111 protein-coding genes, 1 tRNA gene and 1 pseudogene (2 of these 113 cut by a window edge) are annotated in these 112,449 nt (G+C 64.6%); 66 read left to right on the top strand and 47 right to left on the bottom strand.

The features are described 5' to 3' along the window. On the top strand, window positions 1-1,870 hold the 3' portion of the coding sequence (locus ACZZZM_RS10760; RefSeq protein ID WP_463595095.1) for a GDSL-type esterase/lipase family protein. Its footprint begins 230 nt before the window's first position; 1,870 of the gene's 2,100 nt are visible here — the last part of the coding sequence; the start codon falls outside the window, past its left edge; the stop codon is at window positions 1,868-1,870. Window positions 1,871-1,951: 81 nt separating this feature from the next. Continuing rightward, a complete protein-coding gene (locus tag ACZZZM_RS10765) occupies window positions 1,952-2,620 on the top strand; it encodes a hypothetical protein (protein WP_463595096.1) in 669 nt (222 codons plus the stop codon). Between the two features lie 7 nt (window positions 2,621-2,627). On the opposite strand, the gene ACZZZM_RS10770 is transcribed toward ACZZZM_RS10765, so the two are convergent. Further along, complete coding sequence (locus tag ACZZZM_RS10770) at window positions 2,628-3,698, bottom strand: PA0069 family radical SAM protein (RefSeq protein WP_463595097.1); 1,071 nt, start codon at window positions 3,696-3,698, stop codon at window positions 2,628-2,630. A 102-nt stretch (window positions 3,699-3,800) separates the two neighbouring features. Between ACZZZM_RS10770 and ACZZZM_RS10775 the strand changes: the two genes are divergently transcribed. Next, window positions 3,801-4,304, top strand: coding sequence for a YbjN domain-containing protein (locus ACZZZM_RS10775; protein ID WP_463595098.1), 504 nt, complete (start codon window positions 3,801-3,803; stop codon window positions 4,302-4,304). Window positions 4,305-4,452: 148 nt separating this feature from the next. Here ACZZZM_RS10775 and moaB read toward each other — a convergent pair whose 3' ends face one another. The 3 genes from moaB to ACZZZM_RS10790 are packed head-to-tail and all read right to left on the bottom strand — an operon-like array spanning window position 4,453 to window position 7,449. After that, window positions 4,453-4,977 carry a molybdenum cofactor biosynthesis protein B gene (gene moaB, locus ACZZZM_RS10780; RefSeq protein WP_463595099.1) on the bottom strand — a complete coding sequence of 175 codons (525 nt, stop codon included), beginning with the start codon at window positions 4,975-4,977 and terminating at the stop codon, window positions 4,453-4,455. Further along, window positions 4,964-6,748: a lytic transglycosylase domain-containing protein gene (locus tag ACZZZM_RS10785; protein ID WP_463595100.1), complete on the bottom strand. Its 1,785-nt coding sequence runs from the start codon at window positions 6,746-6,748 to the stop codon at window positions 4,964-4,966. Before ACZZZM_RS10785 ends, moaB begins: the two co-directional genes overlap by 14 nt. A gap of 2 nt (window positions 6,749-6,750) precedes the next feature. Next, window positions 6,751-7,449 carry a uracil-DNA glycosylase family protein gene (locus ACZZZM_RS10790; protein WP_463595101.1) on the bottom strand — a complete coding sequence of 233 codons (699 nt, stop codon included), beginning with the start codon at window positions 7,447-7,449 and terminating at the stop codon, window positions 6,751-6,753. A gap of 127 nt (window positions 7,450-7,576) precedes the next feature. Between ACZZZM_RS10790 and ACZZZM_RS10795 the strand changes: the two genes are divergently transcribed. The 9 genes from ACZZZM_RS10795 (at window position 7,577) to ACZZZM_RS10835 (ending at window position 17,954) form a co-directional block, all read left to right on the top strand. Next, window positions 7,577-9,232 carry an electron transfer flavoprotein-ubiquinone oxidoreductase gene (locus ACZZZM_RS10795; RefSeq protein WP_463595102.1) on the top strand — a complete coding sequence of 552 codons (1,656 nt, stop codon included), beginning with the start codon at window positions 7,577-7,579 and terminating at the stop codon, window positions 9,230-9,232. Further along, window positions 9,201-10,814: a tetratricopeptide repeat protein gene (locus tag ACZZZM_RS10800; RefSeq protein WP_463595103.1), complete on the top strand. Its 1,614-nt coding sequence runs from the start codon at window positions 9,201-9,203 to the stop codon at window positions 10,812-10,814. Before ACZZZM_RS10795 ends, ACZZZM_RS10800 begins: the two co-directional genes overlap by 32 nt. Window positions 10,815-10,825: 11 nt before the next feature. Continuing rightward, window positions 10,826-11,629 (top strand): 4-(cytidine 5'-diphospho)-2-C-methyl-D-erythritol kinase, encoded by an 804-nt coding sequence (locus ACZZZM_RS10805; RefSeq protein WP_463596427.1) that lies wholly within the window; start codon window positions 10,826-10,828, stop codon window positions 11,627-11,629. A 175-nt stretch (window positions 11,630-11,804) separates the two neighbouring features. Beyond that, on the top strand, window positions 11,805-12,542 hold the full coding sequence (locus tag ACZZZM_RS10810; protein WP_463595104.1) for an enoyl-CoA hydratase/isomerase family protein: 738 nt from the start codon (window positions 11,805-11,807) through the stop codon (window positions 12,540-12,542). Continuing rightward, a complete protein-coding gene (locus ACZZZM_RS10815; RefSeq protein ID WP_463596428.1) occupies window positions 12,533-13,264 on the top strand; it encodes an N-formylglutamate amidohydrolase in 732 nt (243 codons plus the stop codon). Before ACZZZM_RS10810 ends, ACZZZM_RS10815 begins: the two co-directional genes overlap by 10 nt. 11 nt (window positions 13,265-13,275) lie before the next feature. Next, window positions 13,276-14,997, top strand: a complete 1,722-nt coding sequence (gene ilvD, locus ACZZZM_RS10820) for a dihydroxy-acid dehydratase (RefSeq protein WP_463595105.1) — start codon at window positions 13,276-13,278, stop codon at window positions 14,995-14,997. 7 nt (window positions 14,998-15,004) lie between these two features. Beyond that, entirely contained in the window at window positions 15,005-15,382 is a 378-nt protein-coding gene (locus tag ACZZZM_RS10825) for a hypothetical protein (RefSeq protein WP_463595106.1), read from the top strand. Then, window positions 15,379-16,767 (top strand): NAD(P)H-hydrate dehydratase, encoded by a 1,389-nt coding sequence (locus ACZZZM_RS10830; RefSeq protein WP_463595107.1) that lies wholly within the window; start codon window positions 15,379-15,381, stop codon window positions 16,765-16,767. Before ACZZZM_RS10825 ends, ACZZZM_RS10830 begins: the two co-directional genes overlap by 4 nt. Then, window positions 16,758-17,954, top strand: coding sequence for a class I SAM-dependent RNA methyltransferase (locus tag ACZZZM_RS10835; RefSeq protein WP_463595108.1), 1,197 nt, complete (start codon window positions 16,758-16,760; stop codon window positions 17,952-17,954). Before ACZZZM_RS10830 ends, ACZZZM_RS10835 begins: the two co-directional genes overlap by 10 nt. On the opposite strand, the gene truA is transcribed toward ACZZZM_RS10835, so the two are convergent. Then, window positions 17,944-18,690 (bottom strand): tRNA pseudouridine(38-40) synthase TruA, encoded by a 747-nt coding sequence (gene truA / locus ACZZZM_RS10840; protein ID WP_463595109.1) that lies wholly within the window; start codon window positions 18,688-18,690, stop codon window positions 17,944-17,946. The two genes, ACZZZM_RS10835 and truA, sit on opposite strands and share 11 nt — an antisense overlap. Further along, window positions 18,687-19,580 (bottom strand): methionyl-tRNA formyltransferase, encoded by an 894-nt coding sequence (fmt, locus tag ACZZZM_RS10845; RefSeq protein WP_463595110.1) that lies wholly within the window; start codon window positions 19,578-19,580, stop codon window positions 18,687-18,689. Before fmt ends, truA begins: the two co-directional genes overlap by 4 nt. A 52-nt stretch (window positions 19,581-19,632) precedes the next feature. Between fmt and recR the strand changes: the two genes are divergently transcribed. The 4 genes from recR to ACZZZM_RS10865 all read left to right on the top strand — a co-directional run bounded on the left by recR (window position 19,633) and on the right by ACZZZM_RS10865 (window position 22,962). Next, window positions 19,633-20,229, top strand: coding sequence for a recombination mediator RecR (gene recR, locus ACZZZM_RS10850; RefSeq protein ID WP_463596429.1), 597 nt, complete (start codon window positions 19,633-19,635; stop codon window positions 20,227-20,229). Window positions 20,230-20,272: 43 nt separating this feature from the next. Beyond that, window positions 20,273-20,800 carry a peptide deformylase gene (gene def / locus ACZZZM_RS10855; protein WP_463595111.1) on the top strand — a complete coding sequence of 176 codons (528 nt, stop codon included), beginning with the start codon at window positions 20,273-20,275 and terminating at the stop codon, window positions 20,798-20,800. A gap of 129 nt (window positions 20,801-20,929) precedes the next feature. Further along, complete coding sequence (locus ACZZZM_RS10860) at window positions 20,930-22,216, top strand: DNA recombination protein RmuC (protein ID WP_463595112.1); 1,287 nt, start codon at window positions 20,930-20,932, stop codon at window positions 22,214-22,216. 35 nt (window positions 22,217-22,251) lie between these two features. Further along, the gene (locus ACZZZM_RS10865; RefSeq protein ID WP_463595113.1) at window positions 22,252-22,962 is read left to right on the top strand and encodes a tetratricopeptide repeat protein; all 711 of its coding nucleotides are present in this window, start codon (window positions 22,252-22,254) and stop codon (window positions 22,960-22,962) included. A gap of 18 nt (window positions 22,963-22,980) precedes the next feature. Here the strand turns inward: ACZZZM_RS10865 and ACZZZM_RS10870 are convergent, their stop codons facing one another. The 9 genes and pseudogenes from ACZZZM_RS10870 to ACZZZM_RS10910 all read right to left on the bottom strand — a co-directional run bounded on the left by ACZZZM_RS10870 (window position 22,981) and on the right by ACZZZM_RS10910 (window position 29,622). After that, window positions 22,981-23,679: an META domain-containing protein gene (locus ACZZZM_RS10870; RefSeq protein ID WP_463595114.1), complete on the bottom strand. Its 699-nt coding sequence runs from the start codon at window positions 23,677-23,679 to the stop codon at window positions 22,981-22,983. Window positions 23,680-23,804: 125 nt separating this feature from the next. Then, the gene (locus ACZZZM_RS10875; RefSeq protein WP_463595115.1) at window positions 23,805-24,605 is read right to left on the bottom strand and encodes a TrmH family RNA methyltransferase; all 801 of its coding nucleotides are present in this window, start codon (window positions 24,603-24,605) and stop codon (window positions 23,805-23,807) included. A gap of 105 nt (window positions 24,606-24,710) precedes the next feature. Further along, window positions 24,711-25,334 (bottom strand): class I SAM-dependent methyltransferase, encoded by a 624-nt coding sequence (locus ACZZZM_RS10880; RefSeq protein ID WP_463596431.1) that lies wholly within the window; start codon window positions 25,332-25,334, stop codon window positions 24,711-24,713. Between the two features lies 1 nt (window position 25,335). After that, window positions 25,336-25,608: an HPr family phosphocarrier protein gene (locus ACZZZM_RS10885; protein WP_463595116.1), complete on the bottom strand. Its 273-nt coding sequence runs from the start codon at window positions 25,606-25,608 to the stop codon at window positions 25,336-25,338. Beyond that, window positions 25,605-26,012 (bottom strand): PTS sugar transporter subunit IIA, encoded by a 408-nt coding sequence (locus ACZZZM_RS10890; protein ID WP_463595117.1) that lies wholly within the window; start codon window positions 26,010-26,012, stop codon window positions 25,605-25,607. The genes ACZZZM_RS10885 and ACZZZM_RS10890 overlap by 4 nt, the downstream gene beginning before the upstream one ends. Window positions 26,013-26,028: 16 nt before the next feature. Next, complete coding sequence (gene rapZ / locus ACZZZM_RS10895; RefSeq protein WP_463595118.1) at window positions 26,029-26,946, bottom strand: RNase adapter RapZ; 918 nt, start codon at window positions 26,944-26,946, stop codon at window positions 26,029-26,031. Continuing rightward, window positions 26,943-27,368, bottom strand: coding sequence for an HPr kinase/phosphorylase (locus ACZZZM_RS10900; RefSeq protein WP_463595119.1), 426 nt, complete (start codon window positions 27,366-27,368; stop codon window positions 26,943-26,945). The genes rapZ and ACZZZM_RS10900 overlap by 4 nt, the downstream gene beginning before the upstream one ends. Beyond that, window positions 27,368-28,946, bottom strand: a pseudogene (locus tag ACZZZM_RS10905) (sensor histidine kinase). Before ACZZZM_RS10905 ends, ACZZZM_RS10900 begins: the two are co-directional and overlap by 1 nt. Next, window positions 28,915-29,622, bottom strand: coding sequence for a response regulator (locus ACZZZM_RS10910; RefSeq protein WP_463595120.1), 708 nt, complete (start codon window positions 29,620-29,622; stop codon window positions 28,915-28,917). Before ACZZZM_RS10910 ends, ACZZZM_RS10905 begins: the two are co-directional and overlap by 32 nt. A 190-nt stretch (window positions 29,623-29,812) precedes the next feature. Here ACZZZM_RS10910 and ACZZZM_RS10915 point away from each other — a divergent pair, with 190 nt between their 5' ends. The 3 genes from ACZZZM_RS10915 (at window position 29,813) to ACZZZM_RS10925 (ending at window position 32,312) form a co-directional block, all read left to right on the top strand. After that, window positions 29,813-31,426, top strand: coding sequence for a phosphoenolpyruvate carboxykinase (locus tag ACZZZM_RS10915; protein WP_463595121.1), 1,614 nt, complete (start codon window positions 29,813-29,815; stop codon window positions 31,424-31,426). A 39-nt stretch (window positions 31,427-31,465) separates the two neighbouring features. Then, window positions 31,466-31,927, top strand: a complete 462-nt coding sequence (locus ACZZZM_RS10920; protein ID WP_463595122.1) for a hypothetical protein — start codon at window positions 31,466-31,468, stop codon at window positions 31,925-31,927. Window positions 31,928-32,009: 82 nt separating this feature from the next. Then, entirely contained in the window at window positions 32,010-32,312 is a 303-nt protein-coding gene (locus ACZZZM_RS10925; RefSeq protein ID WP_463595123.1) for a hypothetical protein, read from the top strand. Window positions 32,313-32,400: 88 nt separating this feature from the next. Here the strand turns inward: ACZZZM_RS10925 and ACZZZM_RS10930 are convergent, their stop codons facing one another. The 3 genes from ACZZZM_RS10930 to ACZZZM_RS10940 are packed head-to-tail and all read right to left on the bottom strand — an operon-like array spanning window position 32,401 to window position 35,701. Then, the gene (locus tag ACZZZM_RS10930) at window positions 32,401-34,218 is read right to left on the bottom strand and encodes a DUF885 domain-containing protein (protein ID WP_463595124.1); all 1,818 of its coding nucleotides are present in this window, start codon (window positions 34,216-34,218) and stop codon (window positions 32,401-32,403) included. A 22-nt stretch (window positions 34,219-34,240) separates the two neighbouring features. Then, a complete protein-coding gene (locus ACZZZM_RS10935) occupies window positions 34,241-34,702 on the bottom strand; it encodes an NfeD family protein (RefSeq protein WP_463595125.1) in 462 nt (153 codons plus the stop codon). Window positions 34,703-34,705: 3 nt separating this feature from the next. Continuing rightward, the gene (locus ACZZZM_RS10940; RefSeq protein WP_463595126.1) at window positions 34,706-35,701 is read right to left on the bottom strand and encodes an SPFH domain-containing protein; all 996 of its coding nucleotides are present in this window, start codon (window positions 35,699-35,701) and stop codon (window positions 34,706-34,708) included. 49 nt (window positions 35,702-35,750) lie between these two features. On the opposite strand from ACZZZM_RS10940, the gene ACZZZM_RS10945 reads away from it, so the two are divergent. From ACZZZM_RS10945 to guaB, 3 genes are all read left to right on the top strand, one after another. Next, entirely contained in the window at window positions 35,751-36,569 is an 819-nt protein-coding gene (locus ACZZZM_RS10945) for an HpcH/HpaI aldolase/citrate lyase family protein (RefSeq protein ID WP_463595127.1), read from the top strand. Between the two features lies 1 nt (window position 36,570). After that, entirely contained in the window at window positions 36,571-36,918 is a 348-nt protein-coding gene (locus ACZZZM_RS10950) for a hypothetical protein (protein WP_463595128.1), read from the top strand. Window positions 36,919-36,981: 63 nt separating this feature from the next. After that, complete coding sequence (guaB, locus tag ACZZZM_RS10955) at window positions 36,982-38,439, top strand: IMP dehydrogenase (protein WP_463595129.1); 1,458 nt, start codon at window positions 36,982-36,984, stop codon at window positions 38,437-38,439. Between the two features lie 22 nt (window positions 38,440-38,461). Here guaB and ACZZZM_RS10960 read toward each other — a convergent pair whose 3' ends face one another. Then, complete coding sequence (locus ACZZZM_RS10960; protein WP_463595130.1) at window positions 38,462-39,484, bottom strand: hypothetical protein; 1,023 nt, start codon at window positions 39,482-39,484, stop codon at window positions 38,462-38,464. A gap of 153 nt (window positions 39,485-39,637) precedes the next feature. Here ACZZZM_RS10960 and ACZZZM_RS10965 point away from each other — a divergent pair, with 153 nt between their 5' ends. Continuing rightward, complete coding sequence (locus ACZZZM_RS10965; protein ID WP_463595131.1) at window positions 39,638-40,822, top strand: RsmB/NOP family class I SAM-dependent RNA methyltransferase; 1,185 nt, start codon at window positions 39,638-39,640, stop codon at window positions 40,820-40,822. 32 nt (window positions 40,823-40,854) lie between these two features. Then, window positions 40,855-41,358: a tetratricopeptide repeat protein gene (locus ACZZZM_RS10970; protein WP_463595132.1), complete on the top strand. Its 504-nt coding sequence runs from the start codon at window positions 40,855-40,857 to the stop codon at window positions 41,356-41,358. Window positions 41,359-41,954: 596 nt separating this feature from the next. Here the strand turns inward: ACZZZM_RS10970 and rsmA are convergent. The 4 genes from rsmA to ACZZZM_RS10990 all read right to left on the bottom strand — a co-directional run bounded on the left by rsmA (window position 41,955) and on the right by ACZZZM_RS10990 (window position 47,559). Further along, on the bottom strand, window positions 41,955-42,794 hold the full coding sequence (gene rsmA, locus ACZZZM_RS10975) for a 16S rRNA (adenine(1518)-N(6)/adenine(1519)-N(6))-dimethyltransferase RsmA (RefSeq protein WP_463595133.1): 840 nt from the start codon (window positions 42,792-42,794) through the stop codon (window positions 41,955-41,957). Between the two features lie 4 nt (window positions 42,795-42,798). Continuing rightward, window positions 42,799-43,797, bottom strand: a complete 999-nt coding sequence (pdxA, locus tag ACZZZM_RS10980) for a 4-hydroxythreonine-4-phosphate dehydrogenase PdxA (RefSeq protein WP_463595134.1) — start codon at window positions 43,795-43,797, stop codon at window positions 42,799-42,801. Window positions 43,798-43,816: 19 nt separating this feature from the next. After that, a complete protein-coding gene (locus ACZZZM_RS10985) occupies window positions 43,817-45,187 on the bottom strand; it encodes a peptidylprolyl isomerase (RefSeq protein ID WP_463595135.1) in 1,371 nt (456 codons plus the stop codon). Between the two features lie 80 nt (window positions 45,188-45,267). After that, window positions 45,268-47,559, bottom strand: coding sequence for an LPS-assembly protein LptD (locus tag ACZZZM_RS10990; RefSeq protein WP_463595136.1), 2,292 nt, complete (start codon window positions 47,557-47,559; stop codon window positions 45,268-45,270). Between the two features lie 120 nt (window positions 47,560-47,679). On the opposite strand from ACZZZM_RS10990, the gene ACZZZM_RS10995 reads away from it, so the two are divergent. From ACZZZM_RS10995 to ACZZZM_RS11005, 3 genes are all read left to right on the top strand, one after another. Then, window positions 47,680-48,120: a DNA polymerase III subunit chi gene (locus ACZZZM_RS10995; RefSeq protein WP_463595137.1), complete on the top strand. Its 441-nt coding sequence runs from the start codon at window positions 47,680-47,682 to the stop codon at window positions 48,118-48,120. A gap of 76 nt (window positions 48,121-48,196) precedes the next feature. Further along, window positions 48,197-48,619, top strand: coding sequence for a nucleoside-diphosphate kinase (gene ndk, locus ACZZZM_RS11000; protein WP_463595138.1), 423 nt, complete (start codon window positions 48,197-48,199; stop codon window positions 48,617-48,619). Between the two features lie 123 nt (window positions 48,620-48,742). Continuing rightward, on the top strand, window positions 48,743-49,477 hold the full coding sequence (locus ACZZZM_RS11005) for a hypothetical protein (RefSeq protein ID WP_463595139.1): 735 nt from the start codon (window positions 48,743-48,745) through the stop codon (window positions 49,475-49,477). Here the strand turns inward: ACZZZM_RS11005 and ACZZZM_RS11010 are convergent. The 7 genes from ACZZZM_RS11010 to ACZZZM_RS11040 form a co-directional block, all read right to left on the bottom strand. Next, on the bottom strand, window positions 49,474-50,844 hold the full coding sequence (locus tag ACZZZM_RS11010) for a sensor histidine kinase (protein ID WP_463595140.1): 1,371 nt from the start codon (window positions 50,842-50,844) through the stop codon (window positions 49,474-49,476). The two genes, ACZZZM_RS11005 and ACZZZM_RS11010, sit on opposite strands and share 4 nt — an antisense overlap. Before the next feature lie 44 nt (window positions 50,845-50,888). Further along, on the bottom strand, window positions 50,889-51,608 hold the full coding sequence (locus tag ACZZZM_RS11015) for a response regulator (protein ID WP_463595141.1): 720 nt from the start codon (window positions 51,606-51,608) through the stop codon (window positions 50,889-50,891). Between the two features lie 83 nt (window positions 51,609-51,691). Then, window positions 51,692-52,273, bottom strand: coding sequence for an EF-hand domain-containing protein (locus tag ACZZZM_RS11020; protein WP_463595142.1), 582 nt, complete (start codon window positions 52,271-52,273; stop codon window positions 51,692-51,694). A gap of 112 nt (window positions 52,274-52,385) precedes the next feature. Then, the gene (locus ACZZZM_RS11025) at window positions 52,386-53,159 is read right to left on the bottom strand and encodes a thioesterase family protein (protein WP_463595143.1); all 774 of its coding nucleotides are present in this window, start codon (window positions 53,157-53,159) and stop codon (window positions 52,386-52,388) included. Beyond that, entirely contained in the window at window positions 53,156-54,646 is a 1,491-nt protein-coding gene (locus ACZZZM_RS11030; protein ID WP_463595144.1) for a class I adenylate-forming enzyme family protein, read from the bottom strand. Before ACZZZM_RS11030 ends, ACZZZM_RS11025 begins: the two co-directional genes overlap by 4 nt. 65 nt (window positions 54,647-54,711) lie before the next feature. After that, a complete protein-coding gene (locus ACZZZM_RS11035) occupies window positions 54,712-55,416 on the bottom strand; it encodes a glutathione S-transferase N-terminal domain-containing protein (RefSeq protein WP_463595145.1) in 705 nt (234 codons plus the stop codon). 39 nt (window positions 55,417-55,455) lie between these two features. After that, the gene (locus tag ACZZZM_RS11040) at window positions 55,456-56,670 is read right to left on the bottom strand and encodes an MFS transporter (protein ID WP_463595146.1); all 1,215 of its coding nucleotides are present in this window, start codon (window positions 56,668-56,670) and stop codon (window positions 55,456-55,458) included. A gap of 86 nt (window positions 56,671-56,756) precedes the next feature. Here ACZZZM_RS11040 and ACZZZM_RS11045 point away from each other — a divergent pair, with 86 nt between their 5' ends. The 4 genes from ACZZZM_RS11045 to ACZZZM_RS11060 all read left to right on the top strand — a co-directional run bounded on the left by ACZZZM_RS11045 (window position 56,757) and on the right by ACZZZM_RS11060 (window position 63,382). Then, window positions 56,757-57,977 (top strand): acyl-CoA dehydrogenase family protein, encoded by a 1,221-nt coding sequence (locus tag ACZZZM_RS11045; protein WP_463595147.1) that lies wholly within the window; start codon window positions 56,757-56,759, stop codon window positions 57,975-57,977. Between the two features lie 25 nt (window positions 57,978-58,002). After that, window positions 58,003-59,073: an acyl-CoA dehydrogenase family protein gene (locus ACZZZM_RS11050; protein WP_463595148.1), complete on the top strand. Its 1,071-nt coding sequence runs from the start codon at window positions 58,003-58,005 to the stop codon at window positions 59,071-59,073. Between the two features lie 171 nt (window positions 59,074-59,244). Further along, the gene (locus ACZZZM_RS11055) at window positions 59,245-62,046 is read left to right on the top strand and encodes a TonB-dependent receptor (protein ID WP_463595149.1); all 2,802 of its coding nucleotides are present in this window, start codon (window positions 59,245-59,247) and stop codon (window positions 62,044-62,046) included. A gap of 46 nt (window positions 62,047-62,092) precedes the next feature. Then, window positions 62,093-63,382, top strand: a complete 1,290-nt coding sequence (locus ACZZZM_RS11060; RefSeq protein WP_463595150.1) for a spinster family MFS transporter — start codon at window positions 62,093-62,095, stop codon at window positions 63,380-63,382. A 190-nt stretch (window positions 63,383-63,572) separates the two neighbouring features. On the opposite strand, the gene ACZZZM_RS11065 is transcribed toward ACZZZM_RS11060, so the two are convergent. After that, a complete protein-coding gene (locus ACZZZM_RS11065; RefSeq protein WP_463595151.1) occupies window positions 63,573-64,820 on the bottom strand; it encodes a TetR/AcrR family transcriptional regulator in 1,248 nt (415 codons plus the stop codon). Window positions 64,821-64,960: 140 nt separating this feature from the next. On the opposite strand from ACZZZM_RS11065, the gene ACZZZM_RS11070 reads away from it, so the two are divergent. From ACZZZM_RS11070 to ACZZZM_RS11095, 6 genes are all read left to right on the top strand, one after another. After that, window positions 64,961-66,220, top strand: a complete 1,260-nt coding sequence (locus ACZZZM_RS11070) for an acyl-CoA dehydrogenase family protein (protein WP_463595152.1) — start codon at window positions 64,961-64,963, stop codon at window positions 66,218-66,220. 103 nt (window positions 66,221-66,323) lie between these two features. Continuing rightward, window positions 66,324-67,409, top strand: a complete 1,086-nt coding sequence (locus ACZZZM_RS11075) for a Zn-dependent alcohol dehydrogenase (protein ID WP_463595153.1) — start codon at window positions 66,324-66,326, stop codon at window positions 67,407-67,409. Next, entirely contained in the window at window positions 67,406-68,419 is a 1,014-nt protein-coding gene (locus ACZZZM_RS11080) for a phosphotransferase family protein (protein WP_463595154.1), read from the top strand. Before ACZZZM_RS11075 ends, ACZZZM_RS11080 begins: the two co-directional genes overlap by 4 nt. Continuing rightward, a complete protein-coding gene (locus ACZZZM_RS11085) occupies window positions 68,416-69,204 on the top strand; it encodes an SDR family NAD(P)-dependent oxidoreductase (RefSeq protein WP_463595155.1) in 789 nt (262 codons plus the stop codon). The genes ACZZZM_RS11080 and ACZZZM_RS11085 overlap by 4 nt, the downstream gene beginning before the upstream one ends. A 54-nt stretch (window positions 69,205-69,258) precedes the next feature. After that, on the top strand, window positions 69,259-69,972 hold the full coding sequence (locus tag ACZZZM_RS11090) for a TonB-dependent receptor (RefSeq protein ID WP_463595156.1): 714 nt from the start codon (window positions 69,259-69,261) through the stop codon (window positions 69,970-69,972). A 139-nt stretch (window positions 69,973-70,111) separates the two neighbouring features. Continuing rightward, complete coding sequence (locus tag ACZZZM_RS11095; protein ID WP_463595157.1) at window positions 70,112-70,741, top strand: hypothetical protein; 630 nt, start codon at window positions 70,112-70,114, stop codon at window positions 70,739-70,741. Window positions 70,742-70,747: 6 nt separating this feature from the next. On the opposite strand, the gene ACZZZM_RS11100 is transcribed toward ACZZZM_RS11095, so the two are convergent. The 5 genes from ACZZZM_RS11100 to ACZZZM_RS11120 form a co-directional block, all read right to left on the bottom strand. After that, a complete protein-coding gene (locus tag ACZZZM_RS11100; protein ID WP_463595158.1) occupies window positions 70,748-71,626 on the bottom strand; it encodes an acyl-CoA thioesterase in 879 nt (292 codons plus the stop codon). A 127-nt stretch (window positions 71,627-71,753) separates the two neighbouring features. Then, on the bottom strand, window positions 71,754-72,860 hold the full coding sequence (locus tag ACZZZM_RS11105; protein ID WP_463595159.1) for an acyl-CoA dehydrogenase family protein: 1,107 nt from the start codon (window positions 72,858-72,860) through the stop codon (window positions 71,754-71,756). Window positions 72,861-72,962: 102 nt separating this feature from the next. Next, on the bottom strand, window positions 72,963-74,120 hold the full coding sequence (locus ACZZZM_RS11110) for an acyl-CoA dehydrogenase family protein (RefSeq protein ID WP_463595160.1): 1,158 nt from the start codon (window positions 74,118-74,120) through the stop codon (window positions 72,963-72,965). Window positions 74,121-74,231: 111 nt separating this feature from the next. Beyond that, window positions 74,232-76,256 carry a 3-hydroxyacyl-CoA dehydrogenase NAD-binding domain-containing protein gene (locus ACZZZM_RS11115; RefSeq protein WP_463595161.1) on the bottom strand — a complete coding sequence of 675 codons (2,025 nt, stop codon included), beginning with the start codon at window positions 76,254-76,256 and terminating at the stop codon, window positions 74,232-74,234. A 14-nt stretch (window positions 76,257-76,270) separates the two neighbouring features. Continuing rightward, window positions 76,271-77,488: a serine hydrolase domain-containing protein gene (locus ACZZZM_RS11120; protein WP_463595162.1), complete on the bottom strand. Its 1,218-nt coding sequence runs from the start codon at window positions 77,486-77,488 to the stop codon at window positions 76,271-76,273. A gap of 144 nt (window positions 77,489-77,632) precedes the next feature. On the opposite strand from ACZZZM_RS11120, the gene ACZZZM_RS11125 reads away from it, so the two are divergent. Continuing rightward, complete coding sequence (locus ACZZZM_RS11125) at window positions 77,633-79,396, top strand: class I adenylate-forming enzyme family protein (protein WP_463595163.1); 1,764 nt, start codon at window positions 77,633-77,635, stop codon at window positions 79,394-79,396. A 123-nt stretch (window positions 79,397-79,519) separates the two neighbouring features. Here ACZZZM_RS11125 and ACZZZM_RS11130 read toward each other — a convergent pair whose 3' ends face one another. Together ACZZZM_RS11130 and ACZZZM_RS11135 are read right to left on the bottom strand one after the other, a co-directional pair. Then, window positions 79,520-79,807 (bottom strand): GIY-YIG nuclease family protein, encoded by a 288-nt coding sequence (locus ACZZZM_RS11130; protein ID WP_463595164.1) that lies wholly within the window; start codon window positions 79,805-79,807, stop codon window positions 79,520-79,522. A gap of 7 nt (window positions 79,808-79,814) precedes the next feature. Next, on the bottom strand, window positions 79,815-81,317 hold the full coding sequence (locus tag ACZZZM_RS11135) for a glycerol kinase (protein WP_463595165.1): 1,503 nt from the start codon (window positions 81,315-81,317) through the stop codon (window positions 79,815-79,817). A 128-nt stretch (window positions 81,318-81,445) separates the two neighbouring features. On the opposite strand from ACZZZM_RS11135, the gene ACZZZM_RS11140 reads away from it, so the two are divergent. After that, the gene (locus ACZZZM_RS11140) at window positions 81,446-82,627 is read left to right on the top strand and encodes an AI-2E family transporter (RefSeq protein ID WP_463596432.1); all 1,182 of its coding nucleotides are present in this window, start codon (window positions 81,446-81,448) and stop codon (window positions 82,625-82,627) included. A 46-nt stretch (window positions 82,628-82,673) separates the two neighbouring features. Next, window positions 82,674-82,750: transfer RNA gene (locus ACZZZM_RS11145), tRNA-Asp, on the top strand. 40 nt (window positions 82,751-82,790) lie between these two features. On the opposite strand, the gene ACZZZM_RS11150 is transcribed toward ACZZZM_RS11145, so the two are convergent. From ACZZZM_RS11150 to ACZZZM_RS11170, 5 genes are all read right to left on the bottom strand, one after another. After that, window positions 82,791-83,216 carry a DoxX family protein gene (locus ACZZZM_RS11150; protein WP_463595166.1) on the bottom strand — a complete coding sequence of 142 codons (426 nt, stop codon included), beginning with the start codon at window positions 83,214-83,216 and terminating at the stop codon, window positions 82,791-82,793. Window positions 83,217-83,264: 48 nt separating this feature from the next. After that, window positions 83,265-83,486: a DUF2842 domain-containing protein gene (locus tag ACZZZM_RS11155; protein ID WP_463595167.1), complete on the bottom strand. Its 222-nt coding sequence runs from the start codon at window positions 83,484-83,486 to the stop codon at window positions 83,265-83,267. Further along, on the bottom strand, window positions 83,471-84,037 hold the full coding sequence (locus tag ACZZZM_RS11160; RefSeq protein WP_463595168.1) for a 5-formyltetrahydrofolate cyclo-ligase: 567 nt from the start codon (window positions 84,035-84,037) through the stop codon (window positions 83,471-83,473). Before ACZZZM_RS11160 ends, ACZZZM_RS11155 begins: the two co-directional genes overlap by 16 nt. A 241-nt stretch (window positions 84,038-84,278) precedes the next feature. Continuing rightward, on the bottom strand, window positions 84,279-84,581 hold the full coding sequence (locus ACZZZM_RS11165; protein WP_463595169.1) for a cell division protein ZapA: 303 nt from the start codon (window positions 84,579-84,581) through the stop codon (window positions 84,279-84,281). Beyond that, complete coding sequence (locus ACZZZM_RS11170) at window positions 84,581-84,763, bottom strand: hypothetical protein (RefSeq protein ID WP_463595170.1); 183 nt, start codon at window positions 84,761-84,763, stop codon at window positions 84,581-84,583. The genes ACZZZM_RS11165 and ACZZZM_RS11170 overlap by 1 nt, the downstream gene beginning before the upstream one ends. Window positions 84,764-84,887: 124 nt before the next feature. Between ACZZZM_RS11170 and tkt the strand changes: the two genes are divergently transcribed. The 5 genes from tkt to ACZZZM_RS11195 all read left to right on the top strand — a co-directional run bounded on the left by tkt (window position 84,888) and on the right by ACZZZM_RS11195 (window position 90,603). Next, window positions 84,888-86,849, top strand: coding sequence for a transketolase (gene tkt, locus ACZZZM_RS11175; protein WP_463595171.1), 1,962 nt, complete (start codon window positions 84,888-84,890; stop codon window positions 86,847-86,849). Beyond that, window positions 86,846-87,853 carry a type I glyceraldehyde-3-phosphate dehydrogenase gene (gap, locus tag ACZZZM_RS11180; protein ID WP_463595172.1) on the top strand — a complete coding sequence of 336 codons (1,008 nt, stop codon included), beginning with the start codon at window positions 86,846-86,848 and terminating at the stop codon, window positions 87,851-87,853. Before tkt ends, gap begins: the two co-directional genes overlap by 4 nt. Before the next feature lie 157 nt (window positions 87,854-88,010). Beyond that, entirely contained in the window at window positions 88,011-89,204 is a 1,194-nt protein-coding gene (locus tag ACZZZM_RS11185) for a phosphoglycerate kinase (protein WP_463595173.1), read from the top strand. Between the two features lie 104 nt (window positions 89,205-89,308). Then, complete coding sequence (locus tag ACZZZM_RS11190) at window positions 89,309-90,208, top strand: fructose bisphosphate aldolase (protein ID WP_463595174.1); 900 nt, start codon at window positions 89,309-89,311, stop codon at window positions 90,206-90,208. Continuing rightward, a complete protein-coding gene (locus ACZZZM_RS11195; protein ID WP_463595175.1) occupies window positions 90,205-90,603 on the top strand; it encodes a putative quinol monooxygenase in 399 nt (132 codons plus the stop codon). Before ACZZZM_RS11190 ends, ACZZZM_RS11195 begins: the two co-directional genes overlap by 4 nt. Before the next feature lie 9 nt (window positions 90,604-90,612). Here the strand turns inward: ACZZZM_RS11195 and ACZZZM_RS11200 are convergent, their stop codons facing one another. From ACZZZM_RS11200 to ACZZZM_RS11210, 3 genes are all read right to left on the bottom strand, one after another. Then, a complete protein-coding gene (locus tag ACZZZM_RS11200) occupies window positions 90,613-90,945 on the bottom strand; it encodes an ArsR/SmtB family transcription factor (RefSeq protein WP_463595176.1) in 333 nt (110 codons plus the stop codon). Continuing rightward, a complete protein-coding gene (locus ACZZZM_RS11205) occupies window positions 90,942-91,409 on the bottom strand; it encodes an SRPBCC family protein (protein ID WP_463595177.1) in 468 nt (155 codons plus the stop codon). The genes ACZZZM_RS11200 and ACZZZM_RS11205 overlap by 4 nt, the downstream gene beginning before the upstream one ends. A gap of 77 nt (window positions 91,410-91,486) precedes the next feature. Beyond that, window positions 91,487-92,227 carry a DUF72 domain-containing protein gene (locus tag ACZZZM_RS11210; RefSeq protein WP_463595178.1) on the bottom strand — a complete coding sequence of 247 codons (741 nt, stop codon included), beginning with the start codon at window positions 92,225-92,227 and terminating at the stop codon, window positions 91,487-91,489. Between ACZZZM_RS11210 and thiE the strand changes: the two genes are divergently transcribed. The 5 genes from thiE to ACZZZM_RS11235 all read left to right on the top strand — a co-directional run bounded on the left by thiE (window position 92,226) and on the right by ACZZZM_RS11235 (window position 96,176). Further along, complete coding sequence (gene thiE / locus ACZZZM_RS11215) at window positions 92,226-92,933, top strand: thiamine phosphate synthase (protein ID WP_463595179.1); 708 nt, start codon at window positions 92,226-92,228, stop codon at window positions 92,931-92,933. The two genes, ACZZZM_RS11210 and thiE, sit on opposite strands and share 2 nt — an antisense overlap. 43 nt (window positions 92,934-92,976) lie before the next feature. Beyond that, window positions 92,977-93,981, top strand: a complete 1,005-nt coding sequence (locus ACZZZM_RS11220) for a L,D-transpeptidase family protein (RefSeq protein WP_463595180.1) — start codon at window positions 92,977-92,979, stop codon at window positions 93,979-93,981. Between the two features lie 4 nt (window positions 93,982-93,985). Next, window positions 93,986-94,585, top strand: coding sequence for a M23 family metallopeptidase (locus ACZZZM_RS11225; protein ID WP_463595181.1), 600 nt, complete (start codon window positions 93,986-93,988; stop codon window positions 94,583-94,585). Between the two features lie 82 nt (window positions 94,586-94,667). Beyond that, the gene (efp, locus tag ACZZZM_RS11230) at window positions 94,668-95,231 is read left to right on the top strand and encodes an elongation factor P (RefSeq protein ID WP_463595182.1); all 564 of its coding nucleotides are present in this window, start codon (window positions 94,668-94,670) and stop codon (window positions 95,229-95,231) included. Window positions 95,232-95,360: 129 nt separating this feature from the next. Next, window positions 95,361-96,176, top strand: coding sequence for an inositol monophosphatase family protein (locus ACZZZM_RS11235; protein ID WP_463595183.1), 816 nt, complete (start codon window positions 95,361-95,363; stop codon window positions 96,174-96,176). Between the two features lie 18 nt (window positions 96,177-96,194). On the opposite strand, the gene ACZZZM_RS11240 is transcribed toward ACZZZM_RS11235, so the two are convergent. Then, window positions 96,195-96,668 carry a YbjN domain-containing protein gene (locus ACZZZM_RS11240; protein WP_463595184.1) on the bottom strand — a complete coding sequence of 158 codons (474 nt, stop codon included), beginning with the start codon at window positions 96,666-96,668 and terminating at the stop codon, window positions 96,195-96,197. 189 nt (window positions 96,669-96,857) lie between these two features. On the opposite strand from ACZZZM_RS11240, the gene ndhC reads away from it, so the two are divergent. The 16 genes from ndhC to ACZZZM_RS11320 all read left to right on the top strand — a co-directional run. Next, on the top strand, window positions 96,858-97,232 hold the full coding sequence (ndhC, locus tag ACZZZM_RS11245) for an NADH-quinone oxidoreductase subunit A (RefSeq protein WP_463595185.1): 375 nt from the start codon (window positions 96,858-96,860) through the stop codon (window positions 97,230-97,232). Further along, window positions 97,223-97,801 carry a NuoB/complex I 20 kDa subunit family protein gene (locus tag ACZZZM_RS11250; protein ID WP_463595186.1) on the top strand — a complete coding sequence of 193 codons (579 nt, stop codon included), beginning with the start codon at window positions 97,223-97,225 and terminating at the stop codon, window positions 97,799-97,801. Before ndhC ends, ACZZZM_RS11250 begins: the two co-directional genes overlap by 10 nt. Window positions 97,802-97,818: 17 nt before the next feature. Next, window positions 97,819-98,688 (top strand): NADH-quinone oxidoreductase subunit C, encoded by an 870-nt coding sequence (locus tag ACZZZM_RS11255; protein ID WP_463595187.1) that lies wholly within the window; start codon window positions 97,819-97,821, stop codon window positions 98,686-98,688. Further along, window positions 98,685-99,914 carry an NADH-quinone oxidoreductase subunit D gene (locus ACZZZM_RS11260; RefSeq protein ID WP_463595188.1) on the top strand — a complete coding sequence of 410 codons (1,230 nt, stop codon included), beginning with the start codon at window positions 98,685-98,687 and terminating at the stop codon, window positions 99,912-99,914. Before ACZZZM_RS11255 ends, ACZZZM_RS11260 begins: the two co-directional genes overlap by 4 nt. A gap of 269 nt (window positions 99,915-100,183) precedes the next feature. After that, on the top strand, window positions 100,184-100,855 hold the full coding sequence (locus tag ACZZZM_RS11265; protein WP_463595189.1) for a complex I 24 kDa subunit family protein: 672 nt from the start codon (window positions 100,184-100,186) through the stop codon (window positions 100,853-100,855). Then, window positions 100,852-101,022, top strand: coding sequence for a hypothetical protein (locus ACZZZM_RS11270; RefSeq protein ID WP_463595190.1), 171 nt, complete (start codon window positions 100,852-100,854; stop codon window positions 101,020-101,022). Before ACZZZM_RS11265 ends, ACZZZM_RS11270 begins: the two co-directional genes overlap by 4 nt. Beyond that, on the top strand, window positions 101,022-102,326 hold the full coding sequence (gene nuoF / locus ACZZZM_RS11275; RefSeq protein WP_463595191.1) for an NADH-quinone oxidoreductase subunit NuoF: 1,305 nt from the start codon (window positions 101,022-101,024) through the stop codon (window positions 102,324-102,326). Before ACZZZM_RS11270 ends, nuoF begins: the two co-directional genes overlap by 1 nt. Then, on the top strand, window positions 102,326-104,320 hold the full coding sequence (nuoG, locus tag ACZZZM_RS11280) for an NADH-quinone oxidoreductase subunit NuoG (RefSeq protein WP_463595192.1): 1,995 nt from the start codon (window positions 102,326-102,328) through the stop codon (window positions 104,318-104,320). The genes nuoF and nuoG overlap by 1 nt, the downstream gene beginning before the upstream one ends. After that, window positions 104,317-105,369 (top strand): NADH-quinone oxidoreductase subunit NuoH, encoded by a 1,053-nt coding sequence (gene nuoH, locus ACZZZM_RS11285; RefSeq protein ID WP_463595193.1) that lies wholly within the window; start codon window positions 104,317-104,319, stop codon window positions 105,367-105,369. The genes nuoG and nuoH overlap by 4 nt, the downstream gene beginning before the upstream one ends. Beyond that, window positions 105,366-105,851 carry an NADH-quinone oxidoreductase subunit NuoI gene (gene nuoI / locus ACZZZM_RS11290; RefSeq protein ID WP_463595194.1) on the top strand — a complete coding sequence of 162 codons (486 nt, stop codon included), beginning with the start codon at window positions 105,366-105,368 and terminating at the stop codon, window positions 105,849-105,851. Before nuoH ends, nuoI begins: the two co-directional genes overlap by 4 nt. 33 nt (window positions 105,852-105,884) lie before the next feature. Then, on the top strand, window positions 105,885-106,496 hold the full coding sequence (locus ACZZZM_RS11295) for an NADH-quinone oxidoreductase subunit J (protein WP_463595195.1): 612 nt from the start codon (window positions 105,885-105,887) through the stop codon (window positions 106,494-106,496). After that, on the top strand, window positions 106,493-106,798 hold the full coding sequence (gene nuoK, locus ACZZZM_RS11300) for an NADH-quinone oxidoreductase subunit NuoK (protein WP_066794813.1): 306 nt from the start codon (window positions 106,493-106,495) through the stop codon (window positions 106,796-106,798). Before ACZZZM_RS11295 ends, nuoK begins: the two co-directional genes overlap by 4 nt. Continuing rightward, window positions 106,798-108,900: an NADH-quinone oxidoreductase subunit L gene (nuoL, locus tag ACZZZM_RS11305; RefSeq protein ID WP_463595196.1), complete on the top strand. Its 2,103-nt coding sequence runs from the start codon at window positions 106,798-106,800 to the stop codon at window positions 108,898-108,900. Before nuoK ends, nuoL begins: the two co-directional genes overlap by 1 nt. Then, entirely contained in the window at window positions 108,897-110,492 is a 1,596-nt protein-coding gene (locus ACZZZM_RS11310; RefSeq protein WP_463595197.1) for an NADH-quinone oxidoreductase subunit M, read from the top strand. The genes nuoL and ACZZZM_RS11310 overlap by 4 nt, the downstream gene beginning before the upstream one ends. Beyond that, window positions 110,492-111,949, top strand: coding sequence for an NADH-quinone oxidoreductase subunit NuoN (gene nuoN / locus ACZZZM_RS11315; RefSeq protein WP_463595198.1), 1,458 nt, complete (start codon window positions 110,492-110,494; stop codon window positions 111,947-111,949). Before ACZZZM_RS11310 ends, nuoN begins: the two co-directional genes overlap by 1 nt. A gap of 8 nt (window positions 111,950-111,957) precedes the next feature. Next, window positions 111,958-112,449, top strand: the 5' portion of a protein-coding gene (locus tag ACZZZM_RS11320) for a biotin--[acetyl-CoA-carboxylase] ligase (protein ID WP_463596433.1). 276 nt of this gene lie beyond the right edge of the window; 492 of the gene's 768 nt are visible here — the first part of the coding sequence; the start codon lies at window positions 111,958-111,960; its stop codon lies off the right edge, out of view.

Genomic DNA, 112,449 nt, shown 5'->3' on the forward strand with positions numbered 1-112,449 from the left:
GCTGGCGATCGGCGCGGTAACCATCGCGCGTTCGGCGGGCAATGCCAGCGCGAAGATCGATACCGCCAGTCTCAAGCGGGTGACCTTCAATGGCGAGGCAGGTGCGGTCATTCCTGCAGGCGCCGAATATTGGTCCGATCCGGTTGCGCTGCCGGTCGAAGCGGGAGCGGACCTGACGATCAGCTTGTATCTGCCACGGGCACCCGACCGGCAGACGAGCCATCCCGGCGCGCGTGCGACCAGCTATTTCGCGCGGGGCGATCAGGTCGCGGCGGCGGATCTGCCGGGCGCCAAGACCGCCACGCGCTGGTATCTGATCGGCGGCGTCGAAGTGGATGCATCGGGCGGCTCGGCGGTGGTGTTGCTCGGGGATTCGATCACCGATGGCTATGGCGTTCAGCCCAATACCAATCTGCGCTGGGGCGATGCGCTGATGCGCCGCATGCAGGCCGATCCCGCGACGCGGAACATGGCCGTGCTCAACGCCGGCATTGGCGGCAACCGGCTGCGGCTCGACGGGCTCGGGCCGAACGCACTAGCGCGGTTCGAGCGCGAAGTGCTGTCGCCGCCGGGGGTTACGCATCTGATCGTGGTCGAGGGGATCAACGATCTCGGCACGCTGACCCGCGATGCGCCGGCCACGCCCGAGCAACATGCCGCGCTCGTCCGCGAGATGATCGCCACCCTTCAGCAGATCGTCAGCCGCGCCCAGGCGCGGGGCATCAAGGTGATTGGCGGCACGATCATGCCCGACGGTGCCTCGGCTTATTACCACCCGGACGCTGCCAATGAGGCCGATCGCGCCGCAGTCAACGCCTGGATCCGCGCGCCGGGCAATTTCGATGGGGTGGTCGATTTCGACGCCGTGCTTCGCAACTCCGCCAACCCCCTGGTGCTGCGCGCCGATCTCGATTCGGGCGACGGGCTGCATCCCTCGATGATGGGCTATCAGGTGATGGCCGATGCAGTTCCGCTCTCGCTGCTTTCGCCCAAATCGAAGGACAAGGGGCAGGGGACGCCGGCGGCGGCGCCGATGATCGCGCTCACCTTCGACGACATGCCGGCCCATGGCGCATTGCCGGAGGGCACGAAATGGCCCGAGGTGGGCGACAGGATCATTGCCGCGCTGAAGGCGGCGGACGCGCCTGCGACCGGCTTCGTCAACGGCGTGCTGCTGGAGCATGCGGTGGGAAGCGGGACGGTGCTCGACGCGTGGCGCGCGGCGGGGCTGACGCTCGGCAATCATGGCTGGAGCCACGCCAATCTCGATCAGATGACCGACGCCCAATTCGCCGAGGAACTGACGAAGAACGAAGCGTTGCTGGCGGCCAAGATGGGCGCGGCGGACTGGCACTGGTTCCGCTATCCCTTCCTGGCCGAAGCCGCAGCCGATCCGGGGAAGCGCGCGCGGATCCGCAAGCTGCTTGCCGCCAAGGGCTACAAGGTCGCCACCGTCACAATGGATTTCAGCGACTGGGCCTATACCGGGCCCTATGCGCGCTGTGTGGCGAAGCAGGATTATGCGGCGCTTGCCGAATTGGAGAAAGCGTGGCTCGCGGGCGCGGCCGCCAATGCCGATCGCTACCGGGCAATGTCGCGGATGCTCTATGGTCGTGACATCCCCTATGTCCTGCTGATGCACCTCGGCGCGCTGGACGCGAAGCTGATGCCGCAATTGCTGGAGATGTACCGCAAGAAGGGCTTCCGTTTCGTCAGTCTCGAAGAGGCTTCGCGCGACTCCTATTATCGCGCCGAAGTGAATCCCGCGCTGCCGCCCTCGCCGCAGGGGCTGGAGGGCGCGATGGCCGCGCGCGGAATGGCGCCGCCACCGGCCCCGCCGCTCCCCGATTTCGCGAAGATGTGCCAATGAAGAGGCAGGCTTACTATCCCGCGGCATTGCTGTGCCTCGTGCTCGCCGTGCCCGCTGCGGCGCAGGAGGGAGGCCGAAGAAGTGATCATCACCGGCATGCTGGCCGACAAGGAAGTCGTGATCCAGGCGCCGCCGCAATGCTCCGAGCGCGAAGGCGATCCCCTTGATACGGTCCCGGTCGAGCGCGGGGTGGGCGAGCAGCGCGTGATCGGACCCGACGCGAAGGGCGTGGTCCGCTGGCACGAGGACGACCAGCCGATTTTGGGGCCGGCGATCTGGCAGCGGACGGGCAATGCGATCGGCGACTTTCGCTTTCGGGTGACGGTGGAGGCGGACAAGCCGATGTGCATCGGGGCGCGATCGTCCGCCACACTGGGGTATGGCGGGCTGCGCCTGATCGTCTCCGCAGCCGGGATGCACGGGAGCTATCTTCATTTCTCCGCACGGGTCTCGACGCGCAACGCGGGGCGGGTGCGCTTCTATTTGGTCGCAGGCGAGGAGCACCACCGCCGGGGGCGGGGCGGCGATACCCGCGCCGAGCCGCTGCGTGGAACGCATGGCTGGCGGCGGGTCCATCTGGTCGTCGGTCCGGTGCCGGCCTATGCCAATCATGTCAGCTACGGCTTCCTGCTCATCGGGCGTGGCGACGCCTGGTTCGCCGATCCGAAGCTCGAAGTCCTGACGCGTGAGCAGGCGCTTGCGGTCGGCTCGCTGACTCTCTCGCAAGTGGGAAATGCCAACCCGCGTTAATCGGGGCTCAGAATAACTCGCCCTGCGGCCCCGCGGGCCGACGGAACAAGTCGGTCCGCACATTGAAGCGCTCGGCATCGAGGCCGTAGCGCCGTGTCGCGATCAGGAAGCGGGTACGGAGCAATTCGGACCAGGGGCCTTGTCCGCGAAACCGCGTGAAGAAATTGGGGTCGTTATCCTTGCCGCCGCGGATCGACTGGATGGTTGCCATCACCTTGGCCGCGCGATCGGGGAAATGCGCATCGAGCCAGGCGCGGAACAGCGGGGCGACTTCGTGCGGCAGGCGCACTGGCAGAAAGAATGCGGCTCGGGCGCCGGCCTCGGCTGCGCGCTCAAGGATGTGCTCCATCTCGTGATCGGTGATCTGGGGAACCACCGGCGACATCGACACGAAGACGGGAATGCCAGCATCGCTCAGCTTGCGGATCGCGGCAAGGCGCTTCTCGGGATGGGGCGCGCGGGGCTCGAGCGTCATGGCGATCTTCGGGTCGAGCGATGTCACGGAGATCATCACCGCCGCCAGCCCCTTGGCCGCCATGGGGGCGAGCAAGTCGATATCGCGGGTCACGCGGTCGGACTTGGTGGTGATCGTAATCGGGTGATCGCATTCGGACAGCACCTCGATGCATCCGCGGGTGATCCGCCAATCGCTTTCGATCGGCTGATAGGGATCGGTGTTGGTGCCGAACGCGATTGGTTTGCAGACATAGTTGCGCTTCGAAAGCTCGGCGCGCAGCAGGGCAGGGGCGTCGGGCTTGGCGAACAGCTTGGTTTCGAAATCCAGCCCCGGTGACAAATCGTGATAGGCATGGCTCGGCCGCGCAAAGCAATAGATGCAGCCATGTTCGCATCCGCGATAGGGGTTGATCGAGCGATCGAAGGCGATATCGGGCGACTGGTTGTGCGTGATGATTGTGCGCGGCTTCTCGACCGTCACCGTAGTGCGAAGTGGCGGTAATTCGCCGTCGATCAGCACGCGATCGTCGAGCCAGTCGCCATCGGCTTCGGTGGAAGGCAGGTTGAAGCGCGTGCTTTCCCGGTTGAGCGTTGCCCCGCGAATGGCCCGATTCTTCGCCATGCAGCGAGCCTAGGCGGAGGCATGGAACATAGCAAGAACAAGGAGCGCCGATTGTCTCACTCGCTGCGCATGATAAGGCTGAAGAAAACCGGGGGGATCCTAATGCGCCTGACCTGCCTTGCTATTGTCGCCGCGCTGTTCGCCGCGCCCGCCTTTGCGCAGGATCGCGAAGGGTGCGGGGCCGGGCTGGTGTGCGCGAGCAATCCCGACAGTGTGTTGGCGGCGATGACCAAGGCTAATCTCAAGCCCAAGCTGAGCAAGGATGCCAATGGCGATCCGCTGATCGAAAGCGAGGGCGCCGCGGCTTATCATTTCGACGTCTATTTCTATGGCTGCGAGAAAGCGAAGAACTGCGATTCGCTGCGCCTGGAAGTGATCTTCGAAAAGGATGTGGCGAGCACGCCGGCGCTGGCAAACAAGTGGAACGCGGCGCACCGTTTCGTCCAGGCTGCGGTCAAGGACGATGGCCGCTTCGTGCTCGCTTATGACGTGCCGACGATCGGCGGCATGAACGCGCGCCACTTCACCGATGTGCTCGATTGGTGGACTTCGATGCTGGGCGAGGCAGGGGATTTCTTTACGAAGGAATTGGGCGAGAAGAAGTAGAAGTTGGGGACGCAAATCCCCGTCCCTGCAAGGGAGGGGTCAGGGGTGGGTGGAGTGCTCGCGATACTGCGCAGCTATGCCGAAATCGGCCGTATTACCTGGACGCGACCCACCCCCAGCCCCTCCCTTGCAGGAGGGGCAAGTGCGGCTACTCCATCAGCCGCGACATCAGTTCCACGAAGTTGCAGGGCTTGTGGCGGATGTCGAGCTGGGTGGCGAGAATGCCGTCCCAAGCGTCGGTGACCGCCCCGGTCGAGCCCGGCAGCGCAAAGATATAGGTGCCGCGGGCGACCCCCGCGGTAGCCCGCGACTGGATCGTCGAAGTGCCGATGGTTTGATAGCTCAACCAGCGGAACAGCTCGCCAAAGCCCGGGATTTCCTTGTCCCAGACACGCGCCAGCGCTTCGGGGGTGATGTCGCGGCCGGTGACGCCGGTGCCGCCAGTGGTGAGGATCACGTCGACGCCGGTATCGTCGATCCAGGCATGGAGCTTGCTGACGATCGCCTCGGGATCGTCGCGGACGATGGCGCGGTCGGCCAGTTCGTGGCCCGCGGAGGTCAGTCGCTCGATCAGCCGGTCGCCCGAACGATCATCGGCCAAGGTCCGCGTGTCGGAAACGGTGAGCACTGCGATCCGCACCGGGCGGAACGCCACGCTTTCATCGATTGCCAAGGTCGCCCCGCGACGAAAGCGTGCGGCCACTGAGCTTCACCGAAGTCGCGCCCGGCATGCCGGGGAACTTAGGCCACAGCCCCTGAGTCAGCGCCTCGCGGCTGGCCGACTTCCGGCCCTCCTGATTCTCGTACATCCAATAATTGCGCAGCACGGTCATCACGTAACCGCGCGTCTCCCAATAGGGGATGCTCTCGATATAGAGCAGCGGGTCGCCGCCATCCTTGCTCATCGAGTTCCACAGGGTCACCGGCGTGGGCCCGGCATTATATGCCGCGATGACCTTGGGCAGCAGCCCGCCGGTAAAGGGCGTGTCGCGCAACTGCTCGAGATAGGACTGGCCGATCTCCATGTTGACCGAAGGCTTGGTCAGGTCGGAAGCGGCATAGGTCACGCCCTTGCGCCGGCCGACATCGGTGGCGGCGCCGGTCTTGACCTGCATGAGGCCCATCGCGCCTGCGGCGCTGCGAATTTCAGAATTGAAGCGCGATTCCTGCAGCGTGTGGGCAAAGACCAATGCCTTGTCGACGCGCCAGCCGCCATCGGGCGACCAGTTCGGCGCGGGATAGCGCGCGGCGACCTGGACGGTAGCGCCCGAGGGGCCGTTGTGCGAAAGCCAGAGCTGGGTGGCGGGGAGGCTTAGGCGCCCGGCAAGGCGGGTAAGTGCGGCATGTTCGGGCGCGTTGGCGCTCAGTTTCGCCTGATAGCGGATCACTTCGTCGGCCAGCCGGTTCTCGCCGATCTCGGTCAGCGCCGCGGCAACGCGGACATTGGGCCGGCGCTCGAGCATCTTCCAATCGTCCGCGACGAACTTCTCGCCGCGCACCGGCTTGTCCTCGATCGCAAGCGCCTGCCTGGCGAGCAGCCCGTAAAAGGTCTCGCCATATTGCGAAGCGGCCTTGAGCTTGGGCGAGACGCGATCAGGACGGCCGCAGGCCATCTCCGCCCGCGATCCCCAATAGAGCCCGGCCGAGCGCAATTCGGTGTCGTTGGCGCGAGTCGAAACGCGGTCGAATGCCTGTGTCGCGCTCTCGCAATCCTGCTGGCGCCAGGCGCTGAGCCCGGCGACCCAATCGGCCTGCGCGGCCCAATCGCCCGATCCCTGCTGCGCGCGCGCGGCGACGCGGCGCGCATTGTTGTCGTCGCCCGAAACATAATAGATCCACGCGACCTTCTGCTGCCATTCGGTCGCCGAATCCGGGGTCAGATTCATCCCCAGCCGATCGACGAGCGCCTCCGCATTCGGGCCGTCATCGGCCTTCACATAAGGCTGGATCGCCAGTGCGATCTCGGTCGCGGCATTGTCGCTGCTCACGGTTCGTGCGCGCTGGCGAACGGGCGCGCCGTCATACCAGACGAGGCGTTGCGCCTGCGGGAGCGAAGGTGTGTCGATTGCGCCGCGTGTCTTCGCCATTCGCGAAAGCTGCTCGGCGTGCGGAAGCTCGGGGGCCTCGGCAAGCAACGTCATCAGCGGCGGCAGTTCGACCTTGGGCGAGTTCTTGGCGGTATAGAGCTCAGCGCGCGCAATCGCGTGCAAGGGGCCCGGCTTCATCGAATCGAGCTGGAGCTGCGCGTCCTGCCACTTCTCCTGGCGGATCGAGGCGAAGACGGTGCGATAGCCGGCGCGCTGCGAGGCATCGAGCTGATCGGGAATGCCATCGCCATCGCGGGCAGCGGCGGGCTTCTTGTCGCTCGTGAGTGGGCGATCGTCGGCATGGGCGAGCATCGGCGTCGCGATCAGCGCGGTGGCGGCTAGGAGGAGGTTACGCATGGTCACTGGCCTCGGGTCAACAGCAGTAAATGCTTCCAGGCTTCGCTTTTGGCGGCGGGCCGCTCCAGCAGGAAGCGGGGGTGGTACGTCGTCGCCACCCGCGTAGTGCATCCGAAAAGGTTAACATCGCCCGAACCATCCGCTCGGTCGATCAACTGCTCGGCGGCCTTGCCGAACAGCAGCAGTCGCTCGGGGCGCAGTAGCGTCAAATGATGCCGCGCCAGCTGGACGATCCGCGCCTGCTGCTCGGGGGGCACGCGCCCGGTGAGTGGCCGCGCCATGGCCAGCGACGCGAGATAGACCGACTCGCGATCCAGCCCGATCGCCGCCAGCATCCGATCGAACAATCGCCCGGTTGCGCCGCTCATCAGCGACTCGGTATCGTCCGAGCACGGCATGTCGCTGAAAATCACCAGTTTCGCATTCGCCGGGCCGCTTGGGGCAATCAACGGCGTATGCCACCCGGCCTCGGGCGCCGCCGGCCCGAGCCGCCACTCGACGAAATCGGCGAGCGTGGTCGGCAATATCTCGACAGCCGCCGCTACGGCAGCCTCTTGTGCCTTGGCCTCGGCGGCAGGAACGACGCGCGCCAGCCAGTCGCGCGGCTCGTCGTCGACAAGCGTCTCTATGCCGGCGTCGCGCCACCATTCGAGTGCGCTCGCAAGCCCCTGCTGCCAATCGTGCGCGTGTTCAGCCCCCATATTCACCTTTCAAACCCTGTTGACGCCGCGGTCAATCTGCCTTCATCGACGGGGGGACAGGACGTTGCCACCGCGCGACGACAAGCGCGAGCGGCGTCCCGAAACCGGATTGCATGAGGATTGGGTGATGAGCGAGCGCGAGTCGATGCCTTACGACGTGGTGATCGTCGGCGCGGGGCCTGCGGGGCTTTCGGCCGCGATCCGCCTCAAGCAACTCGCTGCCGAGGCGGGTTCCGAACTCTCGGTCTGCATCCTGGAGAAGGGCTCGGAGGTCGGCGCGCACATCCTTTCGGGCGCAGTGATCGATCCTAAAGGACTCGACGAATTGCTGCCCAACTGGCGCGACGACGGCTGCCCGCTGGCGCAGACCCCGGTGACCGAGAACCACCACTGGATCCTCAGCGAGAAGGGCAAATCGAGCTTCCCCGAGATCATGACGCCGCCCTTCCTTCACAATAAGGGCACGTACACCGGCTCGCTTGGCAATCTCTGCCGCTGGCTGGCGGGGAAGGCCGAGGAACTGGGCGTCGAGATTTTCCCCGGCTTCGCCGCGGCCGAAATCCTCTACAATGAAGACGGCAGCGTGAAGGGCGTCGCGACCGGCGACATGGGCGTCGCGCGCGACGGGACGCACAAGCCGGACTACGCCCCGGGGCTGGAGCTCCACGCCAAGTACACGCTGTTCGGCGAGGGCGTGCGCGGGCATTTGTCCAAGCAGCTCCAGCGACAGTTCGAGCTCTGCACCGACGCCGACCCGCAGGTTTACGGCATCGGCATCAAGGAGCTCTGGGATGTGGATCCCAAGAAGCATGTTCCCGGCAAGGTGATCCACACCCAGGGATGGCCGCTCAAGGAAGGCGAGGCCAATGGCGGCGGCTTCCTTTATCACCAAGCGGATGGGCAGGTCGCCTTGGGCTTCGTGGTCTGGCTCAATTATACCAACCCCTATCTCTCGCCCTTCCACGAAATGCAGCGTTGGAAGACCCATCCCGCCATCGCCGAGATCTTGGAGGGCGCCAAGCGCGTCAGCTATGGCGCCCGCGCGATCAGCGACGGCGGCTGGCAGTCGGTGCCTAAGCTGGTGATGCCCGGCGCGGCGCTGATCGGCGACAGCGCCGGTTTCCTCAACGTGCCGCGGATCAAGGGCACGCATACGTCGATGAAGAGCGGCATGATGGCGGCCGAGGCTGCCTTCGCGGCCGTGCAGGCAGGACGTAGTTCGGACGAGCTTGCCGCCTATCCCCAGGCCTACAAGACCAGTTGGGTCGAAAAGGAGCTTCGCGGCGTCCGCAACGTCGTTCCGCTGGTCAAGAAGTTCGGCGACACCTGGGGCACGGTGCTCTCAGGCGTGGCGATGTGGATGGAGTTGGCAGGGCTGCGCTGGCCCTTCACGATGAAGCATCATCCGGACCATGAGAGCCTGGTCCATGCCAGCGAGGCGCGGGTGATCGAATATCCCAAGCCCGATGGCGTGCTGACCTTCGATCGCCTTTCCTCGGTGTTCATCTCGAACACCAATCACGAGGAGGACCAGCCGGTCCATCTCACGCTGAAAGATCCCGATATTCCCATCGGTTACAATCTTCCGGTGTACGCCGAGCCGGCGCAGCGTTACTGTCCGGCAGGCGTGTATGAAGTGGTGGGGGAAGGCGATGATCTGCGGTTCCAGATCAACGCGCAGAATTGCGTGCACTGCAAGACCTGCGACATCAAAGACCCGACCCAGAACATCAACTGGGTGGTTCCCGAAGGTGGCGGCGGGCCCAATTACCCGAACATGTAGCGTCCTGCTGACGCTGCTGCTCGCGGCGCCGGCCTCCGCACAGGCAGTATCTTCCGCGACGGGTTCGTCAGCCTATGTCCAGGCTCGCGCGGCCGACGCGGCGGGACTCGCGCGCCTTGCGGCAGCTGGCTATGCGACGGCGCTCAAGGCCGAGCCCGAGGATCAGGTGCTGGCGATGCGCGCCTATCGCCAGGCGCTGTCTGCAGGGGATTACAACCTCGCTAGTCGCGCCGCGGCGGTGATGGTGCGCGCGGGCAGCGCACCGCCCGACACCGATTTGCTTGCTTTTGCCATGGCGCTCCAGGCCAGTGACCGTACCGGCAGCGACGCAGCACTTGCCCGCATCGACAAAGGGCCGCTCAACTTCCTCGCCCCTGTGCTTCGCGCCTGGCTTGCCGCCGATCGCGGCGAAAACCCGATCGCCATGCTCGAAAAGGCACGCGGCGATGCGCTGGCCGGGCGCTACGCAATGCATCACCGCCCGCTGCTGATGATCGCGGCGGGGCGTGGTGGCGACGCCGTTGTCTCGCTGTCCGCGCTGCTCACCGAGGGCGGCGAGGAATTTGACGATCTCCGCATCGATGCCGCCAGCCTTTTGGCCGGCTTGGGCCAGCGCAAGCTTGCGCTCAACCTGATCGGCGACGATCGCCCAGATTATGCGCTGTTGCGCAAGCGGCTGGACAAGGGAGGCAGGCCCAGCGCTGCCTTCGGCGCGTCGCGGCTGTTCCTCGAAGTGGCGCAGGACATCGCCGCGCAGGAAATCCATCCGCTTTCGATCGCTCTGACCCGAGCGGCGCTGCTTCTCGATCCCGCCGACGATCGCGCGCGGCTATATCTGGCCGAGGCATTGTCCGGCAGTGGCTCGCATGCGCTGGCGCTGGACGAACTCGCCAGGATCGCGCCCGACAGCCCCTATCGCCGCGGCGCGCAAGCGGGGCGGATCGCGGCGCTACAACGTGCCGGGCGGACCCAGGAGGCGATCCCGCTCGCCCGCGCGCTCGCCGAGGATCGCGACGCGACGGTGGCCGATGCGCGCACCTATGGCGATGTCCTTGCCGCCACAACGCAATATGCCGCGGCCGCCAATGCCTATGGCACCGCGCTCGATCGCGCGGGTAGCGATGCGGGCTGGGAGCTGCATTTCCTGCAGGGCTCGGCGCTCGATCAGGCGGGGCGATGGGGCGAAGCACTGCCTGCGCTCGAGCGCGCCGTGGCGCTGGGGCCGAACCAGGCCTCGGCACTCGAATATCTCGGCTATGCGCAAGTCGTGCGCGGCGAGAAGCTGCCCGAGGCGCAGGCACTGCTGGAGCGCGCCAGCAAGCTCGATCCCGATGATCCCGGTGTGTCCGCATCGCTGGCCTGGGCATATTTTACGCGCGGCGACGTCATGCGCGCGCTGCCGCTGCTCGAAAAGGCGGCGCAGGGGGATCCGGGCGGCGCAGTCACCAACGAACATCTCGGCGATGCCTTTTGGAAGGTCGGGCGGCGTTACGAAGCGCGTTATGCCTGGAGTGCGGCGGCAATCTATGCCGATAGCGACGCCGTGCTCCGTATCCAGGGCAAGATCGCTAACGGCCTGTGAGCATCGAACGAATGATCGTTGAGCCCGCACCCGCCAAGCTCAACCTGGCCCTGCACGTCCGCGCACGGCGGAAGGACGGGTATCACGAACTCGAAACGCTGTTCGCGTTCGTCGAGTTCGGCGACGAAATTCGCCTCGAACGTGCCGAGACCACCAGTCTTATCAGCACCGGTCCGTTTGCGGTCGCTCTCGAAGGGCATGCCAACCTTGTGACAAGCGCCGTGAGGGCGTTTCAGGCCTCGTTCCAAACCCACAAAGGCTATGCAATCACGCTAGACAAGCGCCTGCCGATCGCATCTGGCATCGGAGGTGGCTCTGCCGATGCCGCGGCGACCTTGCGCGCGCTGGCCCGCTTCCACAACATTCCGTTCGATAACGATGTGCTTCAGCACTGCGCTGCTTCGCTCGGGTCAGACGTCCCCGCTTGCCTGCTCGGCCGGACTGCGATCGGGCGGGGCAGGGGCGAGCAACTCGAACCGGTGCCCGGTCTGCCCGGCACGCCGGTGTTGCTGGTAAACCCCAGGGTTGCGGTCTCCACCGCCGACGTGTTTCGCCGCTGGGACGGCGTCGATCGCGGGCCGCTCGGCTCTGATCCGTTGGCTGGGCGCAACGATCTGCAACCTCCGGCGACGGAGATCGCCCCCGTGATCCGCGACGTGTTGACGCAGCTGGAGAGCCAGCCCGGCGTCCGGCTTGCCCGCATGTCGGGTTCGGGCGCCACATGCTTTGCGTTGTTCGATAGCGAAGAAGCCTGCCAGGCCGCAGCTGTGGCGATGCGTGCGGATTGGTGGGTGCAGCCGACCCGCCTTACCTGACAGCACGAACCCAATCGCATTAACCAGTCTCGCATACGCGATCTTGTAACCTGCGCATGCAAGCAGTCGGCAGCGGATCAGACGCCAAGCGGGACGTCCGCCGGTGGCCCTTGCTTCGGCAGGCGCCATCCCCGCCCGCTTGGCGTGCTTGCTCCAAGCCTCTACTGACCTGGCCATGATCCAGGTCGATCGCGACGGCTTCATCGCCACCATCACGCTTTCCCGCCCCGAGGCGCGCAACGCGCTGCCAACCTCCGGGTGGCACGCACTCGCCGGTGCGGCACGCGAGATCGCTGCCAGTGATGCCCGCTGCGTGCTGCTCAAATCCGATGTGCCGGTGGTCTTTTCCGCAGGCGCCGATATCGGTGAGTTCGCCACCTTCGCCACTACCGAGGACGCGACGCGCTTCCGTGAAGCGATGCGCGCCGGGATCGAGGCCATCGCCGCGCTCCCGATGCCGGTGATCGCAGTGATCGACGGCGGCTGCTTCGGCGCCGCCATCGCGCTGGCGCTCGCGTGCGACCTGCGCGTGGCGGGGGACGGGGCCCAGTTTGCCTCGACGCCCGCCAAGCTCGGCATCGGCTATCCGCGTGAGGATGTCGCTCGCCTGATCGCACAGGTCGGTAAGGGCAATGCCGCGCGGATGCTGTTCACCGGCGAGATCGTCGACGCGGCAGACGCGCTGGCGATGGGGCTGGTGGAGCTACGCTGGGAAAATCCTGCGCCACTCGCCCGTGCTTTCGCCGATCGCATCGCCGCCAACGCTCCGCAAGCGATGCAGTTGCTCAAGCGGACGGTGGGAGATCCCGCCGATCCAGCGCTGGACGCGGCCTTCGACGCCGCATTCGGTGGGCCCGAATTCGCCGAGGGCTATCGGGCGTTTCGCGAGCGCCGCAGGCCGGAATACAAATGACGGAGATCATCCATGGCGAAGCTCGCGACGTCTTCCTCCTGTGCGACCATGCGTCCAACGCTGTTCCCGAAGACATAGATCTCAGCATCGCGCCCGAGCTGCTCGACCTGCACATCGCAGTCGATATCGGCGCCGGCGATCTCACGCGCAGCCTTGCCGCCGCACTCGACGCCCCCGCGATCCTCGCAACCGTCTCGCGTCTTGTGATCGATTTGCACCGCGAGCCCGATCATGTCGGGCTGATCCCGCATCGCAGCGATGGCCACCTGATCCCTGGCAACGAGACGGTGGATCGCGCCGCGCGCATCGCCCGCTTCCACGCGCCCTACCATCGCATCCTCCGCGAGCAGATCCGTGCCCAGCGCCCCCGGCTGATCCTCTCGATCCACAGCTTCACGCCCCGGCTGGAGCATGGCGGCAGCGATCGCCCTTGGGAGGTCGGCGTGCTCTATAATCGCGATGCCCGCGCGGCGCATCCTGCGGTCGAGTTTCTCCGATCGTGCGGGTTTGTGACGGGCGACAACGAGCCCTATTCGGGGCGCCTGCTCAATGCGACACTCAACCGCCATGCCGAAGCGCAGGGGATCCCTTCGCTGGCAATCGAAGTGCGCAATGATCTGATCCGGGATGCGGATGGCGTCGAGCGATGGACGCGACCTTTGGCCGACCTGACAAATTCTTTGCGCAATAGTCTTGCGCGAAATGAGCCTCCCGCGACATAGCCTTGCGCGCCATGACCAATCGATTCGAAAAATCCAGGCTCCCCAGCCGCCACGTCTCCGTCGGCCCCGAGCGCGCGCCGCACCGCAGCTATTATTACGCAATGGGGCTGTCCGAAGAGGAGATCGCGCGCCCATTCGTCGCGCTCGCCTCGGCGGGGAATGACAGTGCCCCGTGCAATACCACGCTCGATTTCCAGGCCGACGCGGCGCGCAAGGGAGTAGAGCAAGGCGGGGGCATGCCGCGCCGCTTCAACACCATTACGGTGACCGATGGCATCGCGATGGGCCATCAGGGGATGAAATCTTCGCTGGTCAGCCGCGAAGTCATCGCCAATTCGGTCGAGCTCAGCGTCCGCGGCCATTGCTACGATGCGCTGGTCGGCTTTGCCGGCTGCGACAAGTCACTCCCCGGCATGATGATGGCGATGCTCCGCCTCAACGTGCCGAGCATCTTCGTCTATGGCGGCTCGATCCTTCCCGGCCGCTACGAAAATCGCGACGTCACCGTAGTCGATGTGTTCGAAGCGGTGGGCCGCTATGCAGCCGGAACCTGCCCGGTCGCGGACCTCACTGCGCTCGAAAAGGTCGCCTGTCCCGGCCACGGTGCCTGCGGGGGGCAGTTCACGGCCAACACCATGGCTTGTGTCGGTGAGGCGATCGGGTTGTCGCTGCCCAACAGCAACATGGTGCCCGCCCCCTATCATTCGCGCGAGCAAATCGCGATCGCAGCCGGCGCGCAGGTGATGGAGCTGATCGCGCTCAACCTGCGCCCGCGCGACATTTGCACGCGCGAAGCCTTTATCAACGCGGCGCGCGTCGTCGCGGCGACCGGGGGCTCGACCAACGCCGCGCTTCATCTGCCTGCAATGGCGAGCGAGGCCGGAATCGAATTCGATCTCCACGACGTAGCAGAGGCTTTCAAATCAACACCTTACATCGCCGACCTCAAGCCTGGCGGGAAGTATGTTGCCAAGGACATGCATGAGGCCGGCGGGGTCTATATGCTGATGAAGACCATGCTCGCCGGGGGCTTTCTAGACGGCAATTGCATGACTGTTACCAGCAAGACGCTGGGCGAGAATATCGACCAAGTCACCTGGAACCCCGACCAGAAGGTCATTTACGACGTCAAGACGCCGATTACGCCCACCGGCGGCGTCGTCGGCCTGCGTGGCAGCCTCGCTCCTGAGGGTGCGATCGTGAAAGTCGCGGGCATGCACCGGCTTCAATTCACCGGTCCCGCCCGCGTCTTCGATTGCGAGGAGGACTGCTTCCAGGCAGTCGAGAAGCGCGAGATCCTCGAGGGTGAAGTCGTGGTCATCCGTTACGAAGGCCCCAGGGGCGGCCCCGGCATGCGGGAAATGCTTTCGACCACTGCCGCGCTATACGGGCTTGGCATGGGCGAAAAGGTCGCATTGATCACCGACGGCCGCTTTTCGGGCGCCACCCGCGGCTTCTGCATCGGGCATGTCGGTCCCGAAGCCGCCGAGGGCGGGCCGATTGCCCTGATCGAAGATGGCGACACGATCCGCATCGATGCCGAGGGCGGCACGATCGATCTGGACGTGTCAGAGGAAGTGCTCGCCGCGCGCCGCGCCGCCTGGCAGCCGCGGATCAACGATTATCAGTCGGGCGCGCTCTGGCGCTATTCCCGTACGGTGGGGCCCGCCTATAAGGGCGCCGTCACACACCCGGGAGCCAGTGCCGAACGTCATGTATACGCGGATATCTAGCAGTATCTTGACGCTGATTCTTCTCACGGGATGTGAAGTAAAGGTCCGGGACAAGATCGCCGAGGCCAAGCAAGAATCGCATAAGGAGGCGGTCAAAAAGGCCGACGGCATGATCGAATGCGCCCCGCCGGGCCAAGAGCGTTTCGCCTTTTCGTGTGCGATCGACATGATCCAGTCGCAGGACGGGCTGTTTCTCACGCTGCGCCATCCCGACGGTGGCTTTCGGCGCTTGCTGGTCACGCGCGACGGGCGCGGCGTGGTCGCGGCCGACGGAGCGGAGCAGACCCAGGTCACAACCCTCGCGCCCAATCTGATCGAAGTCGCCATTGGCGGCGCACGCTATCGCTTGCCCGCGACGGTGCGTCAGCCCAAGCCGGCGGAGTGATTCCCGCCAACGCCCCGGTCGTGAATGCAGCGCAGATGCGCGCCGCCGAGGAAGAGGCGTTCCGTTTCGCTCCTCAGCTTGAGGTCATGGAGCGGGCTGGGGCAGCAGTCGCTCGCGAAGCCGCGCGGTTTGCGCTTGGCCGGCCGATCCTCGTCCTTGCTGGCCCGGGCAACAATGGCGGCGACGCTTATGCCGCGGCGCGCCTCCTGAAAGCGCGGGGCCATGACGTCACGATTGCCGCCTGCGGCCAGCCTCAGACCGGCGCGGCCAAGGCTATGCTCGATGCCTGGGACGGGCCGGTTTCCTCGCTCTACGAAGCGCGGCCTCGCCCGATGCTGGTCGATGGCTTGTTCGGCATTGGCCTCACGCGCCCGCTCGAGCGCGGCGTGGCAGCAGTATTCGCCGAGCTCGTCACAGCCGCCGAATTCAGCCTGGCGATCGATTTGCCCTCGGGCATCGAGACCGACACTGGCGAAGACCTTGGCGCGCGCCCGATGAGCGCCACCGTCGCGCTCGGGGCGCTCAAGCCGGGCCACGTGCTTGGCCGCGGGCGGGAGTGCAGCGGGCACATTCTCCTCGCCGACATTGGCGTGCCCGTCACGACGCAATGGCGCACCGTTTCGCGTCCCGCCCTCAAGGCGCCCGGCGCTCAGGACCATAAATATAGCCGCGGGATGATCGTCGTGGTCGAAGGCGCGATGCCCGGCGCTGCCCGGCTCGCGGCGCGTGCAGCCATGGCGGGCGGGGCGGGTTATGTCGTGCTCGCAGCACCCGAGGCAGGCACGGATCCCGACGCGCTGGTCCACCGCACCATCAACAGCGGCGACGATCTTGCCGATCTGCTCCGCGATGAGCGCATCGGCGCAGTCGTGATCGGGCCCGGTCTGGGCCGCGATCGCCGCGCCGAGGCGATGCTCAAGGCTGCGCTCGGCTCGCAGCGCCCGCTGGTGCTCGACGGCGACGCGCTCAGCCTGCTCGGCAAGTCCGCCGCCGCCTGGCTTCAGCGCCGAACCGCTCCTGCCTGGCTGACACCGCACAACGCCGAGTTCGAGCGCATGTTCGAAGGCGAGGGGAGCAAGATCGACCGCACCCTCGCCGCTGCCGCCGAAGCGCGCGCCACCGTCATCCACAAGGGCGCCGATACGGTCATTGCCTCGCCCCGCGGCGATCTACGGCTGTTGGCCGGAAGCTCGCCCTGGCTTTCGACCGCGGGCACGGGCGACGTTTTGGCAGGACTGTTAGGCGCTCAGGTGGCCGGGGGTAACAAGGATGCTGGCCAAGCGGCGGCGTGGCTCCACGCGCGGGCGGCGCAACTTGCCGGTCCGGCCTTCATCGCCGATACGCTGATAGAGTATGTTGCAGGGGCTATTTCAGAATGTCTGTGAATGACGATACCATCGTCCGCGTTGCAGCGCGCGGTGACGGTGTCACCGCAGATGGCCGCCATTTCGCGCTTGCCGCGCCCGGCGATACCGTAGGCGCAGATGGCGTCATCATGCCGGGCCCGCATCATCAAGTCCCGCCCTGCAAGCACTTTCCCGAATGCGGCGGCTGCCAGCTCCAGCACCTCGATGAGGCCGCTTGGAGCGCCTTCATCGTCGAGCGCGTGGCTGGTGGGCTGGCCGCGCACGGCCTCGAAACCGAGATCCGCGCGCCCCTGCTCTCGCCGCCGCGCACCCGACGCCGGGCGACGCTTCACGCCGAGCGCCGGGGCCGCCAGGTCCGCCTGGGCTTCACGCAGGAGAAGAGCCACCACCTCATCGATTTGGACGAATGCCACATTCTCGCGCCCGAACTGTTCGCGCTAGTCCCACCGCTGCGTGGATTGCTCGCGGCGCTGATGCCGGGCTCGCGGAGGATCAACGTCCACCTCGTCCAGACCGATCAAGGCCGCGACGTGCTGATCGACGGGCTCGAAGCCGAGGGGCTGGCAGCCGCCGAAGCGCTGACGGCTTTTTCCGGCCGTCACAAGCTCGCGCGCCTCTCGATCGATGAGGGCTTTGGGGCGACCGCGCGCTGGGAGCCCGAGCCCGTCACGATCACGCTTGCCGGCGTTCCCGTGCCGTTTCCGGCCGGCAATTTCCTTCAGGCGACTGCCGAGGGCGAGGCGGCGCTGATAGCCTCGGTCCAGGAGGCCGTGGCGGGCGCGACGACGATCGCCGATCTGTTCGCCGGGCTGGGTACTTTCACCTTCGCGTTCCCCAAGGCCAAGGTCTATGCCGCGGAGGCGGCGCGCGATCCGATCATGGCGCTCAAGGCCGCGGCGGGGCAGGCGGGGAGGGCGGTGTTCGCCGATCACCGCGACTTGTTCCGCCGCCCCGTCTCCAGCGCCGATCTCAACAATTTCAGTGCAATAGTGCTGGATCCGCCTCGCGCGGGCGCCAAGGAGCAAATCGCCGAACTGGCTGCCTCGCGCGTGCCGCTGATCGCGTATGTTTCCTGCAATCCCAGCACCTTCGCGCGCGATGCCGAGATCCTATCGCAGGCGGGATACAGCCTCGACTGGATCCAACCCGTCGGCCAGTTCCGCTGGTCGACCCATGTCGAGCTGGCCGCGAAGTTCAGACGCTAGGGTAATCCGCCCGCAGGAAAAACAGCCCATCAGAAGGTGCATTGAGCCCCAGCGCGGTCCGGTCACGCGCCTCCAGCGCTGCGGTCATGTCCTCGGGCGTCCATTTTCCCTGACCGACCAGTGCCAGGCATCCGACCATCGAGCGGACCTGATGATGCAGGAACGACCGCGCAGAGGCGAATACACAGATCCGGTCTCCCTCGCGCACCACATCGAGGCGGTCGAGCGTCCGCAAAGGGCTATCGGCCTGGCAATGTGCCGAGCGGAAGGTCGTGAAATCATGCCGCCCGACCAACCGCGCCGCACCTTCGGCCATCGCATGCGCATCGAGCGGGTTGGCGATCCGCCACGCCAGTCCCTTCTCCCAGGTCAGCGGCGCGCGGCGCTGGACGATGCGATATTCGTAATGGCGCGCCAGGCAGGAAAAGCGCGCATGCCAATCCTGGGTCACCTCGACGCAATCGAGAATCGCCACAGGATGCGGCCTCAGCCGCGCATTTAGCGCCTCCATCAGCCGAAACGGCTCAATCGCCCGCGCCACATCGAGATGCGCGCGCATTCCTTGGGCGTGCACCCCTGCATCGGTGCGCCCCGCGGCATGCACTGCCACCCGCTCGCCAGTGATGGTGAACGCGGCTTCCTCGATTGCTTGCTGGACGCTCGGCCCATGATCCTGCCGCTGCCAGCCCATGAAGGGCCGCCCGTCATATTCCACCGTCAGCGCGAAGCGCGTCAAAGCTGGGTTCCTGCAGGGATCGCGAAGCCACGCAGCAGCTCTTCCGCCGTCATGACGCCACGTCCCGCGCGCTGGACGAGAGTGGGGCGGATTGCCCCTTCCATGCAGGCGATGGTCAGGCGCTCGTCCAATACTATCCCCGGCGCACCTGTTCCCGCCTCTATCTCCACTTCCAAAACGCGGACCCGCTCGCCGGCAGATTCGAAATAGGCAGCGGGGTGAAACGCGCGCACTTGCCGATCGACATCCGCCGCAGCGAGCCGGAAGCGCAGCCGCGTTTCTTCCTTTGCGATCTTGGACGCGTAGGTAACGCCCTCCTCAGGCTGCGGTACCGGCCAATAGGAATCGGGATCGGCCAGCACCTGGACCATCAGCCTGGCGCCCATGCGGCTCAATTCGGTGGTAAGCTGGCCCATCGTCTTGCGATCGATCGGCGTGCGCCCTTCGAGCAGCACCGGCCCGGTATCGAGCCCAGCCTCCATCTGCATGATGCCGACCCCGGTCTCGGCGTCCCCGGCGAGGATCGCACGCTGGATCGGCGCCGCGCCCCGCCAGCGCGGCAGCAGCGAGCCATGCACATTGAGGCAGCCCAGCCTTGGCGCTTCCAGCACCGGCCTTGGCAGGATCAGGCCGTAAGCGGCGACCACCGCCACATCCGCCTCCAGCGCCGCGAATTCGGCCTGTGCCTCGGCGTCGCGCAGAGTCACCGGCGTGCGGACCGCAATCCCCAGCGCCTCGGCCCGGGCCTGCACCGGCGACGGCTCGGTCTTGCCGCGATTCCCGCGCCGCGGCGGCTGGCTATATGCCGCCACCACATCATGCCCGGCCTCGACCAGCGCATCGAGCACCGGCACGGCAAATTCGGGCGTTCCCATGAAGACTATCCGCATGGGCTTCTCCAAGCGCTTGGCAGAGGCGTGCGCAAGCCCCTATGTCGTGCGAATGGCCTCCCACGAGATCGAAGCATTGACCCAGGCCTTGTCGCGGCTGCCCGGCCTGGGGCCGCGCTCGGCGCGCCGGGCGGTGTTGCATCTGCTCAAGAAGCGCGAAACCGCACTCGATCCGCTGCTCGCCGCGCTGGGCGCGGTCAGCCAGAAGCTCAGCACCTGCGCGATCTGCGGCAATGTCGACACGGCCAGCCCCTGCTCGATCTGCGCGGACCCCCGACGCGAGGCGCGCTCGCTCTGCGTCGTCGAGGAAGTCGCCGACCTTTGGGCGCTCGATCGCTCGCGGCTATTTCCGGGCAAGTTCCACGTCCTCGGCGGGCGGCTATCGGCGCTCGAAGGCATCCGTCCCGAGGATCTTCGCATAGACAGCCTGGTGCGGCGCGTCTCCGAAGGCGGCATCGACGAAGTCGTCCTCGCGATGAACGCGACCCTGGAGGGCCAGACCACCGCTCACTACGTCGCCGAACGCCTCGAATCCTATCCCGTCCGCATCACCCAACTCGCCCACGGGCTCCCTGTGGGCGGTGAGCTCGATTATCTTGACGAAGGCACGCTGGCCCAAGCGCTGCGGGCCCGGCGGCCGGTTGCCTAGAACCAATCTTGCGAGCAGCGCGCCCACGCACTAAATCCCCCTCATGGCCGTCCTACCTATCCTTGAAGTCCCCGATCCGCGTCTGCGTCTGATCTCCACGCCCGTGGAGACCGTCACCGACGAGACTCGCGCGCTGATCGACGACATGTTCGATACAATGTACGACGCGCCCGGCATCGGCCTCGCCGCAATTCAGGTTGGCGTGCCCAAGCGCATCGTTGTGATGGACCTGCAGGAGCAGGAGGACGAGGAAGGCAAGCCGATCCGCGAGCCGCGGGTCTTCATCAATCCCGAAATCCTCGATCCTGCCGACGAACAGTCGATCTATACCGAGGGCTGCTTGTCGGTCCCCGAGCAGTTCGCCGATGTCGAGCGCCCGGCGCGCTGCCGCGTGAAGTGGCTCGACGAGAAGGGCGCGGCGCATGATGAGATCTTCGAAGGCCTGCTCGCTACCTGCATCCAGCACGAAATGGACCATCTCCAGGGCGTGGTCTTCATCGATCACCTCTCGCGCCTCAAGCGTGACATGATCCTCAAGAAGCTCGCCAAGGCTCGCAAGACCGCGGCCTAATCGTCAAATTCCGCTGTCCTACAGGCTTCGTTCGGTATATGTTCCGGATGATCGCGCCTTCGCGCGTGTGCGCTCCCCGTGAGCATGCGCGCGAGTCACTGCGAACATTGAGAACATTGGAGGCTGATTTTGGATTTGCTCGTGCTCGCAATGATCGCCGCGGCGGTCGTCACTGCCTTCACGATCGGGCTGTTCTTCGGCGGCCGCCCCGCGGCGCAGATGCGTACCGAGCGAGATGCCCGTGAAGCCGAGTACAAGACTGCGGTCGCCGAGCTTGGCCGCGCGCAAATCGAACTCGCCACCCTCAAGGCCGAGACGACGGGCCTTGAATCGCGCTTTGCCGAACTGGCCGGGCGTATCCTGGGCGAAACCCAGAAGAATTTCCTCGAACGTGCCGACCAGCGTTTCGCGCAGGCGGGTGAGAGCAACGAAGCCAAATTGAAGGCGCTGCTCACGCCTGTCCAGGAGACGCTCAAGCGCTACGAGGAGGGGCTTACCAATGTCGAGAAGGAGCGGGTGGGCAGTTATCAGGCGCTGCGTGAGGCGGTGCAATTGCTTCATGCCGGCCACACCCAAGTCCGTGACGAGACCGCCAAGCTCGTCAATGCCCTGCGCGCCAGCCCCAAGGCGCGCGGCCGCTGGGGCGAGCAGAGCCTGAAGAACGTTCTCGAACAGGCCGGGCTTTCGCAGCATGCCGATTTCGCTACCGAAGTTTCAGTCACCACCGAGGATGGGCGGCTTCGGCCAGATGTGATCGTGCGCCTGCCGGGCGGGCGCAAGCTCATCGTGGACGCGAAATGCTCGCTCAACGCCTTTCTCGATGCCAGCGAAGCGCATGACGATACCACACGCTCGGCCCATCTTCAGGCGCACGCCGCTGCGATCCGCCGCCATGCCGAGCAGCTTGGCTCCAAAAGCTATTGGGCGCAGTTCGGCGATGCGGCGGACTATGTGATCCTTTACATCCCCGGCGAGCATTTCCTCACCGCTGCGCTCGAGCAGGACGATCGCCTGTGGGAATGGGCGTTCGAGCGGCGCGTACTCCTCGCGACGCCGACCAACCTCGTCGCGATCGCCCGCACCGTCGCCAGCGTATGGCGCCAGGAAAAGCTGGCGGTCGAGGCCGCCGAAATCGCTCGCCTCGGCAAGGATCTGCACGCGCGCCTCGCCACCATGGGCAGCCATATCGCTCGGATGGGCCGCAATTTGGAAGGCGCGAGCAGCGCGTACAATGCCATGGTCGGCAGCCTGGAAAGCCAGGTCATGACCCAAGCCAAGCGCTTCGAAGCGCTCGAAGTGTCAAGCGGGACCAAGGAAATCGAGCCGCTTCCGATGGTCGAGACTGCAATTCGCCCGCTCACCAAGATCATGGCAGTCGCGGCGCCAGTGGAGGCGATTGAAAAGGCAGCGGAATAGCTGATACGCTTGTCGCTTGAGTCGGGGGGATGCGAATGCGGTATGCGATTGCTTTGATGTTCGGCATGGCGCTCGCGCTTCCGGCGCAGGCGCAGAATAAGCCCGCGGCCGAAGCCGCAAAGCCCGATCCGCGCGACGCCAAGGTCTCCGAGGCGATCCAGATCATGAAAGGCGGCAATCCGGCCGGCGCGATCGCCATGCTGGATCCAATTCTCGCCGAATTCGACAAGGCCTATCCCTCCACCGGCCCGCGCGTTTTCTGCGCATCGGACATGACCAATGTCCTGACCGGCCTACTGGGCAGCGCCGTGGACAAAAGGGACGCTGTCGCGCTCAATGATACTTGGTGCTACGGGTTGTGGGCCAAGGGCTATGCCTTGGTCGAGCTCGGACGCCTCGACGAAGCGCTCGTTCCGCTGACGCGCGCGACGCGGCTGATGCCGAATAATTCCCAGTTCCATACCGAGCTCGGCTATGTCCACCAGACCCTCAAGCACTGGAACGAGTCCAACGCCTCTTATACCGCTGCTGCCGAAGCGGCGCAGAGGATTACGGACCAGGAAACGCGCAATCTGGCGCTTCGCCGTGCGTGGTTCGGCCTCGGCTATAATGAGATCGAGCTCGGTCGAATGGATTCCGCCGAGAAGTACATGAAACAGGCGCTGACCGTCGCGCCCGGCGACGCGAAAATCCTCAACGAACTGCAATACATTCGCGAGCAGAAGGCGAAGAGCAAGCCCAGTTGAGCTTGCTCTTCTCCTGGCTCACCGCCGTCCGCTGCGTGTTAGGACGAGGGCCGGGCCGCGGCGATCGGTCAGCACCAGCTTGCCGCCCCGATTGCTCGACACGGTCAGCCGCTCGGACAGCGCGCGCAGGATTTGCGTCTCCTGCTGATTCGCCACCGGGTTGCCGCAAGCCATCTTGGTGCTGGCGAGCGGACCCGCGTTCAGCCGCCCGCGGGCGAAGACATAGCCGCCGCTGAAGCGATTGCAGCCGGCATTGCCGCTCACGCGATTGCCGCGGAAGCTGATCGTCGGAGAGGTGCCGGGGAATATGCGGCGCCCGCCGACTGTCTCGATCCGCCAATTGCCTTCGAGCAGCGAAGCGGCGGGGGCGGGGTTCGTAGCGTCGCCGCCGCATCCCTCAAAGCGGCGGCCATCGACGGTGACGGTCACCGTATCCGGATAGCTTCGGTCGCTCATCCCATCGCTGCACTGCTTGTGCACGGTGTTCACGTTGATGCGGCGGCTCTGCCAGATCTCGCCGGCAAAGCCATGGATCGGCCTCGGCGCGGCAACCGATACCGGTGCGCGGCCCGGCGCCTCGAAGCGCATCGTCCGCCCATCGATGGTCAGCGACCAAAACGGTTCGGTGCCGCGCGCGACATAGGGATCGCCAACAGTCTGCGCCGCGGCGGGCAGGGCAGGCAATGCGACCAGGGCGGCGGCAATCAGCGTCTTCATTTCGTGTCTCCTCACGGCTTGACTGGGCCATGCGCGCTGAACGCATTCTGGCCGCTTCGTTTCGCTGCCGTTCAGAGAATCCGACCTTCAGGAAACGGAGCCGCGACGAGAAAGCGGCAGCCTGCTCAGCGCCGCCGCTGGTTCAGCACTTCATATGCCATCACCGCGGTCGCGACCGCAGCGTTGAGCGAATCGGCTTTGCCTAGCATGGGGATCTTGACCGTAATGTCGCATGCCGCGGCCATGAAAACGGGCATGCCCTGCGCCTCGTTGCCCGTCAGTAGGAAGGTCGGGGCCTCATAGCGCGCGGCTTGGTAATCGAGATCGGTATCGAGGCTCAGCCCGATCAACTGCCCCGGGCCCTTGCGCAGCCAGGTCGCGAACTCCGCCCAAGGCGCGCGCGCCACCGGCACCGTAAACAACGCACCCATGCTAGCGCGCACTGCCTCGACCGAGAAGGGATCGACGCACTCGTCGACCAGGATCAGCCCACCCGCGCCAATGGCATCCGCAGTGCGCAGGATCGTCCCGAGATTGCCCGGATCGCGCAGCCGCTCGGCGACCAGCCAGATCGGCGCGGCATTACGGTCGAGATCTTCGAGCTTCGCTTCGAATTCGGCATAGACGCCGACTACCGCTCCCGGATTGTCCTTGCCCGAAAGCTTGGAGAGGATGTCGGCATTGGTTTCAATCGCCCAGCCGGTCGTGTTCTCCACCGCCTCCACCAATGCGAGGACCAGCGGATGGTCTGCGCTTTCCTTGGTGTAGAAAAGATATTGCGGCAGCCGCCCGGCTTCGCGCGCCTCGGTCAGGATGCGCAGCCCTTCGGCAAGGAACAGCCCTTCCTCGCGGCGATGCTTCTTGTCGCGGAGATTGCGCACGCGCTTGATGAGCGGATTGGAAAAGGCAGTTATTTCGCGGGGCATGCGGGGTCTCTAGCCCATATCGGGCGAGGCGCAAAAGGCTGGCAGGGCGTGTGGTTGGCTTGGCGGCCCGGAGGGCTGCAGCGGCGGACAGCAAGACAGACACGCCTAGGTCTTTTCGAACGCCAGCCAAGTCCAGCGCACGCCCAATGCGCGGCTTTCCTCGGAGACTGCGTCGGCTTCGCACTGGCGGATCAGGCGGAAGCCGCACGCGCCTGCTAACTCGATCGTCGCCTCCGGAGGCGCAGGAAACGACTGCTGGTCCGGCGGTCCGGGGTGATGCCGCAGCGACAGGATCAGCGATCCGCCCGCTGCCGTCGCCGCCGCGAGAGCAGGCATGGCCCGCGCCCTGTCCGCATCGTCGAGATGGTGCCAGACCGCGCACAGCATCACCAGATCGAACGGCATGCGTGCTTGCATCGTAGCTAGATTGGGCAGGCGATCGTCGAGCCACTCGATGGCGTCGGAAAAGTGCAGCTTTTGCCCGGCTTCACGGAACTCGCGGACCGGCTCGACGGCCAGCACCTGGTATCCCTTGTCGGCGAACCATGCCGCATCGCGGCCCGTGCCGGCGCCGATATCGGCTACGCGGCCGCCGGGTGGCGGGAAGAGATCGATGACACGCGCGTATATCTGCTCGGGTGAAAGCGAATCGTATCTGGCGATGAGATCCGCATCGGCAGAGGCGGCGTATCCGTGCAGGACGTCCTCTATCGAGCCCTTCGTCAGCAGCTCACTCCTCTCCGAACCGCGCCTCGACCAGTTCGACCAGCGCCTGAACGGCCGTTTCGGCGCCTTCGCCCTCCGCGCTGATCGTGATCGTGTCGCCGCGGGCGGCCCCCAGCATCATTAGATCGAGGATCGAGGTACCTGATGCGCTCGAACCGTCCTTTTCGACCGTCAGCTCCACCGGATGGCTGGTCGCCAGGGTAACAAAGGCCATGCTCGCCCGGGCATGCAGCCCGCGCTTGTTCTCGATCGTGACCGACCGCGCGCAGCGGCTCACGCAGCGGCCTCGCCGAGCACTTCGGAGGCGACCGTGATATATTTGCGGCCGGCATCGCGCGCCGCGGCGACCGCTTCGGTGACTTTCATCGCTTTGCGCGCGCTTGCGAGCCGGATCAGCATCGGCAGGTTGATGCCTGCGATCACTTCGATCTTGCCCGTATCCATCAGCGAAATGGCGAGATTCGAGGGCGTGCCGCCAAACAGGTCGCTCAGGACGATGACGCCCTGGCCCTCATCGACCTTGGCGATCGCGGCGGCGATATCGGCGCGACGGCTCTCCATATCGTCTTCGGGCCCGATGCAGATCGGTTCGATCCGCTCCTGCTTGCCCACGACATGCTCCATCGCGACGACGAACTCTTCCGCGAGTTGCCCGTGCGTCACGAGTACCAGACCAATCATTGCGTACTCCGCCCCTTCATACCACCAGCGGCGCCCCCTCCAGCGAGTCCTGCGGTGCGGTTTGCAGGTCGCGGTGAGTCACCGTGGGCGAAAATCCCTCCGCGTGCAACCGGGCGGCGATCCGCTCTGCGACATGCACCGAGCGGTGCCGTCCTCCGGTGCAGCCGATTGCGATGGTGACATAAGCCTTTCCCTCGGCCTGATAGCGGGGAACGAGGAAGAGCAGCAGCGATTCGATCCGCTCCATCGCTTCGGCATAGGCGGGATCGGCGACGATATATTTGGAGACGTCCGCGTCCTTGCCGGTTCCGGGCCTGAGCTTGTCGTCCCAATGCGGATTGCGCAGAAAACGCATGTCGAAGACCAGATCGGCGTTGCGCGGCAGGCCCCGGGCGAAGCCGAAGGAGAGGAGGGACACGGTTGTCTGGCCCAGGCCCTCGCCCGAAAATGTCGAGCGGATCTGCTGCGCCAGTTCGTTAGTGGTCAGATTGGTCGTGTCGATCAGCCGGTTCGACCATTCGCGAAGCGGCGCGAGCAATTCGCGTTCGCGTGCAATGCCGTCGCTCGCGGGCCGGTCCTGCGCAGTCGGGTGGCGCCGCCGCGTCTCCGAATAGCGCCGCTCGAGCTCGGAGCCCGAGCATTCGAGGAACAGCGTGCCGACGTCATGGCCATGTTCCTCGCGCAGTCGCTTGATCCTGGCGACGATGCTGTCCGCATCGAACCCGCGCGTCTGGCTACCGATGCCTAGCGCGATCGGTCGATCGTCTCCGTCGGTACCCTCGGCTGGCGCCGTGTCGAGCAGCCGATTGAGGAGCAGGAGCGGAAGGTTGTCGACAGTCTCCCAGCCGAGATCCTCGAGCGTACGGAGTACCGTCGACTTGCCCGCGCCGGACATGCCGGTGACCAGCAGGATATGTTTTGGCCGGCGGCTCATCGCCTTTGCTCTAGCCACAGCTCGGCCTTGATCGGCGCCGCCGCATCCAGCGCCGCGAGCGCAAGCACCGGCACTTCCACCCCGGCGACGCTGCGCGTCCGCCTGTCCTCCGGAAAGCGCGGAGCGGCATCGAGCAGGACGATCAGCAGATCCACGGGCACACGCTCCGCATGAGGCAATGCGACAATGCCCAGCCCGCGCACTTCGATCCTTCCACCACTGCCGGCCGGCGCGCTAGCCAGCAAGTCACTACCCTGGCGCAGGCACACGGTTTGCGCGTCGGCTACCAATACGGCGCCGCGATCGATCATACGGAGCGCAAGGCCGATACGGTCTTCGCCGCCGCGGCATTCGATCAGCACGCCGCGGGCCTTCACGGCTACGCACGCGGCCTGGATCGTCTCGGACGATACTGCCGCCATTACGCGCGCTCCGCCTTGGGCAACCGCACCACAAAACGTGCTCCGCTCAACCGATCCTCCCGGGCTTCCACTGCAATGCTACCCTGATGCGCCTCGACGATCGTGCGCGCGATGGCAAGGCCCAGCCCCGAATGCTGGCCGAAGGCCTCGCTCTCCGGGCGGACGGAGTGGAAACGCCGGAAGATGTTCTCGCGCGAATTTTCGGGGACTCCGGGGCCTTCGTCCTCGACGCGGACCGTGAGCATTTTGCCTTCGCTGCGCGCCGAGATTGCGATCAATCCGCCTTCGGGGGAGAAGGAGATCGCATTCTCGATAAGGTTTTCGAAGACGCGCTCGAGCCGCCCGCCTTCGCCGAGCACGACGAGGGGCGTCTGCGGCACCCGGTCGAAGGCAATGCGGATGCCTGCGGGCAGCCCGCGTGCTTCTCGGCTATCGAGCAGTGCCTGGATCATCGCGCCGATATCGACGGGCTCGAAGGTTGCGCGGCTGAGTTGCGCATCGAGCCGCGACGCTTCGGAAATATCAGTGATAAGCCGGTCGAGCCGGTGCACGTCGTCGCGGACGATTTCCAGCAGTTGGTCGCGATGCTCCTGCTTCTTGACAGTCGTCAGGCTCTCCACTGCCGAGCGTAGCGAGGCGAGGGGGTTCTTCATTTCGTGAGTTCACATCGGCGGCGAAGCTTTCGGTCGCATCGATTCGTGCGCGCAATGCCTGGCTCATGTCGGAGAGAGCGCGGGCGAGCAGCCCGATCTCGTCGCTGCGATCGGGTAGGCGAGGGACCACCACTTCGCGAGCACGCCCTAGCCGCACACGGATGGCGGCGCGGGCAAGAAGCCGAAGTGGCCGCACGATCGTCCGCGCCAGGAATAGTGAGAGCAGGATCGAAGCCATCGACACGATAAGCAGCACGATCCCCAGCCGATAGCGCTCGGAGCGCACTGTCTGCGTGATGTCGCGCGCATTGGCCGTCGTCATTACCACGCCCAGTTCGGTGATCGGCGCGGCGGCGGTGATCACCGGTGTGCGATCGGGCGCACGCCACACCGTTGCGGCCGACCCGTGAGTCGCTTCGGCGGTGCGCACGTCGGGCCATTCGAATCCCTCGTCGCGCGGACGTTCGCGATACGCCGGAGCACGCTTGGCGCCCGCCACGGTGTCGATCACCGCATCGAGCCAGCGCGCGGCTTCCATCCCCCAGCCATCCTTGTCCGGATCGCGCAGCACGACATTGCGCACTCCCAGTTCGCGACTGTCCACGAGCAGCTTGCCCTTGCCGTCATAGAGCCGGATCCGCGTGCCGGTGTCCCGCGCGAGGCTGATGACCAGCAGGTCGCGGCGCTTTGGGTCTCGTGCAGACGCCAGTGCCTGTGCTACCAACCGCGCCTCGCGCGCCGCCTGCTCGACGCGATTATCGACGATCCGGCTGCGGTAGGAGTCGAGATAGGAGAAGCCCCCGCCAAGCAGAGCGAGCGCGAAGATATTCACCGCAAGGATGCGCGGCGTCAGGCTGACGCGGTTCGACCATTTCAGCCCGAGGGCATGATCGTCACTCGTCTGAGAAGCGGTATCCGGCGCCATATAGCGTCTCGATAGCATCGAATTCCGGATCGACCTGACGGAATTTGCGGCGGACACGCTTGATGTGGCTGTCGATGGTGCGGTCGTCGACGTAGATGTCGTCCTGATAGGCGGCATCCATGAGCTGGTTACGGGTCTTCACAATGCCCGGCCGCTGCGCCAGCGTTTCCAGGATCAGGAATTCGGTGACGGTTAGCGTCACATTATTGCCTGCCCAGTTCACACGGTGGCGCGCGGGGTCCATGGTCAGCCGGCCGCGCTCAAGCACTTCCTGCGGCGTTTCCTCGACACCTTCTGCGCTGGGCAGCGAAACCTCGGTGCGGCGCAGGATCGCGCGGATGCGGGCAATCAACAGACGCTGGCTGAAGGGCTTGGCGATATAATCGTCCGCACCCATCGCCAGGCCAAGCGCTTCGTCGAGCTCGTCATCTTTGCTGGTGAGGAAGATCACGGGGATCGCGCTCTTCTCGCGTAGCCGGCGGAGAAGCTCGAGCCCGTCCATCTTCGGCATCTTGATATCGAGCACGGCCAGGTCTGGCGGGTTTTCGATCAGCGCCTTCAATGCGCTCTCGCCATCGGAATAGACGCGGGTGAGAAAGCCTTCGGTCTGAAGCGCAATGGAGACCGAAGTAAGGATATTGCGGTCGTCGTCGACCAGCGCGATCGTCGCTGTCATGCAACGGTCATAGCGTTGCATCGGCGCATCACCAATGGCGTAAACCATAGTTTCGCAGCCGTCGCGCAAATGACACCGATTACCATCAAATCTGACAACGTTTACCCGCATTGACCGGGCTTCTCGGCCCCGCTTATGCGCGAATGCATAATTATATTGCGCACGATAGAGGCGCATGAGGAGGCATGACTTGAACGAGCGTAGGCCACGCCACGGCCTCGATGCCCAGGGCATCGGGACGGGCGCCGAACTTCATTGGAACCTGCAGACTGCGCCCCTGGTGGAGCACGCCGTGCGCCGCAGCGAGGGCAAGCTGGCAAAGGACGGCCCGCTGGTCGTCACCACCGGCAAGCATACGGGGCGCAGCGCCAAGGACAAATATATCGTCCGCGACGCGACTACTGAAGAGAATATCTGGTGGGGCAACGTCAATCGCAGCATGACACCCGAGCACTTCGCCGCGCTCAAGAGCGATTTCATGACTGAGGTCAGCCAGCGCGACACACTGTTCGTGCAGGATCTCTATGGCGGTTCGCAGCCCGAGCATCGCGTGCGAGTGCGTGTGATCAACGAACTGGCTTGGCATAACCTTTTCATTCGGACGCTGCTTGTCCGCCCCGAGGCGAGCGAACTGGCGGGTTTCGTTCCCGAATATACGATCATCGACTTGCCGAGCTTCCGCGCCGATCCCGAGCGCCATGGTTGCCGGAGCGAGACTGTTATTGCCGTTAATTTCACCGATAAGCTGATTTTGATCGGCGGGACGGCATATGCCGGCGAGATGAAGAAGAGCGTGTTCGGGCTGCTCAACTATCTGTTGCCCGCTGACGGCATCATGCCGATGCACTGCTCGGCGAACATGGGGGCCGACGGCGATACTGCGGTGTTCTTCGGCCTCTCGGGCACCGGCAAGACGACGCTTTCCGCCGATGCCAGCCGCACGCTGATCGGCGATGACGAGCATGGCTGGTCCGACACTGCGGTCTTCAATTTCGAAGGCGGCTGCTACGCCAAGATGATCAACCTCTCAGCCGAAGCCGAGCCCGAGATCTTCGCGACCAGCAAGCGCTTCGGGACCGTGCTCGAAAACGTGGTCATGGACCCAGAGACCCGCGAGCTCGACTTTAACGACAACAGCCTCGCGGAAAACAGCCGCGGTGCGTATCCGATCGAGTTCATTCCGAACACGAGCGAGAAGAATCTCGGGCCGGTCCCGAAGAACATCATCTTCCTCACCGCGGACGCATTCGGCGTGATGCCGCCGATCGCCAAGCTCACGCCCGAACAGGCAATGTATCACTTCCTCTCGGGCTATACCGCCAAGGTGGCAGGCACCGAGATCGGCGTGACCGAGCCCGAGGCGACCTTCTCGACCTGCTTCGGCGCCGCGTTCATGCCGCGCCACCCTTCCGTTTATGGAAATCTCCTCAAGGAGCGCATTGCCAAGGGCGGCGTCAATTGCTGGCTGGTCAACACCGGCTGGAGCGGCGGCAAGGCCACCGACGCCGGCATCAAGCGCATGCCGATCAAGGTGACGCGCGCTTTGCTCAACGCCGCGATCGACGGCAGCCTCAACAGCGTCGAGTTCCGCAAGGATCCGAATTTCGGCTTCATGGTTCCGGCGACTGCGCCGGGCGTGGACAGCGCAATCCTCGATCCGCGCGAGACCTGGTCGAACAAGGCCGAGTATGACGCTACCGCGGGCAAGCTGGTCGACCTGTTCGTCGAGAACTTCACCCAATTCGCCGAGCATGTCGACGAGGGGGTCCGCCAAGCGGCTCCCAAGACCAAGACGCCCGCCTGAATTGCCCGGTCATCGATCGGGCCATTGAAAGCCCGATCGATGACCGACTTTCCTATCCGCCTCTTCACTTCCGACGCCGAGATCATCCGTCTCGGCGAGGGGCTGGTCGCGTGCAGCCTCGAGCGCGCCGACTGGACGCATGAAGCGCATCTTGCGGCAACGCTGTATCTGCTGACCGCCCGCACCGATGTGGACGTGGATTCCGAGATTGCAGGACTGATCTCGCGCTTCAACGAGAGCGTCGGCGGAGTGAATGACGATCAGGGCGGCTATCACGACACGATCACGCGGGCCTATGTGACCGGCGCGCGGTTGTTCCTGGCGGAAACTGGCGAAACCGCGCTGCTGGTCCGCGTCAATGCGCTTCTCTGCTCGCCCATGGGGCATCGCGATTGGCCGCTTCGCTTCTACAGCCGCGAGCTGCTGTTCTCGGTCGCGGCACGCCGCGCATATGTCGCGCCCGATCTCGCGCCGCTGGCAATTCCGGGCCGGGCTCCCTAGATTAGAGTTACTGTGCGGCAAATCCTTCGTAGGCGCCGGCAGCTGAGAGACCAGTGCTCCCGCTTACGTATCAGGAGCTTTCATGGACCTCGAACCCGCCACCGCCCAGCCTGAAGCCGAGGCGACTGCGCCCGTATCGGACAAGCCGCAGTTCAAGCGCTTCCGTAAGCGGTTCGACACCGTCCGCCTGTCGCCCGAAGCAGCGGCGCGCCAGGGTAAGGCCGCGACCGCGGCGTTCCTCGCGCTCAAGGATCGCGACGCGATGGTGGCGTTTCTCAACACGCATGATGACGATCTTGGCGGCCGTCCGATAGACCTGGCGGTGGAGAGCGACGCGGGGTTGAAGACCGTCGAGGATGCACTGGCGGCGCGCGAGAAGAACTAATCGTCTTCCCCGCGAACGCGGATATCCCGCTTTTTCTGCTGGCCCAAAGAAGCGGGGCCCCCCGCGTTCGCGGGGGTGACGATTCCGGCTAGCCCTTTCGCTCGGCGACGTGGCGATCGATGACGTGTCCCAGAACCGTCATCGGCACATTGCCCCCGAGCACCACCGCATCGTTGAACGCGCGGAAGTCATAGCGAGGGCCGAGCGCCGCCTTTGCCCGGTCGCGCAGGCGGTTGATCTCGTTCTGCCCGACCTTGTAGCCGCAGGCCTGGCCCGGCCAGGAGCAATAGCGGTCGACTTCGCTACGCACCTCGGCCTCGCCCGATCCATTCGCCTTGATGAACCATTGAACCGCCTGCTCGCGCGTCCACCGCTTGGCGTGCAAGCCGGTATCGACCACCAGCCGGCAGGCGCGGAAGCCGAGCGACTGGAGATAGCCGAGCTTTTCGGCGGGGTTTTCGGCATAGACGCCCAGTTCATCGGCGATCTGCTCCGCATAGAGCGCCCAGCCTTCCGAATAGGCATTGAACGTGAGCAGGCTGCGGATCAGCGGCAACTTGTTGGCATATTCGCCTTGCCAGACATGGCCCGGAATCGCCTCGTGATAGGCGAGATCGGGCAGGCTGAAGCGGGTGTGCAGATCGGTCGTGTGCAGATTGATCCAGAACTTGCCGGGGATCGTGCCGTCGATCGAACCCGCGGCGCCATAGGCGCCGGGCGCGCCGGGTTCTTCCGCCAGCGGCAGCCGCCTCACTTCGACATTGCCCTTCACCAGCGTGTGGAATGCCTGCGGCATCCGGCGGCGGATATCGGCGATACGATCGTTGAGGAACTTCATGATCTCGGCGCGGCCGGGATCGCCTTCTGGGAAGGTGAAGCGCTTGTCCTTGGCCAAGGCCTCCATTCGCGCGCCGACCGAGCCTTGCGAATAGCCCTCCTTCTTGAGTATCGCGTCCATCTCGCTTTGGATTGCGGCGAGTTGGTCGAGGCCCATCTGGTGGACCTCGTCGGGGGTCATCGTCGTTGTCGTGCCCGCGCTCAGCGCCCAGGCATAATAGGCGTCGCCATCCTTGAACTTCCATACGCCGGCATCGCTCGTCGCGCGCTTCCGATGGCGCTTGAGCTCGGCGATCTGGCGGCCGAGCGCGGGTGCGATGCGGTCTTTGGCCAGCTCGAACGCCGCATGGCCGAAATCCCCCATGCCGACAGTGCGGTTGGCGACCGAAGTCACGATGCCCCAGCCGGCGGGGTTGCCGCTACGCGCCTGCTGGATCTGCGCCAGGCACTTGTCGAGCAGGAAGTCCGGCGCGATGACGCCTTTGCGCGCAGCGATCTTGAGCCGTTCGGTCTCGCCGTCGAGTTGCTCGGCATAGCTTTCGAGCCGATCGACATAGGCCTCGCCGTCCGCAGCGTTCGCGATCTGATGGTCGCCGTCGAGGAAGCGCGGCACATCCAGGAACGCGCCGACATTCTGCACCACAACGTAAGGCGAATTGCGCCAGCTCCCGACGGCGACGTCGCCATAGCCAAAGGCGAAGCCTTGCAGCGCATTGCCATAGGCTGCCTGCACCACATCGACATTGGTGCGCATGATCGGGCTCAGCCTTTCAAGGTCGAGCGTGGCGATGTCGGCAAGCGCCTTCTTCAGGTGCGCCGCCAACGCTGCCTGGCCCTTGATCGAACGGTCGGTAAGCTGGTGCTTGAGCCCCGCATGCGCGCCCTTGTCGATCCCCAGGGTCGTGGCCTGTTCGGGATAGTCGCGAAGCAGGGTCTCGGCGATGCCCGAGAGCAATGTCTCGGCCTGCGCATCGGCATCCTGCGCGAATCTGCGGGCAGCGGCGGGGAGAGCGCCGAGCGCGAGGGCGGCGCCGGTGCCGAGCAGGATCTGGCGGCGGCTGGTACGCATCGTAACTTCCTTCGACTCATTCTCAGGCGATAACGGGCTCGACCGTCAGCGAAGTGCCCTCGGCCCCGACGATCCGCACCTGCGTGCCTGCCGGCGCATCCGGGCCGTGCGCAAGCCATTCGCCGTCACCGACGCGGACCTTGCCGCGCCCCGACCGGATCGGTTCGGCGACCGTGACGACCTGACCGATCAGCCGCGCGACGCGGTCGTTGAGCAGCGGATCGGCATTGGGCGCAGGGTTTCGCAGATACCAGCGCCGCCCGAGCGCTACGGCTGCGGATGATCCAGCCGCGAACAGCAGCACCTGAAACAGCAGCGGGAAATTCGGAAGGAAAAGCGTCACCAGCCCAGTTACTGCGGCGCCCGCGGCGACGAAGACCAGGAAGATGCCCGGCACCAGCAATTCGGTGAGCGCCAGCAACGCGGCGAGGATCAGCCAGGCGAGCCCGGGCGAGCCGCCAATGATATCCAAATTCCAGTCCATGGCTCAGCTCCCCGAAGGCGTGAACGGTGTCGGCCTTGCGCGCGGCGGCGCCGGCGGGGCAGGGGGCTTCGGCGCGCCGCTGGGAGATCCATTGATCGCTTCCTTGGCCAGCTCGCCGATGCCGCCGAGCGTGCCCATCAACTGGGTCGCTTCCACCGGGAAGAGGATCGTCTTGGCGTTCGGCGAGGTTGCGAACTTGCCGATCGCCTCGACATATTTCTGGGCGATGAAATAGTTGATCGCCTGGGTGCTGCCACCTTCGATCGCGTCCGACACCATCCGCGTGGCAGTCGCTTCCGCTTCGGCCGAACGCTCGCGCGCCTCGGCGTCGCGGAAGGCGGCTTCGCGGCGGCCCTCGGCCTCGAGAATCTTGGATTGCTTCTGGCCCTCGGCGCGGAGGATCTCGGAGGCGCGGGTGCCTTCGGCTTCGAGGATGTTGGCGCGCTTTTCACGTTCGGCCTTCATCTGGCGGCCCATCGCATTGACGATGTCGGCGGGCGGACGGATGTCCTTGATCTCGACGCGCGTGATCTTGACGCCCCAGGGGGTCGTGGCGTGATCGACGACCGACAGCAGCCGCGCGTTGATCTCGTCGCGCTTGGACAGCGTCTCGTCGAGATCCATCGAGCCCATCACCGTGCGGAGGTTGGTGGTGGTCAGCTGGAGGAGCGCCACATAGAGGTCCGAGACCTCATAGGCGGCCTTGGCGGCATCGAGGACCTGGAAGAACACCACGCCATCGGTGGAGATCATCGCATTGTCCTTGGTGATGATTTCCTGGCCGGGAATATCGATCACCTGCTCCATCATGTTCACCTTGCGGCCGACGCGATAGAAGAAGGCGGGGTAGAAATTGAGGCCCGGCGCCGCGACGGCGGTGAAGCGGCCGAAATATTCGATGGTATATTGATAGCCCTGCGTGACGATCTTCACGCTTGAGAAGAGATAGAGCAGCACCACCGCCACTGCGACCAGCAGGAAAATATTGAGCGCGTCCATTCCCGACTCCCCTCGCAAAACCTGTGCCTTGCTAGCATACCCTTGGCCCATGACCACAGCAGCTTTGGCGCCCCGCACCGCGCTCTTCCTCCCCGCCTCGAACCCGCGCGCAATCGCCAAGGCGCGTGGGCTTGGCGCCGACATGGTGATCCTCGATTTGGAGGATGCAGTGAAGGCGGAGGACAAGGACACGGCCCGCGCTGCTGCAGTGGCGGCCGTGGCGGAAGGGTTCGGCATCAGTTTGGCTGCGATCCGCATCAATGGCTTCGACGCTCCAGAACACGAAGCCGATGCCGAGATGGTGGCGAGGTCCCATGCCGATTACGCCGTTCTCCCCAAAGCCGAGGATGCCGCGCAAGTCGCTCGCCTGATCGACAGCCTCGGCAAGCCGCTCCTTGCGATGATCGAAACTCCTCGCGGCGTCCTCGCTGCTGCCGAGATCGCGGCACGTCCGGGCGTCGCAGGCCTGATCGCCGGTACCAACGATCTTGCCGCCACGCTCCGTCTGCCGCCCTCCTCGGGCCGCGAAGCGATGGGCCTCGCGCTCCAGGCGATCGTCCTTGCCGCACGCGCAGGCGATGCCTGGGCGCTCGACGGCGTGTTCAACCAGCTCGACGATCCCGCGGGGCTCGAAGCCGAAAGCCACCACGGCCGCATGCTCGGTTATGACGGCAAGACCCTGATCCACCCCAACCAGATCGCCATCGCCGCTGCCGCGTTCGGCCCAACTCCCGAAGAAATCGCCGATGCCCATGCCCTGATCGCCGCAGCCACGGGCGGCGCCGAGCGCTATCGCGACCGGATGATCGAAACGATGCATGTCGAGCAGGCGAGAGCATTGCTGGCCCGAGCGGGCGAGCGGCGCTGAGATGGCAAAGGCCGATCGCCTCGCTCGCCTCGACGAACGCCGGATCGAGATCGAGGCCGAATATCTCGCGGCGTTGACGGCCGCGCTGGAAATCACGGCGGCGGGCCGCTGGGGACTGTTTGGGCACAACCCCAAGGATCGCCCGGCACGCGAAGCGGCGGCGCCCGCGGTCGCGGCGCTGACCGAAATGGGCGAGGAAATCGACGCGATCCGCGAACGGCTGCAACTGGCGCGCTTCGAACTACACGCCCAGTTCCTGGCGTCGCGGGGCTCGGTCGGCCCCAGTGCGGTCGGGGAACCCAAACAGGCGCAGCAATGGCTGGCGCGGCTGAAGCAAGAGCACCCCTAGCGCATCCACCCCCACGCGGTTACATGGGCCGCCAACTCCCGACTCAGGACTTTGGCGCACCGCATGGACATCCCTCTCGGCCTCACCTTCGACGACGTCCTGCTCTATCCGGGCGAGTCCGAGATACTGCCGAGCATGGCCGATACGCGCACGTTTGTGACGCGGAGCCTGGCGCTCAATATCCCGATCATCTCGTCGGCAATGGATACCGTCACCGAGGCGGACATGGCGATCGTGATGGCGCAATTGGGCGGGATCGGCGTGCTCCACCGCAATCTCGATGTGGACCAGCAGGTCGAGGCGGTGCGCGCGGTCAAGCGCTTCGAGAGCGGGATGGTCGTCAATCCGATCACGATGCGGCCGAGCGGCACGCTGGCCGAGGCACGAGCGCTGATGGAGCGGCACAAGATCAGCGGCATCCCGGTGGTCGAGGAAGGCGGCAAGCTGGTCGGCATCCTCACCAATCGCGACGTCCGCTTCGCCGAGAACCCCAACCAGCCCGTCTCCGAGCTTATGACGCGCGACAATCTCGCCACGGTATCGACCGGGGTCGGCAAGGAGGAGGCGCGCCGCTTGCTCCATGCGCGGCGGATCGAGAAGCTGCTCGTGGTCGATGACAGCTATCGCTGCGTCGGGCTGATCACGGTCAAGGACATCGAGAAGGCCGTCAATTTCCCCGCCGCCACCAAGGACGCGGCGGGCCGCCTCTGCGTGGCCGCCGCGAGCACGGTTGGCGACAAGGGCTTTGCGCGTACCGAGGCGCTGGTCGATGCCGATGTCGACCTGATCGTCATCGACACTGCGCACGGGCACAATGTCGAGGTCAGCCGCGCCGTCGAGCGCGTCAAGAAGCTTTCCAACCGCGTTCAGGTGATTGCGGGCAACATCGCCACTGCGGAGGCCGCCAAGGCACTTATTGGGGCGGGAGCGGACGGGCTCAAGGTGGGCATCGGGCCGGGCTCGATCTGCACCACTCGGGTTGTAGCCGGCGTCGGGGTGCCGCAGCTCACTGCGGTGATGGACGCCGCGAACGAAGCCGCCAAGTCGGGCACGCCGGTGATCGCCGATGGCGGCATCCGCACCTCTGGTGACATCGCCAAGGCGCTTGCCGCCGGCGCGTCGACTGCGATGATCGGGTCGCTGCTGGCGGGGACCGAAGAGGCTCCGGGGGAGACTTTCCTCTATCAAGGCCGCGCGTACAAATCCTATCGCGGCATGGGCAGCGTTGGGGCGATGGCGCGTGGCTCGGCCGACCGCTATTTCCAGCAGGACATCAAGGACCAGTTGAAGCTGGTCCCTGAGGGTATCGAAGGCCAGGTCCCCTACAAGGGCAGCGCCAAGGACGTCGTCCACCAGCTTGTCGGCGGGGTTAAGGCCTCGATGGGCTATGTCGGCGCGGGGACGATCGGCGATTTCCAGAAGAAGGCACGCTTCGTGCGGATCACCGGCGCGGGGCTGCGCGAAAGCCATGTCCATGACGTGACGATCACGCGCGAGGCGCCGAATTACCCGACGCGCTGATCAGGCGCGTTCCGCAACACGCTCAGGTGCGTTCGCGAGGGCGCGCTTCCACCGGGGCATCGTTGCGGAAGAAGGCGCTGGCCTTCTGCTGCAGCCAGGCGATGGCCTGTTCGGCAGCAAGCCCGGCGAAAATGCCCAGCGAAGCCAGCGCCGGCGCCGACAGGTTCGAAATCGGCTGAGCGGCGTCCGCGGGCGAAGGCTGCACCAAAACCGCGGTCCCCGCCGACACCACGAAATAGACCATGAAACCGGTCAGGCCGCCGATGAGCGGCGCGAGAAGGAAGCTCTTGAGCGCGTCTGTCTTGGTCGCCGCGCTGCTGCGCCGAAACTTGCTGAGCGACGCGGCGCCAGCTCCAAGCACGGCCATGAGCGCCGTGAAGCACGCGACCACCACGCCCTGTGGCATTACGAAGAACGCCTGGAGCGGCACCTTGGTCACGGGCAGGCGCAGCGCGTCGGCGACGGAAAACAGCGGTGCCTTCTCCAGCGTATCCAGGGATTGCCAACGCTCGACCATATCATTGTGCTTCGTGCGCTGCTTCTCTGCGTCGTCCTTCTGCGTGCGCATCCTGCCGACCATTTGCCGGCTCTGGGCTGAAGTGCCTTCGAACGCACGCGCCTCGTCATAGCATTTCTGGATGGTCGTCCAGTCGGCCAGGCAGGCGGCATTGTCATATTGGCTGACGCATTTGGTCAGATTTTCCGGCGAGGCGGTGCAGATCATCGTCGCGCCGCGGATGCCGTTCGCAGTGAGGATGTCGATCGCCGACTGCCGGACCAAGTTCTTCATCGCCAGGCCACGATTGCGCTCCTGGCGAATATTGCGGTGGAGATCGTGGGTGCTGTCACCGCGTTGCTCTGCTTCATCGAGCTTGCGGACGAGCGAGATCGTCTGGAGCATCGCCAAGCGCGGATTGACGTCTTTCATCGACCGCGCGGCGTTCTGAAGCTCGATGGCGGAGTAGAGCGTGACGAAGCCGAGCGGCACGAGGACGAACCAGAATATGCCGGCGACAATCCACAAAGGCACCCGCCAACGCTGCATCGTCTTCTCCCCCCGAAGAAACCTTCACTTGCGTGATCCTAATTCCAACGCATGCGAAATCAGAGTCGGCGAAGCGCCCATATTGGACGGATGGGCTCGCGCGGATGCAGTGCGGGGCTTTCCATGCCCGTCGCATTCTGCTTGGGCAGCGGGATGACACCCGCCGCACGTACCCAGGCCGCGATCGAGCTTCTCGACCGCATCATTGCCGCCGCGCGCGATCAGGGGGCGGCGGCGGACACGCTCATCGCGCGCTGGTTTGCCGAGCGGCGCTATGCCGGCTCCAAGGACCGCCGCGCGATCCGTGAGCTCGTATACGAAGCGATCCGCCTGCTCGGGCGCCCTCCGGAGAGTGGCCGCGCCGCGATGCTGGCCCTCGCCAGCACGCGCCCCGAACTGGCCGAGTGGTTTGACGGATCGCCTTATGGCCCTGTGGCGATCGAAGCCGATGAGCCGGTCGCCAAGCCCGCTTTTGCGCATGACTGGCTGATCAAGGCGCTACGAGCTTCCGATATCGGCATCGAGGAGCAGGCGGCTTTGCTTCAGCGCGCGCCGCTCGATGTGCGCGTCAACAGCCTCAAGGCCGATGCCGACGCCATGCTGGCGGAAATAGCGGGTGCCGACCCGATCTCGTTCACCACCGATGGGCTGCGCCTCCCCACCGACATTCCCGTCGAGCAATTGCCGTCGTTCCGGGACGGACAGATCGAAGTGCAGGACGCGGGCAGCCAGATCGTCAGCCTCGCGACCGGCGTGCGGCGCGGGCAGCATGTCATCGACCTGTGCGCCGGCGGAGGCGGCAAGACCCTCGCGCTGGCCGCAGCGATGGCCAATCATGGCAGCATCCTTGCCTGTGACGTCGATCGCGGGCGGCTCCAGCGCCTGCCGCCGCGGGCCGAGCGGGCGGGGGTGACGATTGCCGAGACGAGGCTGCTCAATCCGCGCCAGGAAGCCAGCCAGCTCGCCGACCAGACCGGCCGCGCCGATGTGGTGCTGATCGATGCGCCTTGCTCGGGCACCGGCACATGGCGGCGCAATCCCGAGGCGCGCTGGCGGCTCACGCCCGATCGGCTAGCGCAGCTGGGCGCGACCCAGCGCTATCTGATGAAGACCGGCGCCGAGCTGGTGCGGCCGGGCGGCGCGCTGGTCTATGTCGTCTGCTCGGTGCTCGACGAGGAAGGGGCCAACCAGGCCGAGGCATTCCTGGAGGCCTATGCCGGCTGGCGATCGGAGCCGATCGCGCCTGGCGCCGGCAGCCCGCGCGGCCCGGGGCTTCGCCTCACTCCGCTGGCAGACTCGACCGACGGCTTTTTTGTCGCGAAGCTGATCCGGCCATGATAGCCACGAGATCAAGTTTCTCGGAGTTATCGATGCGCGTCACTGCGATTTCCGCCGCAATTGCCCTGATGGTCCTCTCGCTTTCGACCTCGCTGATGGCGCAGCGCCCGGATGCCCAGATCGATCCGCGCTCGCTGGCCTTGCTCCAGGAGGGCCGCGCTGCGCAGGCCGCGGGCAATATCGAAAGCGCTAACGATGCGCTGGAGAGCGCGCTCGCCGTCGATCCGCGCAATCGCGAGGCCTTCGTGCTGCTCGCCGAGATCGCCCGTGCGCGCAACCTGCCGGGCAAGGCGATCCGCCTCTATCGCGAAGCGCTGCTGCTCGAGCCCAACGATCTCGCCGCATTGCGCGGGCAGGGCGAGGCGATGGTCGCCAAGGGCGCGATCGAGAAGGCCAAGGCCAATCTCGCCAAGATCAAGACGATCTGCACCGCCGGCTGCAACGACGCCAATGTGCTGGCGGCCGCTATCACCAAGGGCCCGCCCGTGACAGTCACCGCAGCCGCCGACAAGCCGGCGACGCCCGCCAAGCCCTGAGGCTTGCGGTCGCCGCTGTCACGAGAGTTGAAGCCGCGGTTAGGCCGATGCGAACGGCTTTCGCGCCTCGCGAATGGTCCCAATGGTCGCACTGGCCATGGGTTCTTTCAGACCGACGATTTCAAAGAGCGGACGGCGGTGCCGCCGGCTCAGCCAAGCAGGCGAAGTCCAGCGCGGGGATGACCGATGATGGGTGAAAAGCAGACGTTCGCTACATTAGGCTTCGACCCATGATCGACGCCCGTCAGTTCAACGTCAGAGATACAGCAGGTCATCTTCTCTGCCCCGCTTGCGGCTTTCCCGATTTCGCAGCGGAACCCGCCTATGATGAACGTGGGGGTGTGGCTGGCATCGCGATCTGCCCGTGCTGCTTCTGGGAACCGGGATTTGATGATGAGGTGCACGCGTCGGCGGCTGCCGCGGGTTCTGTCCTAGATTCTCTCCGCGCATATCGCAGTAGCTGGGATGGGGAAGCGCGATGGCTTGGACTACCGGCGAAACGCGCATCAGACTCGAACGGTAGGCAGCAGTTGGACCACCTGTTCGAAGTAGCGCCACACGTCCGCTAGTGGGTCGGCAGCGGCCATAGCGGCGCGTTAGCCAATGGTTGCCTGACTCTTTGCGCTCAGCGCCCGAGCCAACGAAACGAACTCGTCCACCGAAACCGTCTCAGCGCGTCGGCTCGAATCGATCCCTAGCTTCTCCATCGCCTCGATCGCGCCCGGCATGCCCTTGAGGCTTTGGCGCAGCATCTTGCGGCGCTGGCCGAAGGCTGCGGCGGTCAGGGCTTCCAGCGTCTTGAAGCGCACGCCCTCAGGCTCGGCGGCGGGGGTGATGTGGACCACTGCCGACATCACCTTGGGCGGGGGGGTGAAGGCCGAGCGGTGGACGCCCATCGCGATCCGGGCAGTCGAGCGCCACTGGGCGAGGACGGCGAGGCGGCCAAATGCATCGTCGCCCGCTTTGGACACGATCCGGTCGGCTACTTCCTTCTGGAACATCAGCGTCAGGCTCGCCCACCATGGCTCCCATGTGGCCGAGAGCCAGCCGACGAGCAGCGCGGTGCCGACATTATAGGGCAGGTTGGCGACGACATGCGGCTTGCCCTCGAACAGCGAAGGCGCATCGACCTCTAGCGCGTCGCCCTCGATCACGCGAAGCTTTCCCGGGAAATATTCGCCAAGCTCCGCGAGGGCCGGGATGCAACGCCGGTCGCGCTCCACGGCCACCACGCTTGCGCCTGCTTCGAGCAAGGCGCGGGTGAGGCCGCCGGGGCCGGGGCCGACTTCGAAGACCTCCTGCCCGGCGAGATCCCCCGGCACCTTGGCGATCCGGGCGAGCAATTGGTGATCGAACAGGAAATTCTGCCCCAGCGCTTTGCTTGCGCTGAGCCCATATCGCTGGATGATTTCGCGGAGCGGCGGAAGCTGGCTCACGCGATCAGTTATTCTGGGCCGCGTCGGCCCTGCGCAGCGCCGCGCTCGCCGCCATGCGGATCGCGGCGATCATCGCGCCGGGATGCGCCTGATCGGTGCCGGCGATCCCGAAAGCCGTGCCGTGATCGGGCGAAGTGCGCACGATCGGCAGGCCCAGCGTGATGTTCACGCCCTCGTCGAAATGGAGCGTCTTGATCGGGATCAGCGCCTGATCGTGATAGGGGCAGAGGGCGACATCGTAGTCGGCGCGGGCGCGGGCGTGGAACAGCGTATCCCCCGCGAACGGCCCGATCGCGTCGATACCCTCGGCGCGCAATTGCTCGATCGCCGGCATGATGAAGTCGATTTCCTCGCGCCCGATCGCGCCGCCTTCGCCGGCATGCGGATTGAGCCCGGCAAAAGCGAGGCGCGGACGCTCGATCCCGAAATTGCGCAGGAGGCCCCGCGCGGTGACCCGCGCCTTGGCGACGATCATCTCGACGGACAGTGCTGCCGACACGTCGGCGAGCGCGATATGGACGGTCAGCGGGACCACGCGAAGGGTGGGGCCGGCGAGCATCATCACGGCATTTTCGCCGGAGATGCCGCAGCGTTCGGCGACGAATTCGGTCTGGCCGGGATGCGTGAAGCCGATGCCGTAAAGCTGTGCCTTCGAAACCGGGCCGGTGACTACGCCGCTCGCGGCACCGGCGCTGGCAAGGCCCACCGCCAGCTCCAGAGAATGCAGCGCGATCCGCGCGCTGCCGTCGGTGGGCTTGCCGGGGAGGACATCGTCAGCATCGTCGAGCGCCAGGACGGGGAGGGCGGAGGCAAAGACCGAGCTCGCCTCCTCGGGATCGGTGATCCGTGTGACCGGCCCGTCCCAAACCTTTTGAATGGCGCGCGAATCGCCCACTGCGAAGAACGGCGTCAGCGAATGGAGTTCGCGCGCCTTCCAAGCCTTGGCCGTGATTTCGGGGCCAATTCCGGCGGAATCGCCCATCGCAACCGCGAGCGGGCGCATCACCCGCTCGCTTGAAGGATCAGCGATATTCGACAAGCGCGTCGCGGCGCAGATCGCGCAGCATACGCTGGGCGCGAAGATTGGTGCGCTGCTCGGAGATCGAATCCTTGAGCTGGTCGGCCGAAGGAAGGCTGGCGCTGGGCGGCTCGTCGCGGCCGCACAGCACGAGCACGCTCACGCTGTCATCGATCGCACCGAACGGCCGCGTCACCTGGCCCACTTGAAGCGGCAGCAACAGGCCCTGAATGCCTTCCGGCATATCCTTGATTACCAGGCCGTCCTTGTCGGCGACTTCGGCGTTCTGCGCCGCGGCCACGCGGGCGACGTCGCCGCAGCCCTGGATAGTCTGGGTCGCCTTGGCGAATTCGCTGGCGATGGCCGTGGCCTGCTCTTCGGTGGCGCCCTTGGCGAAACGCACGGTCATCTGGCGGAGGCTGACCTTGGCGTCGCGCGGATTGGCCATCAGCACCTGGCGCTTCTCGGCGAGGTAAAGGATCGAGAAGCCAGTGGGTAGCTGGATCGGACCCGCGACCTGGCCGGCCTGCATCGTCGCGACTGCCTGCGACAGCGTTTCGGGCAGCATCGCCGAGCGGACCCAGCCGAGATCGCCGCCCACTGCCTTTGACGACGATTCCGAATAGGTCTTGGCGAGATAATCGAACGGCGTGCCTTCGCGCATCTGCTGGATCATGCGCTGCATGCCCGTGGCGACTTCCTGCGCGCGATCGGGCGTGGCGTTCTGATAGATTTCGAAGACGTGGAACTCGTCCGTGCCTTTGTCCTTCTCGAGCTTGGCAAGGATGTCGTTCACTTCGGCATCGCTGACATTGATGTCGACGCGGCGGCGCAGCAGCCGGCCCCAGGCGAGCTCGCCTTCGATCTGGCGGCGGAGCGAGCGCTCGGACGCGCCCATCTGGCGGAGCCAGCCGCGGAACTGATCCTGATCGCGCCCGTAATTCTTGCCGACGCGGACATAGGTGGAATCGAGTTCCTTCTTGTCGACGACGATGTCGTTGGCCTTGGCCTCCTGGATCTGCAGCGTTTCGTCGATCAACTGGCGCAGGACGGTGAGGCGAAGCTCGTCGCGCTCGGAAGGCTTCAGGTTAAGCTTATTGAGGCCGATGATCAGATTGACGCGCTGCTCGACATCGGTGCCGGTGATGACAGTGTCATTGACCAGCGCAGTCGCCTTGCGAACGTTGGGATCGGCCTTGCCGAAGATCGTCAGATTGGCCGGAAGATCGAGCCCCGCTGCGATCGTATTCAAATCCTGGACGGGAGCCGTTTGTGGAACCGTCTGCGCCACCGCCGCCGAAGCGATCCCCGCCAATGCGAGCATCAGAACCGTCTTGCGGCCCGAGCGGATCGCCTTTGCAACACCGATTTTCACGTGAATCCGTACCCTCATCCCAAACGGAGATCGTCGCGCTTACTAAGCAATTGTGCCTGAACCAAGGCTGACAAGCCTCCTTAGCGGCCCAGGTTCTTGAACGCCAGACTGAGGATATAGCTGTTGCCGCGCCGCGCGTCGCCGGTCGTCTCATAGTCGCGCTTCCAGGTGAGACCCAGGCGGAGGCAATCGTCCTCATAGGTGACGCCCAGGCGGTGACGCACCGGTTCGAAGCCGTCGGACTGCGACGTAATATCCTCCTGGCGGTCGGTCAGATCGACCAGGATCGAACCCGAGACCGACCAGAATTTGGCGATCTGGACGCGGGCACCGAGGCGCGCTTCTTCGCGATCCTGCAGATCTTCCAGCGCCGGGCCGATATTGCGATTGAGCCGGAGGTAGCCGAGCTGGACATAGGTATCGCGCGACCCGACCGTGGCATCGACTTCGTTGCGGCGGAACGCGAAGCCATCCTTGTCGATGCGATAGCGGTGCGTGAAGCTCACGAAATCGCGGAAGCGCACCACGGTGCGGCCGACGATATCCGAAAGCCGGTCGGTCAGCCCCGTGCCATCGGGAAAGATCGTCGGGCTCGACGAAAGCCGATAGCTCTGCCCGATATTGGCATCGAGGCTGAAGCCGGGAAGATAGAGCGCGTAATCCAGCCCGAACGTGAAGCGCGTCGAATCCTCGAAGCGATCGTAGCCCGGGAAGCGATTGAGCGCGAAGAGGTTCGAATCCTCGAGATCGACGGCGCGGGCATCTTCGTTGGGCACTGCGAGATTGCGGATCGGCGGGGCGGCGACGACCTGCACGCGCGGCGTGATCCGCTGCGTGCCGCCGAACATCTCGCCGACCAGCGGCCATTTCATGTCGAGCGCGACGGCGCCGATTCCGCGGAACTGGAAGCCCTCGGTGCCGCGATAGCTCGCAATCGAGGTGAGCGCCGTCTCGGTCGCATTGTACACATCGCCGCGCCCATAAGCGGTCAGGGTCAGTTCCTGCCCCCAGGCGGTGAGCTTGCGCAAATCCCAGCGCGCGCTGGCAAAGGCACGCTGCGAATTCTGGCCGTCCGCGCGGCCGATCGCCAGCGTGTTGACCTGGAATTCGAAGCGCCCGCCGACAAGGCCGTCGTTCATCCGGCGGCGATAATCGAGTTCGGGGAGCGCATAGGGCTGGAAGCCCTGGCGCTCGCCGACGCGAAGCGTCTGAATGACCCAGGCGTTGATCGAGAGATAGCTGTCCGAATCGATGCGTTCGGCGCGGATGTTGTTGCGCAGCCGATCGTCGCGCGAAATGTCGTAACGGCGCAGGAAGGTGCGGTCGGTGGTCAGGCGGAACGATGCGCTCGCGGTCCAGTTCGGGTCGAGCTGGAAGCGGCCGACGGCATCGAGATAGCCGCGGAAATCGTTCTTCGAGGTCGCCGGGGTCAGCGGCACGGTCAGGTCGTCCGAGCGCCGGCTATAGGTGCCGTAGCCGCTGACGCGAAATGCGCCGAGCGAGTTGAGCTCGCGATATTCGGCTTGGAGCATCGGCAGCACGCTGGTGAACACCCGCGGCGTGACGGTCAGATCGCGATTGGGCGCCATGCTGAAGAAATACGGCAGAGCGAACTGGAGCCCGTTGGTCCGGCTGTAGCGGATATCGGGCATCAGGAAGCCGTCGTCGCTGACGCCGCCCACCGGATGCGAGAAGGCCGGTAGCGGGATGCTGACGATGCCGAACACCGAGACGCGCGCGCCGGTATAGCGTATGCGGCGGCGCTCGGGATTGTACACGACGCGGTCGGCCGTAATCTTCCACGAAGGCTCTTTCGGGCAATTGCTCGAATCGGTGACCGAGCAGGGCGTGTAGGCAGCGTTCTCGACGGTGATGACCCCGCCGGCACGGGTGCCGCGCTGCGCGGCGATCCGGCCGCCAGCGTCGAGCACCACCAGCATATTTTCGACGACGCCGTCCTTGAGCGAATTGGTCAGCTCAATCTTGTCGCCATAGGCCGCATCGCCCTCGGGATTGACGATGACGATGTTGCCTTCGGCGACGACCTGCCCGGAATTGCGGTTCCAGACGACGCGGTCCGCGCGCAGCCGATCGCTGCCGCGATAGAGGCGCACATCGCCGCTCGCGGTGACGATCTCGGCCTCGTAATCGTAATCGAGCTGATCGGCGTTGAATTGCACTTCGTCGGGCGTCTCCGACGATGCCGTGGCAAGCGGCGGCGGGGTCTCGACGGGGCGATCCTGCAGATCGGCCGGCGGTAGTTCGGGCTGCTGCAGCGGCGATTCACGCGGATCAGCCGTTTCCTGCGCGTGCGCCTGCGCAGCCAGGCACAGGCCCAGCGCGGCAGACAGCAGCAATGCCTTGCGCGTCACTTCGAATCCCACCTCTGTCTCAACTCCCAACGCACGCGGCTTGTCCGCCCTATCGCAGCGGTTCCGCCATCGCAACGTCGTGCGCATTGGCCCCAACGCGCGGCCGCGCTAACAAGAGCCATGCAGGTCGATTTCTATCACCTTACCCGGTCGCCGCTCGAGCGCGTATTGCCCCAGATCGCCGAAAAGGTGCTGGAGAGCGGCGGGCGGCTGCTCGTGGTGTCGAGCGACGAGGCGGCACGCGGCAAGCTCGACCAGGTCTTGTGGTCGTACAAGCCCGAGAGTTTCCTTCCGCATGGCCAGGCTGGGGGGGAAGAGGATGCGCGCCAGTCGGTGCTGATTGCGGAGGGGCCGGAGGCGACGAACGGCGCGCGGAACATTGCACTGACGGACGGGGTCTGGCGAGACGAAGCGCTGGGATTCGACCGGGCCTTCCACTTCTTCGACGAGGAAGCGATCGTTGAGGCGCGCGCCGCCTGGAGGGGGCTGGCGGACCGCGACGGCGTCCAGCGGAATTACTGGAAGCAGGACGAGAACGGACGCTGGGAGAAGGTCGCCTAGCTGTGCTTGCATCAAAGACGGCGCAAGACTAGAGAGCCGCGACTTTTCCACACCTCAAATACAGGAGCCGCAGGCAATGGCCGCGACCCGCACTTTTTCGATCATCAAGCCCGATGCCACCCGCCGCAACCTGACCGGCGCAGTTACCAAGATGCTGGAAGATGGCGGCCTGCGCGTCGTCGCTTCCAAGCGCATCCAGATGACCCGCGAGCAGGCCGAAGGCTTTTATGCGGTTCACAAGGAGCGCCCCTTCTTCAACGATCTGGTCGAGTTCATGATCTCGGGTCCGGTCGTGGTGCAGGTGCTCGAGGGCGAGAACGCGATGCAGCGCAACCGCGACATCATGGGCGCGACCAACCCCGCGAACGCCGACGCCGGCACGATCCGTAAGGAACTGGCCGAGTTGATCGAAGCCAATTCGGTGCACGGTTCGGATTCGGACGAGAATGCCGCGATCGAGATCGCTTATTTCTTCAAGCCCGAAGAAATCGTCGGCTGAGCATTTCGCCAGACCGAGTTTAAGGAGCCGGGGCGCAATCCCCGGCTCTTTTCGTTTGAGCGGCAGACCGAATATTAAGGCTGCATCGCCTAGTTTGCTCCGAGCATTTCGGAGAGCGGGCAAATGGTCTTCGGCAGGTTTCAAGGCGACAGGGGCCTGGACGCGCAGAAAGCGGGACTGCGCGAGACGCTGGACCTACTGGCGCAGGTTGAACGCCAGATCGTCGACCCCAAGGCGCTACGCGAGGGCTTTGCGCTCGTTTGGGAGGGGATCCCCGACGACATAAGCGTTTCACTGAACAAGACGCGCGAATTGGCCACGCTGCTCGATGGCCGCATCGCCATGGCGAAGCGCGAGCTTCCCGATTTCGACGACGCCGCGGCGTATCTCAAGCGAATGCTAGACGCACTGACGCTGCGATGGCGCGAATTCGTCGGCCTGCTGATGGCACGTCAGACGATCGCGCAGGGCGGGGTCAAGTCGATACCGGCGACGCGCAGCCCCCGCATCATCGACTGCCAGCGCGCGCTGATCGAGGTCGCGATCGAGTTTCGCGACGGGATACGTCACCATCTCGACGAGCTCGTGATCGTCAAGGAGGATCATGAAAGGCCATGGCCCGACTCGCTCGATCTATCTGCGATGGCGCGGACGCTGGAGGGCGTCGATCGCGCGCTCGCAACCTATAGCCAGCGCTCTCGGGATGAAGGCGAGTTGGCGCAATCCTCGACGGTGACGCTGATGGAAATGATCTCGACGCTCCAGGCCGAGGTTTTGCGGATCGAGGACCATCGCATCGATCTCGCGGCGGATCTGGCGATGAGCATGGTGCTGCACAATATCAGGCAGCGGAGCTAGCCGCGCGGCAAAGTGATCGTCGCCGCCAGCCCGCCGCCCTTGCGATTGGCGAGCACGATTTCGCCGCCGGCATCGCGCACAATCGCGCGCGCCAGTGCCAGCCCGAGTCCGACTCCGCCGGTGTCGCGATTGCGCGATTCCTCGAGGCGCGTGAACGGATCGAACACCTTGTCGAGCGAGGCTTGGGGGATGCCGGGGCCGTTGTCGCAGACCTGGATCAGCACCGAATTTGCCTCGCTGCGCAGGAACACTTCTGCGCCGCCGCCATATTTGACGGCATTTTCGATCAGGTTGCGCACCGCGCGGCGCATCAGCGACGGACGCAGCCGCATCGTCAGGCGCGGCGCTTCCTCGAAGGTCACATCCTTGTCGAGGTCGCGGAAATCCTCGACCACGGCATCGACCAGTGCCGACACGTCGACTTCGGTGAGCGGCTCGCTCGGACGACCCAGCCTTGCCAGCGAGAGGATATCGTCGAGCGTGCGGCTCATTTCCTCGATCGTGTCCGCCATCTTGGTGCGGTCTTCGTCGTCCTCGACCGATTCGATGCGGACGCGCAGCGCCATCAACGGCGTGCGGAGATCGTGCCCGATCGCGCCGAGCATGCGGTCCTTCTCGTCGAGCATAGCATTCACGCGGAGGCTGAGCGCATTGTAAGCGGAGATAACCGCGCGGACGTCTCCGGGGCCGCGCTCCTCCACCGGATCGGGCTGTTCACCGGGGCGGAATCGCTGGGTCGCCTCGGCAAGCTTGCGCAACGGGCGGGCGATCCGGCGCCCGGCCCATAGCACCGGCACCAGCACCACCACATAAAGGATCAAAGTCTGCGCGAGCAGCTGCCAGATCAGCGTGCGCTCGCTACGCGGCCAGCCCGAGCGGACCATCAGCCAGCCCTTGCCGGGCAGCTCGACCGCGACGTTCAGTTCCGCTCCCATCCGGCGCAGGCGCTCGGTGCGCGCGGGTGTCATGTTCTTGAAGAAGGGCTGGCGAAAATCGACTTCGCGGACCACTGCGATGACCTGACCGAACTGCAACCCGGCATCGCTCAGCCCAGCGCGGATATCCTGTTCCAGCCTGGACGCCCGAGGCAAGGCGGGATCGATCGGATTGTTCGTCGTGAGCGAGACGCGCTGCGGGGGCCGGCGCGGCCCGCGCTCCTCGCGGTCGCGATCCGGGGCCACGGGATTGTTCACGCGCTCGGCGGCATCGACGATGCGGGTGACCGCGGGCGCGATCACTTGCGCGAAGCGGGCACCGCGACGCTCGTTGAGCAGCAAAGTGAAATTGATCGCCTGGGCGACGAACAGAGCGATGCCGACCAGCAGCGCGATCTGGCCGGTGAGCGACCGGGGGAAGAAACGCCGCATCATTCCCCGCCCTTACGGGGACGGGAGCTAGAAGGCGCGAGAACTCACAGCCGAGTCACTTCGGCCGCCAGCGTGTAACCGCCGCCCCAAACGGTCTTGATCAGTTCCGGGTTCTTGGGATCGGTCTCGATCTTCTTGCGCAGGCGGCTGACCTGGTTGTCGATCGCCCGATCGAAGGCGGCGGCTTCGCGGCCCTGGGTCAGGTCCAGCAACTGATCGCGGGTGAGGACGGCGCGGGGGCGCGTTACAAGCGCGTGGAGAAGGTTATATTCGCCGGTGGAGAGCGGCACGGAGACTCCGTCGCGGTCGACGAGCGCGCGCTCGCCGGTCTTGAGCACCCAGCCGGCAAAGGCGAAGCTGCCGCTGTCGGGCGCGCTCTGGCGGGTGCCGCCGGCGGAGACGCGGCGCAGGATGACCTTGATCCGCGCCGAAAGCTCGCGCGGCGAGAAGGGCTTCACGACATAATCGTCGGCGCCCATTTCCAGGCCGACGATGCGGTCGGTCTCCTCGCTGCGCGCAGTGAGCAGGATGACGGGGGTGTCGCTGGTCTCGCGGATGTGGCGGCAGAGGCTGAGCCCGTCTTCGCCCGGCATCATGATATCGAGCACGATCAGGTCGATCGCATAGGCGGCCAGGCGCGCGCGGGCGCCCTCGGCATCGCCGGCCTGAGTCACGCGGAAGCCCTGCTTGGTCAGATATTGCGCAAGCGGCTCGCGGATCGAACGCTCGTCGTCGACGAGCAGGAGGTGAGGCATTTCCGACATATCAGAGCCGTAACAACTCCCAAGGGGAAGGGAAGTGCCGGACGGGGAGGAGGGGGGAACCCGCCCGGCACATTTGTCCTGCCTCAGCTGCCGTTGGCAGGCGGGGCGGGAGAGGGAGCCGGCATGTCGCCGCCATGATGTGGGCCGTGACCGCCGCGATGATGGCGGCCATTGCCACCACCGGCGCCCATTTCGCGCAGCATGTCGCGGACGAGGTCGCGCTCGGCCTGATCGACCTTGCCGTCCGCGTTGCGGTCGACAAAGTCGAAGCGCTTGAGTGCTTGGGCGCGCTGCTCGTCGAGCGTGGTCACACCGTCATTGTTGCCGTCGCGACCGCGCTTCATGCCGGGGCCGCGCGGACCGCGCTCGCCATCGGGACCACCGCGCATGCGCTTGCCCATTGCCTCGCGGGCGGCATGCCGCTCTTCGCGGGTGATCTTGCCGTCCTTGTTGGTGTCGAGCTTGGTGAACCGGGCGGTGACTGCCGCGATCGTCTCGTCGCGGGTGACGACTCCGTCCTTATTGGCGTCGGCCATCGTCATCGGGTCGTGCATCATGCGCTGCTTGGGCGCATCCTGCGTCGCGCTGTCGTTCTGCACGGCGGCGACGGCGCCTCCGGTCAGCAGTGTCGCGCCGAGCAGCGCGGCGATCATGGTCTTCTTCATTGGGGTGAACTCCAGAAAGCGCGGGTCCACTCCCGCGATGTTTGCCTTTCTGTCGGATCCCTGTCGCAGGGGTTTGTCATGCGTTCAGGAAAGTGTCGCAACTTGTCGCAGGTCAGCCGAAGATCGCGACTGCCTGCATGGCCTCCGCGACCGGCTCGCCTGCGGCGTCCCAGATGGTCATGCGCTGGCTCGAATAGCCGTGCTGCGCAGTGTCGGCAGTGGCGGAGAGCAGCCACCAGCCGCGTTCGGTGATGGGTGCGGGGGTCAGGAAGTTGATCTGCCAGTTGAGTGAGCTGAGCGGGACCATCGGGCTGCCGAACAGCTTGAGCGCGGCGGGCGGGAGGCCATCGCCGATCGCCATCAGCTCGACGAAGGGGTTTAGCCCATCGCGCTCGCGGAGCCGGGCCCAGCGGCGCCATTCGGCGGGGCCGGTCCCGTCCTTGAGATCGAGAAATTCGAAATTGCCGGTGAAGAAGGATTCGGGGCCGACATAGACCTTTGTGTCGGGTTCGGGTGCGCGTTCGGTCGCGCGCGGGGCGATATTGTGTGAGACCGCGGAGGGGAGCGCGTTCATGAACACGAAGGTCGCGCGCAGGCCAAGCCCGGCTTCGCTGGTGACATCGACTTGCAGGAAGGCGGCGTTGCGACCGCGGCGAAGCTTGGTGGCGGTGACGGTGACGTTGCCCGCGAGCGGTCCGATGAAGGCGATTTGCGCGGAGCGGAGCGGGGGAAGGTCGGGCTCGGCGTCGAGCGCGGCCTGGAGCGCGAGCGCGGCGGAGAGCCCGCCAAACGCCGTGCGGCCCTGCAGCCAGTCCGAGGGAATTTCGCAGGCAAAGCCATCGGGCAGGGCAGTGCGCGCAGCGAGGATCTGGGCGATGGGCGTCATGCCGCAAGATACCGGTCGCGCAGTTCGCGCTTCAGAACTTTGCCGATCGCGTTGCGGGGCATTTCATCGACCTTTTCGAGTGCGGAAAGCCGCTGGGTCTTGCCGACCTGGGCGTTGAACCAGGCGAGAATGTCGTGCGCCTCGCCTTCGCCGACATAGAAGCCGACGGGCGTCTCGCCCCAAGCCTGCGATGGCACGCCGACGACGCTGCAATCCTGCACTTGCGGGTGCTTGATCAGGACCGCTTCGAGGTCCGACGGATAGATATTGAAGCCGCCCGAGATGATCAGGTCCTTCTTGCGGTCCATCAGGATCAGGAAGCCGTCTTGATCGAAGCGTCCGATATCGCCGTGGCGGATGTAGCGGCGTCCCTCGGCATCGAACCATTCGGCGTCCGAGGTTGCGTCCTTGCGCCCGTGATAGCCGCTCATCATCGCGCCCGAGCGACCCACGACTTCGCCTGTTTCCCCAGGGGCTACTTCGCGTCCATCCTCGTCGATCAGGCGGATGTCGTGGCTCTCGACCGGCACGCCGACGGTGTGGAGCTTGGTGGGGTGGGCATTGCAGACCAAGGCGGTGGTGCCGCCTCCTTCGGTCATGCCGTAATATTCGACGAGGTAGCCCGGCCAGCGCGCGACGACATCGGCCTTTAGCGCGGCGGAGAATGGTGCGCTGGTGCAGGTCTTGAAGCGGAAGCTGGAGAGATCGTGCGCGTCGAAATCGGGGAGCGCCATGATCCGCTGATACTGGACCGGCACCAGCATCACATGCGTTGCGCGGTGCTTCTCGGCCAGCCGGACGAACTCGGCCGCGTCGAACCTAGCCATCAGCACGACGGTCCCGCCCCAGGCGAGCGTGGGGATGAAGCTGACCAGGGTGGTGTTCGAATAAAGCGGTGTCACCACCATCGTCACGGCATCGCCGAAGCCAAGCGCCGAACGCGAGATGTGCGCCCAGCGCATCGCGTGCGGCTGGACGATGCCCTTGGGCGTGCCGGTGGTGCCCGAGGAATAGATGATGTTGAACGGGTCGCCCGGCGCCACTGCGACGGGCTTGGGCGTCGTGCCTTCGGGTGCCAGCCAGGCCTTGAGCGTTTCGAGAGGGACCTTTTGCACGTCGATCTCGATATCGTGCGCGGCGTCGCGGAACAGGATCGGCGCGGCGCAATCCGCGACCATCGCGGCGATCTGCGCGGGTGTGGCGGAGGGCTGGAGCGGCGTCGCGACGCAGCCCGCTCGGAGGGTGCCAAGGAAGACGACGGCATATTCGATCGAACTGGCGGCGAGGATCGCCACCGCTTGCCCGCGCGTCACGCCGTCGCGCTGCAGCGCAGCGGCGACGCGGTCCATCGCTCGGTCCAGGGCTGCATAGTCGATGCTGCGTTCGCCGCAGACCAATGCCGTCTTGCCCGGCTGTTCCTGCGCATGGGCGCGGATCAGATCGGCGAGCGTCGCGAAGTCGCTCGCCAGCATCGTCGCGGCGCTCATGCTTGTTTCCCCATGGGGCTAGCTAAGCGAGCGCCGCGGCGATTTCCATACGCAAGTTTCGAAAATCAGGTCTTGGCGGTGCTGGTTGCGGTCTGACCGAAGAGATGTTTGCGCGCCTCGTCAGTCATCGGCGCGGCATAGGAGCGGACCTCGCCGCCCTTCTCATAGGCGCGGATGGTCGCCGGTCGCGCGGCGATCACGTCGAACCATCGCTTGAGGTTGGGGTGCTGGTTCAAGTCCTGCTTATGCGCCTCGTGCGGGACGATCCAGGGATAGGCGGCCATGTCCGCGATCGAATAATCGCCGGCGATAAATTCGCGGCCTTCGAGCCGCCGGTCGAGCACGCCGTACAGCCGGTTGGTTTCGTTGACGTAGCGATTGATGGCATAGTCGATCTTCTCGGGCGCGTAGACGTTGAAATGGCCGTTCTGGCCGGCCATCGGGCCGAGCCCGCCCATCTGCCACATCAGCCATTGCACCACATCGGTGCGCCCGCGCACGTCGGCGGGAAGGAACTTGCCCGTCTTCTCGGCGAGATAGAGCAGGATCGCGCCGCTCTCGAACACGCTGACCGGCTCGCCGCCATCGGCAGGCGCGCGATCGATGATCGCGGGCATGCGGTTGTTGGGGCTGAACTTGAGGAAATCGGGATTGAACTGCTCGCCCGCGCCGATGTTCACCGGCTTGATCTCGTATGGAACGCCCGCTTCTTCGAGGAAGAGGGTGATCTTGTGGCCGTTCGGCGTGGGCCAGTAATAGAGCTCGATCATGGGTATCTCCTTTGTTGCGGAGATAGGAAGCCGGTTTCGTTACGCAACTGGTTCCGCGGTGACCTTCGGGACGACCTTTAGCAGCACGATCACCAGCGCCGCGAAAGCAAGCACCGCCGCCGCGAGGAAATTGCCGCCGGTGAAGCCGCGCTCGGACCCGAAGGCCAAAGCCTGGGTGAGCAGCAGCGGTGCGAGGATCAGAGCGAGGCTGTTCAGGCTCGCCAGCCCGCCCTGCAGCGCACCCTGGTGCGAAGGATCGGTCATCCGTGAGAGCAGTGCGTTGATCGAGGGCCAGGCGAGCGCCTGGAATGCGCCGACTGCGATCAGAACGCCGATCGTGGGAATGTCGCGCACGAAGATATAGCCGACGAATACCAATGCCCCGGCGAGCATGCCGATCACGACCGCGGTGGTTTCGCCGAAGCGCTTGATGATGCGACCGGTGGCAATGATCTGGACCAGCGCCATCGCCACCCCCGATGCGGCGAGCGACAAGCCGATTTCCTTCTCGTTCCAGCCCAGCGCAATCTCGCCGAAGAACGCCCAGGTCGAAGGATAGACCATGTGCGCGAACTGCCAGAGGAAGGCGGCGAGCAGGAGCCATTTGGCGTTGCCGGCGTGGAAGATTGGCTTGAACGCCGCGAAGACATGGGCATTGCCCCAAGCGAACGGCCGGCGGTTTTCGGGCGCCAGCGTCTCGGGCAGCGCAACGAGGATCCAGATCGCATTGATGCCGGCCAGCACGGCGGCGGCGATGAAGGGCGCGCGCGTGCCGAAATCGGCGAGCAGCCCGCCGATCGCCGGGCCGATGATGAAGCCGACGCCGAACGCCGCGCCCATCAGCCCAAAGGTGGCGCCGCGCTTTTCGGGTGGGGTGACGTCGGCGAGGATAGCATTGGCGGGACCGAAGGACGCGCCGGTGATGCCTGCGATCAGCCGCCCGGCGAACAGCCAGGCGATCGTCGGTGCGACGGCCATGAGGGCATAATCGATCGAGAAAGCGAGCATCGAAAACAGCATGACCCGGCGGCGGCCGATGCTGTCTCCCAGCGTGCCGAGGATGGGCCCTGCGAAGAACTGAGTTACTGCATAAGCGACGAGCATATAGCCGCCGATCCGCGCGGCATCGGGGAGGCTGGTGTGCGCGAGCTCGACGATCAGCCGCGGCAAAACCGGCATGACGATGCCGAAGCCGATTGCGTCGATCAGCACTGCGCTCAGCGCGATCGGAACCGCACGATGATGGAACTTCATGTCGCTAAACCCTCAGCGGCTTGACGTTGCCCGCGCCATACCGCAAATTCGAAACATAACGCAGAACAGACCGCCGGGAGAGACACGTGGCCACCGCACCCGAAATCGACGAGCAGGTGAATGCGCTGGACGCATTCCGCACGCAAGCCCGCGAATGGCTGGCGGCAAACTTCCCGCCGGGCCTGAAGGGCAAGGACAATGCCATGTCGGCGGTGGAGGGGCCGCACGAGAATTCTCCCGAGGAACAGGCCTGGCAGCAAGCGATGGGCGCCAAGGGCTGGGGCGTGCCGACCTGGCCGGCCGAATATGGCGGTGGCGGGCTCTCGCGCGCCGAAGCACGGGTGCTGCAGGAGGAAATGGCGCGGGCGGGCGCCTGGAACCCGATCGGCGGGATGGGCGTGATGATGTTCGGGCCGACCTTGCTCGAATATGGCACCGAAGCGCAGAAAAACGAGCACATCCCGGCGATCGCCAACGGCACGGTCCGCTGGTGCCAGGGCTATTCCGAGCCCGGAGCGGGATCCGATCTCGCCTCCCTCCAATGCTTCGCCGAGGATCACGGGGATCATTATGTCGTCAACGGCCAGAAGACCTGGACCAGCGGCGGGCAATGGGCGGACAAATGCTTCATGCTGGTCCGCACCGACAAGACCAAGAAGCACGAAGGGATCACCTTCCTGCTCTGCGACATGGACACGCCGGGCGTCGAGGTGAAGCCGATCCAGCTGATCAGCGGCTCCTCGCCCTTCTGCGAGACCTTCTTCACCGATGTGAAAGTGCCCAAGTCGAACCGCGTCGGCGAGGAGGGGCAGGGCTGGACGATCGGCAAGCGCCTGCTCCAGCACGAGCGCAACAGCCTGTCGGGCGGTGGATCGGCGGCGGGCCGGATGTTCGCCGGCATTCCGCTTGGCCAGCTTGCCAAGAAATATGTCGGCACGGACGAGCAGGGCCGCATTGCGGACGCGGATCTGCGGGGCCGCATCGCACGGCACGAAATGGATCTGCGCACCTTCATGCTGACGCTGCGCCGCGCATCGCTGGAAGCCAAGTCCAATCAGGGGCCGTCCGCCGCTACTTCGATCATGAAGAATGTCGGGGCGCGGATCATGCAGGAACGCTCGGAGCTGCTGATCGAGATGCGCGGGCTCGGCGGCCTCGGCTGGGAAGGGGAAGGGTTCGAAGAGGATGCGCTCAAGGACGTGCGCACCTGGCTCTTCGGCAAGGCGGTGTCGATCTATGGCGGCTCCACCGAGATCCAAAACAATGTGATCGCCAAACGCATCCTGGGGATGCTGGATCATCAATAGAACGCCGGATGACGGGGTAGAGACAATGGCCGTATTGACCGAAGAACAGACGATGCTGCGCGATATGGCGCGCGAATGGGCGGACAATGAATCGCCCGTCACCGCGTTTCGCAAGATGCGCAATCTCGCGCCCGCTGCCTTTTACGACGCCGACGCCTGGAACGCTCAGGCCGAGATGGGCTGGGCAGGCGTGCTGATCCCCGAAGAGCATGGCGGCGTCGGCATGGGTTATATGTCGCTGGGCCTGGTGCTCGAGCAATTGGGGCGCACGCTGGCTGCGACGCCACTGGCGGCCACCGCCGCCGCGACCAGCGCGATCCTGATCGGCGGCAACGATGTGCAAAAGGCCGAATGGCTGCCACGGATCGCAAGCGGCGAAATCGTAGCGGTGCTGGCGGTGGACGAAGGTCCGCGCTTTGCGCCCGACAGGATCGCTACTCGCATCGAGGGCGGCAAGCTCAGCGGCACCAAAGAATTCGTCGCGGAAGGCGATAGCGCGACGCTCTTCGTCGTCGCTGCCGAGGACGGACTGTATCTGGTCGCGGATGGCGAAGGCGTCAGCCGTTCGCCGCGCCGCCTCACCGATGCGCGCAGCCACGCGCAGATCAGCTTCGATGGCGCGCCGGCAAGCAAGCTCGCGGGTAGCGAGGATTTGCTCACCCAGGTCACCGATCGCGCCGCCGCGATCCTCTGCGCTGAAATGCTCGGCATGGCCGCAAGCGCATTCGAGCAGACCAACGATTATCTCAAGACGCGCGTGCAGTTCGGACAGGTCTTGGCCAGCTTCCAGGCGCTGCAGCACCGGATGGCGAAGATGTTCACCGAGCTCGAACTGACGCGCTCGGCAGTCGAAGGTGCGCTGGAGGCGGCGGATTCGGGCCGCGCGAACATCAGCCAGGAAGTCAGCCTCGCAAAGGCGTGCGCCAGCGAGACGCTGCATCTGGTCAGCCGCGAGATGGTCCAGCTCCATGGCGGCATCGGCATGACCGACGAGCACGACGCCGGCTTCTATCTGAAGCGCGCCCGGGTGCTCGAAGCAATGTGGGGCAATGCGGCTTGGCACCGCGATCGCTTCGCGCGGCTCAACGGATACTGAAAGGCGGCTCGGCGCCGCAACCACGCCCTGATCTATGACATTTACGCAACAGTTGAGACACAGTCCCGCTTTGCAACCTTTGTTATGCTTGACTGACCTTAGGGAAATCGCTGTATTCGAGTTTACGGTATGGAGCCGAAAAGCGCTCCGACCAGTGGTGGGAGAGGAATGATGATGCGGTTACGCCTTTTGACGGCCTGTGCGCTTCCGGCTTTGGTGCTCGGACTTTCCGCTCCAGCCTATGCGCAGGATACTCCGGAAAGCGCCGATACGACTGCCGTCGACCAGGATGAGGGCGAAGTCGTCGTCACCGCGCAGGGCCGCTCGCAGATGCTGGCCGATGTGCCCGTCGCGATTTCCGCAGTCACATCCGATTCGCTCAAGAATTCGGGCGCCAACGACATCCGCCAGCTCAATCAGCTTGCGCCATCGCTTTTGGTCTCGTCGACCGGATCCGAGGCGAACGGCTCGCCTCGTATCCGCGGTATCGGCACGGTCGGCGACAATCCGGGCCTGGAAAGCTCGGTCGTCGTGTTTATCGACGGCGTCTATCGCTCGCGCTCGGGCATCGGCCTGAACGAACTCGGCGAGATCGACCGGATCGAAGTATTGCGCGGGCCTCAGGGCACGCTGGGCGGGCGCAACTCCTCAGCGGGCCTGATCAGCATCGTCAGCAAGCGGCCGTCCTTCACGTTCGGCGCGACCGGTGAGGCCACGTATGGCAATTACAATTTCCTGCGCCTTTCGGGAGGTGTCACGGGCCCGCTAGGCGAGAAGATCGCAGCGCGGCTGGACGGCGTTTATGTGAAGCGCGACGGCTTTTATCGCGACCCGACGAACAACACGCGCGTCAACGATCGCGACCGCTATTTCCTACGCGGGCAGTTGCTGTTCGAGCCGACGTCCGACATCAGCTTCCGGCTGATCGGCGACTATAGCAAGCGCGAGGAAGCCTGCTGCGGCGCGATCTACGTCAGCTCGGCAGTGAACCCTTATATCGGCAATCTCAACAATCCGGCGACGCCAATCACGACCGGGCTGCCGAATGGCAACAACATCATCAACGTGCTGACCGATCTCGGCCAGAACCCCGCTGCCTTCAACCAGGGCTATTCGCGCAACCTGTCCGTGACGCCGGGCCGAAGCTATGACAACAACACCAAGGATTGGGGTATCTCGGGCCAGCTCGATTGGGATTTTGGCGGAGCCAAGCTCACATCGATCACGGCCTATCGCGATTACTTCAGCGACCAGGCGGGCGACATCGACTACAGCACGGTCGACATCCTCTACAACGCAGCCAACGGCAACAACAGTCGCGCGTTCAAGACTTTCACGCAGGAACTGCGGCTGCAGGGCAGCGCGTTCGACGACAAGCTCGACTGGCTGATCGGCGGATTCTATCTGAACGAGCAGTTCCACGGCAGGAGCAACCTGCGTTTCGGCAACCAATATGGCCGGTTCGCGACCTGCCGCATCGTATCGGGCTCGTTCGGCGCGCTCTATTCGCCAACCACTCCCGGCTGCATCGCAAACACGCCGAACCCTGCATTCGGTGGCGCCACCGGGCGGCAAGTCCTCTCCGCGCAGCTCGGCGCCGCGGCACCGCTGATCCTGGGAGCGTTCGACCGGCTGGAGACCGTCAACAACCGCGGATCGACGATCGACTTTTATAATCAGGACAATCAGAGCTTCGCGGCGTTCACGCACAATATCGTGCATGTGACGAGCACGATCGATCTGACGCTGGGGCTGCGCTACACATCCGAGAAGAAGAAGTTCAACGCCACGTTCGGCAACGACAACACGGCGTGTCCCGCCCAGCAGGCGGCGCTGACTCCGCTCCTGACGACGCCGGCATTGGCGGCGCTGGCAGGCGGTCTCATCAGCCTGACCTGCCAGGGTAATGCGACTTCCGAGCTGAACGGCGTCAGCATCAGCGACCAGCGCCGCGAAAGCCAGTTCACCGGCACCGCGATCCTTTCGTGGAAGCCGACCGACGATCTGCTCCTCTACGGGAGCTATTCGCGAGGCTATAAGGCCGGCGGTTTCAACTTCGACCGCTCGGCGCTCAAGGCCCCGATCGCTTCCTTCGCATCGGTCGGCGGCGCGCAGGCTCTGGTTCGCAACCTGCAGTTCGAGCCGGAAAAAGTGAATGCCATCGAATTGGGCGCAAAATACGCGACCGGCCCGTTCAGCGTGTCGATCGCGGGCTTCCGCCAAGAGTTCCGCAACTTCCAGCTCAACACCTTCGACGGCACGGTGTTCATCGTGCAGAACGTCAATGGCTGCAAAACCTCGCTGAGCGGGGCCGACCGCGATCAAAGCAAGTTCGTTGGCGCCCCCAATTACAGCGCCACGGCAACGGCGAGCGGGGCGTGCGCCCAGAACAATGTCAGCTGGGGCGTGGCCTCGACCGGCGTCGAGCTCGAAGCGACGATGGCACCCTCGCGCGACTTCCGCGTCACGGCGGGCCTGACCTATGCCAAGACCAAGTATCGCGAGAATCTGGTCGGCACCGGCACGGGGGCGCCGCTCAACCAGGCGTTGCGCAAGCTGCCGGGGGATAACCTCTCCAATGCGCCCGAACTTGTGGTGACGGGTTCGGCGGCATGGACGCCGGAGCTCGGCAGTTCGGGGCTTTCGGCACTGTTCTATGTCGATACGCGCCTGTCCGACGACTATAACACGGGCTCGGATCTGTTCCCGCAGAAGGAGCAGGACAGCTTCGTGCTGGTTAATGCCCGCATCGGCATCCGCGGTCCGGACGAGCGCTGGTCGATCGAGTTCTGGGGGCAGAATATCCTAAACAAGGATTATGCGCAGGTGGCGTTCAACTCGCCGTTCCAGGAAGGCGCTACCTCGGCCACCACCGCCTTTGCCGATCCGCAATATCCGGGCGGGCGGCAGATCTTCTCGCAATTCCTGGCCGAACCGCGGACCTATGGCATCACCGGCCGGTTTAACTTCTGATCGGACGGGGGAGGGCGGACCGTCCGTCCTCCCCCTTTTGACAAGGATGCTGGACCCCTACGCACAGGCGAACGACGCCGACGCCCGGGCGATGAAGCGGCGCACGCTGACGCTCGCATTGCTCACCCTGACATATTTTTTCAGCTATATGGATCGCCAGATCCTCGCGATCCTGCAGGAGCTGATCAAGAAGGACCTGCACCTCAGCGACACCCAGTTGGGGCTGCTGTCCGGCCTAGCCTTTGCGATCTTCTATGCCACGCTGGGCATCCCCGTGGCGCGCCTGGCGGACCGGGCAAACCGCAAGAATATCGTCGCGGTAAGCCTGGCGATCTGGAGCGCCATGACCGCGGCTGGTGGTCTCGCCCAGAACTTCACGCAATTGCTGATCGCGCGCATCGGCGTGGGCATCGGCGAGGCGGGTTCCTCGCCGCCGAGCCATTCGATCATTGCCGATCTCTACCCGCCCGAACGCCGGGCAGGGGCGATGGGCATCTATTCGCTGGGCGTGGTGCTGGGCGCGGCGCTTGGCACCTTTATCGGCGGGCTCGTCGCCCATGGCTATGGCTGGCGCATCGCCATGTACGTCATCGGCCTGCCCGGGGTTCTGCTGGCGGTGGTGGTGTGGCTGTTCGTCGTCGAGCCGCGCCGCGGGTTGAGCGATCCGCACGGGCAAAGCCACGGCGAGGCGATACCTTCGCTGCGTCAGGGCTTCGCATCGATCGTCGCGACTGCGCCCGCGCTGCATCTGGTGATGGCCGTGACGCTGACATCGATGATCGGCTACGGGCTAACGGCCTGGGGGCCGAGCTACATGGTACGCTCGCTAGGCTTCACGGTGCGCGACATATCGCTCTACGTAGCTCTGCCCGCCGGGGCCGCAGGCGCTTTCTCGGCAGTGTTCGGAGGAAAGCTGGCGGACAGGCTGGCGCGGACGCATGGGCTTTATGCGCAGGCCATGATGGTAGCGGTGCTCAAGGCCCTAGCCCTGCCATTCACGCTTGGCTTCTTCCTGTTCGGCAGCCCGGCCGCGGCACTGGCCAGCTATTTCGCTTATGTGCTGCTGGCCAACAGCTATCTCGGGCCGACCTTCGCGCTGATCCAGGGGCTGGCGCCGGTTCGCCTGCGGGCGCTGTGGGCGGCGATCACCTTGCTGGTGATCAATTTGATCGGCCTGGGGCTGGGGCCGACGATGGTGGGCGTCATCAGCGATTTGCTCAAGCCGTCGCTGGGTGCGGAATCGCTGCGTTGGTCGATGCTGCTATTCGCCGCAGCCACGCCATGGGCGATCTTCCATTTCTGGCGAGCTGGGGTGCTGCTCAAGCGACGGGGTTAGGGACAAATCCGTCGCGGGGACCCGAAACGTCAAAGGGCTGCGCTGCTTGGCTCTGGGTCCCCGCTTTCGCGGGATGACGAGTGGGGTCGGGGTACTGCGCTGCTTGGCTCTGGGTCCCCGCTTTCGCGGGATGACGAGTGGGGTCGGGGTACTGCGCTCCTGCCCCGCTGAAGCGCGAGCCAACGGGCGTTCAACGCGTCAGGACACGATCGTCGAACAGCCCGAATGCCAGCGTCGAGGCATAGAAGGCGATCGCCTTGTCGCGGGGCATGGTGCTTGCCCATTTGCGCATATCGAAAGCAGCGTTCTGCAGTGCCATCAGCGCTTGCGACGCCACCAGCGGATCGATCGCGCGAATGGATCCTTCAGCAATCCCGTCCGAGAGCATGCCCGCGAAACGGCGCGCGATCCGGTTCGAGCGGTCGATCATCGTGGTCCGCACCCGCGGGGGCAGGCCGGACAGCGCGGTGGTGCGCAGTAGCGGCCCGCGTTCGGAGAATTGCACGTCGAGCAAGGTCGCGATGGTGCTTTCCAGCCGCTGCCAGTGGCTGCCCTCGTGGCTCTCGGCGAGGCGCTGGGCATCGGCGATAATGTCAAAGCTGCGCTTATAGCAGGCGATCACGAGATCGTCCTTGGCATCGAGATGATGATAAAAGCTGCCCTTGGTGACGTTGAGCTCGCTGGCGATCTTCTGGACCGATGCCCCGCGATAACCGAGTTCGTTGATCAGCCGGGTGGCGGCCAGCAGGAATGCCTCGCGACCCGGCTCGGGCTCCTCATGCTCCAGATCGAGCATGTCAGGCGTCCATGCCTCGCCCGGCGCGGCGATGCCCGAGCGGAAAACATCCATCAGCCGCGCCTCGACGCGCGGATATTCGTCGACTTCGTAGCGGGTCAGCCAGGCGGGAAGCCAGAAGGTGTTCTCGAGCAGCACGTGCGCGCGTGCACCATACAGATCGGTCTCCGCCCGGTTGGCGGGATCGCCCCACAGGCTGCGTGTCCTGCGAAATACCGAGCGCCACCGTTCGAGCAGCTCGCGCTTGACCGGGTCCTCCATCGCGCGAAGATCCGAGAGGATCGCGAAGTCGCGCTCGTCGCCTCGGCGGATGCGCGCGAGGCGCTCCATATTGACGGTGAGATAGCGCCGGACGCGCGATTCCGGATCGGGATAGGCGGCGGCCTCTTCGAGCATCGCATCCAGCCGGTCGAGCGTCTGCTCGAAGGCCGCGGCTGCCAGATCCTCCTTGCGCTTGAAATAATAAGTCACCGAAGTCGTGTTCAGCCCCACGCGGCGTGCGACGTCGGCGAAGGTCATGCCCTTCGCGCTCTGCTCGTTAATCGCGTCGGCCGCAGCGGCCAGAATCGCGTCGCGCTTGGCCTGAAAACGCTTGGTGCCCGGTTCGGCCTTCGAGGCTGCTACATTCTCTGGCGCGTTCATGCATTTAGCTTAGCCGTTTTGTGCGCACGCCAAAGCGCTTTTTTGAAGCCGCGCTGTGCCTATTTTCTCCCGCCAGCGCCCTTTACCGAATATCGGGTACGCTCTAAGCCGGTTCGTGACGACTGGATTGGAGAGAGACGATGGACTTCACGCTGACCGAGCGCGAAACCTATTTCCGCGACCGCGTGAAGACGTTCATCGAGACCAGGATACGCCCGCGCGACGAGGATTACCGCGTCGAGGCCAATCGCGGCGACCGCTGGGCAGTCAATGCCGTGCTCGAAGAGGTCAAGGCCGAGGCGAAGGCCGCGGGGCTGTGGAATTTCTTCATGCCGCCGCATTCGGGCCAGAACCATGTCGATGACAGTTTCGAGTTCCAGGGCACGCAGCTCAGCAATCTCGAATATGCGCTGTGTGCAGAAGAAATGGGCCGCGTCGGCTGGGCGAGCGAAGTGTTCAATTGCTCGGCGCCCGACACCGGCAATATGGAGGTTTTCCACCGCTACGGCACTGCCGCGCAGAAGGCCGAGTGGCTCAGGCCGTTGATGGAGGGCGAGGTTCGTTCGGCCTTTCTGATGACCGAGCCGGCGGTGGCGTCTTCGGACGCGACCAATATCCAGACCGCGATGGTCCGCGATGGCAATCATTATGTCATCAACGGGCGCAAATGGTGGTCCTCGGGCGTCGGCGATCCGCGCTGCAAAGTCGCGATCGTCATGGGCAAGACCAATCCGGACGCAGCGAAGCACGCGCAGCAAAGCATGATCCTGGTGCCGATGGACGCACCGGGCGTGAAGATCGAGCGGATGCTTTCGGTATATGGGTATGATCACGCGCCGCACGGGCATGGCGAAGTGGTGCTCGAAAATGTCCGCGTCCCGATCGAGAACATGCTGCTTGGCGAAGGCCGCGGTTTCGAAATCGCGCAGGGGCGCCTCGGGCCGGGCCGCATCCACCATTGTATGCGCACGATCGGGGTCGCGGAGGAAGCGATCGAGGCGATGGCCAAGCGTTTGCTCAGCCGCGTCGCCTTCGGCAAGCGGATCGCCGATCACTCGGTGTGGGAACAGCGCATCGCACGCGCGCGGATCGATATCGAAATGACGCGTTTGCTGTGCCTCAAGGCCGCCGACATGATGGACAAGGCCGGCAACAAGGCCGCCCAGCTCGAGATCGCGATGGTCAAGGTCCAAGCGCCGCTGATGGCGCTGCAGATCATCGACGATGCGATCCAGGCGCACGGCGGCGGCGGCGTATCGGGCGATTTCCATCTCGCGCATGATTGGGCCGCGGTGCGCACGCTGCGCTTTGCGGATGGGCCGGATGAGGTTCACAACCGGGCGATCGCGCGGAATGAGTTCGGCAAGTGGGGCGAGTGGAAGGCGGAACTGGCGCGATAGTTTCCCCGCGAAAGCGAGGACCCAGGGTTATATAATATTGCCCGCTTGGCTCTGGGTCCTCGCTTCCGCGGGGATGACGGAGGGGCGGGCACGGAAGGAAGAGATGAAAGCCGCAGTTCTTCACGAAGCCAAGCAGCCGCTCCAGATCGAGGAAGTGCGCGTCGACAAGCCCGGCCCGCGTGAAGTCCTCATCCGCACGGTCGCCTGCGGTGTCTGCCGCTCGGACCTTCACTTCGTTGACGGGGCGTTCCCGCATCCGGTGCCGACCGTCCCCGGGCATGAGGCCGCAGGCATCATCGAGGCTGTCGGCAGCGATGTCGCGCATCTCAAGGTTGGCGATCACGTCATCACCTTTTTCACGGTATTCTGCGGCAGCTGCGAGATGTGCATCAGCGGTCGGCCGTCCTTGTGCATCGACCCCTCGACCCGCCGCGCCGCCGATGCCGCGCCGCGCCTCAGCCTCGCCAATGGCACCGCGCTCGCCCCGTTCCTCAATCTCTCCGCCTTTGCCGAGATGATGCTTGTCCACGAGAATGCCTGTGTGTCGATCAGCAAGGAAATGCCGCTCGACCGGGCGGCTTTGCTTGGCTGCGCAGTAATCACCGGCGCGGGGGCGGTGTTCAACGACAGCCGCGTGCGGCCGGGCGAGAGCGTCGCGGTGATTGGGGCAGGGGGCATCGGCCTCTCGGCGATCAACGCCGCCAAGATCGCTGGCGCGGGGACGATTCTGGCGATCGATCCGATGCCCGAGAAGCGCGAACTTGCCCTCAAGCTCGGTGCCACGCATGCAATGGATCCGACCAGCGACGTGATCGTCAAGGATGTGCTCAAGCTGACGGGCGGCGGCGTGCATTACGCGATCGAAGCGGTCGGGCGCTCGAACACCGCGGAGCTGGCCTGGAATGTGCTGCGCCGTGGCGGCACCGCGACGATCCTGGGCATGATCGCACCGGGCAACAATGTCAGTCTGCCCGGGCCGACCTTCCTCTCGGGCAAGAAGATCCAGGGCTCGCTGCTGGGCTCGACGCGCTTCCCGATCGATATGCCGCGGCTCGTCCAGATGTATCTCGACGGGCTGCTCGACCTCGACACGATGGTGGCCGAGCGGATCAGGCTGGAGGACGTCAATGACGCACTCGAGAAGCTCCGCGACGGGCATAGCGTGCGCTCGGTGATCGAATTCACATGAGCGACTTGAACGAAACCCAGCTTGGCGGGTGGCTGTCGGCCAATGTTGCGGGCTTTGCGGGGCCGTTCGAAATCGAGAAGTTCGCAGGCGGGCAGAGCAACCCGACCTACCGGATCGACGCGGCGAGCGGCGCCTATGTGCTGCGGCGCAAGCCCTTTGGCCCGATTTTGCCTTCGGCGCATGCAGTTGAGCGCGAGCACCAGCTGATCGCGGCATTGCACCCGACGGGCTTTCCGGTCGCACGGTCCTATGGGCTTTGCGAAGATAGCGAGGTTATCGGCTCGCCCTTCTACATCATGGAGATGGTCGAAGGCAGGACGCTGTGGGATGGTTCGCTGCCGGACATGAGCCCCGCCGAGCGGACAGCGCATTATAATGCGATCACCGATACGCTCGCCGCGCTGCATTCGGTCGATTATGCCGCGGTCGGCCTCGGCGAATATGGCAAGCCCGGGAATTATTTCGAGCGCCAGGTCGCGCGCTGGTCGAAGCAATATCGCGCCAGCCAGACCGACGACATGCCAGAGGTCGAAAAGCTGATCGAATGGCTACCGCGCACGGTGCCTGAGCAGACCCGCACGTCGATCGTCCATGGCGACTTCCGCATCGACAATATGATCTTCGATTCCGCGGGGCCGAAGGTGCTGGCGGTGCTCGATTGGGAACTGTCCACGCTCGGCGATCCGCTTGCGGACTTCTCTTATTATCTGATGAGCTGGGTGACCGAGCCCGAAGGCCGTTCGGGCGTGAAGGGCCTGACCGGCGACACAGGCATTCCGACGATCGCGCAGGTCGTCGAGCGCTATTGCGCGGCCACCGGGCGCGACGGGGTCCCGGATCTCAACTGGTATTTCGCCTACAACCTCTTCCGGCTGACGGGGATCGTTCAGGGGATCAAAAAGCGGATCATCGACGGGAATGCTTCGTCGGCGCAGGCGTCGCAGACTGTCGAGCGGCTACCGGGGCTTGCGGCGGCGGCGTGGCAATTTGCGCAGGAGGCGGGGGCATGAAGCGGCTGGCAGGGAAGGTGGCAATCGTCACCGGCGCAGGCTCGGGCATCGGCCGGGCGACCGCGCGGCTGTTCGCGGCGGAAGGCGCCAACGTCATCGCCGCGGACTTGAGCGATGCAGTCGAAGAAACGGTCGCCGGCTTGGACAATGCCATCGCAGCGCGCATGGACGCGGGCAATGAAGCCGATGTCGAGCGTGTTGTCGCGCTGGCGGGCGAGAAGTTCGGCGGGCTCGACATCTTCTATGCCAATGCCGGCATCTCGGGCGGCGGGGAGGGCATCTTCGATTCCTCATTCGAGCTGTGGACCGAAGTGCTTCGCGTCAATCTGATCGGGCCGGCGCTCGCGATCAAGCACGCGGCGCCGCGAATTGTCGAGCGGGGCGGGGGGGCCATCGTCTGCACTGCCAGCGTCGCGGGGCTGCGCTCCGGCGCGGGCGGCCCGGCTTATTCGGCAAGCAAGGCGGGCGTGATCAACCTGGTCCAGACCGCCGCGCAGCAACTCGCCACCTCGAATGTCCGCGTCAACGCGATCTGCCCCGGCCTGATCGAAACGGGCATGACGCAGCGCGCGTTCGATTATGCGCGGGAGGCGGGCAAGCAGGACAAGCTCGGCCAGCTTAACCCGCTTCGCCGCGCCGGCGTGCCCGAAGAAATCGCCCGCGTGGCGCTGTTCCTCGCCTCCGATGAGTCCAGCTATGTCAACGGCCAGGCATGGGTTGTCGATGGCGGACTTTCCACCAGCCACCCGGTAACGCGGCAGCTGTTCGGCAAGACTGCGTTCTGATTGACAGCTTGGCAGCCTCCCCGCACGTTTGCGCAGCAATTGGCGGGAGGGTTTATGCGTCTATTCGTGAAGTCAGTAATTGCAGCGGGTCTGGTATCGGTCGCAGCACCGGTATTTGCGCAGGAAGTCGTGGTCACGGCGCAACGGCGCGGGGCCTATCTCAACTCAGAGGTCAACGACAGCAACTCCCGCCCGATCATCAACCTGCGCCGCACCGCCGACTTTGCTGTCCAGCCCGCCCAGATCATCGGCGACACCCGCGATGAGGCGAAGCGCCATGAAGAGATTTACGCGATGTTGCGCGGCGCGATCGAAGCGGCGGACAAGCATGGCGTCGAACTGGCGATCGGGGACTATCTGGTCGAGCCGCTCAACCTGGCGAATTACAAGAATCTCCTGCTATCCGGCGGCGGGCGTTCGGATACCAATATCGCCCGCTTCCTGATCAAGGCGAAGCTCAGCCCGGGGATGGATTCGAAGACTGCGCTTGAGCGGATCACGAAGTTCATCAAGGCGGTGCCCGCGGTGGGCCGGGCGGAGATCGAGGGACTGGGTTCGCTGACGCTTTCGGTGGTCAACCCGGATCAGTATCGTACGCAGATCGTCGATCTGATCGTTGCCGATGCGGCGCTGAACTCGGCCAAGTTCGGTACGGATTACGGGGTTGAAGTGACCGGGCTCGACCGGCCGGTCGAGTGGGCACGAGCTAGCCTGACCGAAGTGTTCCTGTATTTGCCGGCTGCATATACGGTGCGCCCCAAGCACTAGGCGCTACTCCTTCAAAAGTCTGGCCGTTTTTGGCGACCGGATTCTGATCCGAACTAGACCTAATAGCCTGCAACAATCTGCAGACACTGATGCATCTTCCCCGTCGGCAAAGATCCGTGCCGATTCGGGGGAGGGGCGTATGCGAATGGTATGGCTTGCGACGGTTTGCGCCTTCGCCATCGGGGGATGCGGGAAGGCGGAAACCAGCCCTTCGCCGCAACAACTTGCGTATCTCGAGCAATTGAATGCGCAGGAGCAGCGGCTGCTGGGTGCACAGAAGGCGGAAGAGCAGCGGCGGGCAGAGGAAGAGGCCCGCCTCGCCGAGCAGCAGCGAATCGCCGAGGGATATCGCAATGGAATCAATGTGGTTCTGGCGGAGGACGAGCGGGCCGCCCGGGCGGGAGGTGGCAGCAATGCGGTGGCCGATCGCATGGGCCAGATCGATCTAAATGCGACGCCGAACGATTTCCGCAGCGCTTACATCACCCATATCCACGCTTGGCAGCGCAGCGGCCAGATTCAGAGCGCACTGCGCAGGCTGAAAAGCGACGATGAAGTGGGGCCGGCGGTTATCGCCGGCATGCTGGCGACGATCTTCGAAGTAGATGTCTCGCCCTTCTCAGATCATGTCCGTGCGATTCAGAAGCTGGAGGAAGAAGCAAAATCCGTATCGGTACTTGTCGACAGCAGCTTTTCCACCGTGAAGACCGTGGCGGCGCAATATGGCGCCGGACCGCCGGCCGCGGGCGGCGCTGGATCGGCGATGTAGCCCCGCTCAATCCTTGACGCGGATCAGCCCTTCCTGCGCAACGCTCGCCACCAGCCGGCCGTCCTGCGAATAGATGCTGCCGCGATTGAAGCCGCGCGAGTGGCCGGACCAGGGGCTGTCGGTCGAATAGAGCAGCCACTCGTCGAAGCGGAACGGCTCGTGGAGCCATACTGCGTGGTCGAGGCTTGCGGTCTGCACGCCGCCTTTCATCCATGAAACGCCGTGGGGGAGCATGCAGGTGCCCAGCAGGGTCATGTCGGTGGCGTAGGTGAGCATCGCGCGGTGGAGCGCGGGATCGTCCGGCAGCGGCGCGACGACGCGGAACCAGCTATGCTGGACAGCTGGCTCGATCGGCTCGGGCCGGAACCAGTTGCGCGGGCTCACCGGGCGGATTTCGATTGGCCGCGCGCGCAGGAAGAAGCGCCGGAATTTCTCCGGCACCTGATCCTGGATTTCGTCGCGCAGTTCGCGCTCGGACCGCAACGCCTCGGGCGGCGGTACATCGGGCATCGCTTCCTGATGGTGCAAGCCTTCTGCCGGCAATTGGAAGCTGGCGATCATGTTGAGGATCGGCTGGCCCCTCTGCATCGCGATGACGCGACGATTGGCGAAGCTGCGGCCTTCGAAATCGCGCACCACGCGGCAGACGATCGGATGATCTTCATCCCCCGGGCGCATGAAATAGGCATGGAGCGAGTGCGCGACCTTATCGTCGCCGATCGAGCGCTGCGCCGCTTGGAGCGCTTGTGCCACAACCTGGCCGCCAAACACGCGCCCGACGCCGCCCGGGTTGCGCGGGCCGCGATAGAGATCGGTGTCGATCTCCTCGACATCCAGGAGGGCAGTGAGCTGGGCGACCAGCTCGTCGGGGGTGGGCTCAGGCATAATTACTCCGTCATCCCCGCGAAGGCGGGGACCCATCTCTTGCAGATGTCAGCAAATGCAATGGCTGTTTTGCTCGCTGTGTGCACCGGAGATGGGCTCCCGCCTTCGCGGGGGCGACGATAGCTGGTCAATACCCAGCTCTCTCAGCCAGCGCATTGGCGTGAAAATTACTGTCGCCGAACAGCTCGGCCAGGACCCGCGCGCGCTTCATGTAGAAACCGATATCATATTCGTCGGTCATGCCGATGCCGCCGTGCATCTGAATGCCCTCCTGCACCGATAGCGTGGTAGCGAGGCCCGTCATCGCCTTGGCGACCGAGACTGCGTCCGCGGCGTCATGGCCGGTGTCCAGCAATTGCTGGGCCTTGAGGACAGCGGCGCGGGCGACTTCCATTTCACTATAGAGGTGCGCAGCGCGGTGCTGGAGCGCCTGGAAGCTTCCGATCAGTAGGCCGAACTGCTTGCGCTCCTTGAGATAGGAAACGGTCATGTCCATCGCGCCGCCGCCGACGCCGAGCAGTTCTGCCGAGGCGCCGGTGCGGCCCGCGGCGAGGAGGCGGGCGAGGGGAGTAGCGCCCTGATCGACTTCGCCGATCACCGCATCGGCATCCACTTCGACGCCGTCGAACTGGAGGTGTGCAGCGAGGCTGGAATCGGCGAGGCGTTCGGGAGTGACGGTGAGACCTTTCGCGTCGTTGGGAACGGCGAACAGCGTGGTACCGCGCTCGGTTTTTACGGCGACCAGTATGAGATCGGCGACATGGCCGTGGGCGACGAAGCGCTTGGCGCCGGTGAGGCGGAAACCGTTGCCGGCGCGCTCCGCCTGCATCTCGACGCGGCCGTCATGCTTGGCGCGCTCGTCGATCGCTAGCGCCGCGACGGTCTCGCCTGCAAGGATGCCGGGGTACCAGCGCGCGGCGTGGGGCGTGCCCTTGAGTGCTTCGACTGCGGCGACGGCGGTGCTGAGGAAGGGGGAAGGGGAGAGGTTGCGGCCGATTTCTTCCAGCACCACGCCGGCTTCGACATGTCCCAGGCCGAGGCCGTTATCGGCCTCCGGGATCAGGATGCCGGTCAGGCCCATCTCGGCGAACTGCTTCCACAGATCGCGGCTGAAGCCAGTCGCGTCGTTAGCGTCGCGCAAGCCGCGCATGTGGCTGACGGGCGCGTGTTCGGCGATGAAATTCTTCGCGGTGTCGCGGAGCATCTGCTGTTCGTCGGTTAGGTAGAGGGGCATCATACGTCCTTTATCGTCTTCCCCGCGAAAGCGGGGATGCCGCTTCTTCCGCCACTTCGAAAAGAAGAAGCGGGGCCCCGCCTTCGCGGGGGTGACGGGTGGTCAGCTCGGCAAATCCAGGATCCGCTTGGCGATGATGTTGAGCTGGATTTCGCTCGTTCCGCCTTCGATCGAATTGGCCTTGGTGCGCAGCCACGCCCGCGGCGCGGCACCGCCCGCCGAAGCCTCGCTCTCCCATTCCAGCGCGTCGCTGCCGCCCGCCGCCATCAGCAGTTCGTGGCGCGCCTTGTTCAGCTCGGTGCCGTAATATTTCATCATCGAAGGCTGGGCGGGGTGCGCGCGGCCCGCTTTGAGCTCGTCGATGAAGCGCTCGGACATTGCCGTGAATGCCCGTGAGCGAACGTCGAACAAGGCGATCTGCCCGCGCAGGATCGGATCGACACCCTTGCGGGCCGCCTCGATCAGAGGATCCTTGCCCGCCGCGCCAAGGCCCATGCCCGAGATCATCTCGCGCTCATGGCCGAGCAGATATTTGGCGACGTCCCAGCCCTTATTCTCGTCATGGATGCGATTGGCCTTGGGGACCTTCACATCGTCGAAAAAGGTCTCGCAGAACGGGCTGTTGCCGCTGATCAGCAGGATCGGCTTGGTCGAGACGCCTTCGCTCGCCATGTCGAACAGCACGAAGCTGATCCCGCCCTGCTTCGATTCCTTCGAAGTGCGAACGAGGCAGAAGATCCAGTCGGCCTTGTCGGCATAACTGGTCCAGACCTTCTGTCCGTTGACGATATAATGGTCGCCCGCATCCTCGGCGGAAGTGGCGAGGCCGGCGAGATCGGAGCCGGCATTGGGCTCGGAATAGCCCTGGCACCAGCGGATCTCTCCGCGGGCGATCCGGGGGAGATGCTCGAGCTTCTGTTCCTCGGTGCCATATTTGAGCAGGGCCGGACCGAGCATCGAGATGCCGAAACTATTGAGGGGATTGCGTGCGTTGATCGCCTTCAATTCCTCGCGGAGGATTTTGGTCTCTGCGGGGGATAGCCCGCCGCCGCCATATTCGCTGGGCCAATCGGGCACGGTCCAGCCGCGTGCGCCCATGCGGTCCATCCAGAGTTTCTGGTCGGGATGCGCGAATTCCGGGTTGCGGCCGCCCCAGGTGGCATCCTTCTCGCCGCGCATCGGAGTGCGCATGGTGGGAGGGCAGTTGGCCTCGAGCCATGCCCGGGTTTCGAGGCGGAATTGTTCGAGGTCTTGGGTCATTTCAAATTCCCGTCATCCCCGCAAACGCGGGGACCTAGAGCCAAGAGGGCCGCCCGTAACCCTGGGTCCCGACCTTCGGGGGGATGACGGGGGGTAGGCGGCGCATTTGCATCACTTGTTGAACTTCTCGCCCTTTTCAGCCTTTTCGCGGAGCAATGGCGCGACGTCGAAGCCGTGCTTTTCCAGCCCCGCAACGATCTTCTTGAGGCCCTCGGTATCCGCCCAGAACATCGGGCCGCCGCGATAGACCGGCCAGCCATATCCGTATATCCACACCACATCGATGTCGGACGCGCGCTGGGCCTTGCCCTCAGCGAGAATCAGGGCGCCTTCATTGACCATCGGATAAAGCGTCCGCTCGACAATCTCCTCATCGGTGACCTCGTGTTGCACTGCGCCGGTCTTCTGGCGGAAATCCTCGATGATCTCGGCGACGCGGGGAGAGGGGGAGGGGTTCCGCTTCTCGTCATAATCGTAGAAGCCTTTGCCCTTCTTCTGGCCCCAACGCTCCTCGGCGGCGAGCGCGTCGCGAATATTCTCGATGCGGGTGGGATCGCGGTGCCAGCCGATATCAACGCCGGCAAGGTCGCTCATCTGGAACGGACCCATCGGCATGCCGAACGCGACATGGACCTTGTCGATCTGCTCGGGCGTGGCGCCTTCCATCAAAAGCTTCATCGCTTCGACCTGGCGCGGCATCAGCATGCGATTGCCGATGAAACCGTGGCAGACCCCGGCGACCACCGCGACCTTCTTGATCTTCTTGGCGATCGACATTGCCGTGGCGAGGACGTCATCGGCGGTCTTGTCGCCGCGCACGACTTCTAGGAGCTTCATCACGTTGGCGGGCGAGAAGAAGTGGAGGCCGAGCACGTCCTGCGGGCGCGAAGTGCTGGCCGCGATCTCGTTGACGTCGAGATATGACGTGTTCGAAGCGAGGATCGCCCCCGGCTTGCAGATCGCATCGAGCTTGCCGAAAATGTCCTTCTTGACCTCCATGCTTTCATAGACGGCCTCGATGATCAGGTCGCAGTCGGCGAGGTCGGAGAGGTTGAGGGTGGGGCTAAGCAGCCCCATCGCCTGATCGACTTGCTCGGGCTTGATCCGGCCCTTGGCGGCCGAGCCTTCGTAATTCTTGCGCATAACGCCGGTGCCGCGGTCGAGCGCTTCCTGCTGCATCTCGACGATCGTCACGGGGATGCCGGCCGAAAGAAAGTTCATCGAAATGCCGCCGCCCATCGTGCCCGCGCCGATCACGCCGACGCGCTTGATATCCCGCAGCTTGATGTCTTCGGCGACGCCGTCGATCTTGCCGGCCTTGCGCTCGGCGAAGAAGATGTGGCGGAGCGCCGCGGATTGCGTGCCCATGATCAGCTTCATGAAGCCCATGCGCTCGGCCTGGACGCCCTCGGCATAGGGCTTGCCGGCGGTTTGCTCGATCAGATCGACAATCGTCGCCGGCGCCTCGAAGCCGCGGAAGCGCTTGGCGTTGGTCTTGCGAAAGGCATCGAACACCACGGGATCGACGGTCACCGGGCGTTCGCTGGAGCGCGGGATGGGCTTGCCGACGACTTCGTTCGCGAAGGCGACGGCGTCGGCGAGAAGGCTGTCTTCGCCCGCGAGCCGATCGATCAGCCCGGCCTGCTTGGCCTGCGCGGCGGAGACAGGGTCGCCCTTCGCCGCCAGCTCAAGCGCGAACTCGACCCCGGCGACGCGCGGCATGCGCTGGGTGCCGCCGGCGCCGGGCAGGATACCGAGCTTGACCTCCGGAAGGCCGAACTTGGCCGAGGGCACCGCGATTCGATAATGCGAACCCAGCGCGACTTCGCAGCCGCCGCCCAGCGCCGTGCCGTGCACCGCCGCGATCACCGGCTTATCGAGCGCTTCGATCTGGTCGACCAGCACCGGCAGCGAGGGCTCCTGCATCGGCTTGCCGAATTCGGTGATGTCGGCGCCCGCGAAGAAGGTCTTGCCCGCGCAGGTGATCACGAGCGCCTTGATGCTGTCGTCATTCTTGGCTTCCTCGATGCCCGCGGCAAGGCCCTGGCGCACCGCGGCGCCAAGCGCGTTCACCGGCGGATTATCCGACGTGAGGATCAGGACATGGCCCTGACGGCTGGTTGTGATGACGGACATTGCAGGTCTCCAGTTTAGGCGAGCGCCGAATAGATCAGCGTCTTGAGTTCGCGGCGGATCGTGAAGGCGGAGGAGGGGCTGACCTGGGTCATGAACACCATGTGGAGCCGCTCGACGGGATCGATGAAGAAGGCAGTCGAAAACATCCCGCCCCAATAATATTCGCCTTCGCTGCCCGGCAGCAGCGTCTTGGGAACGTCCATGGTCACTGCGAAGCCGAGCCCGAAGCCGGTGCCGGCATTGGTCGTCTCGCTGAACAGCGACTGCGACATGGTTGCGAGGTCCGAATTACCGGGCAAATGATTGCGCGTCATCAAGTCGAGCGTCTTGCGGCTGACGATCCGCTCGCCATCGAGAGCGCCGCCATGCAAGCACATCCGGCAGAAGCGGTGATAATCAAGCGCGGTGGAAACCAGCCCGCCGCCGCCCGAAAGTTGCGTCGGCGCACCGGCCCAGGCTGAAGCATCGCCACTGTCATAGATGACGCGGCCCTTGCCGGGCACGATCGCATAGCAATCGGTGAGCCGATGCAGCTTGTCCGCCGGCACCTGGAAGAAGGTGTCGTCCATGCCGAGCGGCTTGAAGATGCGCTCGCGAAAGAAGCTGTCGAGGCTCTGGCCGGAGACGCGCTGGATCACGGCGCCGAGCACATCGGTCGATACCGAATAATTCCATTCATCGCCGGGCGAGAATTCGAGCGGCAATTTGCCGAGCTCGGCGACGAATTCGTCAAGGGTCAGCCCGCCATGCCAGCGCTCGAGCTTGAGCCCGCGATAGGCGGCATCGACCGGGGTTCGCTCCTGAAAGCCATAGGTCAGCCCGCTGGTGTGGCGGAGCAAGTCGATCATCCGCATCGGCTGGTCTGTCGGCCGCGTTTCGAACGCGCCAGTCCGGCCCCCCGCGAACACCGATACATTCTTGAATTCGGGCAGCACGCGGTGGACCGGGGTGTCGAGCGCGACCTTGCCCTCTTCGAGCAGCATCATGAAGGCGATCGAGGTGATCGGCTTGGTCATCGATGCGATGCGGTAAAGCGACGTTTCGTCGATCGGCGACCCGCCTTCGCGAGCAAGCCCCTGATGCGAGAAATGTGCGATCTCGCCGTCGCGCGCGACCAGCAGCTGGCAATTGGGCAGCAGCCCCGAATCGAGATAGCGTTCCTTCAGATAGGGCTCGATCCGAGCCAGCCGCTTGCCATCGAAACCCAGCGCGCCGGCTGCTTCGCTCGTCATGGAAATGCCATACCTCTCGTTCGAATCTCGTTTGCCGCCTCGGTTGTGCGGCCTGGTTCTCCTATTGCCTTGAGCGCGACATGAATCAACACTAACGTGACCAACGGTAGGGCTTTCCGGCCAAACCCAAAATTCAAGATTGTCATGGAGAGTTTGCGCGTGGCCACCGATCCGATCGTGCCGCTGGACCCCAATTGGCCGGCAATGTCGCTCGACCAGGCCAAGGCGTTGCTGACTGCGCCGGGCGCCAAGTTCGAAATGGAAACGGTCGATATCCGCGGCGTGCCGACGCGGGTGTGGAAGCATGCGCCGCCGACGCTACGGCTTCTGGCGCAAATGGTGCGCGCTTATGGGCCACGCGAGTTCACGATCTACGAGGACGAGCGCGTCACCTATGAGGCGAATTACCGCGCCACATCGCATATCGCGCACCAGCTGATCGGCATGGGCGTCAAGAAGGGTGACCGGATCGCGCTGGCGATGCGCAACCTGCCCGAATGGCCGGCGATCTTCTTTGCGGGCGTCAGCATCGGCGCGATCATGGTGCCGCTCAATGCGTGGTGGACCGGTGGCGAGCTCGAATATGCGCTCAACGATTCGGGCGCGAAAGTCCTGTTCGTGGATGGCGAGCGGCATGAGCGGCTGAAGGAATGCTATGACAAGCTTCCGGCGCTGGAGCGCGTGGTGGTGAGCCGGGCGCGCGGGGAGCTGGAGGGCGAGGCGAGCCGGCTCGAAGTGCTGATCGGCACGCGCAACGACTGGGCTGAATTGGAGGATGTGGGCTTTCCCGAAGTCGAAGTTCTACCCGACGACGATGCGACGATCTTCTACACCAGCGGCACGACGGGCAGCCCGAAGGGCGCGCTGGGCACGCATCGCAACTTCTGCACCAACATCATGTCGAGCGGCTACGTCGCCGGGCGGGCGATGCTGCGCCGGGGCGAAACCCCGCCCGCGGCGCCCGAATCAAAGGTGATGCTGCTGGTCATCCCGCTGTTCCACGTCACTGCGTGCAGCGCGGCGATGATGACGGTGGTCGCCACCGGATCGACGATGATCTTCATGCGCAAATGGGATCCGGTGCTGGCGATGGAAGTCATCCAGCGCGAGAAGGTCAACGCGACCGGCGGGGTGCCGACAATCGCCTGGCAGTTGATCGAGCACCCCGAGCGCCACAAATACGACCTCTCAAGCCTGGAGAGCATCTCCTATGGCGGCGCGCCCTCTGCGCCCGAACTGGTCAAGCGCATCTTCGAGGAATTCGGCGCACTGCCGGGCAATGGCTGGGGCATGACCGAGACCACGGCGACGGTGACGCAGCATTCGGGCGAGGAATATCTCGCCCGCCCGACCAGCGCGGGGCCCCCAGTGGCGACGGCGGACCTGCGGATCATGGACGCGGAAGGCGAGCGCGAACTGCCGGCAGGCGAGGTCGGCGAATTGTGGGCGGGCGGGCCGATGGTCGTGAAGGGCTATTGGAACAAGCCCGAAGCGAGCGCGGAGACCTTCGTCAAGGGATGGGTGCGCACCGGCGATCTGGCCCGGATCGATGAGGAGGGCTTCCTCTACATCGTCGACCGCGCCAAGGACATGATCATCCGAGGCGGCGAGAACATCTATTCGAGCGAAGTCGAGGACGTGCTCTACGCGCACCCTGCGGTGATGGACGCAGCCTTGATCGGCGTGCCGCACCGCCAATTGGGGGAAGTGCCGGCCGCGGTGGTCCACCTGGCTCCCGGCACCTCGGCGACCGAGGGGGAGCTGCAGGACTGGGTCCGCGAGCGCCTCGCCGGGTTCAAGGTTCCGGTCCACATCCGCTTCGTGCAGGACACGCTGCCGCGGAATGCGAACGGTAAAATCTTGAAGACCGATCTGCGCGGGATGTTTGCGGCGGAGGCGACCGCCTGACAACCGCGCCGATTGTCGCGCGTCCAGGAGATAGGCCCCCGCCTTCGCGGGGGTGACGAAAAGGGTGGGTGCTATCGTCATCCCCGCGAAGGCGGGGACCCATCTCGCGCCCGCGCTGCAAGCTCAGCAGTTGAGTTCGAAGAACAAGTCGCGCCAGTTCGGATTGCTCTCTTCAATAAGCCGAATTTTCCACGCGCGATTCCATTTCTTGATCCGTTTCTCGCGGACGATCGCATTGTGGATATCGTCATGATGTTCGACATAGACCAAGCGCATCACCTCGTGCTTCGCAGCGAACTTGCTGCCCGTCCTTTCGCGATGCTGCATGACGCGCGCAGCAATATCGGCAGTGACTCCGGTATAGAGAGTACCGTTCTTGCGGTTCGTGATTATGTAGACATACCCGCCCATCTTTTCGTTACGTTCGGCGCTCGTCCGGGAGATGGGCCCCCGCCTTCGCGGGGGTGACGATAGAGGCTACGGCGGCCCGCCACCCCGCTAATCGTGCCCCGCGCGCTTCGGCATCCAAACTCGGCTCGAACGTAAGCCCCGGGCCACGCATCTTTGCGGCGTCCTCCAGGTCGCGGAACATCCCGCAGCCCACGCCCGCCAGCATCGCAGCGCCCAGCGCAGTCGTCTCCGCGAAGTCCGGGCGGTCCACCGGCAGGTCGAGCACGTCTGCCAGATCCTGCGCGAGCCAGTCGTTGGTCACCATGCCGCCATCGACCCGCAGCCGGGCCCAATCTGCGCCATCGGCGGCGAAGGCGGTCTTCAAATCGTTGCTCTGGTGCGCCATCGCCTCCAATGCGGCGCGGACGATATGGGCGCGGGTGCTGGAGAAGCTGAGGCCCGAAATCGCGGCGCGGGCGTCGGGCTCCCACCAGGGGGCGCCCAGACCGCTCAGCGCCGGCACCAGATATACGCCGCCATTATCCGGCACCGAGCGCGCGATAGCCTCGGTCTCGGGCGCGGTCTCGATCAAATTCACTGAATCGCGCAGCCACTGGATCAGGCTGCCCGCGACGAACACCGAGCCCTCGATCGCATAGGTCCGCCGTCCGCCGAGCTGCCACAGGACGGTGGCGAGCAGGCGGTTCTTAGAGGAAGGCGGAGTAGTACCGGCATTGGTGAGCACGAACGCACCGGTGCCGAAGGTGGCCTTGGTGTCGCCCTTGGCGAAGCAGGCCTGCCCGATGGTGGCGGCCTGCTGGTCGCCGGCCATGCCACAGATCGGGATCGATCCACCGAAGACCGGCGTGGTCCCGTATTGGCCGGCACAATCGACGATTTCCGGCAGCGCGTCGCGGGGTGCGCCGAACATATCGACCAGCCCGTCACTCCAGCCGCCCGATCCGAGCCCCATCAGCAAGGTGCGAGAGGCGTTGGTTGCATCGGTAACATGCAGCCCGCCGGTCAACTTCCACACCAGCCAGCTTTCGACCGTGCCGATCGCCAGCCGATCCCCCGCTGCCTTCAACAGGGGCCAATGTTCCATTGCCCAAGCGATCTTGGTGCCCGAAAAATAAGGATCGAGCAGCAGCCCGGTGCGCGCCTGCACGCCCGGCTCCTCGCCCGCTTCCTTGAGCTTGCGGCAAAGTGGCGCACTTCGGCGGTCCTGCCAGACGATTGCGGGGGCGAGCGGCTCACCCGTGGTCTTGTCCCAGAAGACGATGGTCTCGCGCTGGTTGGTGATGCCGATAGCGGCGATCGCATCCGCGCCGCCCGCCCTCTGCACCATCGCCGATGCGCATTCCAGGCTGCGGCGCCAGATCTCGTTGGCGTCGTGCTCGACCAGGCCGGGGCCAGGATAGTGTTGCGTCAGCTCGGCAGCATGTTGCCCCAGGCACTTGCCATTGGGTGCGAACAACATCGCCCGGGTGGATGTGGTGCCTTCGTCGATGACCAAAAGGATTTCGCCCATTTCGGCAGGCTAGCCGGGATTACACGCGCTGCAAATGCCGCTAGAGTGTGTCTGAGGGAGGATTTGTGAGCGACAATCCGGAAACAATCGGCGGCGGCGGTCCTCCTCAGGAGCAGGGCGTCCCCGCAATGACGCAGACCGTGCCCATCCTCGAAGATGGCGACGAAAATCTGGGCGACGGGCAGAAGCGCGACCGCCTGATGGCGTCGCTCACGCTTTTCGCGGGCGCCGGTTTCTTGCTCGCGCTTCCCTTCGCGCTGCAGGCGGGCTCGGTGTTCTTCCTGCCGCTCACCATGGCGATCGTCATCGCCATCGCATTGGTGCCGCTGCTCGAATGGCTGGAACGGCAGCGGGTGCCGGCACCCGTGGCGGCGTTCACCTGCGTGCTGCTGTTTCTTGTTGCCGCGAACGTCGCCCTGGCTTCGATCATCGTCCCGGCCTGGCAATGGGTCCGCGATCTGCCCAGCAAGATTCCGCAGATTCAGTCCAATTTGAAGCCGCTGTTCGATTTCTACGCGAATCTCGATTCGTTCGTGAACAAGACGCTGATGAACTTCGCCAACGAGCCGATGCGCCAGCAGCCAGAAGTGATGGCGACGACGCCGCCGCGCTCGCTGCTCGATCTGTTCGCGACCTCGGCGCCATCGGCGTTGATCGAAATGTTCTTCGCGATCCTCGTCATCTACTTCTTCCTCTCGGGCTGGACCAGGCTGCGCCGCAACGCGATCACCAGCCGCTCCAGCTTCGGCGGCGCGATGGCCACGGCACGAGTGATCCAGGACGTGGTTGACGACACTTCGGCCTATTTGGGCACGATCACGGTGATCAATTTGATCCTGGGCCTGATCGTTGCCGCGGCGCTGTGGATGATGGGCATGCCGACGCCGCTGATGTGGGGCGGCATCGTCACGCTGCTCAACTACATCCCCTATTTCGGGCCAGTCTTCGCTGCCTTGCTGCTCGCGATGGGTGGGCTGATGACCTTCCCGGATCTGTTCTGGGCACTGGCGCCCGCAGGAATCATGATCGGATCGCATCTGATCGAAGCCAATGTCGTGACGCCGCTGATCGTCGGGCACCGGCTGACGATCAGCCCGCTGCTGATCCTGATCTCGCTCAGCTTCTGGGGATGGGTTTGGGGCACCCCGGGAGCACTGCTTGCAGTGCCACTCCTGATCATCATCCAGACCGTGCTCAAGGCAGCTGGAAAGCCCGACATCGCCGGATTCCTGTTCGAACATGGCACGCTGGTCGGCGATGGCGGCGAGGCGCGAACACAACGGCGACAAAGTCGCGATCAATCCGGTTGACACCCCAAAACACGGCGGCTAGTGCCCGCCTCCTCGCAAGGATACTGCGGGTGTAGCTCAGTTGGTTAGAGCGCCGGCCTGTCACGCCGGAGGTCGCGGGTTCGAGCCCCGTCACTCGCGCCATCCCCCTGCTTTTGCAGGAAGATGGCGCCAGCGAACTCCCTTATCTACGGATCCTGGCATCGAGCGCGTAGCGCCCCGCGCCAATGCTCGCGAACAGCAATCCGAACAGGATCAGGCACGTCGCCGGAAACGCGCCACGGATGCCGAGCTTGGCATCCACCATCGCCACCGCCACTGCGAAATTGACGGCGCAAAGCAGCCCGGCCCAGCGCGTCCCGATGCCCAGCACGAACGAAACTCCGCAAAGGAATTGTGCCCATACCGACAAGGGCGCGGCGAATTCTGGCATTGGAAAGTTGTTGGCGCGCAGGAAGCCTGCAAACTCGGCCATTCGCTCGCTGCTGACGATGTTGTCCCACACTCCCCAGACCAAAAACGCGCCGAGGACGAGGCGTGCGGCAAACAATGCCGCGTCGGTGAACTGGGCCCAGCCGGGCTGGACGATACGCGCTGCTAGATCGGTCATGATTTCCTCCCGGAACCGTCTGACGTAGGCGCGTCGAGAGTCAGGCTATCACGCCCGCCAGCGTCCTGTCTCCATCCATATCAGCAGCGGGCGGAGCGGCAGGATCCAGACGATACCGGCGACCAGATAGATTGGCAGCTGGAGAAGGATGTGCAGTCCACCGATCCAACGCGAGCCGGTGGCGATGAGGATGATCCACACCAGGATCCAGGCGATGATCGCCAGCGCGCCCACCGGCTTGCGCCAGCTCGGCTCTATGCGTTGTGCCAAGACATGCCCTTCTCGGTGATGATCGCGTGCAGCGGCACGTCCCAGATATCGGCGGGGATAGCCGGCAATTCCTGCACCGACCAGGCAACCCCGACGCGCCACGCCGATTCGTAGCGGGCGAATGCGCGGTCGTAATGCGCGGCGCCCTGGCCCAGCCGGTTGAAGCGCGCATCGAAGCCGAGCAGCGGCGTCAGGATAATATCGGGTGCCGCCTCCTCGCTCGCCGCGTCGGGCTGGCGAAGCCTGTAGGGGCCGTCGGTCAATGGCGCGCCATCTTTCCAGAGCAGAAAGCGAATTGGCGCAGTGCGATCGATAACAAAGGGCAGGGCGATCCGGCATCCGCGTTCGGCGGCCGCGGCGGCGAGCTGCGCGGGATCGGCTTCGCTGCCGATCGGAAAATAGCTGGCGATGGTAAGCCCGGGGGTTAGCCGCTCGACAAAGGTTTGCGGGGCAGTGATCGCGACGCTTGATTCCGCCGCGAAACGGTCGCGCGCGGCGCGGAGCTGGGCTCTCAGGGCGGGTTTATCTGGGCTGATGTTCTTTGGGCTCATGGAATCAGGTGGCGGGTCCGCCATGGCCGTTTGCTTGAATATCCTCTGACGCCGTAAACGTCAGGTGGGGACCATATGCCGCAGACCAGGATCTGCACAGGGACAGCCCCCTAGGAAGATGAATCGCCTCAGGGATAATCGCTAAAGCTCGTACCGGGCAGAGCCCGCCATGGACCTATGTAATGTGTCGGCGTTAACGCCGCAACCACTCAGCGCGCGAACGTGCGCCCAAGCGACCTGATCATCCGCCGAGTGCGCCTTCCTCGAGCACAGCCGCGACGGCTTCCAGACGATCGGCGATACGATCGAGCAGCACGGGCGATACCCCATTGGAAGGACTGCGCTCGCCCTCGTCGAGCAGATCGGCGAGAATCAGCGACAGATAAACCAAGGTCCGCTCGGCATTGAGCCCGCCCGAAGCCCGCAATGCAGTCGCGGCGTGCTTTTGCAGGATCGTCTCGAGATGCCGAAGATGAGGCTCTTCGCCGTCGCGTGCGGAGATCGCATAGCTGCGGCCGGCAATGCTCAGGGTGATATCGGCCATCAGGCGTCCTCGCCCTCCGGCTCGCGCGCGATCAGCCCGTCGAGCGAAGCAACCGCCTCTTCGATCCGCGCGCGCAACCGGGCGTGGCGTTGCTGAACGCGGTCCAGAGCATAGGATTTCGCAGCAGCAGCCGCCTCGATCCTGGCCAGTGCTTGTTCGATGCGGTCTGCGGGTTCGGCCATGCGAATCGGATTAAGCATTGGTTAGTTGGGCTTCAACCCCCGTTCGCAAGTGGTTACGGCCAGCCGGTTGACGCGCGGGCGCGACCGCCCCAAAGGCGTCCGCGCACCCCGAGGAGTCCAATTAGTGACCGCATCCTTCACCGATTGCGCCAATGCGATCCGCGCGCTGAGCATGGATGCAGTGGAGGCGGCGAATTCGGGGCATCCCGGCATGCCGATGGGAATGGCCGATGTCGCGACGGTGCTGTTCCAGGATTATCTGAACTACGATCCCGCCGATCCGAAATGGCCGGACCGCGATCGCTTAGTGCTCTCCGCGGGGCATGGATCGATGCTGCTTTATTCGCTGCTGCACCTCACCGGCTATGCGCGTCCGACGATCGACGACATCAAGACCTTCCGCCAGGTGGGCAGCCCGTGCGCGGGGCACCCTGAGAATTTCGAGCTTGCCGGCGTCGAGGCGACCACCGGCCCGCTGGGGCAGGGGCTTGCTATGGCCGTGGGCATGGCGATCGCCGAGCGGCATCTGAACGCCAGCTTCGGTGACGGGCTGATCGATCACCGGACCTGGGTGATCTCCGGCGACGGCTGCCTGATGGAAGGCATCAATCACGAGGCGATCGGGCTGGCCGGGCATTTGAAGCTCGGGCGGCTGACCGTGTTGTGGGACGACAACAAGATCACCATCGACGGCGCGGTCTCGCTCTCATCGAACGAGGATATCCCGGCGCGCTATGTGGCGACCGGCTGGCATGTCGTCGAGTGCGACGGGCACGATCCCGTGAGCATCAAGGCGGCGTTCGATGCGGCGCTGGCGGACGATCGCCCCTCGCTGGTCCGCTGCCGCACGATCATCGGCAAGGGTGCGCCGAACTTCCAAGGGACCTCGAAGGTACATGGCGCAGCGCTCGGCAAGGACGAAGTCGCCGCCGCGCGCGAGACGCTGGGCTGGACTTCAGAGCCCTTCGTGATCCCGGCGGACATTCGCGAGACGTGGCTCGCCGCGGGCAAGCGTCGCGCCGAACGTCATGCGGCGTGGAAGCAGCGGCTCGCAGGTGATTCGAATAGCGCGGAATTCACCCGCCGGATGAACGGCGATCTGCCCGAGGGCTTCTCGCTCGACGCGCACATCCAGGCGCTGCTCGCCGATCCCAAGAAGATCGCGACGCGCACTGCGAGTCAGCTTGCGCTCGACGTGATCAACGCCGCGGTTCCCGAGACGCTGGGCGGATCTGCCGATCTGACGCCGTCGAACAACACGCTCACGAAGGGCCTGGAGGACTTCACCGCCGACAACCGGGCGGGCCGCTACATGCGCTACGGCATCCGCGAGTTTGGCATGGCTGCCGCGATGAACGGCATGGCGCTGCATGGCGGTGTGATCCCTTATGGCGGCACCTTCCTGGTGTTCAGCGATTATGCCCGCCCGGCGATCCGCCTCTCGGCGCTCCAGCATGCGCGCGTCGTCTTCGTGATGACCCATGATTCGATCGGGCTTGGGGAGGATGGGCCGACCCACCAGCCGGTCGAGCATGTCATGTCGCTGCGGCTGATCCCGAACCTCGAAGTCTGGCGGCCCTGCGACGCGGTCGAGACCGCAGAGGCCTGGGGCGCGGCGCTGGCACGCAAGGACGGGCCGGCTTTGCTCGCGCTTTCGCGGCAGAACCTGACCCAGCTCAGCAGCGGCGGCGCTGTGAAGGGTGGCTATCGCATCCAGCAGGCGGAGGCACAGCGCCAGGTCGTGCTGCTCGCCACCGGCTCCGAAGTGGAAGTGGCGGTCGCGGTGAAGGCCGAACTCGAAGCCCAGGGCGTGGGCGCCGATGTCGTCTCAATGCCATGCTGGTCGCGCTTCGACGCACAGGATGCCGCCTACAAGGCCGATCTGCTTCCCGCCGATGCGCTCAAGGTCTCGATCGAGGCCGGCGTCACGCATGGCTGGGAACGCTATACGCGCGACGGGCTCAATTTTGGCGTCGATAGCTATGGCGCCTCGGGCCCCTATCTACGGCTGTACGAACATTACGGACTTACCGCTGCGGCCATCGCGCCGCGTATCATCGAGCGATTGAACGGAGACAAGGCATGACCAAGGTTGCGATCAACGGTTTCGGGCGTATCGGGCGGCTGGTGGCGCGCGCGATCCTCGAGCGTCCCGATAGCGGCCTCGAGCTGGTGACGATCAACGATCTGGCCGATGCCAAGTCGAACGCCTGGCTGTTTTCGCGCGATAGCGTCCATGGCAAATATCCCGGCACCGTCTCGGCCGAGGGCAACGACTTGGTCGTCGATGGCAAGCGCATCAAGGTGACCGCGGAGCGCGATCCGGCGAACCTGCCGCACGCCGAGAACCAGGTGGATCTCGTGCTCGAATGCACTGGCTTCTTCACCGATCGCGAGAGCGCGCAGAAGCACATCGATGCCGGCGCGAAGAAGGTGCTGATTTCGGCGCCCGCCAAGGGCGTGGACCTGACCGTCGTATACGGCGTCAATCACGACAAGCTCGAGGCCGGCCACACGATCGTCTCGAACGCATCGTGCACCACCAATTGCCTGGCGCCCGTCGCCAAGGTGCTCAACGACAGCGTCGGCATCGAGCGCGGCCTGATGACCACGATCCATGCTTATACCAACGATCAGAAGATCCTCGACCAGATCCATCCGGACCTGCGCCGCGCCCGCGCCGCTGCGATGAACATGATCCCGACCACCACCGGCGCCGCGCGAGCGGTCGGCGAAGTGCTGCCCGAGCTGAAGGGCAAGCTCGACGGTTCGTCGGTTCGCGTGCCCGTTCCCGATGGCTCGCTGATCGACCTGACCTTCACGCCCTCGCGCGACACCACCAAGGAAGAGATCAATTCGATCCTCAAAGCGGCAGCGGAAAGCGGCCCGCTCAAGGGCGTGCTGGTCTATTCGGAGGACCCGCTGGTTTCGATCGACATCGTCCATACGCCGGCTTCGTCAACGATCGACAGCCTTGAGACGGCAGTGATCGAAGGCAAGCTCGTCCGCGTGGTGAGCTGGTACGACAATGAATGGGGCTTCTCGAACCGGATGATCGACACCGCTACTGCGATGGCGAAGCTGGGCTGAGCTTCACCGGCCCATAATCTTCCGTCATGCTGAACTCGTTTCAGCATCCATCGTGCCACCAGCAACGTCGTTGCCCGTGGACGGATGGACCCTGAAACAAGTTCAGGGTGACGGGAGTGTTGGGGGCTGGCCCTCGTTTGAAGCACGGAGATATTTGATGGGCCGCAGTTTCAAAACCCTCGACGACATGGGCGACGTGCATGGCAAGCGCGTCCTCGTCCGCGAGGATGTCAACGTGCCCATGGCCGACGGCGTCGTTACCGACGACACCCGCCTGCGCGCCGCGGTCCAGACCGTCGCCGAGCTTGCGGACAAGGGCGCCAAGGTAATCATTCTCGCGCATTTCGGCCGCCCAAAGGGCCAGCGTGATCCGAACCTGAGCCTCGCGCTAGTGACGATTCCGCTCGGCCATGTCCTCGGCCGCGAAGTCCGCTTCATCGACGATCTCTACGCCGCCGAGACCATTGCCAAGATGCAGCCCGGCGAGATCGGCATCCTCGAAAACACCCGCTTCGATCCGGGCGAAGAGAAGAATGCGCCCGAGACTGTCGATCGGCTCGCCGCGCTGGGCGACTTCTATGTCAACGACGCCTTCTCCGCCGCGCACCGCGCGCATGCCTCGACCGAGGGCCTCGCGCACAAGCTCCCCGCCTTCGCCGGCCGCCAGATGGAAGCCGAGCTCGACGCACTCGACAAGGCGCTGGGCACTCCCGAGCATCCGGTGGCCGCGGTCGTCGGCGGCGCCAAGGTCTCGACCAAGCTCGACGTGCTCAAGCATCTCGTCGCGCAGGTCGGCCACCTGATCATCGGTGGCGGCATGGCCAACACTTTCCTCGCCGCGCGTGGCGTGAATGTCGGCAAATCCCTGTGCGAGCATGACCTCACCGGCACCGCCGAGGATATCCTCGACGCCGCAGAGCGCGCGAATTGCACCGTGCATCTGCCTTATGACGTGGTCGTCGCGAAGGAATTCGCCGCCAATCCGCCGAGTCTCCGCACCTGCAACGTCCACGAAGTCGCCGCCGACGAAATGATCCTCGACATCGGCCCCGCCGCGACCGAGGCGCTGGCAGACGTGCTCAAAAATTGCCGCACGCTGGTCTGGAACGGCCCGCTCGGCGCATTCGAGACGCCGCCCTTCGACACCGCCACGATGAGCCTCGCTTTCACGGTCGCGGCGCTCACCAAGGAGGGCTCGCTGGTATCGGTGGCCGGGGGCGGGGACACTGTCGCCGCGCTTAATCAGGCGGGCGTGGCCGATGACATGACCTTCATTTCCACGGCAGGAGGCGCGTTCCTGGAGTGGATGGAAGGCAAGGAATTGCCCGGAGTCGCTGCGCTCGCACGCTGACCAGCGTTGTCAGCCTTCTCAGGCCCGCCCCCTGCTGCAATAGCGCCTGCAGACAAAGCGAATCGGCGTTCAAGCCGGGCGCGAGACACGCACAGGGGGCTTGCATGAACACCGCCGACATGACCGCCAAGATCGCTCAGGGCAAAGGCTTCATCGCCGCGCTCGATCAGAGCGGCGGCTCCACGCCCAAGGCGCTCGCGGGCTATGGCGTCGAAGCTGGCGCCTGGACGAACGACGAAGAGATGTTCGGCCTGATCCACGACATGCGCAGCCGCATCATCGGCTCGCCTTCGTTCAATGGTGACAAGGTGATCGGCGCGATCCTGTTCGAGCGGACCATGGACGGCCAGGTCGGTGGCAAGCCGACGCCGCAGGCGTTGATCGACAAGGGCGTGGTGCCCTTCCTCAAGATCGACAAGGGGCTGGAGGAAGAAGCCAACGGCGTCCAGATGATGAAGCCGATGCCGGGCCTCGATGCGCTGCTGGCCCGCGCCAAGGCGCTGGGGGTGTTCGGCACCAAGGAGCGTTCGGTGATCAACCTCGCCAACCGCGAAGGCATCGCCGCGATCGTCGCGCAGCAGTTCGAAATCGGCCGCCAGGTGCTCGCCGCCGGGCTGATGCCGATGCTCGAGCCCGAAATCAACATCAAGAGCACCGAGCGCGCCGAGTGCGACCAGATCCTGCTCGAAGAGACCCTGAAGGCGCTCGATGCGATGCCGGGCGACGACAAGGTGATGCTCAAGCTGTCGATCCCGGCACAGTCGGGACTGTACGATCCGCTGGTCGATCACCCGCGCGTGCTCCGCGTCGTTGCGCTTTCGGGCGGCTTCAAGCGACCCGAGGCATGCGCCGAGCTCGCCAGGAACCGCGGCATGATCGCCAGCTTCAGTCGCGCGCTGCTCGAGGATCTTCGCCACGGCATGAGCGATGCCGAGTTCGACCGGTCGCTCGGGGAGGCGATCGGCGAGATATACACGGCATCGACCGAGAAGTCGGCAGCGTGACCGGCCGCCGCCCGGTGCTCGCGGGCCTCGCGCTCGCAATGCTGGGCGGCCCCGCATTTGCGAAGGGACTGAATGTGGAAGAACAGGATCCGCCCTTCGGCATGATCGGCAAGATGAAGGCGCAGCCCGGCAAGCGCGCCGAGCTGGTGGCGATCCTGGGCTCGGGCACTTCGGCAATGCCGGGGTGCCTCGCCTACCTGATCGCCGAGGACGCCAAGGATGCCGACGCGATCTGGATCACCGAGATCTGGGACAAGAAGGAAAGCCATGCGGCATCGCTGGCGCTGCCTTCGGTGAAGGAAGCGATCCGCCAGGGCCGCCCGCTCATCGCCGGCTTCGAACTGAGCGCAGAAACGCGACCGCTGCCGGGCGCGAGCTTCGTCAGCCGGGCCTGATCGCCCGGCCTAGATTTCCTCATCGAGCAAGTCGCCGAGCCTATCGAAGCGGCTTTCCCACAGGCGGCGGCAATAGCCGACCCATTGCTCGACTGCGGCAAGGCCATTGGGCTCGATCCGGCAAGTGCGGATGCGACCGGCCTTTTCCGTGCGCACCAGCCCGCTTGCTTCCAGCACACGCAAATGCTGGCCGACCGCCGTCACGGTGATGCCGAGCGGGCCGGCAAGACGCGAGGCCGAGGCAGGGCCACTGGCCAGCCTCTCCACGATCGCGCGGCGGCTCGGATCGCCAAGCGCATGGAACAGCGGACCGACGGCTGGCGCCGCAGTTGGCGTGATCATGCGCCGAGCTCGTCGCCGAGCGCATCGAACATGGTCTCCCAGCCCATGCGGCGGATGTCGGGCCCGTCGGCACCTTCGAAGAAAACGCCCTGGAAAGTGCAGACCAGATCGGTGCCGTCACCGGCACTGCTCAGTTCGATGGTCACCACAGAGACCGAGATGCGCCGTCCCTCGAAGCTCATCGCGCCCGAAGTAACGATACGCTGGCCGGGCACGACATCCTCGAACCGGCCCTCATTGGCGATCACCAGACCCGGGAAAGGACTGTCAGCGCGGAAACGATAGCGCAGACGATCCACGCCGCCGGGACGCAGATCGGATTCGAACAATTCGATATCGTGCTGATCGCCCTCGGCAAACCAGCGCCGCCGCTTGAGTGGATCGGCGAGCGCGGCGAAAACGCGTTCGGTCGGGTGAGGATAGTTACGTTCGACGGTAAAGTGGCTGTGGACAGTACCCGGCATGGTGAAACTCCATTGGTGAAGTGTGTGCTTCACTATCTAGTTCATCCGGATAGTCAAGTGTGCACTTCAGTATCCGATTAGCGCATCACCTGCCGGACCATTGCCTTCAGCGTCAGCGCATCCTCGATCGCTGCGCCGCCGATATCGTTGTTGAAATAGGCCCACACGCTTCGCCCGCCGCGCGCCTGCTCCAACATCCAGTCCGCAGCCTCCAGCAGCGCCGGCTCGGCATAGCGACCCCAATATTTCCCCTGTCCGCCGTGGAAGCGAAGATAGGCGACAGGCCCTACAGCCACCCGCGGGCTCTCCAGCCCCAGCATGTCGTGCGCGCAAAAGCTCGCGCCGTAGCGCTCCAGCAAAGCGAAGGTCTCGTCGACATACCAACTCTTCTCCCTGAACTCGAAGACGTTGGTTACGTCCTTGGGGATCAGCTCGAGGAAGCTCTCCAGCCGCTCCAGGTTCAGCTTCATTACCGGCGGAAGCTGGTAGAGGATTGGCCCGAGCCGATCACCCATGCAGCGAAACTCGCCCATTTGCCGCGCGATCGGCTCCTCGCAATTGAGTAGCTTCTTGGCCTGGGTGAGGAAGCGATTGGCCTTGACCGCGTAGCAGAAGTCCGGCGGCGCCTGGTCGCGCCACTTCTCGAACGTCGCGCATTTGGGCAGGCGATAGAAGCTGTTGTTGATCTCGACGGTGTCGAACTGCTCGGCATAGAAATCGAACCAGCGCTTGACCGGCAGCTTCTCGGGGTAGAATGCCCCGCGCCAGTGGCGATAGTTCCAGCCGGAGCAGCCGATGCGAATAGCGGAGTTGGGCATGGACGTTCCCGAGATTTCTGAGCCTGAAGACGAGATTTTCGGCAAGAACGCACTGGCGGGCTTTGCGGATCAGTTCGTCCGGGATCATCGCCGGCCCCCGTGCCAGCTTTACCTGATCTCGCCGCTCGACGTGACCGGCGGGTTCGCGGATCGCCTCAAGCGCGCATTCGATGCGGGCCCCGTTGCGGCGTTTCAGTTGCGCGTAAAAGGCGTGGATCAGCATGAGGCCGCGCGGCTTGGCGAGCCGCTCCAGCGCGTCTGTGCCGATGCCGACGTGGCGTTCCTGGTCAACGATGATATCGGACTGGCGAAGCGCCTGGGCGCAGATGGCGTGCATCTGGGGCAGGGCGATGGCGATCCTCGCGACGCGCGGGCTGTGCTCGGCCCCGCAGCGCAGATCGGCGTGACCTGTCATGACAGCCGTCATCTGGCGATGGAAGCGGGCGAGGCCGGCGCCGACTATGTCGCGTTCGGGGCGTTCTATCCGACTTCGACCAAGGAAACGCGGCACCAGCCGGAGCCGGCGATCCTCAGCTGGTGGTCGACCGTGTTCGAGATTCCTTCGGTCGCCATCGGCGGGATCACGCCACAGAACGCCGCGCCGCTGGTCGCCGCGGGCGCGGACTTCCTGGCGGTGAGCAATGCCGTGTGGGGCGGGGACGAAGCGGCCGCGGTCAAGGCATTCACGGACCTACTGGTCAAGTAAGTCGTTCTCCTACCGAACCATTGTTCGTCAGGAGATTGAATCGGTGCGGAAAAAGCTCATTATTGCTGCCTGCCTCGCAGGTGCCTCGCTCGGTCCCGCCGCATCGGGGCAGCAAGGAACCAAAGCCCGCCCGCCGATCGACTATACCGTCCTCCACGCCCAGGTAATCCTCGACCATTTGGGCTTCTCGCCCGGCATCCTCGACGGCCGCGAAGGTCAGTCGCTGACCTCGGCGCTCAAGGGATTCCAGACCGCGCGTGGGTTGAAGACGACCGGCAAGCTCGATCCGCAGACGATCGGCGCGCTCTATCCCTATCGCGCGCTGCGCCCGGTGAGAAAGCTCGCGGTCGATGCCAGCGCCATGGAGGGGCCGTACGTCAATCCGACGCCCAAGGATCCCGCAGAGCAGGCCAAGCTTGGCTCGCTGGCCTATACCCGCCCGCTCGAAAAGCTCGCCGAGATGTTCCACACCACGCCTGAAGTGCTGGTCGAGCTCAATCCCGGCGGTGCCGCGATCAAGGCGGGCGCGGTCTTCATCTTCCCGAACGCATTGCCGTCTTCGCGCGACTATTCGGCCGATCTGCGCGAGGATTGGCGCCGGACGCTGAGCAGCCTCAACGTCGATGCCAATCAGCCCACCGGCGACAAGGTGATCGTCGATAAGTCCGAAAGCACGCTCAAGGTCTATAATGGTGACCGGCTTGTCGCGCAGTTTACGGCGACGATGGGCAGCGAGCACGATCCGCTTCCGATCGGCACCTGGAAGATCAACGGCGCGGACTATAATCCCAAGTTCCATTACAATCCGGACCTGTTCTGGGATGCGAAGAAGGACGACGAAAAGGCGATGCTGCCACCCGGTCCGAATGGTCCGGTCGGCGTGATCTGGCTCGATCTTTCCAAGGAGCATTACGGCATCCACGGCACCCCCGAGCCGCAGACGATCGGGCGGACCGAAAGCCATGGCTGCATCCGCCTGACCAATTGGGATGCCGCGCGGCTATCGCTCATGGTAAAGCCGGGAACGCCGGCGATATTCCAGGAGTGAGGCGATGATCTGGATGAAGCGATTGGGGTGGGGGGCGGCCGCGCTCGGGCTGCTGCTGCTCGCCGCCTTCGCTTCACTCGTGCGCTTCACCGTCGAGCCGCCTGCGCAGGTGCAGCAGCAGCTTGCCGCTGCGCCGACGACGCTCGCGGGTTCCGCCGGGCAGATCGATCCCGCCTCGCTGGCCATGCCGGTCGCCGGGGTCAAATCACGCCAGCTCAGCGATACCTGGGGCCAGAGCAGGGGCGGGGGCGCGCGCGAGCATCACGCCATCGACATCATGGCGCCGCTCGGAACCCCGGTGCTGGCCGCCGCTTCGGGCACGGTCGAGAAGCTGTTCGAAAGCGCCAATGGCGGGCACACGATCTATATCCGCACCGCGGACGGCCGGACGATCCATTACTACGCGCATCTAGATACCTATGGCGTGACCGAGGGCCAGCGCGTGCGCCAGGGCCAGCAGATCGCCACCGTCGGCAATACCGGCAGCGCCGCGGGCGGGGCGCCGCATCTCCATTTCGAGATCAAGACGATGCAGCCCGGCGAACGCTGGTGGAAGGGGACCAACGTCAATCCCTATCCGCTGCTGGCGTTCGGGCCGGGCTGACCGAAGGGGGGGAGTTGCCCCCACCGCGCCCCGCCGCTAAAGCCCCGCTCGCTCTTTCTCAGAAACAACAGGTCTCGATCCCATGAAGATCAGCGGCGTGGACATCCGTCCCGGCAACATCATCGAATATGAAGGCGGCATCTGGCGCGCGGTCAAGATCCAGCACACCCAGCCGGGCAAGGGCGGGGCCTATATGCAGGTCGAGCTCAAGAATCTGCGCGACGGCCGCAAGAACAATGTTCGCTTCCGCTCGGCGGAATCGGTCGAGCGCGTCCGCCTCGACACCAAGGATTTCCAGTTCCTGTTCGCCGACGGTGAGACGCTCACTTTCATGGACAAGATCACCTATGAGCAGACCACGCTTCCGCGCGACCTGCTCGGCGACGCCGCGGCGTTCCTGCAGGACGGCATGGACGTGGTGATGGAATTGTACGACGACGATCCCATCAGCGTGCAGCTGCCCGACACCATCGAAGCGATGATCGTCGAGGCCGACGCGGTGGTGAAGGGCCAGACGGCTTCTTCCTCGTACAAGCCCGCAGTGCTGGAGAACGGCGTTCGCGTCATGGTCCCGCCGCACATCGCCGCGGGAACTCGCATCGTCGTCGATGTGTATGAACAGACGTACGTGAAGCGCGCGGACTGAGGCCGAGCGGACGAGACAAATAGCCGGGCTATTTGCCCGATCCGCCGGCCCGGCCGGCGAGCACCGCTCGACCGACGGCACGGGCTTTGCCCGTGTCGCGCCGTGCAAATGGACGCGTTAGGAAGTTAGATGGTTTCCCACTCCGGCATCATCACCGTCATCGAAAAGGCCTGCCGCAAGGCGGGGCCGCGGCTGCGGCGCGATTTCAACGAAGTCTCGCAGCTGCAGGTCAGCCGCAAGGGGCCGGCGGACTTCGTTTCGATGGCCGACAAGCGCGCCGAAGAGACGCTGATCGACGAATTGCAGCGGGCTCGGCCCGATTGGGGCTTCCTGGTCGAAGAGCGCGGCGAGATCGAAGGCGATCCCTCCAAGCCGCGCTGGATCATCGATCCGCTCGATGGGACCACCAATTTCCTCCACGGCATCCCGCATTTCTGCATCTCGGTTGCGGTCGAGGACCCGATGGGCTCGCAGGGCAAGCCCGAAGTGACTCACGGCTATATCTATCAGCCGCTCACCGATGAGAGCTTCTGGGCCGAAAAGGGCCGCGGCGCCTGGGTTCAGAGCGATCGCCTGCGCGTCTCGGCGCGCCGCGATCTTGCCGACGCCCTTATCGCCACCGGCATCCCGTTCCTCGGCCATGGCAATTTCGCGCAGTGGAGCCGCATCTTCGGCGCCGTCGCACCCGAAGTCGCGGGCATCCGCCGCCTGGGCTCGGCCGCGCTCGACATGGCATGGGTCGCAGCCGGGCGCTTCGATGGCTTTTGGGAGTCGGACCTGAAGCCGTGGGACGTGGCGGCGGGCATGCTGCTGATCAAGGAAGCGGGCGGCTTCATCACCGATTTCCGCGGGCAAGACATGGCGCGTGAGCGCAACCAGTTCCTCGCCGCGAACGACGTGCTCCACTCGAAACTGCACAAGCTGGTCGGCAACGCGCTGAGGTGATCTCCGCCCGCGGCGACGTTATTTGCGGTAGCCGATATGCGTTTCGAACTTGCCGAGCACCGTCGTCCAGAACTCGATATTGTCGATAAACAGGGCCGTCGAGAGACCGCCATCGTCTAGATCCAGGTCCATCTGCAGAATCGGATCGTTCTCGCCATCGAGGTGCGCGCGCCCGAATCGCTGGCCGCGGTTCCACTCGTTGATCCGCGTCAGGCTCACCAGCGGCTCGACATGATAGCCGGCATGGAACTGCACTGTCGCGCAGTTCTTGTGGTTGGTGCAGTTATAAAACAGCACCTTGAATTGCGAGCCGCCGGAGCCGCTCGAGATCATCGGGTCGCCGGTCTTGTCGCTCTCCAGCTTGGCGGCATAGCCGGCCCCCTGCATGGCACGGACTAGGCTCTCCGGCTCCTGCGCTTTCACCATCTGCGCCTGCGCTGGCAGCGCCCACAAGCTGACGACTGCCGCGATCAAAGGCAAAGTGCGCTTCATTCGATTTCTCCCCCCGAAGTGTCCGGCATAGGCATCCCTTGGGAGGTGGCACGATGTCAATCCTGCCATGGCTGCGAGGGGCAGCTAATCGAGCACTATTGCGAGTGATTCTCACACCCTCCAGCCCTTGCCGCACACTCCCCATAGTCCTAAAGCCGCCGCAAGATTCCGCATCCGCGAGAAGGCACTTTGGTCGACCTATCCGAATATCTGCCGATCCTGCTGTTCCTCGGCGTAGCACTCGCGCTCTCCAGCGCGTTCGTGTTCCTGCCGATGCTCGTCGGCCGCCTCACCGGCGCCCACAAGCCGAGCGAGGCGAAGCTCAGCGAATATGAATGCGGTTTCCCCGCGTTCGAGGATTCGCGCAGCCAGTTCGACGTTCGCTTCTATCTGGTCGCGATCCTGTTCATCATCTTCGATCTCGAAGCCGCCTTCCTGTTTCCCTGGGCGGTCTCGGTGTTCGATCTCGGCTGGGTCGCCTGGACCTCGATGATGGTCTTTATCGCCGAGCTCGCGCTCGGCCTTGTTTACGCATGGAAGAAAGGAGCGCTCGAGTGGGAGTAGAACTCAGCGCGCAATCGTCGTCGCCGCTTCCAGGCAACGGCCTGATCGGCGGACCTGCACCGGGAACGCTTCCCGATGTCGGCTTCCTCAACGACATCAATGCCGAGATTGGCGACAAGGGCTTCCTTGTCACGTCGACCGAAGAGCTGTTCCAATGGGCGCGCACCGGCTCGCTGTGGTGGATGACTTTCGGGCTCGCCTGCTGCGCGGTCGAGATGATCCACGTCAACATGCCGCGTTACGACATGGAGCGCTTCGGCGCCGCCCCGCGCGCGTCCCCACGCCAGTCCGACGTGATGATCGTCGCCGGCACGCTGTGCAACAAGATGGCCCCGGCGCTGCGCCGGGTCTACGATCAGATGTCCGAGCCGAAATACGTGATTTCGATGGGGTCCTGCGCGAATGGCGGCGGCTATTATCATTATAGCTATTCTGTCGTCCGCGGCTGCGACCGCATCGTGCCCGTCGATATCTACGTGCCAGGCTGCCCGCCCACTGCCGAGGCGTTGCTTTACGGGGTGATGCAGCTCCAGCGGAAAATCCGCCGCAGCGGGACGCTCGAACGGTGAGGAGCGCTGCACCCCGCATGATCGACCGCGACGATTCGGTCTGGGAGTCGTTGCTCACCGACGACGTTTCGCGTCGCCCGGGCGTCGAAGTCGCGTTTAACGTGAGCCGCGACAATCTGATCGCAACGCTCGATCGCCTTCGCGTCGAATTTGAATATCAGCAGCTGATGGAAATCGCCGGCGTCGATTATCCCGAGCGTGCCGAGCGCTTCGAGGTGGTCTATTGCCTACTCTCGCTGACCAAGAATCATCGCGTCCGCGTCCATGTGACGACCGACGAAGTCCAGGCGGTGCCTTCGGTCACGCATATCTGGCCGGTTGCCGGCTGGCTCGAGCGCGAAGTGTACGACATGTATGGCGTGCTGTTCGACGGGAATACCGATCTGCGCCGCATCCTCACCGATTACGGCTTCCAGGGGCATCCGCTGCGCAAGGACTTCCCGATGACGGGCTATGTCGAGCTGCGTTACTCGGAAGAGGCCAAGCGCGTGGTCTATGAGCCGGTTAACCTGGCGCAGGATTTCCGCAATTTCGACTTCCTGAGCCCGTGGGAAGGCGCCGCTTACGTGCTGCCGGGCGACGAGAAGGCGACCGGGCCGGGGCCGGGGGATACGCCGCAGGGCAAGACCACGCCGTCGCCGGCAGGCAAGCCCGCCGCGCAGCCCGAAGCCAAGGGCGCGCCGTCGCCGCTCAAGGCCGAAGAGATCGTCAAGGCCGATGCGCCTGCCGCGAAGCCCGCCAAGCCCCGCGCCAAGACGCCGAAGACCGTCGATGGTCCCGGCAAGACCGAGGGCGGCGAGCCTTCGATCGAGTCCGCGACCAAGGGCACCCCCAAGCCCGCAGATCCCGATGTCGTGCCCAGCAAGGGCAAGGGCCAGAACCAATGAGCGATACCGTCGACCAGATCCTGGAAAAAGGCGTCGACCCGGCCACGGGCGACACCGAAATCCAGAACTACACGATCAACTTTGGCCCGCAGCACCCGGCCGCGCACGGCGTGCTGCGCCTGGTCATGGAACTTGACGGCGAGATCGTCGAGCGCGTCGATCCGCATGTCGGGCTGCTCCATCGCGGCACCGAGAAACTGATCGAGTACAAGACCTATACCCAGGCGCTGCCATATTTCGATCGCTTCGATTATTGCTCGCCGATGGCGATGGAGCACAGCTACGTGCTCGCGGTTGAGAAATTGCTCGACTTGGAAGTGCCGCTCCGCGCGCAATATCTCCGCGTCTTCTTCGCCGAGCTGACGCGCATCAAGAACCACATGCTCAACCTCGGCAGCCACGTCATGGACGTCGGTGCGATGACGCCCAACCTGTGGCTGTTCGAGCTGCGCGAAGACTGCATGAACTTCTATGAGCGCGCATCAGGCGCCCGTATGCACGCCAATTATTTCCGCGTCGGCGGCGTCCGTCAGGACGTGCCGCTCAAGCTGCTCACTGACATCGCCGAATGGCTCGACACGCGCCTGCCGCGCCTGTTCGAGGATGCGATCAGCCTCGTCGCCGAGAACCGCATCTTCAAGCAGCGCAACGTGGATATCGCCGTGGTCAGCCGCGACGACGCGATCAAATGGGGCTTTTCCGGTCCGATGATCCGCGCCGCGGGCATCCCCTGGGATATCCGCAAGTCGCAGCCCTATGACGTCTATGATCGGATAGAGTTCGACATTCCGGTCGGCACTCGCGGCGATTGCTACGATCGCTTCATGGTCCGCGTCGAAGAGGTCCGCCAGTCGGCGCGGATCATGAAGCAGTGCATCAACGAAATGCCGGAAGGCCCGACGCTGACGCTAGACCGCAAGATCGCGCCGCCCAGGCGCGGTGAGATGAAGCAGTCGATGGAAGCGCTGATCCACCACTTCAAGCTCTTCACCGAAGGCTATCACGTCCCCGCGGGCGAGGTTTACGTCGCCACCGAAAGCCCCAAGGGCGAGTTCGGCGTCTATCTGGTCAGCGACGGCACCAACAAGCCATACCGCTGCAAGGTACGGCCGACCGCGTTCAGTCACCTCCAGGCAATGGACTTCATGTCGCGCGGGCACATGCTTGCCGACACGACCGCCATTCTAGGCGCGATGGATATCGTGTTCGGGGAGTGCGACCGGTGAGGAGTCCGTTCGCGCAGTTTTCCATTTTCGTTCGTGAGATGGAAGAGGGGCTGGGTTTTCCCTCCAATCTCTACAGGCTTCTAATGCCAGGTGCGGTCTTAGGCTGCATGATTGTCGTAGCTTGGATGAGGTACTTCGAAGTGTCTTCCGAGGCCGAAACGAGTTTTCTCATGATCGCGGTGAGCACCATAACCCTATTTGTTGGCTACGATTTGATTTGGGGCGACAAGGTCTGGCGCAAGTTTCGTCGGAACAGGAAGATTTGACGAATGGCTGACGCACCCCAAATCCCCGACGAGGCCGAGACCCGCGCGCGCTGGAATGGCTTCAAATGGTCGGACGAGAATGTCCGCAAGGCCAACGAGATCATGGGCCGCTATCCCGCGGGCCGGCAGCAGAGCTGCACGATCCCGTTCCTCGATCTCGCACAGCGCCAGGTCGGCGGGGAGACGAACACGCAGGGTTGGCTGCCCGTGCCGGTGATCGAGTTCGTCGCGCGCCAGCTCGAACTACCCTATATCCGCGTGTTCGAGGTCGCGACCTTCTACACGATGTTCAATCTGGCGCCGGTCGGCCGCTATCACGTGCAGATCTGCGGGACGACGCCGTGCATGCTGCGCGGATCGGATGATGTGATGGCTGCGTGCAAGTCGCGCGGGCTCCACAAGGGGGGCACCACTGCGGACGGCATGTTCACGCTCACCGAAGTCGAGTGCCTGGGCAATTGCGCCTCGGCGCCGATGGTGCAGGTCAACGACGACAATTACGAGGATCTGGATTTCGACCGCACGGTCGCGATCCTCGATGCGCTCGCGCGGGGCGAGCAGCCGAAAACCGGCACCCAGGAGCCGGGCCGCCACACCGTCGAGGCGTATGGCGGCACGACCAACCTGACCGCAATGGTCGGCGAGAACCACGATTATCGGGGGGAATGGGCATGAACGGATCGAACAAGAATCTGATCGTCACGATCCTGGCGATCATCGGCGCCATCGTGGTGCTCGGCTGGGTGCTGCGCCTTACCTTCGCGCTGCTCGGCCCGCTGATCATCATCGGCATCGCGATCCTGGTCTATGTGATGTTCATGAAGGGCAAGGGCCCCCGATAATGCTGGCTGACAAGGACCGCATCTTCACCAACGTCTACGGCTTCCAGCCGTGGAACCTCGCGGCTGCGCAAGGCCGCGGCGATTGGGATGCGACCAAGGATCTGATGACGATTGGCCAGGATGCGATCATCGATCGTATCAAGGCATCGGGGCTGCGCGGGCGTGGCGGGGCAGGATTCCCCACCGGCATGAAGTGGAGCTTCATGCCCAAGGAGCCGCGTCCCGATCGCCCGAACTTTCTGGTGATCAACGCCGACGAATCCGAGCCGGGTTCGTGCAAGGACCGCGAGATCATCCGCCACGATCCGCATAAGCTGATCGAAGGCGCGCTGATCGCCGGCTTCGCGATGCGCGCGCGCGCCGCGTACATCTACATCCGCGGCGAATATATCCGCGAGGCCGAGACGCTCTTCGCGGCCGTCCAGGAAGCGTATGACGCCGGCCTGATCGGCAAGAACGCCAGCAAGTCGGGCTATGATTTCGACGTCTTCGTTCATCGCGGCGCCGGCGCATACATTTGCGGCGAAGAGACCGCGATGCTCGAAAGCCTTGAGGGCAAGAAGGGCCAGCCGCGGCTCAAGCCGCCATTCCCGGCGGGCGCCGGGCTTTATGGCTGCCCGACCACGGTCAACAACGTCGAATCGATCGCAGTCGTCCCGACGATCCTGCGCCGCGGCCCCGAATGGTTCTCGAGCTTCGGGCGCGAGAACAACAAGGGCACCAAGCTCTTCCAGATCAGCGGCCATGTGAACAAGCCGGTCGTGGTCGAGGAAGCGATGAGCATCCCCTTCCGCGAACTGATCGACAAGCATTGCGGCGGCATCCGCGGCGGCTGGGACAATCTGCTTGCAGTCATCCCCGGCGGTTCCTCGGTCCCGCTCGTGCCGGCAGCGCAGATCATGGACGCGCCGATGGACTTCGACGGGCTTCGCGAGCTCGGCTCGGGTCTCGGCACCGCGGCCGTCATCGTCATGGACAAGTCCACCGACATCGTCCGCGCGATCTCGCGGCTGTCATACTTCTACAAGCACGAGTCCTGCGGCCAGTGCACGCCGTGCCGCGAAGGCACCGGCTGGATGTGGCGTGTGATGGAGCGGATGCGCACCGGCGACGCCGACATATCCGAGATCGACACGCTCTATCAGGTGACCAAGCAGGTCGAGGGCCACACCATCTGCGCGCTGGGCGATGCGGCGGCATGGCCGATCCAGGGCCTGATCAAGCATTTCCGCCCCGAGATGGAACGCCGGATCAACCAACGTAACGGCACCGGCGCAGAGCCGATGCAAGAGGCAGCCGAATAATGCCCAAGCTGACCGTAGACGGAATCGAAGTAGAGGTCCCCGCCGGGGCGACCGTGCTTCAGGCCTGCGAGGCCGCGGGCAAGGAGATTCCGCGTTTCTGCTATCACGAGCGCCTGAGCATCGCCGGCAATTGCCGCATGTGCCTGGTCGAAGTGAAGCCGGGGCCGCCCAAGCCGCAGGCCAGCTGCGCGCTGCCCGCTGCCGACAATCAGGAAGTCCGCACCGACAGCCAGATGGTCAAGGCCGCGCGGGAAGGCGTGATGGAATTCCTGCTGATCAATCATCCGCTTGATTGCCCGATCTGCGATCAGGGCGGCGAGTGCGACTTGCAGGATCAGTCGATTGCGTACGGCAAGGGCCACTCGCGCTACACCGAGAACAAGCGTGCGGTGACCGAAAAGTATATGGGTCCGATCATCAAGACGATCATGACCCGCTGCATCCAGTGCACGCGCTGCGTCCGTTTCGCGGAGGAAGTTGCGGGCGTGGAGGAAATCGGCGCGCTTTATCGCGGCGAGGATATGCAGATCACGACGTATCTGGAGCACGCCTTCAAGAGCGAGCTTTCGGGCAATACGGTCGATCTCTGCCCGGTCGGCGCGCTGACGCACAAGCCGGTGGCGTTCGAATATCGCCCTTGGGAGCTGCGCCGCAATCTTTCGATCGACGTGATGGACGCAGTCGGCACCAATATCCGCTTGGACAGCCGCGGACGCCAGGTGATGCGCGTGCTCCCGCGGATCAACGAAGACGTCAACGAGGAATGGGCGCACGACAAGACGCGCTATCACGTCGATGGCCTCGTCCGCCGCCGCCTCGACAAGCCGTTCGTGCGGCGCGACGGCAAGCTGGTCGAAGCGACTTGGGACGAAGCATTCGACGCGATCGTCGCGGTCAATGCCGGCTCCAGCGTCGCGGCGATCGCCGGCGACATGCTCGATTGCGAGACGATGTTCGCTGCCAAGAAGCTGGTCAATTCGCTCGGCTCGGATCTGCTCGAAGGCCGCCAGACCGGCATGGCCTATGACGTGACGAACCTCGGTTCGGTGGCGTTCAACACCACGATCGCCGAAATCGAAAATTCCGACGCGATTCTGCTCGTTGGCACCAATCTCCGCTGGGAAGCGCCCCTAATCAACACCCGCATCCGCAAAGCGATCAAGAAGGGCGCCAAGGTCTATGCGATCGGGCCCGAGACCGACCTGACCTATAAGGTCGAGTGGCTCGGCAACGATCTCGGCCTGCTCGGCAAGATGCCCTCCGAAGTCTCGGAAGTCATCGAAGCCGCCAGCAAGCCGGTGCTGATCCTCGGGCCCGGCGCGCTCAAGGACGGCCACGGTCCGTCGCTGGCGGTGGCGAGCAGCTTCATGCGGGATGGTTGGAATGGCTTCAACGTCGTCCACACCGCCGCCTCGCGGATGGGCGGGCTGATGCTCGGCTTCGCGCAGAAAGGCGGCATTGCTGATGTGGCTGCGGCCGCGCCCAAGCTGACTTTCTTCCTCGGCGCCGATGAAGTCGATTTCTCGGCGTTCGAGGCGAGCTTCAAGGTCTATATCGGCCATCATGGCGACAAGGGCGCGCATCACGCCGATGTGATCCTGCCCTCGGCCACCTATGCCGAGAAGCCGGGCACTTATGTGAACCTCGAGGGCCGCGTGCAGTTTGCCGAACGCGCTGTGTTCGCTCCAGGCGATGCGCGTGAGGACTGGACGATCCTGCGCGCGCTTTCGGACAAGCTCGGCAAGCCGCTCCCGTTCGACAGCTACGATCAGCTCCGCGCTGCAATGGCAGCGGACGTGCCCGAACTGGGGCAGGAGGGGCTGGTCCGCTATTCCTGGGCGCCGCCGCAACTTTTCTCGCGGACGAGCGGTCCGGTCAGCTATCCAATCCAGGATTTCTATCTCACCAACGCCATCTGCCGCGCCAGCCTGACGATGCAGCGCTGCTCGGCCGAATTGGTCCACGGTGAAGATTTCGCGGAGGCCGCGGAATGACCGCTTTCTTCCAATGGGTCGGCCTGCCTTATGGCTGGGCATGGTTCGTCGCCACGATCGTCGGCATTCTCGTTATCGCGCTGCCGCTGATGCTCGCCGTCGCGATGATCATCTATGCCGATCGAAAGATCTGGGCGGCGATGGCGCTGCGCCGTGGTCCGAACGTCGTCGGGCCGCTGGGACTGCTCCAGTCGTTCGCGGACGGTCTCAAGGTCTTCCTGCAGGAAACCATCATCCCTTCGGGCGCCAACAAAGTGCTGTTCCTGATCGCGCCGATCATCACCTTCACGGTCGCGTTGATCGTCTGGGCGGTGATCCCGTTCCAGGCGGGCGTGGTGCTGTCGAACATCAATGTCGGCCTGCTCTACATCCTCGCGGCCTCGTCGCTGGGCGTGTACGGCATCATTCTCGCCGGCTGGTCGTCCAACTCGAAATATCCATTCTATTCGGCGATCCGCGCTGCAGCGCAGATGGTGAGCTACGAAGTCTCGATCGGCTTCGTGCTGATCGCGGTTCTGCTGTGGGCGGGCACGTTCAACCTGTCGGGTATTGTCGAGGCCCAGCGCGGCCACATCTTCGGCTTCATCAATGGCTTCGGGTTCAATCCACTGCTCTTCCCGATGTCAGTGGTGTTCCTGATCTCGTCGCTGGCGGAAACTGCGCGCGCGCCGTTCGATCTCACCGAGGCCGAGTCCGAGCTCGTCGCCGGCTATCAGACCGAATATTCGTCGATGAGCTTCGCGCTCTACTGGCTCGGCGAATATGCCAATGTGCTGCTGATGTGCACGCTCAACGCGACGCTGTTCTGGGGCGGCTATCTGCCCCCGGTCGATTGGGCGCCGCTTTACTCGGTGCCCGGCATCATCTGGCTGTTCGCCAAGATCCTGTTCTTCTTCTTCGTGTTCAGCTGGGTGAAGGCCACCGTGCCGCGCTACCGCTATGACCAGCTGATGCGGCTGGGCTGGAAGATATTCCTGCCGCTGTCGCTGACCTTCGTGTTCCTCGTTTCCGGGTATCTGATGCTTACCCGGGTTGGATTGCCCGTATGAGCCTCGCCCAGATCATCCGTTCGTACACGCTGTGGGAGTTCATCAAGGCCCATTGGCTGACCTTGCGCTACTTCTTCAAGCCCAAGGCGACGATCAACTATCCCTACGAGAAGAACCCGGTGTCGCCGCGCTTCCGCGGCGAGCATGCGCTGCGCCGCTATCCCAATGGCGAGGAGCGCTGCATCGCGTGCAAGCTGTGCGAGGCGGTGTGTCCGGCGCTGGCGATCACGATCGAGGCCGAGCCGCGCGACGACGGCAGCCGCCGCACCACGCGCTACGACATCGACATGACCAAGTGCATCTATTGCGGGCTGTGCCAGGAAGCATGCCCGGTGGACGCGATCGTCGAGGGGCCGAACTTCGAATTCTCGGTCGAGACCCGTGAGGAGCTGATCTACCAGAAGGACAAGCTTCTCGAGAATGGCGATCGCTGGGAGCGCGTCATCGCCGCGAACCTTGCCGCCGATGCACCGTACCGTTAAGCGCACGCCAACTTTCAGGGGCCGCACGATTCCGTGATCCAAATCCTCGCCTTTTATCTCTTCGCGATCGTCGTCATTGCCTCCGGGGCGATGACGATCCTGTCGCGCAATCCGGTGCATTCGGTGCTCTGGCTGATCCTGGCGTTCTTCAACGCGGCCGGGCTGATGGTGCTCGCGGGCGCCGAGTTCATCGCGATGCTGCTGGTGATCGTCTATGTCGGCGCGGTCGCGGTGCTCTTCCTGTTCGTCGTGATGATGCTCAATATCGATTTCGCCGAGCTGCGGGCTGGCGTGATGCGCTATGCCGCGGTGGGCCTGGCGCTGGCGATCGCGCTGGTTGCCGAGATCATCATCGCAGTGGGTGCGTGGAGCGCCGGGGGCCTGCAAATGGGCCGCCGCATCGCGCCGATCGATGGCGAGACACCTAACATCGAAGCGATCGGCCAGCTGCTTTACAGCCGTTATCTGTTCGTGTTCGAAGCCGCGGGCCTTGTGCTGCTGGTCGCGATGATCGGCGCGATCGTGCTGACGCATCGTCAGCGCAGCGACGTTCGCCCGCAGAACATCTCCAGCCAGATCAACCGCCGTTCGAAGGACGCAACCCGCAACATGCAACCGCCAGTCGGGCAGGGGGTCGAGCTGTGATCGGCGTCACGCATTATCTCGTCGTTTCGGCGATCCTGTTCACGCTCGGCGTGCTCGGCATCTTCATGAACCGCAAGAACCTCATCGTCATTCTGATGGCGATCGAGCTCATCCTGCTCTCGGTGAATTTGAACCTGGTCGCCTTCTCGGCGGCGCTCGGCGATCTCGTCGGCCAGGTCTTCGCAATGTTCGTGCTGACCGTCGCCGCGGGCGAGGCCGCGATCGGGCTCGCCATCCTCGTCATCTATTTCCGCGGCCGCGGCACGATTTCGGTCGACGACGTCAATCGGATGAAGGGCTGATGTCCAGCATTCTGATCATCGTATTCCTGCCGCTGCTGGCAGCGATCGTCGCCGGCCTTTCGAACAAGGCGTTCGGCTCGGTATTCCCGAAGCTGATCACAACGGCTGGACTGTTCGGTGCGTGCGCGCTCTCCTGGCCGATCTTCATTAGCTATATGAGCGGCGCGGCCGAGCCGACCGTCGTGCCGGTCCTCCACTGGATGACCAGCGGCGCGCTCAGCGTCGATTGGGCGCTTCGCGTCGATGCGCTAACCGCAGTCATGCTAGTCGTGGTCACCAGCGTCTCCGCGCTCGTCCACCTTTATAGCTGGGGCTATATGAGCGAGGACCCGGATCAGCCGCGTTTCTTCGCCTATCTCAGCCTGTTCACCTTCGCGATGCTGATGCTCGTGACCGCGAACAACCTCGTCCAGATGTTCTTCGGCTGGGAAGGGGTGGGGCTCGCTTCCTATCTCCTGATCGGTTTCTGGTTCCGCAAGCCGAGCGCCAACGCCGCCGCGATCAAGGCCTTCGTGGTCAACCGCGTCGGCGATCTCGGCTTTATGCTCGGCATCTTCGGGACCTTCCTAGTGTTCGGCACCGTCGATATCCCGACGATCCTGGCCGCTGCGCCCAACATGCATGGCTCGACGATCGGGTTCCTCGGCATGCGCTGGGATACGATGACGATCCTGTGCCTGCTGCTGTTCCTGGGCGCGATGGGCAAATCGGCGCAGCTCGGGCTGCACACCTGGTTGCCCGACGCGATGGAAGGCCCGACCCCGGTATCGGCGCTGATCCATGCCGCGACGATGGTCACCGCCGGCGTGTTCATGGTCTGCCGTCTGTCGCCGATGTTCGAGCAGAGTGCGGTTGCGATGGGCGTGGTGACCTTCGTCGGCGCCGCGACCTGCCTGTTCGCCGCCACGGTCGGCACGACGCAGACCGACATCAAGCGCGTGATCGCCTATTCGACCTGCTCGCAGCTCGGCTACATGTTCTTTGCAGCGGGCGTCGGCGCGTACGGCGCAGCGATGTTCCACCTCTTCACGCACGCCTTCTTCAAGGCGTTGCTGTTCCTCGGTGCTGGTTCCGTGATCCATGCGATGCACCACGAGCAGGACATGCGCTATTATGGCGGCCTGCGGAAACACATCCCGATCACCTTCTGGACGATGATGGCAGGCACGCTCGCGATCACCGGCGTGGGCATCCCCGGTGTGTTCGGCTTCGACGCGATCGGCTTTGCCGGCTTCCATTCGAAGGACGCGATCATTGAAGCAAGCTGGGCCGCCGGCGTGCCGAGCGCCTTTTGGGTCGGTGTGTTCGTCGCCCTGCTGACGAGCTTCTATTCGTGGCGCGTCGTGTTCCTGACCTTCTACGGCGCCCCGCGCTGGACTCAGTCGGAGCACATCCAGCACGCGATTCACGATGCACATGGCGACGATCATCACGACACGCACGGACATGGCAGCGAGCATGCCAATGCCCCCGCGCAGGAAGATGCCGGCCACACGCCCTCCGCACACGAGGTTTTGCATGCGCCTGCAGATGGCACCGGCGGCTATCACCCGCACGAGAGCCCCTGGGCGATGCTCGTGCCGCTGCTGCTACTGTCGGTTGGCGCCATCGCTGCGGGCTTCGTCTTCCACGGCTATTTCATCGAGCCGGAAGCAGGCGAGCATTTCTGGAAGGGTGCGCTCGCGTTCAACGAGCATCTGATGCACGAAATGCATAATGTTCCGCTGGGCGTGAAGCTCTCGGCAACGATCGCGATGCTGCTCGGCCTCGGCACTGCCTGGTACGCTTATATCAAGCGCCCGAGTTTCCCCGCGGCCTTCGCGGGCCAGTTCGGCGTGCTTTACCGGTTCCTGCTCAACAAATGGTATTTCGATGAGATCTACCACTTCCTGTTCGTGCGCCCCGCTTTCGCGATCGGCCGTCTGTTCTGGAAGGTCGGCGATGAGGGCACCATCGATCGCTTCGGGCCCAACGGCATCGCCAAGCTGATCACGCTCGGCGGCGTCGGCACGGCGAAGCTGCAATCTGGATATCTCTATACCTATGCGTTCATCATGCTGATCGGCCTCACCGCTGCCCTTACCTGGGTGATCGCAGGATGACCGGTTTCCCGATCCTTTCGCTGATGCTGGCGATCCCCGCGCTGGCGGCGGTCGCATGCCTGTTCTCGAGCGCCAACAACGCCCGCTGGATCGCGCTGGCCGCCACCTTGGTCGATCTCGCGCTCGGCATTTGGCTGTGGAGCAGCTTCGATCAGGCTGCAGGCGCCGCGCAGTGGCAGTTCGTCGAGCATGTTCGCCTGTTCGGCGTAGGCGGGGTCGATTTCGCTTGGGCATTGGGCATCGATGGCTTCGCGCTGATGCTCATCATGCTCTCGGTCTTTCTCATGCCGATCTGCATCGGCGCGAGCTGGACCGCGATAGAGAAGCGCGTCCCCGAATATATGGCGGCCTTCCTTGCCACCGAAGTGCTGATGATCGGCACCTTCGCGGCGCAGGATTTGCTGCTGTTCTACGTTTTCTTCGAAGGCGGCCTGATCCCGATGTTCCTGATCATCGGCATCTGGGGCGGCGCCAACCGGGTGTACGCATCGTACAAGTTCTTCCTCTACACGCTGCTCGGCTCGCTCTTCATGCTGGTCGCCATGATTGCGATGATCCTCAGCGCAGGCACGGCATCGATACCGGCATTGATGGCGCATGACTTCCCAGCGCACTGGCAGACCTGGCTATGGCTGGCCTTCTTCGCGAGCTTCGCGGTGAAGATGCCGATGTGGCCGGTCCATACTTGGCTTCCCGATGCGCACGTCCAGGCGCCGACCGCCGGTTCGGTTATCCTGGCAGGCGTACTGCTGAAGCTCGGCGGCTATGGCTTCCTGCGCTTCAGCCTGCCAATGTTCCCCGAAGCCTCCGCCCAGTTCATGTGGCTAGTGTTCGCACTATCGTGCATCGCAGTGGTCTACACGTCGCTGGTGGCGCTCGTGCAATCGGACATGAAGAAGCTCATCGCCTATTCGTCGGTCGCGCACATGGCGATCGTAACGATGGGGCTGTTCGCCTTCAATCATCAGGGCATCGAAGGCGCGATGATGATCATGCTGGGTCACGGCCTGGTGTCGGCGGCGCTGTTCCTGTGCGTCGGCGTGATCTACGATCGGCTGCACACGCGCGAGATCGATCGTTATGGCGGCCTTGCGATCAACATGCCGCGCTATGCCGTGCTGTTCCTGCTGTTCACGATGGCTGCGGTCGGCCTGCCCGGCACCAGCAACTTCGTCGGCGAATTCCTCGGCCTGGCCGGCGTCTACAAGGTCTCGACTTGGACGGCGCTGATCGGCACCACCGGCATCATCCTGGGTGCCGCGTACATGCTCTATCTCTATCGCCGCGTCGTCTTTGGTGACCTGACCAAGGATGATGTCCGCGCGATGCCAGATCTCAACGCCCGCGAGCTCTGGCTCCTTGCCCCGATCGCTGCCGCAGTGCTGTGGATGGGCGTGTACCCTGAGAGCTTCCTCAGGCCGATGCGCCCCGATGTCGAGCGCCTCGTCGAACGGATGAGCCGCGCCGCCCCTGCGGGCGATTCGCAGCCCACCGCCGGCAAGCCCGCGCCAGCTACCCATGGTGAAGGCCATGGCGCACCTGCCACAGGCCACGCTGCGCCTGCCGCTCCCGCGCATGGGAGCGCCCACTGATGAGCTATTCGATGCAATTGATGATGGTGCTCCCGGAGCTTGTGCTCAGCCTCGGCGCGATCCTGCTGATGCTGGTCGCCGCTTGGGGCGGGCAGCAGTCCACCAAGCTGGTCAGCTGGGCGGCGATCGCCGTGTTGATTGGCGCTGGCGTTTCGCTCGCCGGTCCCGCGTCCGCGGGCGGTGAGGCATTTGGCGGGCTCTATCGGCCCGACATGTTCGGCGCATTCGTCAAGGCAGTGATCTTCTTTGCCGCCGCAGTCGCAATTCTCATCGCTCCGCGCTTCTTCCAGAGCAGCTCGGGCGACGATCTCCGCCCCGAATACCCCGTCCTCATCCTGCTCTCGACTGCTGGCATGGGCATGATGGTCTCCGCCAGCGATCTGATGAGCCTTTATGTCGGCCTCGAGCTGCAGAGCCTCTCGGCCTATGTGCTCGCAAGCTTCATGCGGCGCGACACGCGCTCGGCCGAAGCGGGCCTGAAGTATTTCGTCCTCGGCTCGCTCGCCTCGGGCATCCTGCTTTACGGCATCAGCCTAGTCTATGGCTTTAGCGGCACCACCTTGTTCACCGGCATCGCCGATGCCTATGCGGGGATCGCGCCGGGCACGCACGATTATGGACTGATGTTCGGCCTGGTATTCGTCTTCGCCGGCCTGGCCTTCAAGATCAGCGCCGTGCCGTTCCACATGTGGACGCCAGACGTGTACGAAGGCGCGCCGACCCCGGTCACGGCCTTCTTCGCCTCCGCCCCCAAGGTTGCCGCAGTCGCGCTCGCCACGCGCGTCGCGATCGAGGCGATGGGTCCGGCGATCCACGATTGGCGCCAGATCGTGATTTTCGCGGCGCTCGCATCGATCATTTTCGGCGCGGTCGCGGCGATCGGCCAGAACAACATCAAGCGCCTGCTGGCGTACAGCTCGATCAACAATGTCGGCTTCGCGTTGATCGGCGTCGCCGCCGGTGGCGAGGCGGGCGTGTCGAGCGTGCTCTATTACATGGCGATCTATGTCGTCATGACGCTGGGCAGCTTCCTCGTCGTGCTCCAGATGCGCGGACCAGATGGTCAGCCGATCGAGAGCATCGTCAGCCTCTCGGGCATGTCGCGCACGCGGCCGGGCCTGGCGCTGGCATTGGCGATCTTTATGTTCAGTCTTGCAGGCATCCCGCCACTGCTCGGCTTCTTTGCCAAGCTTCAGGTGTTCGTCGCGGCAGTGGATGCCGGCCTGTTCGCCTTCGCAGTGGTCGGCGCTGCGGCCTCGGCGATCGGCGCTTATTATTATCTGAAGATCGTCAAGACGATGTACTTCGACGAGCCTGCGCCCGCCTTCGCCGGCAAGACCGACCCTGTGGAGGGCTCGCTGCTGGTTGTGGCCGCCGCGGTGATCTCGCCGCTCGGCTGGCCGCTGCTTGGTTATCTGGAAGTCTTCACGGCATCGGCCGCCAAGGCGCTCTTCTGACCGCGACGATCCGTACCGTTGCCGAGACGGGTTCGACCAACGCCGATCTGGCCGAACTCGCGCGCAGCGGTGCTGCCGAAGGCCTGTGGCTCCGCGCCGAACGCCAGACCGCGGGTAAGGGCAGGCAGGGCAGGGAATGGGCATCTCCCGAGGGCAATTTGTACGTGTCTACGCTGGTACGGGTGCGGGCGGGGGAGCCTTCGCCGGCGACGCTCGCATTGGTCGCGGCGGTTGCATTGGAAGAGACGGTCAGCCTCTTCGTTCGTCATTCCCGCGAAAGCGGGAACCCAAAGTCGCAAACGTCACGCTCGGTTACCCTGGGTCCCCCCGTTCGCGGGGATGACGATGTGGTAATCAAATGGCCTAACGATCTCCTGATCGACGGCGCCAAGCTCTCCGGCATTCTCCTCGAACGCGTCGACGATGCCGTCATCATTGGTTTCGGCGTAAACCTGGCGCATTGCCCCGTCGGGCTAGGCCAGCCAGCGACCAGTCTCAGC

The sequence above is a fragment of the Sphingomonas sp. AC522 genome (assembly GCF_979258125.1).

Coding starts and splice junctions, on each gene's coding strand:
- ACZZZM_RS11060 (WP_463595150.1), top strand. CDS start 62,093: ATGCTGGACCCCTACGCACAGGCGAACGACGCCGACGCCCGGGCGATG.
- nuoG (WP_463595192.1), top strand. CDS start 102,326: ATGCCCAAGCTGACCGTAGACGGAATCGAAGTAGAGGTCCCCGCCGGG.
- ACZZZM_RS11065 (WP_463595151.1), bottom strand. CDS start 64,820: ATGAACGCGCCAGAGAATGTAGCAGCCTCGAAGGCCGAACCGGGCACC.
- ACZZZM_RS10795 (WP_463595102.1), top strand. CDS start 7,577: ATGAGCGAGCGCGAGTCGATGCCTTACGACGTGGTGATCGTCGGCGCG.
- ACZZZM_RS11095 (WP_463595157.1), top strand. CDS start 70,112: ATGCGAATGGTATGGCTTGCGACGGTTTGCGCCTTCGCCATCGGGGGA.
- ACZZZM_RS10960 (WP_463595130.1), bottom strand. CDS start 39,484: ATGCAGCGTTGGCGGGTGCCTTTGTGGATTGTCGCCGGCATATTCTGG.
- pdxA (WP_463595134.1), bottom strand. CDS start 43,797: ATGCGCCCGCTCGCGGTTGCGATGGGCGATTCCGCCGGAATTGGCCCC.
- ACZZZM_RS10805 (WP_463596427.1), top strand. CDS start 10,826: ATGATCGTTGAGCCCGCACCCGCCAAGCTCAACCTGGCCCTGCACGTC.
- ACZZZM_RS10945 (WP_463595127.1), top strand. CDS start 35,751: ATGACCACAGCAGCTTTGGCGCCCCGCACCGCGCTCTTCCTCCCCGCC.
- ndk (WP_463595138.1), top strand. CDS start 48,197: ATGGCCGCGACCCGCACTTTTTCGATCATCAAGCCCGATGCCACCCGC.
- ACZZZM_RS10775 (WP_463595098.1), top strand. CDS start 3,801: ATGCGCCTGACCTGCCTTGCTATTGTCGCCGCGCTGTTCGCCGCGCCC.
- ACZZZM_RS11100 (WP_463595158.1), bottom strand. CDS start 71,626: ATGCCTGAGCCCACCCCCGACGAGCTGGTCGCCCAGCTCACTGCCCTC.
- ACZZZM_RS10870 (WP_463595114.1), bottom strand. CDS start 23,679: ATGAAGACGCTGATTGCCGCCGCCCTGGTCGCATTGCCTGCCCTGCCC.
- ACZZZM_RS11235 (WP_463595183.1), top strand. CDS start 95,361: ATGGTTTCCCACTCCGGCATCATCACCGTCATCGAAAAGGCCTGCCGC.
- ACZZZM_RS11075 (WP_463595153.1), top strand. CDS start 66,324: ATGAAAGCCGCAGTTCTTCACGAAGCCAAGCAGCCGCTCCAGATCGAG.
- ACZZZM_RS11020 (WP_463595142.1), bottom strand. CDS start 52,273: ATGAAGAAGACCATGATCGCCGCGCTGCTCGGCGCGACACTGCTGACC.
- nuoI (WP_463595194.1), top strand. CDS start 105,366: ATGAGCCTCGCCCAGATCATCCGTTCGTACACGCTGTGGGAGTTCATC.
- nuoL (WP_463595196.1), top strand. CDS start 106,798: ATGTCCAGCATTCTGATCATCGTATTCCTGCCGCTGCTGGCAGCGATC.
- ACZZZM_RS10995 (WP_463595137.1), top strand. CDS start 47,680: ATGCAGGTCGATTTCTATCACCTTACCCGGTCGCCGCTCGAGCGCGTA.
- ACZZZM_RS10935 (WP_463595125.1), bottom strand. CDS start 34,702: ATGGACTGGAATTTGGATATCATTGGCGGCTCGCCCGGGCTCGCCTGG.
- ACZZZM_RS10920 (WP_463595122.1), top strand. CDS start 31,466: ATGACCGACTTTCCTATCCGCCTCTTCACTTCCGACGCCGAGATCATC.
- ACZZZM_RS11130 (WP_463595164.1), bottom strand. CDS start 79,807: ATGGGCGGGTATGTCTACATAATCACGAACCGCAAGAACGGTACTCTC.
- ACZZZM_RS11160 (WP_463595168.1), bottom strand. CDS start 84,037: ATGAGCCCAAAGAACATCAGCCCAGATAAACCCGCCCTGAGAGCCCAG.
- ACZZZM_RS11010 (WP_463595140.1), bottom strand. CDS start 50,844: ATGCGGCGTTTCTTCCCCCGGTCGCTCACCGGCCAGATCGCGCTGCTG.
- ACZZZM_RS11030 (WP_463595144.1), bottom strand. CDS start 54,646: ATGAGCGCCGCGACGATGCTGGCGAGCGACTTCGCGACGCTCGCCGAT.
- ACZZZM_RS11270 (WP_463595190.1), top strand. CDS start 100,852: ATGAACGGATCGAACAAGAATCTGATCGTCACGATCCTGGCGATCATC.
- ACZZZM_RS11125 (WP_463595163.1), top strand. CDS start 77,633: ATGGAGAGTTTGCGCGTGGCCACCGATCCGATCGTGCCGCTGGACCCC.
- ACZZZM_RS10910 (WP_463595120.1), bottom strand. CDS start 29,622: ATGACAGCGACGATCGCGCTGGTCGACGACGACCGCAATATCCTTACT.
- ACZZZM_RS11090 (WP_463595156.1), top strand. CDS start 69,259: ATGCGTCTATTCGTGAAGTCAGTAATTGCAGCGGGTCTGGTATCGGTC.
- ACZZZM_RS11120 (WP_463595162.1), bottom strand. CDS start 77,488: ATGACGAGCGAAGCAGCCGGCGCGCTGGGTTTCGATGGCAAGCGGCTG.
- ACZZZM_RS11190 (WP_463595174.1), top strand. CDS start 89,309: ATGAACACCGCCGACATGACCGCCAAGATCGCTCAGGGCAAAGGCTTC.
- ACZZZM_RS11005 (WP_463595139.1), top strand. CDS start 48,743: ATGGTCTTCGGCAGGTTTCAAGGCGACAGGGGCCTGGACGCGCAGAAA.
- ACZZZM_RS11265 (WP_463595189.1), top strand. CDS start 100,184: ATGGCTGACGCACCCCAAATCCCCGACGAGGCCGAGACCCGCGCGCGC.
- ACZZZM_RS11025 (WP_463595143.1), bottom strand. CDS start 53,159: ATGACGCCCATCGCCCAGATCCTCGCTGCGCGCACTGCCCTGCCCGAT.
- ACZZZM_RS10950 (WP_463595128.1), top strand. CDS start 36,571: ATGGCAAAGGCCGATCGCCTCGCTCGCCTCGACGAACGCCGGATCGAG.
- ACZZZM_RS11070 (WP_463595152.1), top strand. CDS start 64,961: ATGGACTTCACGCTGACCGAGCGCGAAACCTATTTCCGCGACCGCGTG.
- nuoH (WP_463595193.1), top strand. CDS start 104,317: ATGACCGCTTTCTTCCAATGGGTCGGCCTGCCTTATGGCTGGGCATGG.
- ACZZZM_RS10770 (WP_463595097.1), bottom strand. CDS start 3,698: ATGGCGAAGAATCGGGCCATTCGCGGGGCAACGCTCAACCGGGAAAGC.
- ACZZZM_RS11240 (WP_463595184.1), bottom strand. CDS start 96,668: ATGAAGCGCACTTTGCCTTTGATCGCGGCAGTCGTCAGCTTGTGGGCG.
- thiE (WP_463595179.1), top strand. CDS start 92,226: ATGGACGTTCCCGAGATTTCTGAGCCTGAAGACGAGATTTTCGGCAAG.
- ACZZZM_RS11170 (WP_463595170.1), bottom strand. CDS start 84,763: ATGGCCGAACCCGCAGACCGCATCGAACAAGCACTGGCCAGGATCGAG.
- ACZZZM_RS10970 (WP_463595132.1), top strand. CDS start 40,855: ATGCGCGTCACTGCGATTTCCGCCGCAATTGCCCTGATGGTCCTCTCG.
- ACZZZM_RS11080 (WP_463595154.1), top strand. CDS start 67,406: ATGAGCGACTTGAACGAAACCCAGCTTGGCGGGTGGCTGTCGGCCAAT.
- def (WP_463595111.1), top strand. CDS start 20,273: ATGGCCGTCCTACCTATCCTTGAAGTCCCCGATCCGCGTCTGCGTCTG.
- ACZZZM_RS11050 (WP_463595148.1), top strand. CDS start 58,003: ATGGCCGTATTGACCGAAGAACAGACGATGCTGCGCGATATGGCGCGC.
- ACZZZM_RS10810 (WP_463595104.1), top strand. CDS start 11,805: ATGATCCAGGTCGATCGCGACGGCTTCATCGCCACCATCACGCTTTCC.
- ilvD (WP_463595105.1), top strand. CDS start 13,276: ATGACCAATCGATTCGAAAAATCCAGGCTCCCCAGCCGCCACGTCTCC.
- efp (WP_463595182.1), top strand. CDS start 94,668: ATGAAGATCAGCGGCGTGGACATCCGTCCCGGCAACATCATCGAATAT.
- ACZZZM_RS10930 (WP_463595124.1), bottom strand. CDS start 34,218: ATGCGTACCAGCCGCCGCCAGATCCTGCTCGGCACCGGCGCCGCCCTC.
- ACZZZM_RS11115 (WP_463595161.1), bottom strand. CDS start 76,256: ATGTCCGTCATCACAACCAGCCGTCAGGGCCATGTCCTGATCCTCACG.
- ACZZZM_RS11140 (WP_463596432.1), top strand. CDS start 81,446: ATGACGCAGACCGTGCCCATCCTCGAAGATGGCGACGAAAATCTGGGC.
- ACZZZM_RS11260 (WP_463595188.1), top strand. CDS start 98,685: ATGAGCGATACCGTCGACCAGATCCTGGAAAAAGGCGTCGACCCGGCC.
- ACZZZM_RS11210 (WP_463595178.1), bottom strand. CDS start 92,227: ATGCCCAACTCCGCTATTCGCATCGGCTGCTCCGGCTGGAACTATCGC.
- ACZZZM_RS11135 (WP_463595165.1), bottom strand. CDS start 81,317: ATGGGCGAAATCCTTTTGGTCATCGACGAAGGCACCACATCCACCCGG.
- ACZZZM_RS11165 (WP_463595169.1), bottom strand. CDS start 84,581: ATGGCCGATATCACCCTGAGCATTGCCGGCCGCAGCTATGCGATCTCC.
- nuoF (WP_463595191.1), top strand. CDS start 101,022: ATGCTGGCTGACAAGGACCGCATCTTCACCAACGTCTACGGCTTCCAG.
- ACZZZM_RS11015 (WP_463595141.1), bottom strand. CDS start 51,608: ATGTCGGAAATGCCTCACCTCCTGCTCGTCGACGACGAGCGTTCGATC.
- nuoN (WP_463595198.1), top strand. CDS start 110,492: ATGAGCTATTCGATGCAATTGATGATGGTGCTCCCGGAGCTTGTGCTC.
- ACZZZM_RS11040 (WP_463595146.1), bottom strand. CDS start 56,670: ATGAAGTTCCATCATCGTGCGGTTCCGATCGCGCTGAGCGCAGTGCTG.
- gap (WP_463595172.1), top strand. CDS start 86,846: ATGACCAAGGTTGCGATCAACGGTTTCGGGCGTATCGGGCGGCTGGTG.
- recR (WP_463596429.1), top strand. CDS start 19,633: ATGGCCTCCCACGAGATCGAAGCATTGACCCAGGCCTTGTCGCGGCTG.
- ACZZZM_RS11310 (WP_463595197.1), top strand. CDS start 108,897: ATGACCGGTTTCCCGATCCTTTCGCTGATGCTGGCGATCCCCGCGCTG.
- ACZZZM_RS11255 (WP_463595187.1), top strand. CDS start 97,819: ATGATCGACCGCGACGATTCGGTCTGGGAGTCGTTGCTCACCGACGAC.
- ACZZZM_RS11085 (WP_463595155.1), top strand. CDS start 68,416: ATGAAGCGGCTGGCAGGGAAGGTGGCAATCGTCACCGGCGCAGGCTCG.
- ACZZZM_RS10890 (WP_463595117.1), bottom strand. CDS start 26,012: ATGATTGGTCTGGTACTCGTGACGCACGGGCAACTCGCGGAAGAGTTC.
- ACZZZM_RS11105 (WP_463595159.1), bottom strand. CDS start 72,860: ATGCCCCTCTACCTAACCGACGAACAGCAGATGCTCCGCGACACCGCG.
- fmt (WP_463595110.1), bottom strand. CDS start 19,580: ATGCGGATAGTCTTCATGGGAACGCCCGAATTTGCCGTGCCGGTGCTC.
- ACZZZM_RS10790 (WP_463595101.1), bottom strand. CDS start 7,449: ATGGGGGCTGAACACGCGCACGATTGGCAGCAGGGGCTTGCGAGCGCA.
- ACZZZM_RS10965 (WP_463595131.1), top strand. CDS start 39,638: ATGACACCCGCCGCACGTACCCAGGCCGCGATCGAGCTTCTCGACCGC.
- ACZZZM_RS11225 (WP_463595181.1), top strand. CDS start 93,986: ATGATCTGGATGAAGCGATTGGGGTGGGGGGCGGCCGCGCTCGGGCTG.
- ACZZZM_RS11055 (WP_463595149.1), top strand. CDS start 59,245: ATGATGCGGTTACGCCTTTTGACGGCCTGTGCGCTTCCGGCTTTGGTG.
- ACZZZM_RS10900 (WP_463595119.1), bottom strand. CDS start 27,368: ATGGCGGCAGTATCGTCCGAGACGATCCAGGCCGCGTGCGTAGCCGTG.
- ACZZZM_RS10925 (WP_463595123.1), top strand. CDS start 32,010: ATGGACCTCGAACCCGCCACCGCCCAGCCTGAAGCCGAGGCGACTGCG.
- ACZZZM_RS11200 (WP_463595176.1), bottom strand. CDS start 90,945: ATGATCACGCCAACTGCGGCGCCAGCCGTCGGTCCGCTGTTCCATGCG.
- ACZZZM_RS10875 (WP_463595115.1), bottom strand. CDS start 24,605: ATGCCCCGCGAAATAACTGCCTTTTCCAATCCGCTCATCAAGCGCGTG.
- ACZZZM_RS11110 (WP_463595160.1), bottom strand. CDS start 74,120: ATGACCCAAGACCTCGAACAATTCCGCCTCGAAACCCGGGCATGGCTC.
- rapZ (WP_463595118.1), bottom strand. CDS start 26,946: ATGAGCCGCCGGCCAAAACATATCCTGCTGGTCACCGGCATGTCCGGC.
- ACZZZM_RS10940 (WP_463595126.1), bottom strand. CDS start 35,701: ATGGACGCGCTCAATATTTTCCTGCTGGTCGCAGTGGCGGTGGTGCTG.
- ACZZZM_RS11150 (WP_463595166.1), bottom strand. CDS start 83,216: ATGACCGATCTAGCAGCGCGTATCGTCCAGCCCGGCTGGGCCCAGTTC.
- ACZZZM_RS11185 (WP_463595173.1), top strand. CDS start 88,011: ATGGGCCGCAGTTTCAAAACCCTCGACGACATGGGCGACGTGCATGGC.
- guaB (WP_463595129.1), top strand. CDS start 36,982: ATGGACATCCCTCTCGGCCTCACCTTCGACGACGTCCTGCTCTATCCG.
- ACZZZM_RS10865 (WP_463595113.1), top strand. CDS start 22,252: ATGCGGTATGCGATTGCTTTGATGTTCGGCATGGCGCTCGCGCTTCCG.
- ACZZZM_RS11205 (WP_463595177.1), bottom strand. CDS start 91,409: ATGCCGGGTACTGTCCACAGCCACTTTACCGTCGAACGTAACTATCCT.
- ACZZZM_RS11035 (WP_463595145.1), bottom strand. CDS start 55,416: ATGATCGAGCTCTATTACTGGCCCACGCCGAACGGCCACAAGATCACC.
- ACZZZM_RS10835 (WP_463595108.1), top strand. CDS start 16,758: ATGTCTGTGAATGACGATACCATCGTCCGCGTTGCAGCGCGCGGTGAC.
- ACZZZM_RS10785 (WP_463595100.1), bottom strand. CDS start 6,748: ATGCGTAACCTCCTCCTAGCCGCCACCGCGCTGATCGCGACGCCGATG.